Annotated in this window: 116 protein-coding genes, 1 tRNA gene and 1 pseudogene (2 of these 118 only partly in view); 16 read left to right on the top strand and 102 right to left on the bottom strand. The window is 50.1% G+C overall.

Annotated features, from left to right (window positions below; all coding sequences use genetic code 11):
• The 49 genes from ACLB09_RS07735 to sucC all read right to left on the bottom strand — a co-directional run.
• On the bottom strand, positions 1 to 370 hold the 5' end (the start) of the coding sequence (locus ACLB09_RS07735; protein ID WP_410769222.1) for an isoprenyl transferase. The gene continues 398 nt to the left of window position 1, outside the view; the window shows 370 of its 768 coding nt (coding positions 1–370); its start codon is at positions 368 to 370; the stop codon falls past the left edge of the window.
• Between the two features lie 71 nt (positions 371 to 441).
• The gene (gene frr, locus ACLB09_RS07740) at positions 442 to 996 is read right to left on the bottom strand and encodes a ribosome recycling factor (protein WP_410769223.1); all 555 of its coding nucleotides are present in this window, start codon (positions 994 to 996) and stop codon (positions 442 to 444) included.
• A complete protein-coding gene (gene pyrH / locus ACLB09_RS07745) occupies positions 997 to 1,725 on the bottom strand; it encodes a UMP kinase (RefSeq protein WP_410769224.1) in 729 nt (242 codons plus the stop codon).
• A 177-nt stretch (positions 1,726 to 1,902) separates the two neighbouring features.
• Positions 1,903 to 2,553 (bottom strand): translation elongation factor Ts, encoded by a 651-nt coding sequence (gene tsf, locus ACLB09_RS07750; RefSeq protein ID WP_410769225.1) that lies wholly within the window; start codon positions 2,551 to 2,553, stop codon positions 1,903 to 1,905.
• A gap of 140 nt (positions 2,554 to 2,693) precedes the next feature.
• Positions 2,694 to 3,392, bottom strand: a complete 699-nt coding sequence (gene rpsB / locus ACLB09_RS07755; protein ID WP_410769226.1) for a 30S ribosomal protein S2 — start codon at positions 3,390 to 3,392, stop codon at positions 2,694 to 2,696.
• A 259-nt stretch (positions 3,393 to 3,651) separates the two neighbouring features.
• Positions 3,652 to 4,254 (bottom strand): hypothetical protein, encoded by a 603-nt coding sequence (locus tag ACLB09_RS07760; RefSeq protein WP_410769227.1) that lies wholly within the window; start codon positions 4,252 to 4,254, stop codon positions 3,652 to 3,654.
• Positions 4,251 to 4,871, bottom strand: coding sequence for a hypothetical protein (locus ACLB09_RS07765; RefSeq protein WP_410769228.1), 621 nt, complete (start codon positions 4,869 to 4,871; stop codon positions 4,251 to 4,253). Before ACLB09_RS07765 ends, ACLB09_RS07760 begins: the two co-directional genes overlap by 4 nt.
• Positions 4,872 to 4,941: 70 nt before the next feature.
• Complete coding sequence (locus tag ACLB09_RS07770) at positions 4,942 to 5,262, bottom strand: hypothetical protein (RefSeq protein WP_410769229.1); 321 nt, start codon at positions 5,260 to 5,262, stop codon at positions 4,942 to 4,944.
• Between the two features lie 84 nt (positions 5,263 to 5,346).
• Positions 5,347 to 6,756, bottom strand: coding sequence for a DUF342 domain-containing protein (locus ACLB09_RS07775; protein ID WP_410769230.1), 1,410 nt, complete (start codon positions 6,754 to 6,756; stop codon positions 5,347 to 5,349).
• Between the two features lie 45 nt (positions 6,757 to 6,801).
• Positions 6,802 to 7,590, bottom strand: a complete 789-nt coding sequence (locus ACLB09_RS07780) for a FliA/WhiG family RNA polymerase sigma factor (protein ID WP_410769231.1) — start codon at positions 7,588 to 7,590, stop codon at positions 6,802 to 6,804.
• 15 nt (positions 7,591 to 7,605) lie between these two features.
• Positions 7,606 to 8,025, bottom strand: coding sequence for a hypothetical protein (locus tag ACLB09_RS07785; protein WP_410769232.1), 420 nt, complete (start codon positions 8,023 to 8,025; stop codon positions 7,606 to 7,608).
• A gap of 2 nt (positions 8,026 to 8,027) precedes the next feature.
• Positions 8,028 to 8,525 (bottom strand): chemotaxis protein CheD, encoded by a 498-nt coding sequence (locus ACLB09_RS07790; protein ID WP_410769233.1) that lies wholly within the window; start codon positions 8,523 to 8,525, stop codon positions 8,028 to 8,030.
• Positions 8,518 to 9,111 (bottom strand): chemotaxis protein CheC, encoded by a 594-nt coding sequence (locus ACLB09_RS07795; protein WP_410769234.1) that lies wholly within the window; start codon positions 9,109 to 9,111, stop codon positions 8,518 to 8,520. The genes ACLB09_RS07790 and ACLB09_RS07795 overlap by 8 nt, the downstream gene beginning before the upstream one ends.
• 36 nt (positions 9,112 to 9,147) lie before the next feature.
• The gene (locus tag ACLB09_RS07800) at positions 9,148 to 9,609 is read right to left on the bottom strand and encodes a chemotaxis protein CheW (RefSeq protein WP_410769235.1); all 462 of its coding nucleotides are present in this window, start codon (positions 9,607 to 9,609) and stop codon (positions 9,148 to 9,150) included.
• Between the two features lie 57 nt (positions 9,610 to 9,666).
• Entirely contained in the window at positions 9,667 to 11,736 is a 2,070-nt protein-coding gene (locus ACLB09_RS07805; RefSeq protein ID WP_410769236.1) for a chemotaxis protein CheW, read from the bottom strand.
• 29 nt (positions 11,737 to 11,765) lie between these two features.
• A complete protein-coding gene (locus ACLB09_RS07810) occupies positions 11,766 to 13,205 on the bottom strand; it encodes a chemotaxis protein CheB (protein WP_410769237.1) in 1,440 nt (479 codons plus the stop codon).
• Between the two features lie 32 nt (positions 13,206 to 13,237).
• Complete coding sequence (locus ACLB09_RS07815) at positions 13,238 to 14,125, bottom strand: MinD/ParA family protein (RefSeq protein WP_410769238.1); 888 nt, start codon at positions 14,123 to 14,125, stop codon at positions 13,238 to 13,240.
• Entirely contained in the window at positions 14,122 to 15,609 is a 1,488-nt protein-coding gene (gene flhF / locus ACLB09_RS07820) for a flagellar biosynthesis protein FlhF (protein WP_410769239.1), read from the bottom strand. Before flhF ends, ACLB09_RS07815 begins: the two co-directional genes overlap by 4 nt.
• Positions 15,606 to 17,642 carry a flagellar biosynthesis protein FlhA gene (gene flhA / locus ACLB09_RS07825; RefSeq protein ID WP_410769240.1) on the bottom strand — a complete coding sequence of 679 codons (2,037 nt, stop codon included), beginning with the start codon at positions 17,640 to 17,642 and terminating at the stop codon, positions 15,606 to 15,608. The genes flhF and flhA overlap by 4 nt, the downstream gene beginning before the upstream one ends.
• 24 nt (positions 17,643 to 17,666) lie before the next feature.
• A complete protein-coding gene (gene flhB, locus ACLB09_RS07830; protein ID WP_410769241.1) occupies positions 17,667 to 18,755 on the bottom strand; it encodes a flagellar biosynthesis protein FlhB in 1,089 nt (362 codons plus the stop codon).
• A gap of 17 nt (positions 18,756 to 18,772) precedes the next feature.
• A complete protein-coding gene (gene fliR, locus ACLB09_RS07835) occupies positions 18,773 to 19,561 on the bottom strand; it encodes a flagellar biosynthetic protein FliR (RefSeq protein WP_410769242.1) in 789 nt (262 codons plus the stop codon).
• Positions 19,562 to 19,573: 12 nt separating this feature from the next.
• Complete coding sequence (gene fliQ, locus ACLB09_RS07840; protein WP_410769243.1) at positions 19,574 to 19,843, bottom strand: flagellar biosynthesis protein FliQ; 270 nt, start codon at positions 19,841 to 19,843, stop codon at positions 19,574 to 19,576.
• Between the two features lie 66 nt (positions 19,844 to 19,909).
• The gene (gene fliP, locus ACLB09_RS07845) at positions 19,910 to 20,674 is read right to left on the bottom strand and encodes a flagellar type III secretion system pore protein FliP (RefSeq protein ID WP_410769244.1); all 765 of its coding nucleotides are present in this window, start codon (positions 20,672 to 20,674) and stop codon (positions 19,910 to 19,912) included.
• A complete protein-coding gene (locus tag ACLB09_RS07850; protein WP_410769245.1) occupies positions 20,671 to 21,216 on the bottom strand; it encodes a flagellar biosynthetic protein FliO in 546 nt (181 codons plus the stop codon). The genes fliP and ACLB09_RS07850 overlap by 4 nt, the downstream gene beginning before the upstream one ends.
• A 9-nt stretch (positions 21,217 to 21,225) precedes the next feature.
• A complete protein-coding gene (locus ACLB09_RS07855; RefSeq protein ID WP_410769246.1) occupies positions 21,226 to 21,591 on the bottom strand; it encodes a response regulator in 366 nt (121 codons plus the stop codon).
• Positions 21,592 to 21,618: 27 nt separating this feature from the next.
• The gene (fliY, locus tag ACLB09_RS07860; RefSeq protein ID WP_410769247.1) at positions 21,619 to 22,866 is read right to left on the bottom strand and encodes a flagellar motor switch phosphatase FliY; all 1,248 of its coding nucleotides are present in this window, start codon (positions 22,864 to 22,866) and stop codon (positions 21,619 to 21,621) included.
• Positions 22,856 to 23,854: a flagellar motor switch protein FliM gene (gene fliM / locus ACLB09_RS07865; protein ID WP_410769248.1), complete on the bottom strand. Its 999-nt coding sequence runs from the start codon at positions 23,852 to 23,854 to the stop codon at positions 22,856 to 22,858. The genes fliY and fliM overlap by 11 nt, the downstream gene beginning before the upstream one ends.
• Positions 23,855 to 23,894: 40 nt before the next feature.
• Positions 23,895 to 24,368: a flagellar basal body-associated FliL family protein gene (locus tag ACLB09_RS07870; RefSeq protein WP_410769249.1), complete on the bottom strand. Its 474-nt coding sequence runs from the start codon at positions 24,366 to 24,368 to the stop codon at positions 23,895 to 23,897.
• Entirely contained in the window at positions 24,365 to 24,589 is a 225-nt protein-coding gene (locus tag ACLB09_RS07875; protein WP_410769250.1) for a flagellar FlbD family protein, read from the bottom strand. Before ACLB09_RS07875 ends, ACLB09_RS07870 begins: the two co-directional genes overlap by 4 nt.
• A gap of 58 nt (positions 24,590 to 24,647) precedes the next feature.
• The gene (flgG, locus tag ACLB09_RS07880) at positions 24,648 to 25,469 is read right to left on the bottom strand and encodes a flagellar basal body rod protein FlgG (protein WP_410769251.1); all 822 of its coding nucleotides are present in this window, start codon (positions 25,467 to 25,469) and stop codon (positions 24,648 to 24,650) included.
• Between the two features lie 93 nt (positions 25,470 to 25,562).
• On the bottom strand, positions 25,563 to 25,946 hold the full coding sequence (locus tag ACLB09_RS07885; RefSeq protein ID WP_410769252.1) for a TIGR02530 family flagellar biosynthesis protein: 384 nt from the start codon (positions 25,944 to 25,946) through the stop codon (positions 25,563 to 25,565).
• On the bottom strand, positions 25,943 to 26,482 hold the full coding sequence (locus ACLB09_RS07890; protein ID WP_410769253.1) for a flagellar hook assembly protein FlgD: 540 nt from the start codon (positions 26,480 to 26,482) through the stop codon (positions 25,943 to 25,945). The genes ACLB09_RS07885 and ACLB09_RS07890 overlap by 4 nt, the downstream gene beginning before the upstream one ends.
• Positions 26,483 to 26,500: 18 nt before the next feature.
• The gene (locus ACLB09_RS07895; protein WP_410769254.1) at positions 26,501 to 27,913 is read right to left on the bottom strand and encodes a flagellar hook-length control protein FliK; all 1,413 of its coding nucleotides are present in this window, start codon (positions 27,911 to 27,913) and stop codon (positions 26,501 to 26,503) included.
• Positions 27,914 to 27,981: 68 nt separating this feature from the next.
• Positions 27,982 to 28,926, bottom strand: a complete 945-nt coding sequence (locus ACLB09_RS07900) for a MotE family protein (RefSeq protein ID WP_410769255.1) — start codon at positions 28,924 to 28,926, stop codon at positions 27,982 to 27,984.
• Positions 28,927 to 28,970: 44 nt separating this feature from the next.
• Positions 28,971 to 29,414, bottom strand: coding sequence for a flagellar export protein FliJ (fliJ, locus tag ACLB09_RS07905; protein ID WP_410769256.1), 444 nt, complete (start codon positions 29,412 to 29,414; stop codon positions 28,971 to 28,973).
• Between the two features lie 10 nt (positions 29,415 to 29,424).
• The gene (fliI, locus tag ACLB09_RS07910; protein WP_410769257.1) at positions 29,425 to 30,744 is read right to left on the bottom strand and encodes a flagellar protein export ATPase FliI; all 1,320 of its coding nucleotides are present in this window, start codon (positions 30,742 to 30,744) and stop codon (positions 29,425 to 29,427) included.
• On the bottom strand, positions 30,731 to 31,585 hold the full coding sequence (locus ACLB09_RS07915) for a FliH/SctL family protein (protein WP_410769258.1): 855 nt from the start codon (positions 31,583 to 31,585) through the stop codon (positions 30,731 to 30,733). The genes fliI and ACLB09_RS07915 overlap by 14 nt, the downstream gene beginning before the upstream one ends.
• Positions 31,578 to 32,594, bottom strand: coding sequence for a flagellar motor switch protein FliG (fliG, locus tag ACLB09_RS07920; RefSeq protein ID WP_410769259.1), 1,017 nt, complete (start codon positions 32,592 to 32,594; stop codon positions 31,578 to 31,580). The genes ACLB09_RS07915 and fliG overlap by 8 nt, the downstream gene beginning before the upstream one ends.
• 11 nt (positions 32,595 to 32,605) lie before the next feature.
• Positions 32,606 to 34,192, bottom strand: a complete 1,587-nt coding sequence (fliF, locus tag ACLB09_RS07925) for a flagellar basal-body MS-ring/collar protein FliF (protein ID WP_410769260.1) — start codon at positions 34,190 to 34,192, stop codon at positions 32,606 to 32,608.
• Between the two features lie 31 nt (positions 34,193 to 34,223).
• Positions 34,224 to 34,532: a flagellar hook-basal body complex protein FliE gene (gene fliE / locus ACLB09_RS07930; RefSeq protein ID WP_410769261.1), complete on the bottom strand. Its 309-nt coding sequence runs from the start codon at positions 34,530 to 34,532 to the stop codon at positions 34,224 to 34,226.
• A 30-nt stretch (positions 34,533 to 34,562) separates the two neighbouring features.
• The gene (flgC, locus tag ACLB09_RS07935) at positions 34,563 to 35,012 is read right to left on the bottom strand and encodes a flagellar basal body rod protein FlgC (RefSeq protein WP_410769262.1); all 450 of its coding nucleotides are present in this window, start codon (positions 35,010 to 35,012) and stop codon (positions 34,563 to 34,565) included.
• Positions 35,013 to 35,018: 6 nt separating this feature from the next.
• The gene (gene flgB, locus ACLB09_RS07940; protein WP_410769263.1) at positions 35,019 to 35,426 is read right to left on the bottom strand and encodes a flagellar basal body rod protein FlgB; all 408 of its coding nucleotides are present in this window, start codon (positions 35,424 to 35,426) and stop codon (positions 35,019 to 35,021) included.
• A gap of 388 nt (positions 35,427 to 35,814) precedes the next feature.
• On the bottom strand, positions 35,815 to 37,221 hold the full coding sequence (gene hslU / locus ACLB09_RS07945; RefSeq protein WP_410769264.1) for an ATP-dependent protease ATPase subunit HslU: 1,407 nt from the start codon (positions 37,219 to 37,221) through the stop codon (positions 35,815 to 35,817).
• 17 nt (positions 37,222 to 37,238) lie between these two features.
• The gene (gene hslV / locus ACLB09_RS07950) at positions 37,239 to 37,781 is read right to left on the bottom strand and encodes an ATP-dependent protease subunit HslV (protein ID WP_114495891.1); all 543 of its coding nucleotides are present in this window, start codon (positions 37,779 to 37,781) and stop codon (positions 37,239 to 37,241) included.
• An 81-nt stretch (positions 37,782 to 37,862) separates the two neighbouring features.
• Positions 37,863 to 39,218 (bottom strand): methylenetetrahydrofolate--tRNA-(uracil(54)-C(5))-methyltransferase (FADH(2)-oxidizing) TrmFO, encoded by a 1,356-nt coding sequence (gene trmFO, locus ACLB09_RS07955; protein ID WP_410769265.1) that lies wholly within the window; start codon positions 39,216 to 39,218, stop codon positions 37,863 to 37,865.
• Complete coding sequence (gene topA, locus ACLB09_RS07960) at positions 39,218 to 41,320, bottom strand: type I DNA topoisomerase (protein WP_410769266.1); 2,103 nt, start codon at positions 41,318 to 41,320, stop codon at positions 39,218 to 39,220. Before topA ends, trmFO begins: the two co-directional genes overlap by 1 nt.
• A 112-nt stretch (positions 41,321 to 41,432) precedes the next feature.
• Positions 41,433 to 42,521: a DNA-processing protein DprA gene (dprA, locus tag ACLB09_RS07965; protein WP_410769267.1), complete on the bottom strand. Its 1,089-nt coding sequence runs from the start codon at positions 42,519 to 42,521 to the stop codon at positions 41,433 to 41,435.
• Positions 42,522 to 42,650: 129 nt separating this feature from the next.
• Complete coding sequence (gene sucD, locus ACLB09_RS07970; RefSeq protein ID WP_410769268.1) at positions 42,651 to 43,580, bottom strand: succinate--CoA ligase subunit alpha; 930 nt, start codon at positions 43,578 to 43,580, stop codon at positions 42,651 to 42,653.
• A 34-nt stretch (positions 43,581 to 43,614) separates the two neighbouring features.
• Positions 43,615 to 44,775: an ADP-forming succinate--CoA ligase subunit beta gene (gene sucC, locus ACLB09_RS07975; protein WP_410769269.1), complete on the bottom strand. Its 1,161-nt coding sequence runs from the start codon at positions 44,773 to 44,775 to the stop codon at positions 43,615 to 43,617.
• A gap of 530 nt (positions 44,776 to 45,305) precedes the next feature.
• On the opposite strand from sucC, the gene ACLB09_RS07980 reads away from it, so the two are divergent.
• Complete coding sequence (locus ACLB09_RS07980) at positions 45,306 to 46,892, top strand: YifB family Mg chelatase-like AAA ATPase (RefSeq protein WP_410769270.1); 1,587 nt, start codon at positions 45,306 to 45,308, stop codon at positions 46,890 to 46,892.
• Between the two features lie 373 nt (positions 46,893 to 47,265).
• Here ACLB09_RS07980 and ACLB09_RS07985 read toward each other — a convergent pair whose 3' ends face one another.
• From ACLB09_RS07985 to rplS, 7 genes are all read right to left on the bottom strand, one after another.
• Positions 47,266 to 47,805, bottom strand: coding sequence for a YraN family protein (locus ACLB09_RS07985; RefSeq protein ID WP_410769271.1), 540 nt, complete (start codon positions 47,803 to 47,805; stop codon positions 47,266 to 47,268).
• A complete protein-coding gene (locus ACLB09_RS07990) occupies positions 47,798 to 48,103 on the bottom strand; it encodes an EscU/YscU/HrcU family type III secretion system export apparatus switch protein (protein ID WP_410769272.1) in 306 nt (101 codons plus the stop codon). The genes ACLB09_RS07985 and ACLB09_RS07990 overlap by 8 nt, the downstream gene beginning before the upstream one ends.
• Positions 48,100 to 50,175: a flagellar hook-length control protein FliK gene (locus tag ACLB09_RS07995; RefSeq protein WP_410769273.1), complete on the bottom strand. Its 2,076-nt coding sequence runs from the start codon at positions 50,173 to 50,175 to the stop codon at positions 48,100 to 48,102. Before ACLB09_RS07995 ends, ACLB09_RS07990 begins: the two co-directional genes overlap by 4 nt.
• 60 nt (positions 50,176 to 50,235) lie before the next feature.
• Entirely contained in the window at positions 50,236 to 50,853 is a 618-nt protein-coding gene (locus ACLB09_RS08000) for a ribonuclease HII (RefSeq protein WP_410769274.1), read from the bottom strand.
• A gap of 308 nt (positions 50,854 to 51,161) precedes the next feature.
• Positions 51,162 to 52,025 carry a ribosome biogenesis GTPase YlqF gene (gene ylqF, locus ACLB09_RS08005; RefSeq protein ID WP_410769275.1) on the bottom strand — a complete coding sequence of 288 codons (864 nt, stop codon included), beginning with the start codon at positions 52,023 to 52,025 and terminating at the stop codon, positions 51,162 to 51,164.
• A gap of 47 nt (positions 52,026 to 52,072) precedes the next feature.
• Positions 52,073 to 52,696 carry a signal peptidase I gene (lepB, locus tag ACLB09_RS08010; RefSeq protein ID WP_410769276.1) on the bottom strand — a complete coding sequence of 208 codons (624 nt, stop codon included), beginning with the start codon at positions 52,694 to 52,696 and terminating at the stop codon, positions 52,073 to 52,075.
• Between the two features lie 99 nt (positions 52,697 to 52,795).
• Positions 52,796 to 53,140, bottom strand: a complete 345-nt coding sequence (gene rplS, locus ACLB09_RS08015; protein WP_114495903.1) for a 50S ribosomal protein L19 — start codon at positions 53,138 to 53,140, stop codon at positions 52,796 to 52,798.
• Positions 53,141 to 53,452: 312 nt separating this feature from the next.
• On the opposite strand from rplS, the gene ACLB09_RS08020 reads away from it, so the two are divergent.
• The 4 genes from ACLB09_RS08020 to ACLB09_RS08035 all read left to right on the top strand — a co-directional run bounded on the left by ACLB09_RS08020 (position 53,453) and on the right by ACLB09_RS08035 (position 55,202).
• The gene (locus tag ACLB09_RS08020) at positions 53,453 to 53,965 is read left to right on the top strand and encodes a DUF3231 family protein (protein WP_410769278.1); all 513 of its coding nucleotides are present in this window, start codon (positions 53,453 to 53,455) and stop codon (positions 53,963 to 53,965) included.
• A gap of 192 nt (positions 53,966 to 54,157) precedes the next feature.
• Entirely contained in the window at positions 54,158 to 54,358 is a 201-nt protein-coding gene (locus ACLB09_RS08025; RefSeq protein ID WP_410769279.1) for a helix-turn-helix transcriptional regulator, read from the top strand.
• A complete protein-coding gene (locus ACLB09_RS08030; protein WP_410769280.1) occupies positions 54,355 to 54,789 on the top strand; it encodes a DUF6442 family protein in 435 nt (144 codons plus the stop codon). The genes ACLB09_RS08025 and ACLB09_RS08030 overlap by 4 nt, the downstream gene beginning before the upstream one ends.
• Before the next feature lie 336 nt (positions 54,790 to 55,125).
• Positions 55,126 to 55,202, top strand: a tRNA-Pro gene (locus tag ACLB09_RS08035).
• A 238-nt stretch (positions 55,203 to 55,440) separates the two neighbouring features.
• On the opposite strand, the gene ACLB09_RS08040 is transcribed toward ACLB09_RS08035, so the two are convergent.
• From ACLB09_RS08040 to ACLB09_RS08165, 26 genes and pseudogenes are all read right to left on the bottom strand, one after another.
• Entirely contained in the window at positions 55,441 to 55,563 is a 123-nt protein-coding gene (locus ACLB09_RS08040; RefSeq protein WP_410769281.1) for a hypothetical protein, read from the bottom strand.
• A gap of 109 nt (positions 55,564 to 55,672) precedes the next feature.
• The gene (locus ACLB09_RS08045; RefSeq protein ID WP_410769282.1) at positions 55,673 to 56,734 is read right to left on the bottom strand and encodes a tetratricopeptide repeat-containing glycosyltransferase family 2 protein; all 1,062 of its coding nucleotides are present in this window, start codon (positions 56,732 to 56,734) and stop codon (positions 55,673 to 55,675) included.
• Between the two features lie 310 nt (positions 56,735 to 57,044).
• A pseudogene (locus ACLB09_RS08050) lies at positions 57,045 to 59,644 on the bottom strand (beta strand repeat-containing protein); the annotation flags it as partial.
• A 245-nt stretch (positions 59,645 to 59,889) separates the two neighbouring features.
• Entirely contained in the window at positions 59,890 to 60,621 is a 732-nt protein-coding gene (locus ACLB09_RS08055) for a hypothetical protein (protein ID WP_410769283.1), read from the bottom strand.
• 131 nt (positions 60,622 to 60,752) lie between these two features.
• Complete coding sequence (locus ACLB09_RS08060) at positions 60,753 to 61,595, bottom strand: glycosyltransferase family 2 protein (protein WP_410769284.1); 843 nt, start codon at positions 61,593 to 61,595, stop codon at positions 60,753 to 60,755.
• 43 nt (positions 61,596 to 61,638) lie between these two features.
• Positions 61,639 to 62,340: a class I SAM-dependent methyltransferase gene (locus ACLB09_RS08065; protein WP_410769285.1), complete on the bottom strand. Its 702-nt coding sequence runs from the start codon at positions 62,338 to 62,340 to the stop codon at positions 61,639 to 61,641.
• 165 nt (positions 62,341 to 62,505) lie between these two features.
• Positions 62,506 to 63,312, bottom strand: coding sequence for a tRNA (guanosine(37)-N1)-methyltransferase TrmD (gene trmD / locus ACLB09_RS08070; protein ID WP_410769286.1), 807 nt, complete (start codon positions 63,310 to 63,312; stop codon positions 62,506 to 62,508).
• 1 nt (position 63,313) lies between these two features.
• Entirely contained in the window at positions 63,314 to 63,832 is a 519-nt protein-coding gene (gene rimM, locus ACLB09_RS08075; protein ID WP_410769287.1) for a ribosome maturation factor RimM, read from the bottom strand.
• 30 nt (positions 63,833 to 63,862) lie between these two features.
• Complete coding sequence (locus tag ACLB09_RS08080) at positions 63,863 to 64,504, bottom strand: hypothetical protein (RefSeq protein ID WP_410769288.1); 642 nt, start codon at positions 64,502 to 64,504, stop codon at positions 63,863 to 63,865.
• 71 nt (positions 64,505 to 64,575) lie between these two features.
• Positions 64,576 to 64,806 (bottom strand): KH domain-containing protein, encoded by a 231-nt coding sequence (locus ACLB09_RS08085; protein ID WP_068780674.1) that lies wholly within the window; start codon positions 64,804 to 64,806, stop codon positions 64,576 to 64,578.
• A 22-nt stretch (positions 64,807 to 64,828) separates the two neighbouring features.
• Positions 64,829 to 65,101 carry a 30S ribosomal protein S16 gene (rpsP, locus tag ACLB09_RS08090; RefSeq protein ID WP_114495920.1) on the bottom strand — a complete coding sequence of 91 codons (273 nt, stop codon included), beginning with the start codon at positions 65,099 to 65,101 and terminating at the stop codon, positions 64,829 to 64,831.
• Between the two features lie 65 nt (positions 65,102 to 65,166).
• Positions 65,167 to 66,543: a signal recognition particle protein gene (ffh, locus tag ACLB09_RS08095; RefSeq protein ID WP_410769289.1), complete on the bottom strand. Its 1,377-nt coding sequence runs from the start codon at positions 66,541 to 66,543 to the stop codon at positions 65,167 to 65,169.
• 45 nt (positions 66,544 to 66,588) lie between these two features.
• On the bottom strand, positions 66,589 to 66,942 hold the full coding sequence (locus ACLB09_RS08100) for a putative DNA-binding protein (protein ID WP_410769290.1): 354 nt from the start codon (positions 66,940 to 66,942) through the stop codon (positions 66,589 to 66,591).
• 462 nt (positions 66,943 to 67,404) lie between these two features.
• On the bottom strand, positions 67,405 to 68,052 hold the full coding sequence (gene trhA / locus ACLB09_RS08105) for a PAQR family membrane homeostasis protein TrhA (RefSeq protein ID WP_410769291.1): 648 nt from the start codon (positions 68,050 to 68,052) through the stop codon (positions 67,405 to 67,407).
• Between the two features lie 63 nt (positions 68,053 to 68,115).
• Positions 68,116 to 69,117: a signal recognition particle-docking protein FtsY gene (gene ftsY / locus ACLB09_RS08110; RefSeq protein WP_410769293.1), complete on the bottom strand. Its 1,002-nt coding sequence runs from the start codon at positions 69,115 to 69,117 to the stop codon at positions 68,116 to 68,118.
• Positions 69,118 to 69,139: 22 nt separating this feature from the next.
• Positions 69,140 to 72,712: a chromosome segregation protein SMC gene (smc, locus tag ACLB09_RS08115; protein ID WP_410769294.1), complete on the bottom strand. Its 3,573-nt coding sequence runs from the start codon at positions 72,710 to 72,712 to the stop codon at positions 69,140 to 69,142.
• Between the two features lie 251 nt (positions 72,713 to 72,963).
• A complete protein-coding gene (gene rnc / locus ACLB09_RS08120; RefSeq protein ID WP_410769295.1) occupies positions 72,964 to 73,671 on the bottom strand; it encodes a ribonuclease III in 708 nt (235 codons plus the stop codon).
• 12 nt (positions 73,672 to 73,683) lie between these two features.
• Entirely contained in the window at positions 73,684 to 74,922 is a 1,239-nt protein-coding gene (fabF, locus tag ACLB09_RS08125) for a beta-ketoacyl-ACP synthase II (RefSeq protein WP_410769296.1), read from the bottom strand.
• A 131-nt stretch (positions 74,923 to 75,053) separates the two neighbouring features.
• A complete protein-coding gene (acpP, locus tag ACLB09_RS08130; protein ID WP_018750834.1) occupies positions 75,054 to 75,287 on the bottom strand; it encodes an acyl carrier protein in 234 nt (77 codons plus the stop codon).
• Positions 75,288 to 75,355: 68 nt separating this feature from the next.
• The gene (gene fabG, locus ACLB09_RS08135) at positions 75,356 to 76,105 is read right to left on the bottom strand and encodes a 3-oxoacyl-[acyl-carrier-protein] reductase (RefSeq protein ID WP_410769298.1); all 750 of its coding nucleotides are present in this window, start codon (positions 76,103 to 76,105) and stop codon (positions 75,356 to 75,358) included.
• 92 nt (positions 76,106 to 76,197) lie between these two features.
• Positions 76,198 to 77,142 carry an ACP S-malonyltransferase gene (gene fabD, locus ACLB09_RS08140; RefSeq protein WP_410769299.1) on the bottom strand — a complete coding sequence of 315 codons (945 nt, stop codon included), beginning with the start codon at positions 77,140 to 77,142 and terminating at the stop codon, positions 76,198 to 76,200.
• A 48-nt stretch (positions 77,143 to 77,190) separates the two neighbouring features.
• Positions 77,191 to 78,177 (bottom strand): beta-ketoacyl-ACP synthase III, encoded by a 987-nt coding sequence (locus ACLB09_RS08145; protein ID WP_410769300.1) that lies wholly within the window; start codon positions 78,175 to 78,177, stop codon positions 77,191 to 77,193.
• On the bottom strand, positions 78,174 to 79,175 hold the full coding sequence (gene plsX / locus ACLB09_RS08150) for a phosphate acyltransferase PlsX (protein ID WP_410769301.1): 1,002 nt from the start codon (positions 79,173 to 79,175) through the stop codon (positions 78,174 to 78,176). The genes ACLB09_RS08145 and plsX overlap by 4 nt, the downstream gene beginning before the upstream one ends.
• Before the next feature lie 2 nt (positions 79,176 to 79,177).
• The gene (gene fapR, locus ACLB09_RS08155; protein WP_410769302.1) at positions 79,178 to 79,762 is read right to left on the bottom strand and encodes a transcription factor FapR; all 585 of its coding nucleotides are present in this window, start codon (positions 79,760 to 79,762) and stop codon (positions 79,178 to 79,180) included.
• Between the two features lie 227 nt (positions 79,763 to 79,989).
• Positions 79,990 to 80,163: a 50S ribosomal protein L32 gene (gene rpmF / locus ACLB09_RS08160; protein ID WP_018750828.1), complete on the bottom strand. Its 174-nt coding sequence runs from the start codon at positions 80,161 to 80,163 to the stop codon at positions 79,990 to 79,992.
• 56 nt (positions 80,164 to 80,219) lie between these two features.
• Entirely contained in the window at positions 80,220 to 80,735 is a 516-nt protein-coding gene (locus ACLB09_RS08165) for a YceD family protein (protein ID WP_410769303.1), read from the bottom strand.
• A gap of 156 nt (positions 80,736 to 80,891) precedes the next feature.
• Between ACLB09_RS08165 and ACLB09_RS08170 the strand changes: the two genes are divergently transcribed.
• Complete coding sequence (locus ACLB09_RS08170) at positions 80,892 to 82,133, top strand: nucleotidyltransferase (RefSeq protein WP_410769304.1); 1,242 nt, start codon at positions 80,892 to 80,894, stop codon at positions 82,131 to 82,133.
• On the opposite strand, the gene ACLB09_RS08175 is transcribed toward ACLB09_RS08170, so the two are convergent.
• Entirely contained in the window at positions 82,134 to 83,159 is a 1,026-nt protein-coding gene (locus ACLB09_RS08175) for a SepM family pheromone-processing serine protease (protein WP_410769305.1), read from the bottom strand. It abuts the gene before it with no gap.
• 111 nt (positions 83,160 to 83,270) lie between these two features.
• Here ACLB09_RS08175 and ACLB09_RS08180 point away from each other — a divergent pair, with 111 nt between their 5' ends.
• Positions 83,271 to 84,515, top strand: coding sequence for a nucleoside recognition domain-containing protein (locus ACLB09_RS08180; RefSeq protein ID WP_410769306.1), 1,245 nt, complete (start codon positions 83,271 to 83,273; stop codon positions 84,513 to 84,515).
• A gap of 21 nt (positions 84,516 to 84,536) precedes the next feature.
• Here the strand turns inward: ACLB09_RS08180 and coaD are convergent, their stop codons facing one another.
• The 6 genes from coaD to gpmA all read right to left on the bottom strand — a co-directional run bounded on the left by coaD (position 84,537) and on the right by gpmA (position 88,795).
• A complete protein-coding gene (gene coaD, locus ACLB09_RS08185) occupies positions 84,537 to 85,037 on the bottom strand; it encodes a pantetheine-phosphate adenylyltransferase (RefSeq protein WP_410769307.1) in 501 nt (166 codons plus the stop codon).
• Position 85,038: 1 nt separating this feature from the next.
• The gene (gene rsmD / locus ACLB09_RS08190; protein WP_410769308.1) at positions 85,039 to 85,632 is read right to left on the bottom strand and encodes a 16S rRNA (guanine(966)-N(2))-methyltransferase RsmD; all 594 of its coding nucleotides are present in this window, start codon (positions 85,630 to 85,632) and stop codon (positions 85,039 to 85,041) included.
• Positions 85,633 to 86,097: 465 nt separating this feature from the next.
• Positions 86,098 to 86,349 (bottom strand): hypothetical protein, encoded by a 252-nt coding sequence (locus ACLB09_RS08195; RefSeq protein ID WP_410769309.1) that lies wholly within the window; start codon positions 86,347 to 86,349, stop codon positions 86,098 to 86,100.
• 280 nt (positions 86,350 to 86,629) lie between these two features.
• Positions 86,630 to 87,025: a hypothetical protein gene (locus ACLB09_RS08200; RefSeq protein WP_410769310.1), complete on the bottom strand. Its 396-nt coding sequence runs from the start codon at positions 87,023 to 87,025 to the stop codon at positions 86,630 to 86,632.
• A gap of 235 nt (positions 87,026 to 87,260) precedes the next feature.
• Positions 87,261 to 87,974, bottom strand: coding sequence for a glycoside hydrolase family 73 protein (locus ACLB09_RS08205; protein WP_410769311.1), 714 nt, complete (start codon positions 87,972 to 87,974; stop codon positions 87,261 to 87,263).
• A 71-nt stretch (positions 87,975 to 88,045) separates the two neighbouring features.
• Positions 88,046 to 88,795 carry a 2,3-diphosphoglycerate-dependent phosphoglycerate mutase gene (gene gpmA, locus ACLB09_RS08210; RefSeq protein WP_410769312.1) on the bottom strand — a complete coding sequence of 250 codons (750 nt, stop codon included), beginning with the start codon at positions 88,793 to 88,795 and terminating at the stop codon, positions 88,046 to 88,048.
• A gap of 113 nt (positions 88,796 to 88,908) precedes the next feature.
• Between gpmA and ACLB09_RS08215 the strand changes: the two genes are divergently transcribed.
• Positions 88,909 to 89,385 (top strand): hypothetical protein, encoded by a 477-nt coding sequence (locus ACLB09_RS08215; RefSeq protein ID WP_410769313.1) that lies wholly within the window; start codon positions 88,909 to 88,911, stop codon positions 89,383 to 89,385.
• Positions 89,386 to 89,562: 177 nt separating this feature from the next.
• Positions 89,563 to 90,237 carry a tetratricopeptide repeat protein gene (locus ACLB09_RS08220; protein ID WP_410769314.1) on the top strand — a complete coding sequence of 225 codons (675 nt, stop codon included), beginning with the start codon at positions 89,563 to 89,565 and terminating at the stop codon, positions 90,235 to 90,237.
• A 68-nt stretch (positions 90,238 to 90,305) separates the two neighbouring features.
• Here ACLB09_RS08220 and ACLB09_RS08225 read toward each other — a convergent pair whose 3' ends face one another.
• The 8 genes from ACLB09_RS08225 to ACLB09_RS08260 all read right to left on the bottom strand — a co-directional run bounded on the left by ACLB09_RS08225 (position 90,306) and on the right by ACLB09_RS08260 (position 101,165).
• On the bottom strand, positions 90,306 to 93,437 hold the full coding sequence (locus tag ACLB09_RS08225; RefSeq protein ID WP_410769316.1) for an MMPL family transporter: 3,132 nt from the start codon (positions 93,435 to 93,437) through the stop codon (positions 90,306 to 90,308).
• The gene (locus tag ACLB09_RS08230; protein ID WP_410769317.1) at positions 93,434 to 93,889 is read right to left on the bottom strand and encodes a MarR family winged helix-turn-helix transcriptional regulator; all 456 of its coding nucleotides are present in this window, start codon (positions 93,887 to 93,889) and stop codon (positions 93,434 to 93,436) included. Before ACLB09_RS08230 ends, ACLB09_RS08225 begins: the two co-directional genes overlap by 4 nt.
• Positions 93,890 to 94,092: 203 nt before the next feature.
• Complete coding sequence (locus ACLB09_RS08235; RefSeq protein ID WP_410769318.1) at positions 94,093 to 94,527, bottom strand: GNAT family N-acetyltransferase; 435 nt, start codon at positions 94,525 to 94,527, stop codon at positions 94,093 to 94,095.
• Positions 94,528 to 94,539: 12 nt separating this feature from the next.
• On the bottom strand, positions 94,540 to 95,217 hold the full coding sequence (gene rpiA, locus ACLB09_RS08240; RefSeq protein WP_410769319.1) for a ribose-5-phosphate isomerase RpiA: 678 nt from the start codon (positions 95,215 to 95,217) through the stop codon (positions 94,540 to 94,542).
• Between the two features lie 211 nt (positions 95,218 to 95,428).
• Entirely contained in the window at positions 95,429 to 96,109 is a 681-nt protein-coding gene (locus tag ACLB09_RS08245; protein ID WP_410769320.1) for a thioredoxin domain-containing protein, read from the bottom strand.
• A gap of 105 nt (positions 96,110 to 96,214) precedes the next feature.
• Positions 96,215 to 97,459 (bottom strand): MFS transporter, encoded by a 1,245-nt coding sequence (locus ACLB09_RS08250; protein ID WP_410769321.1) that lies wholly within the window; start codon positions 97,457 to 97,459, stop codon positions 96,215 to 96,217.
• A gap of 89 nt (positions 97,460 to 97,548) precedes the next feature.
• Positions 97,549 to 99,891 (bottom strand): RNA polymerase recycling motor HelD, encoded by a 2,343-nt coding sequence (helD, locus tag ACLB09_RS08255; protein WP_410769322.1) that lies wholly within the window; start codon positions 99,889 to 99,891, stop codon positions 97,549 to 97,551.
• Positions 99,892 to 100,142: 251 nt separating this feature from the next.
• A complete protein-coding gene (locus ACLB09_RS08260; protein WP_410769324.1) occupies positions 100,143 to 101,165 on the bottom strand; it encodes an FUSC family protein in 1,023 nt (340 codons plus the stop codon).
• Positions 101,166 to 101,291: 126 nt separating this feature from the next.
• Here ACLB09_RS08260 and ACLB09_RS08265 point away from each other — a divergent pair, with 126 nt between their 5' ends.
• On the top strand, positions 101,292 to 101,816 hold the full coding sequence (locus ACLB09_RS08265) for a hypothetical protein (protein WP_410769325.1): 525 nt from the start codon (positions 101,292 to 101,294) through the stop codon (positions 101,814 to 101,816).
• A gap of 105 nt (positions 101,817 to 101,921) precedes the next feature.
• Here the strand turns inward: ACLB09_RS08265 and ACLB09_RS08270 are convergent, their stop codons facing one another.
• Positions 101,922 to 102,980: an AI-2E family transporter gene (locus ACLB09_RS08270; RefSeq protein ID WP_410769327.1), complete on the bottom strand. Its 1,059-nt coding sequence runs from the start codon at positions 102,978 to 102,980 to the stop codon at positions 101,922 to 101,924.
• Positions 102,981 to 103,558: 578 nt separating this feature from the next.
• Here ACLB09_RS08270 and ACLB09_RS08275 point away from each other — a divergent pair.
• On the top strand, positions 103,559 to 104,635 hold the full coding sequence (locus ACLB09_RS08275; protein ID WP_410769329.1) for a bifunctional 3-deoxy-7-phosphoheptulonate synthase/chorismate mutase: 1,077 nt from the start codon (positions 103,559 to 103,561) through the stop codon (positions 104,633 to 104,635).
• 14 nt (positions 104,636 to 104,649) lie between these two features.
• Here ACLB09_RS08275 and ACLB09_RS08280 read toward each other — a convergent pair whose 3' ends face one another.
• Positions 104,650 to 105,738 (bottom strand): lactonase family protein, encoded by a 1,089-nt coding sequence (locus ACLB09_RS08280; RefSeq protein WP_410769330.1) that lies wholly within the window; start codon positions 105,736 to 105,738, stop codon positions 104,650 to 104,652.
• Positions 105,739 to 106,003: 265 nt separating this feature from the next.
• Between ACLB09_RS08280 and ACLB09_RS08285 the strand changes: the two genes are divergently transcribed.
• Positions 106,004 to 106,363, top strand: coding sequence for a LytTR family transcriptional regulator DNA-binding domain-containing protein (locus ACLB09_RS08285; protein ID WP_410769331.1), 360 nt, complete (start codon positions 106,004 to 106,006; stop codon positions 106,361 to 106,363).
• Positions 106,364 to 106,442: 79 nt separating this feature from the next.
• Here the strand turns inward: ACLB09_RS08285 and ACLB09_RS08290 are convergent, their stop codons facing one another.
• Positions 106,443 to 107,435: an aldose 1-epimerase gene (locus ACLB09_RS08290; RefSeq protein ID WP_410769332.1), complete on the bottom strand. Its 993-nt coding sequence runs from the start codon at positions 107,433 to 107,435 to the stop codon at positions 106,443 to 106,445.
• 106 nt (positions 107,436 to 107,541) lie between these two features.
• Positions 107,542 to 108,804, bottom strand: a complete 1,263-nt coding sequence (locus ACLB09_RS08295; RefSeq protein WP_410769333.1) for an MFS transporter — start codon at positions 108,802 to 108,804, stop codon at positions 107,542 to 107,544.
• 165 nt (positions 108,805 to 108,969) lie between these two features.
• Between ACLB09_RS08295 and ACLB09_RS08300 the strand changes: the two genes are divergently transcribed.
• The 4 genes from ACLB09_RS08300 (at position 108,970) to ACLB09_RS08315 (ending at position 114,787) form a co-directional block, all read left to right on the top strand.
• Complete coding sequence (locus ACLB09_RS08300) at positions 108,970 to 109,875, top strand: C40 family peptidase (protein ID WP_410769334.1); 906 nt, start codon at positions 108,970 to 108,972, stop codon at positions 109,873 to 109,875.
• A 203-nt stretch (positions 109,876 to 110,078) separates the two neighbouring features.
• Positions 110,079 to 111,002, top strand: coding sequence for a molecular chaperone DnaJ (locus tag ACLB09_RS08305; RefSeq protein WP_410769336.1), 924 nt, complete (start codon positions 110,079 to 110,081; stop codon positions 111,000 to 111,002).
• A gap of 182 nt (positions 111,003 to 111,184) precedes the next feature.
• Positions 111,185 to 112,237: a LacI family DNA-binding transcriptional regulator gene (locus ACLB09_RS08310; protein WP_410769337.1), complete on the top strand. Its 1,053-nt coding sequence runs from the start codon at positions 111,185 to 111,187 to the stop codon at positions 112,235 to 112,237.
• A gap of 108 nt (positions 112,238 to 112,345) precedes the next feature.
• Complete coding sequence (locus tag ACLB09_RS08315; RefSeq protein ID WP_410769338.1) at positions 112,346 to 114,787, top strand: GH36-type glycosyl hydrolase domain-containing protein; 2,442 nt, start codon at positions 112,346 to 112,348, stop codon at positions 114,785 to 114,787.
• A 335-nt stretch (positions 114,788 to 115,122) separates the two neighbouring features.
• Here the strand turns inward: ACLB09_RS08315 and ACLB09_RS08320 are convergent, their stop codons facing one another.
• Positions 115,123 to 115,343: the end of a DHA2 family efflux MFS transporter permease subunit gene (locus ACLB09_RS08320; RefSeq protein ID WP_410769339.1), read on the bottom strand. 1,234 nt of this gene lie beyond the right edge of the window; only the last 221 of its 1,455 coding nucleotides appear in the window; the start codon falls outside the window, past its right edge; its stop codon occupies positions 115,123 to 115,125.

The following is a 115,343-nucleotide window of genomic DNA, read 5'->3' on the forward strand; positions in this document are numbered from 1 at the left end:
GTTCTTCGGTATGCCCCATCATCCGGACCTGGACATTTTTCTGTATCAATTCCTCGAGTTCCAAGGCTAGAAACTCTGTAGGAAGCGACATCAAAAAATCGACCTCTTCCTTCGGCCGCTTCCAGTTCTCCGTCGAAAACGCATAAAGCGTCAAAACGGAAATTCCCAGTTCATCCGCTGCGATCGTTACCCGCTTGACGGCTTTCATCCCGTTACGGTGTCCGACAATGCGCGGCATTCCGAGCTTGCGGGCCCATCTGCCGTTACCATCCATTATAATAGCGACATGTTTAGGGATATTTTCGCTGTCAGGATGCACAGCATCAGGGCTATTCCTTTTTTTGCGCCAGGACCCAAAAACTCTATTCATTGCTTTTCCTCCAGCCGGTGATGAAAAAGAGACAAAACCCCACCGTAAAAGGAGGGGCCGCTTTTTGTCTCTTAAACTTCCATAATCTCTTTTTCTTTCGCAGCAAGCACTTTATCCACTTCAGCGATGAATTTATCGGTTGTCTTTTGGATATCTTCCTGGTGTCTGCGCGATTCGTCTTCAGAGATATCGGTTTTCTCCAACTTCTTAATATCATCGTTCGCGTCGCGGCGAATATTGCGGATAGCCACCTTCGCCTCTTCCCCGAACTTCTTGGTCATTTTCACAAGTTCTACGCGGCGTTCCTCTGTCAAAGCCGGAATCGAAAGGCGGATGGACATTCCGTCGTTAGCCGGAGTCAAGCCCAGATCCGATTTCTGGATCGCGCGTTCAATTTCCGCCAGAGACGATTTGTCCCAAGGCTGAATCATGAGCGTGCGGGAATCCGGTGTATTGATGTTGGCCAGCTGATTAACCGGGGTTGGTGAACCGTAGTAATCAACATGGATCCGGTCGAGCAGCGAAGGCGTCGCTCTGCCTGCCCGAAGCGTCGCAAGATCTCGTTTAAGTGCCTGAATCGCCTTATCCATGCGTTCTTCCGCATGTTTTTTGATAGTTTGCGGCATTTAATCTACACTCCCTTTGACAATCGTCCCGATTTGTTCACCGAGAACGACACGCTTGATATTCCCTTGTTCCGTGATGGCAAACACGATGAGCGGGATGTTATTGTCCATGCACAACGACGATGCCGTTGAATCCATAACACCCAGGTTTTTATTGAGTACTTCCATATAAGTAAGCACTTCATATTTCTCAGCGGTTGGATCCACGAACGGATCCGCCGAATAAACACCGTCGACTTTGTTCTTCGCCATCAAAATCACTTCGGCTTCAATTTCTGCGGCGCGAAGTGCGGCTGTGGTATCCGTTGAGAAGAACGGATTCCCCGTACCTGCGGCAAAGATCACGACTCTGCCTTTTTCCAAATGGCGGATGGCCCGGCGGCGAATGTACGGCTCGGCGATTTGTTGCATTGCGATGGAGGTTTGCACCCGTGTAGGTACCTCGATTTGTTCAAGTGCGTCCTGCAAAGCCAACGAATTCATCACCGTGGCCAGCATTCCCATATAGTCTGCCGTAGCACGGTCTATGCCTTTGGCGCTGCCTGCAATTCCCCGCCAAATGTTTCCGCCTCCGCATACGATGGCAACTTGAACTCCGAGTTCAACCACTTCCTTCACCTGCTGCGCGATCGACGAAATCGTCTCGGCATCAATACCGTACCCATTTTGTCCGGCTAACGACTCGCCGCTAACCTTCAAGACAACACGTTTAAAAACTGGCTGTTCCAAATGTATACCTCCACTATAGACCCCGCTTGAAGAGACGTTCAAAAAAGACATTTCAAACACATCAAGCGCTAAAACTACATTTTTTGAACGGCTGCGACAAGGGTGTCAGGTTAAAAAAGAAGGAACACGGCGTGTTCCAACTATTAGGACGTTCAATTATTGATAACGTTAGTTATATTATTGTCTAACTTGGGACATAACTTCCTCAACGAAGTTGTCCACTTTTTTCTCCATGCCTTCGCCAAGTTCATAACGGACAAAGCGGCGGATCGAGATGTTTTCCCCGATAGCGCTGATTTTTTCGTTGACCAATGCGGAGATCGTTTTATCCGGATCTTTTACGAAAGTTTGCTCAAGCAAGCAGAACTCTTCGTAGTATTTGCTGATACGGCCTTCAACCATTTTTTCAACGATTTTCTCAGGCTTGCCTTCATTAAGGGCTTGTGCCTTCAAAATTTCCTTTTCTTTTTCCACTTCTTCTTGTGGCACTTCTTCACGACGAACATAGCGTGGGCTCATTGCCGCGATATGCATTGCGATGTCACGCGCGAAATCCTTGAATTGATCCGTTTTCGCTACGAAGTCGGTTTCACAGTTGATTTCAACCAGTACGCCGATCCGGCCTCCAGCATGGATGTAAGATTCTACTACGCCTTCTGTTGCAACGCGGCCAGCTTTATTTGCTGCAGCAGCCAGACCTTTTTCGCGGAGAAGTTCAGTCGCTTTCGTCAAATCCCCGTTTGCTTCTTCAAGTGCTTTTTTGCAGTCCAACATCCCTGCACCGGTTTTTTCACGCAATTCTTTGACGGATTTTGCATCAACAGCCATGTTTATATTACCTCCACATTAAAATTGGATAGTTTTCATTTGGAATCACTTCTTAAAAAAAGGGTAGTGAGAGGTTTGACACCTACCAACCACCCTTTTTAATTTAATTCATCTGGTGCTCATTTATGTTCTTAGCGATATTAGGCAGTAGTTTGCTCGCCTTGGTTCGCTTCGATTACGGCATCAGCCATTTTGCTGGTAAGCAATTTAACCGCGCGGATCGCGTCATCGTTACCAGGAATTACGTAGTCGATTTCGTCCGGATCGCAGTTAGTATCAACGATACCTACGATTGGGATACCCAATTTGCGGGCTTCAGCAACCGCGATGCGTTCTTTACGAGGATCGATAATGAACAGCGCGCTAGGCAAGCCCTTCATGTTCTTGATCCCGCCGAGGAATTTCTCGAGACGATCTTTTTCTTTGCGAAGAATGATTACTTCTTTCTTAGGCAAGACAGCGAAAGTACCGTCTTCTTCCCAAGTTTCCAGTTGCTTCAAACGGTCGATCCGTTTTTGAATCGTTTGGAAGTTGGTCAGCGTACCGCCGAGCCAGCGTTGGTTAATATAGAATTGACCAGCGCGTTCCGCTTCTTCTTTCACGGAGTCTTGAGCTTGTTTCTTCGTGCCAACGAACAGAATGGTGCCATTCTCTTCAGCTACGCTTTTAACGAAGTTGTAAGCTTCTTCAACTTTCTTGACCGTTTTTTGCAGGTCGATAATGTAAATACCGTTTCTTTCAGTGAAGATATAACGATCCATTTTCGGGTTCCAACGACGTGTTTGGTGTCCGAAGTGAACGCCTGCTTCAAGCAGTTGTTTCATGGAGATTACTGCCATCTTCACGCACCTCCTAAGTTTGGTTTTTTTGATGCTTCCTCCGAAAGTTTCATCTTCCGCCAAGACTCTCAATCGAGAGCACCGTTCGCGAAATCAACTTCCGTGCGTTATAACACCGTCAATTAATATACCACAAGTAAAAACTCGATGCAACCGAAGTTTATAGTACCAATCGGCAAATAATACGAAAATCCGCAGAAAAGAGATAATACAAAAAAAGCTCCTTCATAGGAGCTTGAAAGAGCTTGGAGGTTCTTCCCTATTTCCCGGTGCCCGGTGAAATCTTGGAAATAATGGAGTTGTAGTCTTCTCCGACTTCAAATGTAAACGTGCCGGTGCGTACTTTGGTATTGATGTGCTTTGCCTTCGCTTGTTTCAGAAAAGCTTCCTTATCACTGATAACGCCTGCCTTATGCAATCCTTCCGCTACCCCTGTCAGGGTACTTCCGTAGGCGATTTTGTACTTTACCGACCCTTTGTCAGGCTCTTTCGGAGATTCCGGAGTGGCTGTCTCAGGGACTGCGAGAGATCCGCTTGGGTCTGAATCCTCGGGATCGGCAGGTGCCGCAGGTGTATCCGGAGCTTCAGGATCATCCGGATCCTTAGTCTCGTTTATACCGCCAGCTTCCCCTTCTTCAGGCTGCTCTGTCTCTTCGGACTTCGCTTTCCACTCTTCCTCTGTAAGCAGTTCCTGATTGGTTTCGACCACTTTCAAATTTAATGCAGCCGCAGCTTGCTCAACTTGTTCTCTTGTCTTTAATTTCCCGGCCTGTCCCTGGCCGATCAGCATCACTTGCAGAAGCAGCGCCCCCACGATGAGTCCGATCCCCAGACCGGTCATAAATTGACGATTTCGAATCACCGGGATTCCTCCCTTTTCGCCAGCTGAAGAATAAGTTGGACTTCACCTCTCTGAATACCGATCGTTTTGGCGATCGTATCCATAGACTTTCCTTTGGCATGTAATTCGAACAATTCAGGGTACCGATCGCGTACCGATTCGGCGGCCTCCGGTTCGGCAGGAATATCCTCAGTGAGGTTTGTTGAATGGCTCTCCGGCTGATTCTCCTCAACAACGGTCAACGGCACTGTTGCAGTTACTTCAGTCTGCGGACCGTTTTCAGCCGCGGCTGCCTGGCTGGAAATCGCTGCAGAAGCCAACTCCAGCGGCTCCAGACGGGATGCATTTTGCCTTGCCGTATATTCCACATCGCCCAAGCGCTGGCGAAGTTCAGCAATCTGTTCCTGATGAGCCAACTGTTTGGATGTCAAATCCTGCTTCATCTGCGCCACGAGACCGATCAATTCTTCATTTTCTCTTTCAATCTCCGACATAAACTGCTCCAACGTCGCCTCGAGTTCTCCAGTCCCTGCCGGCTTTATCTCCGTGGCGGATTTACGCCCCGGAAGCAGGAGTGCATAAACAAGCGCGGCTGCTCCCAGCAGAACAATATAAAACAATGGCTCTCCGAATGACAATGTAATCCTCACCTCTTGCTGAAAATAAAATAACCGCTGCCCCGAGCAAAAACTTTAGGATAAACTACAGCTAAAAAGACAAATCGACGTGCCGCCCCTTATAAGGATGCTCAGCCGGATGTCCCTTTTCCGATTCTTCCTGCTTTTCTCCGGGGGAAGCTTGTCCTTGGCGTTGATTACCCTGGGAGTCACCCTCCCGCTTTACAGTCGTATTGTGTGCGCTTTCGTCAACTCCCGAACTCCGGTGCCGTTCAAGTTCACGTTCCTTGACGTTTTCCATTGAAAGCAAACTCTGATCGATCATAGGTCTCTGCTGTCCTTCATGCTGAATTCGCCCCAACTCATTGGTTCGAGGAATGGCGATTTGCATTTCTACGGCTTTCAAATCCATAAGATCACCCCATGATTTCATCGACATACTTGCCGGATACCAAAACGCAAGAAACGAAACAGCTTCGCTATCGCGGTGAACTTCCTATATATAGACCGACATGGTAATATCGCCTTCACTAAAATAAAACGACATGCGCGAGATCGGCTCTTTAATATACTTGGTGTAACGGCCGATAACGATTTTTGAACCGCCATAAATCATTTTCAGGACGTCTACCCGCGCTTTGCCGGTGTCCTCCAGCGCTTTTTCGATATTAAGCATCCGCTCTTTCAAGTCGTTCATTTCCTGGATATGCGACTTTTTGGTCAATCCTAGCTTGGAGCGCATTTCTACCTTGTCCGGAGACAATTTACCTAAAGAAGCAAGCTGGTCCAACAGGGTAAGCGCTTTTTCCGATTTGTCCAGATTAGCCATGATATCTTTGACTTGCTGACGTAAATCCATAAGTTCATTGCGGAGTTCCGGCAAAACGCCTACCTCGATCGAAGTAGTCGTTGACATCGGATTGCCGATAATTCGTGCCGTAACTCTTTCTCCGGCTTGTATGCTCCCGCCGACGATCAAACCTTTGGTGCCGCTGCAAATTACATCTCGTCCCGCGCGGATATTGGAATGCATGATACTCTGCGTGACAACCACATCTTCACCGGCCAATACGTTGCCGTCTTGAATGAACGAGCTTTTGACCGTATGTCCGGCTTTGATCAAACCCTTGTTGTAACCGATAATTCCACCGGTAATTTCAATCGAGCCTTCCGCATATAGTTCAGCTCCCTCAACGCCGCCAACAACACGAATATCCCCGGCTGCCGTGACTTTAAAACCAGTCAGAACATTGCCGCGGATAACTACCGTACCTACAAAATCAATATTACCGGTGCTGTAATCGACATCACCGTTAATTTCATAAACCGGGAAAACATTCAGCTTCCCCTTATCCGTCTGGGTGACCAAGCCGTCAATCGCCGCATACATGGCATTTTGTTCAGGATTAAGAACCACGTTTTTGCCAATCTTGAATCTGGCTTCTTTACCGGCTTTATTCGGTATGGGTTCCCCCGTAACCGCCGTTCCGGGGCGTCCGGGAAGGGGAGGAACCAACTCGGCGATCAGCTGTCCTTTACGGACATTATTCAGACGAGTGACATCTTTGAAGTCCACTTTACCATCATCGGTTTCGATTGGTTTGTACCTCACGTCGTCGTCCATTGGAACGGCATAACGGATTTTGCCGTCTTCCCCCTGCTGAGGCTCAACGCCAATCGCAATCGGGGTTTTGCTGAAAAAGTATTCCTTCGGATTGACAGAGAACCGTTTCACGATATCTTCCTGAATTCCGTATTTAATGCCTTGGGCATGCAGAAATTGATGCAAGGTGTCCATAGAACAGGAGAACTCTTCTTCCTTCTTAATAAACTGCAGGTAAGCGACCGTCTTGTCGTCATTTATCGTGATACTAAGGATTTTCCCTAAATCATCCGTAAACTCCATGAGTCGTTCCTCCTTCCATCTACTTTTCAGAGAATAAATCCACTGCTAATCCTCCCGCATGAGCAGATCGCGTTGCTTTTCCAGGCTGCCGCGGAGCCGCAAAATCGCCTTGGAATGCAATTGCGAGATCCGGGAAGGCGATAGAGACATCACTTCGGCGATTTCGCTCAGTGATAGATCTTCATAATACAGCAGCGAAACTACCGTGCGTTCCTTCTCGGTCAATTTTTCGATCCCTTTAGCAAGCGACTCACGCAAATAGAACTCCTGGACTTTATAATCCGGATTTTTTGCTTTATCGTCAATCAGCAAGGACAAACGGGTCTCCGACTCCTCTTCGCGGATCGGGTCTTCCAGAGAGCAAAGCGTCATAACTGCAACTTCTTGAAGCATCCCCTGGAACTCCCTTTCGCTGATGCTCAAATGCTCGCTCATTTCCGCATCCGTGACGGACCGAAGATACTGCTGTTCCAACTGCTGATAGCCTTCTTCAATTTTTTTGGCTTTTTCTCTTACGGAACGGGGAACCCAGTCCCCCTGGCGAAGTCCGTCCAAGATAGCTCCTCTGACTCTCCAAGAAGCGTATGTCTCGAATTGAAGGCCGCGTTTATAATCGAATTTTTCAACCGCGTCAATCAATCCCATAACTCCGTTACTGGCCAAATCATCCTTGGAAACATTCTTGGGCAGACCGATAGCCAGACGTCCCGAAACGTAGTCGACAATATGCAAATACTTCTCGATAAGTTGTTTCTTGGCCTCCAAATCGCCGTGTTCTTTCCAACTTTCCCAAACGTCAGCGTAATTCAGAGGGGATGTCTTCCGCTCGTTCAATTGCCTTCACCTTCCTTATTTTTCTGTCAGGTGACGAACGACCTTAGCCAGCTCTTCAGGATCTTTGTCGTCAATGGTTTTAACTAGTTTTGGCGGTTCGAGTGGTGTAAACTCCGCCTGTGACTGGTCGTCTGGAGTCTGTTTTAATAGATCGTTCAATTCCTCGCTTTGATCCGGCGTGGTCAAGTCGAGATTGCTTCCTTTGTCCTGGTCCTGCAATGCTGCAGAAAGTTCATCGACATTCGGTACGGGCTCCTGTTCCTTCAGGAAATTAATTACCCAATTTCCCGCAAAGCTGAGAAGAAACCATGCCACAAATCCAATTAACCCGCGCATCAAGCTCGTCGTAAACAAGTTGTTGCCGGCTGATACCGCGTAGGTAATCAAAAATCCGATAAAACCAAATAAAAAATAATAGCGAATTTTTCCTGTCATGGCTACAATTCCTTTATACCCATTTGTACACTGCGTATGAATAATATACCCGTTTCACAGTCGAGTTCGATCGTCCGTCCGTAATTTCCCCCCGTATCTTCGGCAAGGAGTGGAATGCCAAGTTCCGATAGCATCGCTTTGCAGGATTCCGCATTTCTTGGTCCGATCCGCATCGAGTCTCCGGTTCCGGCAAAAGTAAACATCTGCGAGCCCCCGGCCATTTTTGCGACCAGACGGCTTTGGGAAGCGCCGAGCGCCGTAAGTTTGCGAACCAACTCAGGTAAAGCGGTATCGGCGTACTTGGCAATGTTCAGCGCCCCCTCTCTGGCGATTTCAGATGAAGGAAGCATGACGTGGGCGAGCCCTGCCATTTTTAAAAGAGGATCAAATAATGTTACCCCGACACATGATCCTAATCCTGTGGTGCGGATTAACCCCTGCCCGCGAATCACATTCAAGTCTGCCATGCCTACTTTAACGATATGCTGCTCATCAATCATGATCCAGTGGCACTCCCAGAGCAGCGAAAATTTTTGCAAAGGACTCGGGGTCTGGAATCAGGAAAAATTGTCCTTCTACCTCATGCTGGCCTTCAATAAAAGTTGTATCGATCAGCATGGCGGAATCGCCCATTTCTCCGAATTGCAGCAGCCCATAGCTTAATATTGCGCCCGCCATATCCAGCGCAAGCGCCGGAACGGTCGGTGTCATCGAAAGTGATGTAAAGTCGGCCAGGGAAGAGATGTACGATCCGGCCAAAATGTTACCAATCTCCGACAACGCAGACCATTCCATTTCCGAAAAGCTGTCTTCGCTCTCGACTTTTAGACCGGCAAGACGGTGCAGCAGCTTTTTGGCCGCTTCCGGGCTAAGAATGAAAAACAAGTTCCCCGGCGTATCGCCTTCAACCCGGAAAAACACGGCAAGAACGATCTTCTCGGCACCGCCTACCCGCTCCGCGACCGCTTCGAACGGTAGCATCTGGACTTTAGGAACCGCCATGTCAATCGGCTTATCCAGCAGTCGAGAGAGCGCGGTCGCCGCGTTTCCGGCACCGATATTGCCGACCTCCTTAAGTACGTCCATCTTGAATTCCTCTAAGTCCTTAAACAGATCCACCGTTTATCCCTCTAAACTTTCCAATTGAATAATTTCGCTGCGGTTCAATACTTCCGACAAATTCAGCATGACAAGAAGACGTTCTTCGGACAAGCGCGCCACGCCATGGAGATATTTTGCTTTGACGCCGCCCACTACATCTGGAGGAGAGTCGATGTTATCCGAATTCAGATCAATAACGTCATTTGCGGAATCAACGATAAAGCCTACCTCCAGCTCATTGGCCGCCACGATGATAATCCGGGTTTGGTCGGTGTGTTCCGCTTCAGGCAAACCAAAACGACCGCGCAAATCAATGACCGGAATTACTACGCCCCGCAAATTGATGACGCCTTTGACAAATGAGAATGTCTTGGGCACACGGGTAATCGGCATCATGCGTTCGATCGTTTGTACCTTGTCCACTTCGATCCCATATTCTTCTTGACCCAATTTGAAAACGATGACTTTAATTTCCTCTCCCATGGAGATCCCTCCTTATTGGTCCCGGCCCATGCATGGCTTCCGGGTTGAATAGCTGTCTTATTTAATGAAAGCATTAGGATCTATAATTAGAGCGACTTGCCCATCCCCTAAAATGGTAGCTCCGGCTACACCTTGAATTGCCGGCAAATATTTACCCAGATTTTTGATCACGATTTCGTTTTGTCCGATAAAGTCTTCAACGGTCAGTGCCGCAAGCCGGTCTCCCTTACGAACGACGACGATTTCCGTTTCGTCCTCAGCCTTCTCATCGAAGTCTTTGACGTCAAACAGCTCGGCCAATGACATCAACGGAATATGGGAATCCCGGTAAGAAATCATCGTGTAGCCGTGCACTTTGCGGATTTGATCCCGTTTGATAAGTCCTGTTTCCACGATGGATGACAATGGGATCGCGTACTTTTCCGATCCGACTTTGATCAACATCGCCGAAATGATCGACAGTGTCAATGGAAGCTGAACGGAGAACTTCGTTCCCTTGCCAAGCTTGGATTCCACCGACACGACCCCGCTCAGGGATTCAATCTTGGATCTCACGACGTCAAGGCCAACGCCGCGTCCGGAGATGTCGGAGATAACTTCCGCCGTACTGAAACCCGGTGCAAACAGAAGCATATATACTTGCTCGTCCGTAAGCGAAGCCGCTTCACTTTCGCTTACTACCCCGTTCTTCAGCGCTTTACTGAGCACCTTATCACGGTCGATACCGTATCCGTCATCCTCAATCTCAATGAACACGTGGTTGCCGCTGTGGAACGCACGCAGTTGAACCGTACCGGTCTCAGGTTTGCCGGCGGCAATACGCTGGGCCCCCGACTCCACGCCATGATCCACCGCGTTCCGCAGCAAGTGAACCAAAGGATCGCCGATTTCGTCGATGACCGTACGGTCCAGTTCAGTTTCGGCCCCTACGATAACCAGATCGATTTTTTTATCGAGCGATTTGGCAAGATCCCGGACCATTCGCGGAAACCGGTTAAAGACGGAATCGATTTGAACCATCCGCAGCTTCAAAACAATATTTTGCAAATCGCTGCTGACCCGGCTCATATGTTCCACCGTTTCGGTCAAGTCGGAGCGCTTAACTTCGTACGCCAGCTGCTCCAACCGGGAACGGTCAATCAGCAGCTCGCTGAATAGATTCATCAACACGTCAAGGCGATCGATATCGACCCGGATGGTTCTGGAAGGAGCGGCGCCGCCGGAAGGACGGGCGTTTCCTTTGCCTTCTTCCGCTTTAGCCGGCTTGCTTGCGGCCGGTTTTCCGGCATCCTTGGCAGTTGGCTCCGCAACTGCCGAAGTTGCTGCGGTTTCTTTGACCCCTGCGTTCAACTGGCCCAGCGTTTCATCATCCAGAAGCGCTACATGGGCGGAATCGATTTCCGAAAGGTTCATGATCATGGCTTGAAGCTCGGCAGCCTCTTTTTGAGTTATGTAATAGAGAGAGAAGCTGCGATCGAATTGTTCCTGTTCAATTTCTTGTACGGAAGGATAGGATTTAACAACTTCACCATAGCGCTCCAGGAGATCGAACACCAGATATGCCCGGGCCGCTTTTAATTGACAATCTTCGCGGATAGCCACATCAATGTACATGACTTTGTGCCCTTCGGCAATCGATTGTTCAAGTACGGAGTACTGATATTCATCCAATTGAATTGCCGCGCCGCTTCCTGCGGCAGCCTTATCTGAAGCTTTACTGCCGGTACCTTGTCCGGAAGGTGCCATGTCTCCGCGGACGATCGCTTGTAGAGAAGATACAATCGCACTTACGTCCTCTTTCCCGTCCCCGCCTTGGGTAATATCCTGAACCATGGATTGCAGTGCGTCGAGACTTTGAAACAAGGTGTCAAAAATAAAATCCTGCATCTTCAGTTTTTCGTTACGCACCAGGTCCAGCACGTTTTCCATTTGATGCGTCAGGGAAGACAAATCCTCATAACCCATCGTGGCGGCCATGCCTTTCAGCGTATGGGCGGACCGGAAAATCACCTGCACAATCCCGAGATCGTCAGGACGGTTCTCTAATTCCAGCATATTTTCGTTTAATGATTGTAAGTGATCGTTCGACTCATCGATAAACATGGATAAATATTGGTTCATGTCCATGGTGAGGCACCTCCTTCAAGAGATTCCGTTTATTTCACAACTTGAGCAAGCCTGTAACCAATTTCGTGCAGCGGTAATGTTTGACTCACGCAGCCCAATTCGATCGCTGAACGGGGCATTCCGTATACCACGCAGGTTTCTTCACTTTCCGCAATCGTCGATGTCACACCGGCATCGTACAACCGTTTCATACTTTTTGCTCCGTCGCTGCCCATTCCGGTTAAAAGAACGACGTGCCTCTTCAGCGATACCAAGGGCAGAAGCGAATCGTACAAAACGTCCACGGACGGCCTGTGCCCATTTCGCGGATCATCGTCCGTTAATGACAATTTAAAGCCGCCGTCCGCATCACTGATGACGTTTAAATGATATCCGCCGTGAGCTACGTAAGCCGTACCCGCCTGCAGCCTCATTCCTTCTTCGGCCTCCACTACGGTTAATTCGCTCAAGCTGTTTAACCGCTGGGCAAGCGACTTCGTGAAATTAGGCGGCATATGCTGCACGATGACGATCGGGGCCGGAAAATCGGCAGGGAGTTTTTCCAGGACGGCCTTTAGCGCTTTGGGACCACCGGTCGAGGTACCGATGGCGACCAGATCGGTAAAATCCATCCGGCCCGCCTTTGAATGACGTCTCTCCCGATCCCGGGCAGCATGTTCCAGTTCCGCAGCCTGCCGGGCCGGCGGTTCGTCCAGCCGCTTAACCGGTCTTTCCACCCGCGATGCATCATTCACGCTACGCGCCTTAGAAGGTGCCATCCGATCCGCTGCTTCCTTATCTCGTTTTCGCGATTCCTCCGGCTTTGCCTCCGCCACGGTCGGCTTGCCTGCGGCAGAACGTTCGATAGTCTTGCGCAGGTCCGGAATCTCCTTGTCCAGCGGATTGCGTTTTGTACGCTCCGCTACGGAGCTCCGATCCATAGGCGGCTCCAGTGTCTTGCGTGATTTCGTTTCAGCCTGCGAGTTAACTGGTTTTGCGGAGCTTGAAGCCGCAGGTTTCCGGGGAGCCGGCGGTAGCCGCTCCGGTGCCTTGGACTGCAGTGCCGCATTCCTTGCTGCCCTTCGCTCTTTAGCCAACATCGCAACCCGGATTTGTTCGCGAAGCTCCCGTCCGACCTGTTCGATATCATGCGAGCTGGTTGATGCCGAGGGTTTGCGGATAAAATCAAATGCTCCGAGTTCAAGCGCCATGATCGTTTCGCGCATTCCCTGCTCATTAATACCGGAAAGCATGATCACCGGCAAAGGATGCCGTTCCATAATGTGTTTTAATGCCTCAAGCCCGTTCATTTCCGGCATTTCTACATCCATCGTCACCAGGTCCGGAGCGAACAACTCAATCAATTCGATCGCTTCGCGTCCGTTTTTTGCCGTCCCGTTCACCTGAAACTCCGGGTCCTGTTCGATAAGATCGGATACAATTTTCCGCATAAACGCCGAATCGTCAACCACCATCACCCGATAAGGCATATTTCGTTCCACTCCTGTTCCTTTATACAGAATCATTTTGCGCGTTTAAGCCATTTATGCATAAATCCTTTGATTCCTGACAAAGTATCATTTGACCTAACTTGTGGAACATCCATATACTTCATAGCCAAACGCTGTACGTCTCGTGCCGCTGCACATCCGGGGAAAGCAGCTGAAAACGGAATCTGTCTTTTTACCGCTTGCATGACATGAGCATCATCGCTCAAGTACCCCAGTGTAGGAATATTAATGTCCAAAAACTGTTTCGCGACCAGGGAGATTTTATCCGCCACCTGCCTGGCTTCGCTTTCACCGGAAACCCGGTTTATTACTAGCCGGAACGAAACATCCATTTCCAGGCCGTGTACCACTTTGATCAGCGCGTATGCATCCGTAATCGAAGTCGGTTCCGGTGTCGTAACGACCAGGCATTCATCGGCAGCGGTAATGAATTTCAACGTTTCTTTCGATAGACCCGCCCCGGTATCAAAAATGATGAAGTCCATCTCTTCCGAAATTTGCTCAATTTGAGAAGTAAAATAATTCAGATCACTTTCCGACAAACTGAATAAATCCGCCATACCCGAGCCGCCTGCTATGAAAGGAAGCCCACCTGTACCGAGCTCGATAATCTCGAGAATGTCGCGTTCTCCTTTTAACAAATGATACAAACTGTATTTCGGTCGAACTCCCATCAATACGTCAATGTTGGCCATCCCGATATCAGCGTCGAAAATGAGTACTTTACGACCGAGTGCTTTTAAAGCAAGAGCAAAATTCAGAGTGAAATTGGATTTCCCTACCCCGCCCTTGCCGCTACTCACGGTAATAATCCGGGCTGCACGTTTTTTGCCTGATGGTTGCTCGTCGGAATCCCTTGCCGATACCAGTTGCCTAAGTGCATGTGCCTGGTCGTTCATGAGCCCTTGGCTCCTAAGATCAGATCAAGCAGTAATTCGCGGTCTGCCGAAAGTAGATCGTCAGGTACGTTTTGTCCATTGGCAATATAAGAAACCCTCAATGGATATTCGTGAATCAAATTGTACATAGGGCCAACGCTTTCCGTCTCGTCCAGTTTCGTGAAAATCACTTTGTCCAACCCGTACCGGCTGAAATGTTCCGTAATCTTCTTCATGTCTTGACTTTTGGACGTGAGGCTGAGTACCAGATAGGTTTCGCTTTGCTCCGAAGTAGCTAACAGACTGTGCAGCTCGGCAACATGAATTTCATTCAAATAGTTCCGCCCCGCCGTGTCCATCAAGATCAGATCGCAGTGGGAAAGCCGCTGCATCGCTCTCTGGACATCCCCGGGAGACTGTACGACTTCAAGAGGCACGTTCAAAATCGAAGAATAGGTACGAAGCTGCTCGATTGCCGAAATTCGGTACGTATCCGCGGTTATAAAACCTACCTTTTTGTGTCCCCGGAATATTTGGTCAGCCGCCAATTTTGCAATGGTCGTCGTTTTGCCCACTCCGGTAGGTCCTGCAATATACACGATTCTGGTGTTATTGCGAATTCCATCCCCGACGCGTTCTTGCAGGAAAGAAGCCGCTTCCGATCTGATGAGCGAATTCAGTTCTTCCTCCGTTAACGATTTACCGGAATCCATCCAGTGACTGTATGCGGCGTCGATCCATTGCTCAATCAGGACGGGCGATAGCTCCTGGCTTTCCAGCCGGTTCTTGATCGCCGGGAGCGGGTCAGGCAGTTCCCGGTTCTCATGCTGTTGCCTGGCCAATTGTCCGATCCAGGATTTCATCTCCCGGAGTTCCTCCAGAAGCCTTTCTTCTTTCAGCCTCATATAATCGGCTTCCTTGGTAACCGTTGAAGCGGCGGGGGCGGGAGAAATTTTCTGGTTCAAATCGGCCTGGCGCAACGCTTCGTCCCATCTGCTGGCTGCCGTCTCTTCTCTGACCAGATCAGGTTGTCCTTTTGCAGAAGCGGTGTAGTCAAGTTCCGCAGTCGGCACCCGCACAGGTATCTGTACCTTCGGAGTCTCCTTCTCTTGCTTCACAGGGCGTTCCTGAAGTCCCGCCTCCGGCAATGGATTGCGTGAGGTTTGAGCGGTTGCCGTTACGGTAGGTTGAATACCTGCTTGACCGGGATCCGCCCCCGATGAGGCGGCCGCCAGTTGCGAAGATTTCCGGTAAGCATCCGGAACCGCCGCTCTTGCAATCGGTGCTGCTGCGGTTCGAATCGGTTGAGGCTTCGGCTTGGCTGAAGGTGACTCACTACCTTCCGAAGCTGCGATAACCTCGATTTTCTTTTTGCCGAACAAGCCCATAAATCCGCCAACCTTCAGCTCTTTGGTGCTTAAAATGACGGCATCCGCTCCGAGTTCGCTGCGTATTTTGGACATGGCATCCGGCATCGTGTCGACGATATAACGCTTTACTCTCATATGTTCACCACTCCGACACTCTGAATTTCCACATTAGGTTCAAGCTCACTATAAGACAATACCGGAATATCCTGCATACTTCTTTCAATTATCTGGCGTAAATACATCCGGATCGTAGGTGAAGTCAAAACGATCGGCTGCTGACCCGACTGCAAAAGACGGTTGATCTGCTCCGAAAGCTTTTGGAAAAGACTTTGGGTAGACATCGGATCCAGCGCCAAATAACTGCCTTGTTCACTCTGCTGAACGCTGTCCGCAATTTTCTTCTCCAGCGTAGGTCCTACCGTTATGACACGCATCGTTTCACCTTGTTGAGTGTATTGCTGCGTGATTTGCCGGGAAAGCGACTGTCTGACATATTCCGTCAATACATCCGGATCCTTCGTGTAGGACGCATAATCCGCCAGCGTTTCGAAAATCGTCACCATGTCGCGGATCGAGATTTTTTCACGAAGCAGCTTTGCCAGCACTTTCTGAACATCCCCAACCGAGAGCAATGAAGGAATCAACTCGTCCACCAATACGGCATAGTTCTCTTTGAGATTGTCGATCAACGACTTCGTCTCTTGACGGCCCAAGAGCTCATGCGCATGCTTCTTGATCAATTCCGTAAGATGCGTAGCAACGACCGACGGTGGATCAACGACCGTATAACCCGACAGCTCTGCGCGATCCTTGGTAGATTCATCGATCCAAAGTGCCGGAAGTCCGAAAGCCGGTTCCTGGGTCTCAATACCCGATATCGAATCGTCATCCATCCCGGGACTCATCGCCAAATAGTGATTAAGTAATAATTCACCACCGCCGACGACATTTCCTTTAATTTTGATGACATATTCATTCGGTTTTAGTTGAATATTGTCGCGAATCCGGATAACCGGAACGACAAGCCCCATTTCCAAAGCGCACTGGCGCCGGATCATGATGATCCGGTCAAGCAAGTCGCCGCCCTGGCCCGTATCTGCAAGCGGGATAAGCCCATACCCGAACTCGAACTCGATCGGATCGACTTGCAGCAAGTTGATAACGCTCTCGGGGCTGCGAACCTCTTCGATCTGCTGTTCCTCTTCCTGCATCTCCTGCTGGATTTGTTGGAGATTCATATTTTTTTGCATTCTTCTCCCCGCAAAAATGAGCAATCCGGCAAAAGGAAGGGTCGTCCACGGACCGATCGGAGTGAACAGTCCAAGCATGCCGATCGTTCCCGCAACGATATAGATCAATTTAGGATAGGAGAACAGCTGTCCCGTAATGTCGTCGGCCAGGTTTCCTTCGGAAGAAGCCCGGGTAACGATAAGGCCCGAAGCCGTTGAAATCAGCAACGCCGGAATCTGGCTAACCAGACCGTCCCCGATCGTCAGGATCGAGTAAGTTGATAACGCCTCTCCGAACGGCATGCCGTGAATGGACATCCCGATAATAAATCCGCCGATCAGGTTAATCAGGAGGAGAATAATACTGGCGATGGCATCGCCCTTAACGAATTTACTCGCCCCGTCCATCGACCCGTAGAAATCGGCTTCTTTCTCGATTTTGTTCCGGCGTTCCCGCGCCTGCTGTTCATTGATCAGGCCTGCGTTGAGATCCGCATCGATACTCATCTGTTTCCCCGGCATCGCGTCGAGGGTAAAACGGGCTGCCACTTCGGCAACGCGTTCCGAACCTTTGGTGATAACGATAAACTGCACGACCACCAGAATCAGGAAGACGACAAAACCGACAACGGGCTCCCCTTGGGATACCCATGAACCAAAAGTGGCGACAACGTCGCCGGCTTCGGCCTGTCCCAGAATCAGCTTGGTGGTTGATACGTTTAGCGCCAATCGGAATAACGTTGTAATGAGCAGCAGGGCTGGAAAAATATTGAATTGCAATGCTTCCTTGGTGTTCATCGCCACCAGCAAAATCATTAAAGCTATCGATATATTAATGATGAGAAGAAAATCCAGCAGCAAAGTCGGGATCGGGACAATCATTAATAGAACAATACCGATAACGCCGACTAGGACGAATATATCTTTGAACTTCTTCACCGGTTCTTCCTCCGATCCCGAACTTTATTTCACCTTTCCTTGCAACCTGTATACATAAGCCAATACTTCGGCAACGGCCTGGAACAGATCGCCGGGGATCATATCCCCGATCTCCGCTCTCTGAAACAATGCCCTTGCCAGCGGCTTGTTTTCGATGGTGACAACGCCGTGCTCCTTGGCGATCTCCTTGATGCGGAGAGCGAGAAAATCCTGGCCTTTAGCCACGACCTGCGGAGCATCCATCTGCGATCCGTCATATTTCAAGGCTACGGCAAAGTGCGTCGGGTTAGTGATGATCACGTCCGCCTTCGGCACCTCCTGCATCATCCGCTGCAGCGCCATGCGCCGCTGTCTTTCCCGGATTTTGCCCTTGATGATCGGGTCGCCTTCCATTTTTTTATACTCGTCTTTGATATCCTGCTTCGACATTTTAAGACTTTTTTCATGCTCGTATTTCTGATAGATGTAATCCAGAACCGCTAATACCAACAATGCGGCTGCAATCTTTATTCCCAGATTCATCGTGACTTCTGAAGTAAAGCGAAACGCCTCTTCCACCGGGATTTGGCCAAGCTTGGCGATATGGCTTCTTGCGTCCCATATGGTCGTATAAACGAGATAACCGATAATGGTCAGCTTTAGCAGGGATTTAAAAAACTCCACGAGCGCATGCATCGAAAATATTTTTTTAAACCCTTTGATCGGATCCAGCTTGCTGAACTTCAATTTGAGCGGATCGCCGGTCAGCAAAAAACCGACTTGTGCGTAGTTGGCGATCACCGCCATCACGACGATGACCAGGAATATCGGGGCAAGCAACATTAGAATCTCTACCGCATAATCCCCCAACATTAACATTACATTTTCTTGAGTTACATTCATCGTCAGCCTGTGGAAAAAAACGTCGCTGAACAGAGAGACCAGTCGCTCTTTAATATAGCCGCCGAAGGCAATCAGGCATAGAAAGGAAGAAAGCAAAATGACCGATCCCGATATGTCCTGGCTCTTGGCAACCTGGCCTTTCTTTCTTGCATCCTGACGTTTCTTGGGCGTCGCTTTCTCCGTCTTTTCTCCGGAAAACAACTGTAAATCCAGTTCAAACCGATACGTCATCAGCGATCACCCCTCCCCTACGTCGGCCGGTTTCCAAGCGTACCGAATAAATTGTGCAGCGCTTGAAACATGACTTCAAAGAGATGTTCGAAAGCAACGATGAAGCCCGGAACCAGAAGGAGCAGCACTACCAGCCCCACAATGATCTTCAAGGGAATGCCAATGACGAACACGTTAAACTGGGGTGCCGTTCGGGCCAGAAAGCCAAGCGCAACGTCTGTCAAAAACAACGCTACGACCAGCGGTGCAGCCATTTGGAAGGCTAGCGTAAACGACTGGCTGAATGTTCTGACCAGAAACTCCGATACGCTTCCCTGATAGATTCTTTGAAATACGTCATTTGATAGAGGCATCCAGTTGTAACTGCGAATCACCGCATCCAGCAAATAATGATGTCCATTAATGCTTAAGAAGACCAGTGTAGCGATAATATACTTAAAGTTACCAAGTACCGGAGCGGAAGCACCGGTCATCGGATCGAGCACGTTTGCCATACCGAATCCGATTTGAATGTCGATAAAAGATCCGGCAGTCAAAATAGCGGAAAAGATCAGATAAGCCACATATCCCATCAACAGCCCGATCAATACCTCTCGAATTATCAGCAAGACGTAACCGAGATCTTGGGGCACTGGCTGATTGATCCCTTGAATCATCAGAATCAATAACGCGACCATGGCGGACATCCCGATTTTGAAACTAGTAGGGACACCGCGAGAAGAAAAAACGGGCGCCACAACAAAAAACGCCGTCATTCGACAAAAAATTAACATAAAGACTGAAATTCCGTGCAGTATGATCTCCATAATTGCGTCGGCCTAACCGATATAATTAGATAGATTGTTTAAAATACCGTAGGTGAAATCAACGAGTGTCGATAGAATCCACGGCCCGAACATCAATAAAGCCAGCAGCACGGCAACGATTTTTGGAACAAAGGCCAGCGTCTGTTCTTGGATCTGGGTAGTAGCTTGAAAGATACTCACGATCAGACCTACAGCCAGACCGATCACCAGCATCGGGGCGCTAACCTTTAAAACGGTATAAACGGCTTGTCCGGCCAAACCGATAATGAATTCCGAACTCATAACCGTCTTCCCCCTCTTTGCGCAAAATAAAAGTAACACTTCCTGATCTTCTATCCGATGCAATCATCAAGTACTAAAGCTGACTAACAGCGATTTGACGATCAAATACCACCCGTCTACCAGCACGAAGAGCAGAATCTTGAACGGCAGTGAAATCATGACCGGAGGCAGCATCATCATCCCCATGGCCATTAGTACGCTGGAAACGACGATGTCGATAATCAAAAATGGAATGAAAATCATAAATCCCATTTGAAACGCGGTCTTGAGTTCACTGATAGCAAACGCCGGAACCATCACCGTAATCGGAATCTCTTCATAGCTTTTCGGCTTTTCCGTTTTGGTATAGCTCATGAACAATTGCAAGTCTTTCGGACGCGTATGCGAATACATGAACTTCTTCATCGGTACAGCCGCTTTGTTCAACGCTTCCGTCTGGGTAATCTCCCCTTTGATATACGGCTGTAGAGCTACCTCATTTATTGTCGAGAGCGTCGGGCTCATGACAAACAGCGTCAGAAAAAGAGCCAAACCGATCAGCACCTGATTGGGAGGCGACGTAGCAGTCCCAAGTGAACTGCGTACGAAACCGAGAACGATAACGATACGGGTAAAACTGGTCATGAGCACGAGAATAGCTGGCGCTATACTTAATACCGTAATTAGCAGAATTAAGGAAAGCGAGCTCGTGCCCCCGCCTGTGCCCGTATCTCCCCCGATCTGAATCCCGATATTCGGGATCGGATCCACAGGTTCAGCGGAAGCCATGGAAACCGCCAAAGCGCTCCATAAAGTAAGCAATAATGTTATGATCAGTACTTTTTTCTTCATGAATCCCTCAACCGATCTGTAGATTGTTCTTCCTGATCCTTAAGCAGTTCCTCCATCTGGCGCTTGCGGTTAGGCATTTTGTTCAACTGGGAATGAAACACCTCGTGAAAGGACTTTCCTTCCAGTTCCTCCGCTTCTCCCGGAGTTTCTTTGCGGAAACGGGAGACGAGACCAGATAGAGCCGTAGCAAACCCGGCAAACTCCGTCCCCTCTTGTTCAAAAGTTTGCTGCAAAAGAACCACTTCTTCCGGATCGGAAATCTTATCGACCAAGGTGATATTTTCACCCACCCCGACAAGGTAGATGTTGTTACCGATTTCGATCACCTGGAGCGACTTGTTCGGCCCAAGGCCGACTGCCCCCATCGTCCGGATCGAGCGACTTTGGGATAGAACTCTATTCTTTTTCCCTAAGAAACGAATTAATAGAATAATCAGAACAATAATTATAGCCAATACGAAGATGACCGTAACCAGGTTACCCCAAAGGTTGACATCCCCGTTATATAACTCGTCGGGTGTGTCCTCAAGTGATAAGGTCATGAGCTTGGCCTACAATCCAAGCGTTTTGTTGATTGCTTCAATAACCCGGTCGGACTGGAACGGTTTTACGATGAAGTCCTTCGCGCCGGCTTGAATAGCATCTATAACCATCGCTTGTTGTCCCATCGCGGAACACATAATGACTTTAGCGTTCGGATCCATTTTCTTGATTTCTTTCAAAGCCGCGATTCCGTCCATTTCAGGCATCGTGATGTCCATGGTGATGAGATCCGGATGCAATTCTTTGAATTTCTCAATCGCTTGCGATCCGTCTTGCGCTTCACCGACAACCTCGAACCCATTTTTCGTTAAAATATCGCGGATCATCATTCTCATAAAAGCTGCATCGTCTACGATTAGAATTCGGTTTGCCATTGATTAAAAATCCTCCCTAAACTTCTACTATTGTAATTTTTGAATGCGGTCCCACTGGCTAACAATATCCGTTACGCGTACACCAAAGTTTTCATCGATGACAACGACTTCACCTTTTGCGATCAATTTGTTGTTCACCAATATGTCCACCGGTTCACCGGCAAGCTTGTCCAACTCGATGATCGAACCTTGTGACATCTCGAGGATATCCTTAATCTGTTTTTGGGTCCTTCCTAATTCTACGGTGACTTTAAGGGGAATGTCCATCAATAAGTTTAAATTATTTGCGTCGGCTTGCCCGAAAGCAGGATTCCCCAAATTCGCAAACTGCACCGGCTGAACATTTACCCCCCGACCAGGCATGCTGCCATAATGCTGCGGCTCGCTGTAAGGCCGTTCTTGAGGCGGATAATAGTACCCCGGAGGCTGTTGCATTGGCGCTCCCATAGGCGGCTGCATAGCCGGCGGAGCTTGATGAGCGGCCATTGGCGGCTGCTGATAAGCAGGTGCAGGCGCTTCGTACGCCGGTGCAGGAGGCTCATAAAATGCGGCAGGAGCTGCAGCGGCCGCCGCTTCTTCCCGGGCCGTCGGCTCGGAAGACGAACCGTTGATCAGACTGTCGACCATTTCTTTGGCGAATTTGACGGTCAACAATTGCATAATTGTCGAATCGATCAAATCCCCGATCGTCAGCCGGAACGAAATTTTGATCAAAATTTCGTCAGGAGGCAGACTCGTTACTCCGCTTCCGTTCGTCATGTTCAAAATATCGATCCCCGGCGGCGAAATATTCACGAACCGGTTAAAGATCGTCGACATCGATGTCGCCGAAGAACCCATCATTTGATTCATCGCTTCCTGAACGGCGCTGATATGAATCTCGTTTAATTCTTCGTCGGACGGATTTCCTTCTCCACCCAGCATCAGATCGGCAATGACCTGAGCATCCCGGGTCTTGATTACAAGTGAATTGACCCCTTCAAAACCGTCGACATACTGAACATGAATGGCGACATGAGGCTTTGGAAATTCGGATTCGAACTGGGAACGTGTGATAATGGAAACTTTCGGTGTAGTAATATCCACCTTTTTGCTAAGCAGGGTCGATAATGCCGTAGCCGCACTTCCAAATGTGATGTTCCCGATTTCGCCCAGAGCGTCCTGCTCCAGCGGTGACAAATAATCGGAAACCGTGGGTTCGGGAGCCGAGTCCATGCTCGTTTGTTTCAGTAGGGCATCTATTTCTTCCTGGGACAAATAATCTTTACTCGTCAAGTTCCTCAACTCCTTCGCTGACAATTTCATCAATTTGAACGGCGACGCGATCTTTCAGCGTACCTGGGCTTCCGATATACTTCAACCGGTCGCCAACCCGGATGGACAAGCCCTCTTGTACGGGTTTGTTCAGGGAAATAACATCGCCTACGGAGAGCTCCAAGAACTCCTGTACAGTAATTTGTGACTCTCCAAGTTCGGCAACGATCGGCAGCTTAGCTTTATTTACGCGGAGCCGTAGAGCGTCAACTTCTTCGGGTACGCGGGATTTTTTCTGGGATACGAACCAATGGTGAACCGACAGTTTCGGCATGATCGGCTCAATTACGACGTGCGGAATACACAGGTTGATCATCCCCGACGTGTCCCCGATTTTTGTGCTCAATGAGATGAGCGCAATCGTTTCGTTAGGCGAAACAATCTGCATAAATTGGGGATTAGTCTCCAACCCTTCCATCCGCGGATTAATGTCGATAACGGTTTTCCAAGCTTCCTGAAGGCTTTCGAAGGCTCTGCTGAAAATGCGTTCCATAATAATCGTCTCGATTTCAGTCAAAGAACCGATTTTGGAAGGAGCTGTGCCTATTCCTCCAAGCAGCCTGTCCAGCATGGCGAAGGCCACATTGGGGTGCACTTCGAGCACCATTCTGCCTTCCAGAGGCTCCGCCTCGAAGATGTTGAGAATCGTCATCTTCGGAATGGACCGGATGAATTCATCGTAAGGAAGTTGTTCGACCTGAACCACATTAATTTGCACAAATGTCCGAAGCTGCGCCGAAAAGTAAGTCGTAAGAAACCGGGCGAAATTCTCGTGAATCCGGGTCAAACTACGGATATGGTCTTTGGAAAACCGTACCGCTCGCTTAAAGTCATAAGCCCGGATCTTTTTCTGCGTCTCTTCTTTCTTTAGTTCCTCGGCATCCATTTCACCCGAAGAGAGCGCCGCCAGCAAGGCATCTATCTCATTTTGCGATAATACATCTACCAAACAATTCACCCCCTTGAAAGAAAGTCTAGATCGATATGTTCTAAATAGTTGTCATAACAAAGTATGTGATATCGATTTGCATCAATTTTCCTTCCGGCAGTGTCTTGTTGATCAGGTTGGTCAATTTGGAACTCAGGTTGTCTTTACCCTTGGCTCCCGTCAAATCTTCCGGCTTCGTATCGGCCAGCGTCTTGATAATAATCGGCTTCACTTTGAAGTCCTTGATTTTATCAAAAGCTTCCTTCGAAGTCTCTTTATCAAGCTGGAAGGCGAAGTTCATTACGACGACATAGTTCGGATCGGACAAGTTCGTCTTGATGTCATCGATCGTCGAAGTAACTTTAACTATTTCATCCGCTGTCAAATGTTTCATTACCGCTTCGCTATTCACGGCAGCTTGTACCTCGCCGCCTCCGGAAGGGGCCTTCATTTGATTAATCAGCAGGAAGGCGGCCAATACGATCAGCGTAATGGAAAGCATAATAGTAATCAGCCATGGTGCCATCTTTTTCATGACAATTCCTCCGTTTGTTGCACTTTAATAGTTGCTGCATGGATACCGATCTCGCTGTAGTAATCCTTAATCATCGCGATCACTTCGGCCGCCTTCTCCAGCACGATAATACGTTTTCCGGTAACCAGGGTTACGTATGTATCGGGCGTTTCTTCCACGGTTTCAATCATTATCGCGTTAAGCCACATTTGAGAACCGTTCAGTTTTGTTACAGAAATCATGTTTCCCCTCCCAAATAGAACGGGGGAAGAAGGTCATCCTCCCCCGCTATCCTTCATCTTAACGCTTCAGGTTAACAACTTCCTGGAGCACTTCATCCGAGGTAGTAATTATACGGGAGTTCGCCTGAAATCCGCGCTGGGCAACGATCATCTCGGTAAATTCCCCGGTCAGATCGACATTGGACATTTCCAGCTGACCGGAAACGATCGCTCCGGTTCCGTCTTCGGCATTGTTAGCCGTCGTCGCAACGAGTTCGCCCTCAGCGTTCGCGTTCAGGGTCATGCGGTACAAATTGCCGCCGATTTTCTCCAAGCCCTCAGGGTTGGAGACTTTGGTTACGCCAATTTGTCCTCCGGGCTCCGTGTCGCCTGTGTTCATTTTCTGAATAATCGTTCCATCCGCAGCGATGGAGAACGCTGTAACGTCTTCCCCGATCGGCTCGAGCGGATCCCCGCCTGCGTCGCAAACGAGCAAACCGTCGGAAGTAACGAGTTGGCGGGCGGCATCCAAGTGGAAGTCACCGGCACGAGTCAGGAAAGCAACTTCTTGATCGGCCGACAGCTTGACCAGGAAAAAGCCGTCGCCGTCGATCCGCAAATCGAGCGGATTGTTGGTCGTCATGGCGCTTCCGCCCGTATGCAGGGTATCGATCGAGCCGATGGATACGCCGAGACCGATTTGTTTCGCATTGATCCCCCCGCTTTCGCCATCTGCCGGAGCCGTAACGCCGGAAACCGTCTGGCTCATGATATCCTTGAACATCACGCGGCCGGATTTGAAACCCACTGTGTTTACGTTAGCAATATTGTTACCGATGACGTCGAGTTTCGTTTGAAACCCGCGCATGCCGGAAACGCCCGAATACATGGATCTTAACATTTCTTACATTCCTCCCTGGAATAGTATCAGTTTAGCCGCCTCAGTCGATCAGCGGCGCTCGAAGGCTTTCCGAATCCGGGCCAGCCATCTGTCTTAAGAAATAATTACGGCGCTATCAATCTGGGTGAATACATTGTCTTTCATGCTGTTGCCGTCCATCGCCGTCACAACCGTACGGTTGTTCACATTGACGATCAGGGCCATATCCTTCATCAAGATGAGCGAATCTTTGGCTCCTTTGGCGGCTGCACTATCGATCGCCGATTCAATCTGGTTTAATTGCTCCGGCTTTAGTTCGATTCCTCGTTGCTCCAACCGCTTCACAGCATGATTGCTGAAGTGCAAAAGTCTGTTTTCAAGCAAGTCTTTAAACGAGTTGCTTTGCGCATCCGCGGTTTTTATATTCCTGGTTTGCGATAAAGCATTAGGCTGAATGCGTCCGGGGTATAAGCTTCCGATACGGATTGGATCGTTCACTGTGCATCAGCTCCCAATCCCGAATCTGACGAGTTGCCGTCTTCAACAGGTTGTTCCGGTTCCGGCTCCGGCTCAGGAGCGTTCTCCACCTGCTCAATCTTGGAAATATCGATCTCTTTATCGCCGACCTTCACATAATGAAGACCGCTGCGCACGATAATGGAATCGACCAAACCGCTTTCCACGGTTTGAATTACTTCAGGCTTTCCTGTACTGATGTCATAATTACCGGTCTTCGTCTCAGCAACCCAACTCACCACTTTACCGATGAGTCCCGAGCTGTTCCCCAGGGATTGGCTCATTGCTTTAAGTTGATCCGAGATATTAACCAGTTGTTCGACAGAAGTAAATTGTGCCATTTGCGCAACCATTTCTTTATTGTCCATGGGAGACAACGGATCCTGATATTGCATCTGGGCCATCATCAGCTTCAAAAAATCGTCTTTACCGAGCTGATTGTCCTTTTTGCTAGCCTTGGCTACATTCTCCGCTGAATAGTTCGGCCACGTCACTCCGGTTGATATAAGATCTGCCACTGTTCATCCTCCCTTCTATTAAGCTCTTGCTACAAAGGAACTGCCGAGCGAAGCTTCGCGTTCTCTGACTCCGGAAATCCATTCGTTCCATTCGTCGTTCAAATCATTAATGGCCAGCAACTCTTCATCGCGAGCCACCTCACGGCGTTTCCCGTTTTGCTGCTGATTCGTGCCGTTCCCCTGCTGACGTCCATCCTGATACATATGGGAAGACAGCGCGGTGTTCTGCGTAACTTCGAGCTTGCCAACCTGAAGACCTTGGGATTGCAAGGCTGATCTTAGCTGCGCCAATTGGGCTTCAAGCGATTCCTTGGCAAAAGCATGCTCGGTCATAAACTGCGCAACCATGTGCCCGTTTTGCATCGTAATCTTCACGTCAACCTGGCCCAAATGATCCGGATAAAGGGAAATTCTAGCTTCGGACACGCCGCCTGCTTTCACGATATCAAGTTTGCTAATCAAGAAGCGGCTCATTTCCTGGCCGAATTTTTCTACCGGAACTTGCGGTGCTGCGGATTTTAATGCCGTAGCCGCACTGTCACGAAGGACGAGTTGTCCAGCGGTCACGATGTTCCCCGATTGCAGCGGATGATCGCTGTCGGAAGACTCGTTTGCGGTATTTCCGGAATCTTCTCCTGTCAAAAGGACCGGCGAAATCGTCACGGGCGTAACTTTAACGGCAGCAATGTCAGTCTTCGCAATCACCGAAACGTTGGGTTGACCCTCTTCCGCTTTTACTTGAACAACTTGTCCGGCTTGGTTTAGGGATAATGCGGTATCATTCTGCTTCGTACCTTGCCAGTTCAACGCTTGAGCTGCCTGTTTACCTGTTAACGGCTTGGCATCGCTGTTCAGGCCTGCCGCCGCCATTAGACTCTGAAGCGACTCCATTAATGCATTCGCTTGAAGCGATTCCATGCCGGAGACAACGGTAGCACCGGATCTGGAAGATGCGGCAAGTTGGAGCAACGCGTCCTGAACGGCAAAGCGTACTGTTTGCGGATGCTCTGCAAGTGCCGGAAGTAAACTTTCGCTCGTTCCGCCGTCAACCGATTGTCCGGTTGCATTATTCTGCAGGAACATGTGCACATTTTGTAACCAGGTTTGGAGCATGGCGAGCAGTTCGGGATTTTCCGTAAGAGCTTCATCCAGCTGGTCCAACTGCTGCAACAAGCCTTGAAGCATAGCATCGAGACTGCCAGTCTCTCCCTCCGGATTCAGCACTTCGCCATTTTCCGTTAATCCGGCCAAAAGCGCCAATTGTGCGGCAAGTTGTCCTTCCTGTGGCTTAACGCCCCCGGTAAGCATGGATATTAGCGTTTGATCGAATGATGCTCCATTTCCTTCACCGGATACGTTCTTACCGCCTGAACCGTACCACAATCCGCCTACAGCAGATCCGGCCGATACATTGGAAAGTGTTTGACTCATTTTCTTTTTCACCTCCTTTCACAAAAGATGGTGCTTCCCCTTATTCGAACGGATTCGAAGTCACTCTATTATTTGCTTACGAGCTGGTTCACGATTTTCACCGACAATTGCTCGTCTTCCTTGGTCATGGCATCCAAAATTTTGGAGCGGGTGGTATCATTCACGGCTTTCAAAATCTTCAAACCCTTTTCCGGGCTGATCTTGTAAGTTTGAATGATCAGCTTCGAGGCGGCTTCCGCAGACATCGAGCCAAAGGTTTGAGCCAACTGGGTTTCGTCCAATGCTGCCCCTGATGCTTGGGCAGGCGTCTCTTCCGCGGCTTCTTTCTTGAGTCTGGATTGCAATGCGGCAATTGCCAGATCCTCCGCCGGTTTCGCGTCCTTAAGCAGGATCGAGATATCGGCTGCTTTTTGCGGGTCCATTTTCTCCAAAATGGCTACCTTGCTCTCATTACTCATCACACTGAACATCTGCAGCGTTTCGTCGGTCGTCAGCTTATCAAAGATCGCAGCCGCTTTGCTCGGGCTCATTTCGGAGTAAATCTGCGCCAGCTTTTTGACTTCTTTCTGATATGCGGCTTGTTCCTCAGCCTCTTTCTCATCGGTTGCTTTCTGCTGGGCAGCCTCAAGCTGCGCTTCCAGATCTTTTACTTTGCTGTCGTTTTCGGTAACCTGCTTGTTCGCTTCTTGCAACTCCGCTTCCTGCTTGGCCACTTGCTCTTTCAACTGATCCAAGGTAGCTTTTGTGCTCTCTTGCTGTTTTTTCTCCTCGGCTTCTTTGTTCTCCGCCTTTTTCTTTTGTGCTTCCGTCAATTCCGGATCCGGAATGATCTTGTTAATAAACGGGATTTTGTTCCCGATATCTAACATCGTGTTCTTGAAACTTGGACTGAACAACGTCAGAAGCACAGCCAGCAAAACGACAGTAAACAAAATCGGGGTCATAAAGAATAGAAACCTGGAGAAGCCTCCTCCCGACTCCTCCAATTCCTCGTCCAGTTCTGTCCGTGCCATTTTCATTCCTCCTTCGCAAACCCATTCTAAGCGCCCTGACTCCTTTAACGGGCTCTCATGGCGAACCGGACCGTAGCCATCTCATCCAGTTCGTTTTGTTCCCGAAGAAGCATCTCATGCTGATATTTTTCCTTCGCCTTCTCTTTTGCTTTCAGCCATACTTTTTCGTCAAGCATCTTGCCGTTGAGTACAACTTTTTTGTTGTCCACATTCACTTCCGCCCGATGCACATCCCCCATTTTCCGGTTGATGCTTTGCTCGAGATAATCCATATACCGCTGCAACTCCTGCAGTTTGATCATCGAAGCCTTGTTCTCCATCTCGGTCTGAAGCGCAAAGTATGTTCTGGACCGTTCCTCCAGCAGCTGTTCCAAAGAATACTGCTCTGCCTGGAGTATGCCGACCGCCGCCGAAAGCATCCACTCGGCTTGGGTCTTCTCATTGGTCTTCAAGTCCACGACTTTCTGATAGACGTAACGGAATCTCATCCTTTACCTGTCATCTCCTCGCAAATTCGGAAATTAATTGTTCCTGTGCTTCGGGCAACGTTACTTTTTCATTAACTTTCTGTCTGGAAAAGCCCCAAATGCTTTGAATGTAGCCGATCGCCTCGTCAATTTCGGCATTGGATCCTTGCTGATAAGCACCGATATTAATGAGATCTTCGGAGTCTTTATAAACCGCGAGCAGACGCTTTAAATTTTCGGCGGCATCGTTCTGTTCATCTGTGACGATGTCCTTCATTACGCGGCTGATGCTGGCAAGAATATCGATCGCGGGGAAATGCCCCTTATTCGCAATGTTCCGGTTCAGCACGATATGTCCGTCAAGTATCCCCCGGACTGCGTCAGCAATCGGTTCATTCATATCGTCGCCGTCAACCAGCACGGTATAAAAAGCGGTAATCGAACCGGTCGGTCCGGTTCCTGCCCGTTCCATCAGCTTCGGCAGCGCCGCAAACACGGACGGGGTATATCCCCGCATCGCCGGTGGCTCGCCGACCGCGAGGCCTACTTCCCGCAGCGCCATCGCATACCGGGTGACCGAATCCATCATGAGCATGACATTAAGGCCTCTGTCCCGGAAATATTCCGCGATCGTAGTAGCGATAAGCGCCCCTTTCATCCGGATCAGGGCGGGCTGGTCGGAAGTCGCTACAATGACTACCGAGCGCTCCAACCCTTCCGGGCCGAGGTCGCGTTCGATAAAGTCAAGTACTTCGCGTCCGCGTTCTCCCACCAAGGCGATCACGTTGACGTCCGCCGCCGTATTGCGTGCGATCATGCCCATCAGCGTACTCTTCCCAACCCCGGAACCGGCAAAAATACCGACCCGTTGTCCTTTGCCGATCGTAAGCAGTCCGTCGATCGCCCTTACGCCGATGCTGATCGGCTCGGCCACGCGAGGTCTGTTTAAGGGATTCATCGGCTTGTTAGTCGTGGAATAGTGCCCCATACGCGACGGAAGCACCGAGCCGTCCAGCGGCTGACCCAAACCGTCCAGGACTTTGCCCAACAGCTCCGAGCCCACCTGAACGGTCAAGGGCTTCCCGGTCCCTACGACGTCGCAGCCCGGACCGATCGAAGTCAATTCTCCAAGCGGCATCAACAGCACTTTGTTATCGCGAAAACCGACGACCTCCGCCAGCAGCGGCTGGGATGATTTGCTCGGATAAATGTAACAGACATCGCCGACGCTGGCATCCGGCCCTTCGGATTCCACCATCAGGCCAATAACCTGAGTCACCTTGCCATTAATCCGAACCGGATCCAATTGCTGAAGATGATCGATATAACGGCTTGAATCAATGCTCGCCATCCGACACTCCCCGTTCTTCGGTCTGCCGTGAAATTCGCAGCAGTTCCTTTTTGATCTCCGTCAATTGGGTATCGATTCTGGCATCCACACTTCCGAAAGAAGAACGGATTACGCAGCCGCGGTCCTGTACCGACGGATCGGGAAGGATTTGCAATTCGGCCTGAGAGTCGATCACCAGGCTGAGTTCTTCCCTCGCCGCCTGTACGAACGCAAACTGGGACGGTGCCACGCACAGGGTCAAAACTCCCTGCTCCCTCTTACGGGACAAGCTCTGTTTAATCAGTTCAACCGTGTAATCCGGTTCGAGGTCAAGTTGTTTGTCGATCACTTTCTCGGCTATAGCACAACTCAGATCCACCAGAAACGGCTCCGCTTCCTGAATAATCCGTTCTTTCTCCAGATAAGCTTGTTCGAGAACGGAACTCGCTTCCGCCATCATTTCCTCGATTTTTGCCTGAAGCGCCTGCTCGGCCTGCTGCTTTCCTTCCTCGTAGCCCTCATTGAACGCTTCGGATTTAACGGCTTCCACGAGATGCTCATCCTGCTCTCTTCGTTCATTCCACCAGGCTTCGATTTGCTCCCTGGCTTCCGCCAGAAGTTGTTCGGCCTGCTCCGAAGCGGCTCTTACCTGGCTTTCGGCAAATTCCTTGGCATCGGAAAGCATTTGTTGCCTGGCTTCTTCGGCAGCTGCGTCTTGGAGTGATCGGGATTCATCCCGAACCTCCTCCGGAAATTCATCATCTGATCGCGGTTCCTCATAAGTCTCATACGTTTTGGCCAAATTGAGCTGTTTTAGAATGTCTACCGGCACGTACTGGGATACTTTGATCAAATTAGACAATAATGTCATCTCCTCCGCCGCGGGCGATTATAATCTCTCCGGCATCTTCCAATCTGCGGATGGTAGCTACGATACGGGTCTGAGCTTCTTCCACGTCACGCAGCCGCACAGGACCCATAAATTCCATTTCTTCCTTGAAGGTATCGGACATCCGCTTCGACATATTGCGGAAGACCGCTTCGCGGACTTCTTCGCTTGCCACTTTGAGGGCAAGCTGCAAATCCGCATTTTCGATATCGCGAATGATCCGTTGAATGGAACGGTTGTCGATGTTGACGATATCTTCGAACACAAACATCCGTTTCTTGATCTCTTCCGCCAGTTCCGGATCCTGAATTTCCAGCGAATCCAGAATGGTTCTTTCCGTTCCCCGGTCGACGCCGTTCAAAATTTGAACGATCGCTTCGATACCGCCGGCGCTCGTATAATCCTGAGTTACAGTAGCGGACAGCTTCTGTTCCAGCACCCGCTCCACCTGGGAGACTACTTCCGGCGATGTGCTGTCCATGACAGCGATTCTTCTCGCCACTTCCGCCTGTTTCTCCTGCGGAAGGGAGGAGAGGATCACGGCCGCTTGCTCGAACTGGAGATATGACAACACGAGTGCGATGGTTTGCGCGTTCTCGTTTTGAATAAAGTTCAGAATCTGATTCGGATCCGCTTTGCGGGCAAAATCGAACGGTCTTACCTGTAAAGTCGCTGTCAAGCGATTGATAATATCGATCGCTTTGGATTGGCCCAGCGCCTTCTCCAAAATCTCCTTGGCGTAAGTAATACCGCCTTGCGTGATATACTCCTGGGCAAGACAGATCTGGTGAAACTCCGCCATGATCATTTCTTTCTCCGTGCTGTCCACTTTACGCACGTTGGCGATCTCAAGCGTAAGCTGCTCGATTTCCTCTTCGCGCAAATGCTTGAATATTTGGGCCGAAACTTCCGGCCCCAGTGTAATCAACAAAATTGCCGCTTTTTGTCTTCCGCTTAATCCCTGGGAATTTGTTTTTGACAATGCGTTCACCTCTATTCGTCAGCCAGCCAGGTGCGAAGCAAGTTGACGAATTCGTCCGGCTTCTTCTTGGCCAGCGTCTCCAGCTGTTTGCGCACTTGGTTCTCGTTTGTGACGGTTTCCAAATTGATAGAAGGAAACTCCGGCGTAAGCGGCATCGGGATTTCTTCTTCCACCTCTTCCTTCTTGCCTTTGCGGCGAATCAGCAGGAAAATGATGCCTGCAACGGCCAGCAATGCAACGGCTCCGACTCCCCATACCAACGGGCTGGAAAGGCTCAAACCGGAAGTTTTTGTCTCCGTACTATGAAAAGCTTGAGAGAAGACAGAAACTTTCTTCTCTAAATCTGCGTCTGTATAAGTAGTACCTGAATCGGCCAGATACGATCCGACAATATTGGTGAGGATGTTCTCGATTGCCGTCTGAGTCGCCTGATCTAAAGTTTGTTGACCGTCAGGTGGTTCAACTGCCACATTAATGGTTAAATCTTTTATGACATAGGGACTGGCCACAATGTCCTTGGTAATTCGGTTGACTTCAAAATTAATCGTGGATGACGATTCCTCCGACGACGAACCGCCGCTTTGCGTGTCGGTTCCAGGATAATTGGATACGTCGGTATCGCCGGTACCCGCTACGCCACTATCTGGAGTTCCTTCGCCGGTGTAGCTCTTTTGGATTTTTTGCGCGCTGATTTCGATACCTTTCATATTTTCGGTATCCACTGGCGTTACCAAGTTTTCTTTCTGGCTTATCTGGTCAAAATTAAGCTTGGAAGTAACCAATACTTCAACTTTGTCCTGACCCATCAATCTTGCCAGAAACTGTCTAACGCTTTGCTTTACGTCGCTCTCGAATTTTTTCTGAAGAGCCATATTCTCCTGAACGGCCGTAGTCAGCGATCCGATTTGACCGCCTTGCCCTGTAGGCAACAACACGGTGTCATCGCTGGAAGACAACGAGATGTTTTCCACCGGCAAATTCGGTACGGAAGTCTTAACGAGATTGAAGTATCCGTCAATCGCTTCCTGATTCGGACGATATCCCGGTTTGAACGTCACCACGACGGAAGCTGAAGCCTTTTCCTGTTCGTCCGGACTTGCAAATACATTTTCCGCCGGAAGATTGATTAGCACCTTCGCATCATTAACCCCTTGCATTCTCTTCAGGAGCTGTTCAATCTCACCGTTTAAGGCGCTTTTGTATTTAACGTTAAATTCATTGTCGGTCATGCCGATCAGTGATGAACTTTCATTAAATGAATCCCATCCGATGGAACCGTTTTGAACGATCCCTTGGGAGCCGACATCGACTTTGACACGGGATGCTTCTTTACTTGGAACCGAAATGCTTGTCCCGTCCGGGCCAAGTTTGTATGGAATTTTGGCCGATTCCAGGTGGTTTATAATTCCGGCAGCATCCGTGGAATCCAGATTCGTGAAGGCAACCTCGTATTCGGTTTTTGAGAATTGAATCGTAAGCAGGATCACGGCCACCAAAATGATGGCAATCGTAGAAATCAATAAAGTTTTTTGTTTCTTGCTGAAATGGTTCCAGTACCCGGTCAATTTGCCCCGATACTGGGCAATTCTCTCATTCACAACGTCACCTCATCCGAAGCATGCTTTTTTATTAAATTTGCGTACGCATTATCTCTTGGTAAGCTTCTATCACTTTGTTTCTTACTTGCGTAGTCAACTGCAAACTTAACATGGCTTGCTCCGAGGCGATCATCACCTGGTCCGCGCTTACTTCACCAAGCAGAAATTTGTTATTCATCGTTCCAACGTTTTTTTCCTGAGCAGCCACTCCGTTTATTGCGTCCGTTAAAAAGGAACTGAATTCCTTGATAGACTCCGCAGGGGTGGGAGCAATCGGGCTGTTGGGCGTTACAACCGAGTCTACCGATTTTAAAGTATTAAAGTTCATTGCCTGAATCAAAGATCAACACTCCTAACTCCTAATGAGATTCTATTTTCCGATTTGCAGTGCCTTCGTCATCATAGCCTTGGAGGCATTCAATGCGGTAACGTTAGCTTCATAGGAACGCGAAGCCGAAATGACATCCACCATCTCTTTCAACACATCCACATTCGGCATATAAACATATCCTTCGCTATCCGCATCAGGATGAGTGGGATTGTATACCGGCTTAAACGGAGCAGTATCTTCCTTGATTTGTGTAACTTTAACCCCTTGGCTGGCCGAACCGTTGCCGAGTGCCGAATCCAGGGCTTGACCAAATTCGGTTTTCATAGGAGCCATTACTACCATTTTGCGGCGGTACGGAACAGCTTTGCCGTCTACAACCTGTGCTCTTGTCGTTTCTGCGTTGGCGATGTTCGAGGAGATAACATCCATCCGGAGACGCTGAGCAGTCAATGCGGAAGCACTGATACTGAAACTGTTACTGATCTTCAAAATTATTTATCTCCCTTCCACAGCGGTGCGCTTCATTTTAATCTGATAATTGATTTGTTCTATGTAGGCATTGTAGCGAAGCTGGTTTTCGGCCAATTGCGTCATCTCGCTGTCAATATCCACATTGTTCAGGTTGTTGTTTATCACGGTGGATTGGTCCGTCAGAACCGAAGGTGCCGGGATTTGGGACGAAATACCTATTTGAAAATGCTTTCCGTTTGTCCGGCGTCCTTCCAATGTCAATGTGGAACCGTTCATCTCATTTTGCAAAAGGCTTTCAAATGCTACACTCGATCGTTTGAAATAAGGGGTGTCATTATTTGCTATATTATTGGCAAGAACCCCCTGCCTGAGATTGGCTGCCTGTACTGCCGATTCCAGCCGCTGGAATCCGATACCATTCAATAATTGCATTTCTCTGCCCCCCTAAAAACGGATAAAAATTCTAAATCTACGTATTCAACAACCTCAGAAACAATTCCTCTTTTTTCGACAAAAATCTCGTTTTCATGTCTTTCAAACGTCCTAATGTAGAATAAAAGTATAGAATGTCATATATCCTAAGTTTCGTGGAGATTGCATTTTATTACAATAAGAAAAAAGCACTATCTTTGACGAATTTAGCGATATTTTTTGCACTTTTTGAAATTTTTTCAATTTTTTCGAGCGATCTCGACAAATTTTAAAATTCTATAATTTCAAGTATATTAGTAGGAATAACGACAAAAGACCGTAAAACCCGACGATCCATGGGTCTTACGGCCTCGAAAATACTTAAAGTGAAAGATTGAACAGGTCCCGATTACAAAATATACTGACTTAAATCACGGTCCTTGGCGATATCCCCTAGCTTTTCACGTACATATTCGGGAGTTATCGTCATTTTTTCCAGGGTCAGCTCGGGGGCTTCAAAAGACAAATCCTCCAATAGCTTCTCCAAAATCGTATGAAGTCGTCTCGCTCCGATGTTTTCGGTGTTGGCATTTACGCTGGCCGCGATGGCCGCGATTTCCCGGATAGCTTCAGGTGAGAATTCGATCTCAATATTTTCAGTGCGCAACAACTCCGTATATTGTTTGGTTAGCGCGTTTTGAGGTTCCGTCAATATCGAGACGAAATCCTCTAGCGACAAACTGCCCAGTTCCACACGAATCGGAAAACGGCCCTGAAGTTCCGGAATGAGATCCGACGGCTTGGCGACATGAAAAGCGCCGGCGGCAATAAAAAGAATATAGTCTGTTTTAACGGGCCCGTATTTGGTCATCACCGTAGAACCTTCCACAATCGGCAGAATGTCGCGTTGCACGCCTTCGCGGGATACATCCGGGCCGGAGCCTTGACCTTTGCTCGCCACCTTATCGATTTCATCGATAAAAATGATGCCGGTCTGTTCTGCGCGTTCAACCGCTTCTTGCGTAAGATCATCCTGATCGATCAACTTGGAAGCTTCCTCTTGGGTCAGCACCTTCCGGGCTTCCTTGACGGAAAGCTTTCTTCTCTTTGTCCGTCGCGGGAGCAGGCTTCCGAACATTTCCTGCATATTCATGCCCATCTGGTCATTACCTTGCCCGGCAAACATATCCATCATCGTCGGCGAGTTATCCTCTACATCGACTTCGACGGTTTCGTTCTCCAGTTGCCCCGCCAGCAATTTAAAACGAACCTGACGACGACGCTCGGTCAAGTTGCTGTCTTCATCGGTCGATTCCTGCGAAGTTTTGTTTTCATTTGAATTCTGATTTCCGAACAGCATTTCGAACGGATTGCGGGAGCTTTTGGATTTGTTTTCCGAGGGAACGAGGATTTGTACCAGCCGTTCATTTGCCAGTTCCTCCGCCTTGTCCTTCACTTTCTCCGTACGCTCCAGCTTGACGGTGCGGATGGCGATCTCGACGAGATCTCTCACCATCGACTCCACGTCTCTTCCCACATAACCAACCTCGGTAAACTTGGTTGCCTCTACTTTAATAAATGGGGCGCCTACCAATTTGGCCAGACGGCGCGCAATTTCCGTTTTGCCCACACCTGTTGGACCGATCATCAAAATGTTTTTCGGTACGATTTCATCCTGGACCTCTTCGCTGAGCAAACTGCGCCGATAGCGGTTGCGGAGCGCCACGGCGACAGATTTCTTCGCCTGCTTCTGCCCAACGATATACTTATCCAACTCGGCTACAATTTGTCTCGGCGTTAAATTCCCGTTTGACATGACTTCGCCCCCTCCGATCACAATTCTTCAACAATAATGTTGCTGTTGGTATATACGCAGATTTCGGACGCAACCTGAAGCGCTTCGCGTGCAATGTCCTTGGCTTCCAGCTGTACCGCATGGCGTTTGAGCGCTCTCGCGGCCGACAGCGCGAAGTTCCCGCCGGATCCGATAGCCAGTACGTCGTCATCCGGCTCAATTATTTCTCCACCGCCTGATATGAGCAGCATGCCGGAATGATCCATGACGATCATTAGTGCCTCCAGCTTGCGGAGCACACGGTCCGAGCGCCACTCTTTAGCCAGCTCTACAGCCGCTCTTTGAAGATTGCCATGATGTTCCTCCAGCTTGCCTTCGAACTTTTCAAACAAGGTGATGGCATCCGCCACCGAACCCGCAAAACCGGCCAGCACCTGGCCTCTGTATAATCTGCGTACCTTCTTCGCTGTCTGCTTCATAACGACGCTCTCGCCGAACGTAACCTGTCCATCCCCGGCGATCGCTCCCTTGCCGTTATGACGGACGGCACAAATGGTGGTGGCATGAAAACTAGGAACCATGGATACCGCTTCCTTCCTTCTGTTTTTCCTCTAGCATGATGATTTTAGACTACCTTTAATATGTTATGTCTTCGCCTCGAACTATAGCCCCTTGCTGTCAATAAAAGAGCGCAAACTGTCCAGCGCCCGATTGGCAAGCGCTTCATTCTTCTCGGCCTTTTTACGGTACCGGGTATCCAGTTTTGGAAACAAACCGAAGTTGGCGTTCATCGGCTGAAAATGCTCAAAATCAGCCGTGGTGATATAACGCGCCATACTGCCGAGCGTCGTGTCTTCCGGGAAGACAATGCCTTCTTTATCCGCATAAGCGAGGGCAGCGTTGATTCCTGCGATCAATCCGGAGGCGGCCGATTCAACGTAGCCTTCCACTCCGGTCATCTGCCCGGCAAAAAAGAGCGTAGGGCGCTCCTTCAATTGATAAGTCGGTTGCATCAATTTCGGTGAATTGATAAAAGTATTGCGGTGCATAACGCCGTAGCGTACAAATTCCGCTTGCTCAAGCCCGGGAATCATGGAGAAGACCCGTTTTTGTTCTCCCCACTTCAAATGGGTCTGAAAACCCACCAGATTGTACAGCGTTCCCGCTGCATTATCCTGGCGCAATTGCACAACCGCATGCGGCAATGTACCCGTATGTGGATTGATCAGCCCTACAGGCTTCATAGGACCGAATAGCGCCGTTTGCTTGCCCCGGCGCATCATGATTTCGATGGGCATGCATCCCTCGAAATAAACTTCTTTTTCAAACTCTTTAAGTTGGGCTACCTCGGCCGTAATCAACGCCTCATAGAAAGCGTCGAATTCCTGTTCCGTCATCGGACAGTTGAGATAAGCAGCCTCCCCCTTGTCATAACGGGAAGCCAGATAGACCTTATCCATGTCGATCGAGTCCTTCTCCACAATCGGAGCGGCCGCATCGTAGAAATAAAAATAATCTTCTCCGGTCAAGTTGCGAATTTGCTCCGATAATGCCGGAGAAGTCAATGGTCCGGTCGCGATAATGACGATACCTTCCTGCGGAATTTCGGTGATTTCTTCATTTACTACCTCTACAAGCGGGTGTTCATGAAGAGTCTTCGTAATTTCGCCGGAAAAGCCGTCCCGGTCGACGGCAAGTGCTCCCCCGGCTGGCACGGCATTGCGGTCGGCTGATCCAAGAACAAGCGAATTGAGCATCCGCATTTCTTCCTTCAGCACTCCGACCGCGTTTGTAAGGCCATTCGCACGCAGCGAGTTGCTGCAAACGAGTTCGGCGAACTTGTCGGTGTGATGGGCCGGTGTCTTCACCACCGGACGCATTTCGTATAATGTCACGGGAACCCCCCGGCTCGCGAGCTGCCAGGCAGCTTCACTGCCGGCCAGCCCCGCGCCGATGACGGTTACCCTGTTCTTCTCTGTCACTCTAAATCCCCCCACATCGTGCTGTTCATTACTCATTATTCAACTGCCGATTCGTCATCCTGTTCCTCGATTTGCTCTACAAAATCGCAGGCGGTACACTGCAATTTACCGCCCTGCTTGTTCCGTTTCTCCACAACGAGGGATCCGCATTTCGGACAAGGTTTCGGCGAAGGCTTATCCCAGGATACGAAATCGCAATCCGGGTAACGGTCGCAGCCGTAGAATACTCTGCCCTTCTTGCTGCGGCGTTCCACTACATGGCCTTCCTTGCACTTAGGGCAGGTTACGCCGATATCCTTGATGATCGGCTTGGTATTGCGGCAGTCGGGAAATCCCGAGCAAGCCAAGAATTTCCCGAACCGACCAAGCTTATACACCAGCGGTTTGCCGCATTTCTCACAAATTTCATCGGAAACCTCATCCGCGATTTCGATTTCCTTCATCTCTTCTTCAGCGACTTCCAAACGCTTCTCGAAAGTTTCATAGAAATCGCCAAGTACTCTAACCCAATCCTCGGAGCCCTCCTCCACATGGTCGAGATCATCTTCCATATGGGCGGTAAATTCCACATCGAGAATCTCCGGGAAGAACTGTTCCATTTGCTCAATGATCAGCTCGCCAAGCTCGGTTGGCATGAATTTCTTCTCTTCGATCGCCACGTAGCCACGTTTCTGGATCGTTTCCAGAGTCGGAGCATAAGTACTTGGACGTCCGATGCCGAGCTCCTCCAGCGTCTTCACCAAACGGGCTTCGGTATATCTTGGCGGCGGTTGGGTAAAATGCTGCTTTGGTTCGATTTCTTCCATTTTAAGCTGGTCCCCCGAATGCAGGGGAGGCAGGAATTTATTGTCATCAATTGTACCGTCATCGTTACCTTCCACATACACCTTCATAAATCCGGGGAACCGGATTTTAGAACCTACCGCACGGAAAACAGCGTCCCCTGCGGTGATGTCAACGGACATTGTGTCCAACACTGCCGATGCCATCTGACTGGCCATAAAACGCTCCCAAACCAGCTTGTATAAACGATACTGATCCCGGCTCGTGAACGCCTTGACCGATTCGGGATCCCGCAGGGCGGAGGTAGGACGGATCGCTTCGTGCGCGTCCTGGGCTCCTGCCGCCTTTTTCGAATATTGGCGCGGTGCTTCAGGCACGAAGTCCCCACCGAACTTCTCGGCGATATATTCTTTGGCTTCATCCTGAGCCGAGGAAGCAATGCGGGTTGAGTCCGTACGCATATAAGTGATTAATCCGACCGTGCCTTCTTTTCCAAGATCCACGCCTTCATAAAGCTGCTGGGCGACGGACATTGTTTTGGCGGCGCGGAAATTCAGCTTACGTGCCGCTTCCTGCTGCAAAGAGCTCGTCGTGAACGGAGCGGCCGGATGGCGAAGCCGTTCCTTCTCTTTCACATCGGCTACTTTAAATTCGGCGTTTTCAATCGACTTTAATATTTCTTTGACCTGAGTCTCGTTCCCGAGTTCCAGCTTCTCGCCTTTGTATTGATGGAACTTGGCCTCAAAGAGGTTGTCCCCGGTCAATAATTTAGCCGTAATGCTCCAGTATTCCTCGGGAATGAACGCAGAAATTTCGTTTTCCCGATCCAATATGATCTTGACCGCGACCGATTGAACCCGGCCGGCGGACAATCCTTTTTTCACCTTTTTCCACAGCAGCGGGCTGATTTTATAACCTACCAGACGGTCCAGAATCCGTCTTGCCTGCTGAGCGTTCACCAGATCCATATTGATCTTGCGCGGTGTTTTAAAGGCATCCTTCACGGCCTGCTTCGTGATTTCATTAAATACCACGCGGCAGGTTTCTGTCTGGTCCACATCCAGGACATGGGCCAAATGCCAGGCTATCGCTTCTCCTTCGCGATCGGGGTCAGCCGCCAGATAAATTTTCTTAACTTTTTTGCTGGCATCCTTTAATTCCTTTAAAACTGAACCCTTCCCACGGATCGTTATATACTTCGGATTGAAGTCGTTCTCTACTTCAACCCCCATTTGACTTTTGGGCAAATCGCGAACATGACCCATTGAAGCCTTTACGATGTATTTGCTCCCTAAGTATTTGCCAATCGTTTTCGCCTTGGCAGGCGACTCCACGATGACGAGTGAATCCGCCACAGGTTCATCCTCCTCTCAAACAGTCCAGTACTTATTCATCATTAAAATCAGGGCTTCCCCTGGGTAAATAGTATATAGTCTTCGTTTCATGCCACTCTCGGTTAGGAATGGACTATATAATCTTATAAACAGAACCAGGTAATTGAACTACCTCTTTTTTCATGATTAAAGATAACAGAACTGAATGTAAAAGTCCAAAATCCCATCCGGACTCATTCATTAACCCTTCAAAAGTGGAGTTCCCCTGCTCCAACATATGGTATATGTGCCGCTCCTCTATTGTCAACTCGTTTCTGGACGGCTCCGGTTTAATTGAAGTTGAAATACTAGATAGCAAGTGCTCGTATTCTTCCAAAATATCGCCCGGCTCTGTTACGATCTTTGCGCCTTGCTTAAGCAGCCCCAGCGTCCCGCGGCTCTTAGGCGAAGTAATCGGGCCCGGAACGGCGAACACATCCCGGCTTTCCTCCAGCGCCAGGTCCGCAGTAATCAGCGAGCCGCTGCGGACATCCGCCTCAACGACGACCGTTCCGCGCGTGAGGCCTGCAATAATCCGATTTCGCTGGGGAAACATGCCCGGATGTCCTTTCGTGCCTATCGGATACTCAGACACGATCAGGCCGGATTCTGCAATTCTTCGATAGAGGGCAACATGCTCCCGGGGGTAAACCTCGTCAATGGCTGTACCCAGCACCGCGACCGTGGACCCGCCTGCATTCAACGCCGCTTCGTGACAAATGCCGTCTATGCCCCGCGCCATCCCGCTGACGATAGTAACTCCGCGGGAGCATAGCGCTTCCGTCAGCCACTCTCCGATTTTGCGTCCGTATGCGGTCGGAACCCTTGTCCCGACCATTGCCAGCGAGACGCCGGCAAGCAAACTTCTGTTGCCAAGCGTGTACAATACCCAGGGAGGTTTTGCCGTTTCCTTCATTAATATAGGATACGATTCATCCAGACAGGTCACCGGGAAAATCCCCTTCTTGTGCATCAGTTCCATGCGTTCCTCAATCCAGCTTGACGTAAAGCGTTCTGCCATCCGTAAAGCCATTTCCGCCTCCAGTCCGTATTCCATCCAATCCGAAGCGGAGAACTCGAGCGCACGCCCCCATTCCCCGTTCGATGAAACAATATCCGAAATTCTTTTCCAACCCAGCCCCGGACTCTCCTGAAGCCCAATAAGAATACAACGTTTGTCCATCGTCCTCCCCCATTCCCTGTTCGGCCTGGGAATAAGCCCGCAAGCCGAAAAATCCATAAAAAAAGCAACCTTCTCCCCGCATGGGGTCCAGAAGGTTGCTTACCTTTATCCAAGTATACCAGAAATTACTTAATGTGTCGTGCAGCTGTTTAAAATTCCACGTTCCTCCAGCACACTAACGAGTGTGGAGCCCATTTCGGAAGGGGTCGGCGCCACCCGGATGCCGCACTCCTCCAGCTTCGAAATTTTCTCTTTGGCGGTTCCTTTCCCGCCGGAAATAATCGCACCCGCATGGCCCATCCGTTTGCCCGGGGGCGCCGTTACGCCGCCGATAAAGCCTACAACCGGCTTCTTCATATGGTCACGGATCCATTCTGCGGCTTCCTCTTCCGCCGTGCCGCCGATCTCTCCGATCATGATGACCGCATGCGTGTTGTCGTCTTCGTTAAACATCTCCAAAATATCGATAAATTCCGATCCTTTTACCGGGTCGCCGCCAATGCCGATAGCGGAAGATTGGCCGATTCCGCGGGTCGTCAGTTGATGAACCGCTTCATAAGTGAGCGTTCCGCTGCGCGAAACGACGCCAACATGGCCCGGCAGATGGATATAGCCCGGCATGATTCCGATCTTGCACTCTCCCGGCGTAATGACACCCGGACAGTTTGGACCGATCAGGACGGTCTTTTTCCCCTCCATATAACGCTTTACCTTCACCATATCCAGCACCGGAATGCCTTCCGTGATACAAATGACGAGTTCCATTTCCGCTTCAACCGCTTCAAGGATAGAATCGGCTGCAAACGCAGGCGGTACATAAATGACACTGGCGGTAGCTCCTGTAGCCGCCTTTGCTTCTCTCACCGTATTAAAAACCGGAAGACTGACGGTCTCCCCGTTATCAAGCTCAATATCTACCGAGGTTCCGCCTTTTCCCGGAGAAGTACCTCCGACCATTTGCGTCCCGTAATCCAGCGCCCCTTTGGCATGGAACAGGGCGGTTTTCCCTGTAATCCCCTGGGTAATGACTTTTGTATTTTTATCGACCAAAATACTCATACTTCGAGCCTCCCATCATGGATAAGATGTTTAGTTACGATACGAGTGCTACAATCTTCTGGGCGCCATCGGCCATGGAATCCGCGGAAACGATAGCCAGCCCCGATTCGGCAAGAATTTTCTTCCCCAGCTCGACATTCGTTCCTTCCAGGCGCACGACTAACGGACGGTCCAAGCCGACCTGCTTAGCAGCTTCTACAACACCAGAGGCGATAACATCGCATTTCATGATGCCGCCAAAGATGTTAATGAAGATCCCCTTCACCTTCGCATCGGATAAAATGATCTTGAACGCTTCCGTAACTTTCTCGGCCGTCGCACCGCCACCTACATCCAGGAAATTTGCCGGGTCCCCGCCGTAATATTTAATAATGTCCATCGTAGCCATAGCCAGCCCAGCCCCGTTGACCATACAGCCGATATTGCCGTCCAAGGCAATATAGCTAAGATCAAACTTGGAAGCTTCGATTTCCTTTGCATCTTCCTCCTCCAAATCGCGGAGAGCCAAAATATCTTTATGGCGGAACAATGCGTTGGAATCAAAATTCAGCTTCGCATCCAGCGCCATCACATCCCCGTCTCCGGTAACGACAAGCGGGTTGATTTCCGCGATGGAACAATCCTTATCCACGAACGCTTCATACAGAGCCAGCATAAATCCGGCCGCTTTGTTCACCAGCTCTTTCGGAATATTGATCGCAAACGCCAACCGGCGCGCCTGGTAAGGCTGCAGTCCCAGTGCCGGATCAACGACTTCCTTGAATATTTTTTCAGGCGTATTCGCCGCAACTTCCTCGATTTCCGTTCCGCCTTCTTCCGAAGCCATCATAACTACGCTTCCCGTACCCCGGTCCACGACTACGCCGACGTAATATTCCTTCTTGATGTCGCAGCCTTGTTCAATGAGCAGGCGTTTCACCTCTTTACCCTCCGGCCCCGTCTGGTGCGTTACCAGCACTTTACCAAGGATCTCCTGAGCATAGCTGCGTACTTCATCCAAATTTTTAGCCACTTTCACGCCGCCGGCTTTGCCCCGGCCCCCCGCGTGAATTTGCGCCTTCACAACCACCACCGGGCTGCCCAGCGCTACCGCCGCTTCCACGGCTTCATCAACCGTAAATGCCACTTTTCCGGCGGGAACAGCGACACCATACTGCTTCAAAACTTCTTTTCCTTGATATTCATGGATATTCATGCTTGGAATCCTCCTATCAACAGGCGGTATTAGAAGTAGTGCTAGTTAGATTAAACCTAAATAATTGTATCATGTTTTTAAAACGCTTTCCTTAAAAAGTTCATGATTTATACACAACTTTTTTATATCGTTTTCATCTCAAACTGAGATGGATCACCCTCTGTTTAAGGCGTCCAATCCTATAAAATTGCTGATGCAATTCGCTCATGGAATTATCGTATCTCACAGTAAAAATATTGTCCTTATATGTCGGACTTATGTCGGCTCTTTAGACAACAAATAATATCAATTTGCGATAATTCACCTCTATTGCTATTCTCTTTTACCGTTCGCTTTCATTTGAGTCTTTGTGAACAAAACACTTGCATTTCGAATGACATATAAGTATCCGATCCAGACTATTGACTTTTCATGGGTAACCTTCTATTATACGGACCAAGAGAATGACGGAAAATATGGAAGCACCTTTTTTCCACTTGAACGGCTGGGGCATATTCCCGCCGAAACCATCGGAAGAGAGGTGTTTTGTTATGTATGGAAAATTGTATAGCGCTTGTTTATATGGAATTGACGGCGTATTGATCGAGGTCGAGGTGGATTTGTCTAGCGGCATTCCCCAAACCCACTTGGTCGGTCTTCCGGATTCCGCGGTTCGGGAGGCCGTGGACCGGGTTCGAGCTGCGCTTAAAAATTGCGGCTATGTCTTCCCGCTTCAGCGGGTCACGATTAATCTCGCACCGGCCGATCTCAGAAAAGAAGGTACCGCGTTTGACTTGGCGATTGCATTAGGCCTTTTAATCTCCAGCGGCCAGGTCGTTTTGCCGGAAGAAGAAAAGATTCTAATCATCGGGGAATTGTCACTCGAAGGAGCCCTGCGACCTGTTCCGGGCGTACTGCCTATGGTAGATTTGGCCCGTCGTCAGGGCTTCAACGCTGTGCTCGTTCCGGAAGACAATGTTCCCGAGGCTCTGCTGCTGGATGGAATCTCCGTGTACGGACTCAGCCATTTAAGCGAGCTATCTCCAAATCATGGGGCAGTACCGGGCAAGAACGAAACAGTTGTACTGAAAAAGCTTGACCATTTACTGCGAAAAAAAACTACGGCCACCAGCCCCGCTCCCCCCGGTCATACCCAGGCTCCGACAGAAAACTACAGCGATGTACTGGGACACCGCCATATCAAGCGGGCGCTTACGATCGCAGCTGCAGGAATGCATAATATCATGCTGATCGGGCCGCCCGGAACCGGGAAAACGATGCTAATCCGCAGGTTGCCGACTATTCTTCCTCCCCTGACTGAAAGCGAATCTCTGGAGGTCACCAATATCTATAGCTCCGCAGGTAAGTTCAAGCAGTTTGAAAGCGGATTGATTACAAAACGCCCTTTTCGTTCTCCGCACCATACGATTTCAGGAGGCGGTTTAATCGGAGGGGGGAGTATTCCCAAACCGGGAGAGGTCAGCCTCGCCCATCGCGGTGTACTGTTTCTGGACGAACTGCCGGAATTTTCGCGCCAAGTGCTTGAAATGCTGCGTCAGCCGTTGGAGGAGCGGATCGTGACGATCAGCCGTTCGCGGGCTTCCTTTACCTTCCCAGCCCATTTTTTGCTGGCGAGTAGTTTAAACCCCTGTCCGTGCGGGTTTTTGGGTTCCGAACCCCCTCAGCCAACCTGTACATGCACCCCTTTTCGAATCGCCCAATATCGGGAAAAAATTTCCGGTCCCTTGCTGGACCGGATCGACATGCATGTGGAAGTCCCGCGTCCCGAAAACTGGATGAACGACCTTCAACCCTTATCCTCAGAACAGATGAGAGCCGAGGTTGAAAAGGCTGAGCAAATACAGCTTTACCGGTTTCGCGGCCAAAGGATATCCCGTAACAGCGAACTGTCAGGCAGCACGTTGCGCCGGCTCGCCAAGCTTCATCCGGATGCCGGGAAGTTGTTAAAATCGTCCTTCGAGACCCTGGGCTTAAGCATGCGGGCCTATGACCGAATCTTAAAACTGTCGCGGACCATCGCCGATCTGGAAGCATCACCCGATATCCTTCCCGGCCATGTCGCCGAAGCCATCCAATACCGCCATCTGGACAAGCGGGGGCAAAGCTTTTCACTTTAATCGCCCGTGCTACACACGAAACCCGCTGAAGGCTTTATTTGCCCAGCGGGTTTATTAAGTATTGTTCAGAGTCGAGCCAGTGATTAACCTTTCTAATAAGCATTGGAGTCTGTTGTCCTTCCACCGTGGATAAATTGCCGATTTGTCTTTTAAAAGGTGGACACTTTTCTGAAAAAGAGATAACATGCTCCCAAATGATCAAGCACAAAATACAGTGTAAACTTACGATTCCAAACCTATATGTAGATTTTTTGAACAATTAATCAAAATATCCTTTTTGTCCGCATTTAGGTGGACATTTCAAGAATTTTGTCTATCAGGAATGTACAAATATCATGAAAAAAGGTTCAAGCAACCAACAACATGCTTGTTGTTAAAATGCAGCGACTATATGTTCAAGTGACTCGGAAATGAATTCGGAATCCCCATTAGATCGCATGACGATCCCGATCATATCGAATCGTATTTTGGCTTCGATTTGGGAAGTACGGTGCAAGTAAACTGCGGCTGTATCCCTTACTTGCTTGATCTTGCGGGGAGTGATGGATTCGGCTGGCGTGCCGAATGCAGCACTTTGAGCGCTGCGGCTGCGCACCTCCACAATAACGAGAATATTGCCTTGCATGGCTATTAGATCCAGTTCACCGGTACGGCATCGCCAATTTCGCTCCACAATTTTATAGCCCTGCTTCTTCAAATAATCCTCCGCAAGTTGTTCAGCCCACCGTCCACGGGCTTTCCTTCCATCCTTGGAACGCTTGTAGGACGAAGCGGGGAGCTTGGCGGTTACAGATGCGTCCGCGGATAATAAAGGCTTCGGCTCTGCAGGGTGTTTGGCCCATGCGGGATGCTTGGCGGATTCATTAAGGGGGGCGGAAGCGGCGGATTTACGCAACAAATCACGGTCAGTCAAGATTCATCCCTCTTTCCGCCAGTTTATCGGAGCGATAAATGAAGCTTAAAATTTCGGCTACCAAGGTATACAATTCCGTCGGGATCTGGCGATCCAGATCGAGTTTTGAGAGCACTTCAACTAATGCCGCGTCTTCCTGCACCGGAATGGCATGTTCCCGGGCCAGGTCCAATATTCTCTCGGCAAGATGACCGCTTCCTTTAGCGGTCACTACCGGAGCTTCATTTTGCTTCGGGTCATACTTCAAAGCTACCGCTTTTTTGTATGGGACGGGGCGCTGACTTTCTTTTTCGCTCATACCCTGTAATCCACCCCTTTATATGGACTTGGCGCATAGGATAACGATTGCCCTAGCTCGTGGCCCGCTGTCTCTTCCGATCCGGCCGAAATCAGCGGCTCCGCCTTCAAGGAAAGCAGCCTGTATCCTGCGGTTTCCAAAGCACTCTCAATCTCTGACTGCCTGGATTCCAAAAAGGCTCCGGCAATTTCCTGCTCACTGAATATTTTGAGCAGCACTTTTTTATCTGCCACCTGTACGTCGACCATAATCTGGCCCAGCGCTTTCATCTGCAAATCAAACCAGAGCCTGCAATTGGCGGCGTCTAGTTCACCTTTTCGGCCGCGCCGGGATTCGATATGAACCGAAGCGGTCTGCTCGCCGTCCGGACCAATAAAGGGCAGAAACATCGTAACCTGTGCAAAAGGCGTGGTCCGGTCCGTAGTCAACAGCAACTGTTGACCGGTCAGTTGTTGAATGATCTGCTTAGCCGCGTCTTGAAGCGGGGCGGGCAGATCGTCCGCCGCTGCGATCTGGAGCAGCAGACCCTTTAACGTTTCGCGGGCGGCATTCCCGGCCGCGGCGCCGTTCTCCGGCGCGGGGACATCGCCCAGCGCCGCGGTGGACAAGGCCGCCTGCGGCGCTGCCTTGTCCTGGTGCCCTGCGCCGGCGGCACCAGGGCCCGCCGCCGGTCCGCCAGGGGCGGGCGCGGCTGCGCCCGCGACGTCGCCGCGAGGCGGCGGTGTCTGCAGCGCGGCCTCTGGCCCTGGCCCGCTGCCGGGCAATGCGCCGCCGCTTTGCGCCGGCGCTAGCGTGGGCGCTGGGGCCGCCGCCTGCGCGCCCCCGCCGCCTGCGGCGGCTTGCTGCGCCACGCCTCCGGCGGGCGGCGCGGTTGACGCGGGCTCGCCGGAGGCGCCCGCGCGCAGCACCTGCTGCTCGTGCTCCGCACCGAGCAGCTTCAGCACGCGCCCCACCCACGACTCCGTCATGGGGGCGGGGCGCACCTGCGGCGAAGGCCCTGCGGGGCCTTCGCCCGGCAATGCCGTTGCCGCCGGCTCAGCTCCAGCCGCAGCGGGGGTTCCCTTCGCCAGCGCCTGCCCGCTGGCGGCTGGCGTCCCCGTCGTCCCGTTTGGAGCCGGGGACGACTCACCGGTTGCCGTGCCTTCCAGCAGCACGGCTCCCTTCAATTCGGCGATTACCTGTTGCAGCTTCATTAGCAACTGATCATTCACTTTGTTGCCGGACTGGGTCAAAGCCTGCATGACAGACTGTCCGCCTCCCGCCGAAGAAATCCCCCCCGCAAGCGTTCCGGTCCCGCTAGCCACAGAGCCGGCAGCTTTATCAGCCAGGGACATCCCCGATGCTTCAGCGGCTGCCTTCTCCATTGCACCTGAAGTCCCGGCTCCTCCAGAGACCGCCGTCCCATGAGAACCTGCAGTACCCATACCGGCCTGCTCCTTGCCGCCACCCGGTGCAGGACTTCCCACTGCCGCTTCACGCTGAACCCACGCAACCAGCTGTTCCTCTAAAGCGGACAAAAGCGTGTGCAACGGAGGGCCAAAAACCGCCTGATGCAGGCCCGTTACGGTTTCACCCGTCAAGGGCAGCCCCCGGTTTATCGCTATACCGACCGCATGAATCCATTCCGGCATGGGTACCGAAGCCGGTTTCTGTGCATTCAAGTTCATCAGTTGCGCCACATTTTCTTTGGTCAGCGGTATCCCGTTAGTCTGCATCAATTGAAGCATTTCACGGTTCCCCGGCGTATTGTCCAGCCCTAATGTTTCCAACGCATTCGTTAAAGAAGCGGCCGATAAGCTCCCTGACGGAAGCGTTTGAACCGGCTTGAGCTTCAACAGACCGTCTTCGGTCTGCGGCTGCACCTGGAGCAAAGTCGTTTGCCCTTCCTGAAGCGGTGTTTCCAAGGCCGCATGCAGCTTAACGCCCTGAACCTGAATTACAGCCTCCTGGCCGTCTTCCGATACGCTCAGCACCGTGCCCCGGACTACCTGCCCCGCCTTTAACTCGAGTTTTTGGGGCGTCCCGGGCCGGGCGTCCCCCACTACACTTCGAAGTAATGGTCCGATATTCATGATTTCTCTCCCATCCGCCCATCATTGATATGGAAAACCCGCCTTGTTCAGGCGGGTATTTTAAAACAACGTTTGTTCCTCTATAAACAAGTTGCGCATAAAACTTTTCCGGTGCATCGATGTCGGGCCCAACGCTAGAATCTGCTCGCGGTGAAGCTTTGTCGCATATCCTTTATGTATCCCAATCCCGTACTCAGGATATAGCGCATCCCATTCTCCCTGGCAAAGCCGGTCCCGCGTAACTTTGGCTACGATGGAAGCAGCTGCAATAGATTGGCTTGTAGCGTCTCCCTTGATCACCGAAAGCTGAGGAATTTTCGAATCCACCTTTTCTGCGTCTATCAGCAAAAAATCCGGTACAATAGCAAGCTGTTCTACAGCCTGCTTCATCGCCAGCCGGGTTGCCTGTTTAATGTTAATCCGATCTATGGTAGCCGCATCTGAAAACCCGATGCCAACTGCAACAGCCTGTTCCATGATAATGTCATACAGCAAATCACGTTTCTTCGGACTTAATTTCTTGGAATCATTTACGTCTTCCAGCACCAAACCTTGCGGCATGATTACAGCTGCTGCCACCACGTCGCCAAACAGGCATCCCCGTCCCACTTCATCGATTCCAGCAATATTGCGGTAAGTCTGCCAGTACTCTTTTTCGTGCATTAACAGATCACTCATAATGCCTCCTTCAATCCCATAACCTTCTTTACAAGCTTACTTATCTTGGTCGTTTTTATCAAGTACACCCGGATTATCCAGCTGATAATTCCCGGAACATAAAGGACACCATAGGGTCTGTTGATCGAACTACTATTATTATCGGCATCCAGACTCCGTTTTGGAAGTATACAGCCCTAAAAAATAGCAAGTCCCAAAAAACAAAAAAAGGGCATGAAATCCCTCAGGATTCCGCACCCTTTTTGCGAACCAGAACCTAATCTCCCCGGCGTGACTGCCTGCCGAGCACTCTTATCTACGCTCTTTATTTAATAGGGAGCTTCCAGTGTGTATCTGCCCAGTTTTCCTGCGCGAAGTTCGCGAAGGAGAATCCCGGAAGCCTTTTCAAGATCCACTCGTCCTCCGCTGACAATACAACCGCGCTTCCTGCCGATTGCCTCCATGACGGCTACTATCTCATCCGGATTTTCAAAATCCGTGGGCTGATCTTTCAAATCAAACCGTTCTCTAAACGGTTCCCAATAATATTTCACCAAATATTTCACGCCGAAAAAGGCGATATCTTCAACGTTCAAAATTTCCTCGCGGATCGCCCCCGTCAATGCCAAGCGGTAACCGACATTCTGATCCTCAAACTTCGGCCACAAGATCCCCGGAGTATCCAGCAATTCCATCTCCGTGCCGACCTTAATCCATTGCTGAGCCTTGGTCACGCCGGGGCGGTCGCCGGTTGCGGCGATATTCCTGCCTGCCAAGCGATTGATCAGCGTAGATTTGCCTACGTTTGGTATTCCCACAATCAATGCCCGTACGGCGCGGGGATTAATCCCTTTTGCCAGCTGTCTTTCGATCTTTTCCTTCATTAATTCTTTGGCTAATAAAGGAATTTCCTTAATGCCCTGTCCGCTCGACGCGTCCACTTGGACTGCCACATGGCCTTCTTCCTTAAAATAATCAATCCACTGCCGCGTTACCGCCGGATCGGCAAGATCCGATTTATTCAGAACAATCAGACGTGGTTTACCTTGCAGAATCTCATCGATCATCGGATTTCGGCTGGATAAAGGCAGACGTGCATCCACCAGTTCGATTACGACATCAATCAGCTTCAGCTTCTCCTGAATCTGACGCCGTGCCTTGGTCATATGTCCGGGAAACCATTGAATTGTCATACTCTATCCCCTCTAGCTCCCGATTAGGCATCCCAACCGGATGTCTTTTAATGTTTAATGAACTGAATATCTTTCAGCGGCCAAAATACGAGATCGGCCCGGCCTATAATGTCCCCATAAGGCACATACCCGATTCTGCGGCTGTCCGTACTGTTAGAGCGGTTGTCGCCAAGCACGAATACATGACCTTCCGGAACCGTATCGTCCGTCACTTGCTCATTCGGAAAATTAGACTCCGTATTATATAGTTCATTATTATTATGCTTCTCATTCAGTACGTCTTGAATGTATGTTTCTTCAATCACTTGACCGTTCACCGTAACTGTATCGCCTTCAACTTTAACCTTATCCCCGGGAACCCCAATAACACGTTTAATAAAATCGCGCCCCTCGGAAGGTACATGGAAAACGACGACCTCCCCATGCTTTGGACCGCGAATATCAAAGATGATCTTGTTTACGATGATTCTTTCTCCGGTATGAAAATTCGGCTGCATCGATGGACCGTCTACAATAAACGGTGCGAAGAAAAGCCAGCGAATCAGGAGAACCAGTACAACAGCGATAACGATGGCTTTCAGCCATTCAAGCGCCTCGCTTTTTTCTTTCTTGGGCGGGTCCTGCGGGGAGTCCGACTGGACCGATTGCTCGGATAGAACTTGATGCTCCATGGATCCTGACCTCTCTTTGTCAAGTAATATGTAACGAATCGCTGTTTTTAAAAATAGTAAAGGGGCTTGATCAACCAAGCCCCCCTGATCGTTAATGAATTAACGACGCACTTCTTTAATTCTCGCTGCTTTACCGCGAAGTTCACGAAGATAGTACAGCTTCGCACGACGCACTTTACCACGGCGAGCCACTTCGATTTTATCGATTTTCGGGGAATGAAGCGGGAAAGTTCTTTCCACGCCTACACCGTTGGAAATTTTACGAACTGTAAAAGTTTCGCTGATTCCTCCGCCACGACGCTTAATAACAACACCTTCGAACAACTGGATACGTTCACGAGTTCCCTCGATAACCTTTACGAACACTTTTAAAGTGTCACCAGGACGAAAGCTCGGAATATCTTTGCGAAGCTGTTCTTGCGTAATCGCTTGAACGATATTCATCTAGGACTCCCTCCTTCCACTCAGGTGTTCATGCCTCTTCCGGAAAACCTCATGTTCTCCCTCATCATCCGCAGCGGACCACCGAATTCACAACAAAAAGAATTTTATCACAATTCCCAAGGCATAGCAAGGTATTTTATACGCTCCGAAGCAGGGGGATACTTCATTCGCGCCATAATTAAGGATTGCTTTCTTTCTATAATATAACCTACTTAATCAATTTATTAAGCATCCATGCAAAAACCTTTCGTACATTAATTTAATTTTTCTGGGCATTATACCGTCGTAATTAACTTAAGAAGGAGCGATAAAATGGGTGTTTTAAGCGGTAATCCAAAAAATGAACCTATGCACTACGGCGAAATTTTTGGTGTATGGGCATTCTCCTTGGGAGCCATAGGCGCCGTATCTTGCTACCAGACATATCTGAACCACGCCGGTGATAATGACCTAAAAAAAATACTCAATGATTTAATTGATCAAGCCAAGCTAGAGATAAAAGAGTGCAATGAATTGCTCTCTGACAACGGGATACCCTCAGCTCCGATTATGCCTGATAAACCTCCCGTAAAACTTGAAGACATTCCAGCCGGCGCAAAATTTACCGACCCTGAGATAGCTGCTAAAATTGCGGTAGATACTTCCGCGGGGCTTGTTGCGTGTAGTCAAGCTATGGGGCAATCCATCCGGGAGGATATCGGCGCCTTATTTGCTAAATATCATCTCACAAAAGTAGCCTTGGGCCTCAAAATATTAAAACTAAACAAGGAAAAGGGATGGCTTATCCCTCCTCCTCTTCAAGTAAAGAGACCTGAATCAGAATAATAAATCGAAATAAATCCTGCTCATTCGAGTAGGATTTTTTATTGATTACATAAACGAAAACCATCTTATAAGCATGTGTAGCCGATTGTTGTACTTTTTCAAAAAGAAATATGTAAAGCTCACTTTACATTTCCACGAATGCTTGCTATTATAAAAATGGAAAGCAAACTTTCCATAGCAAGGAGGTACATTTTGAAAAATCGTTTGGAAGAATTGAGGAAAAGCAGAGGGATAAAGCAGGAGGATTTAGCCGCAGTATTAGAAGTATCAAGACAGACAATAGGTTCTTTAGAAAATGGCAGATATAATCCATCCATACTTTTGGCTTTTAAGATTGCACGGTATTTTGAAATGAGTATTGAGGAAATTTTTATTTATGAGGAGGATGCATGATGAAGAAAAAAAGTTTTGATCGCTTTGCTGTTATCTTCGGTATATTGTTGCTTGGTGTTGGACTGTCTCTATTGAAATTGATTGTCGACCCACAAGGTATAATGCTTGTATTGCCTTATGTTTGCATAGGTTTGGGGTGCGGTCTATTCGGGCATGGGCTTGGAAATGTAATTAGCCGCAGAGTAGCAAAAAACAACCCGGAACTCCAAAAGCAAATGGAGATAAATAAAAATGATGAACGCAATGTCGCTATTTCAAATCAAGCGAAAGCAAAAGCATATGATATGATGCTTTACGTATTCGGCGCTTTGATGATTTCTTTCGCTCTAATGGGCGTAGATGTGATCGCTGTTCTCCTGTTGGTCTTTGCATATTTGTTTGTTGTTGGTTTCTTCATTTTTCGCCTCAATAAATATAATAAGGAGATGTAAAGATATTACGTCTTGCTTGCGGAAGTAAAACGCCCGAAGTGCAAACAGGAAACGTTAATCAAATTACTATAAATGATTATGTCAGTTATCCAAGAGCCTGGCGCAAAGACGCAGAGCCGATAGCCCGTTAGCGACAAGCGCGGTTTATCGGTTCTTTTGATTTTGCTGGATAATCGAATATTTTACCAATAACGTACACTAAAAACTCTCGTTATGATGCACGGTTTTCTATTGCAGGGGGGTGCGCGTATTCGGTATAATATGGTATCGCCATCGACGAGCGTTGGAACGACGCAAGGTAAAACGTTGATATGTGCGGTTAATCGCGTACATGATCGGGGTATGGCGCAGTTAGGTAGCGCGCACCCTTGGGGTGGGTGAGGCCGTGGGTTCGAATCCCGCTACTCCGACCATACTTTGACATTAAGAGGTTGCCCGGATCGGGCGGCCTCTATTTTTATTTTAACGAACAAAAAAGATGATTCCTGAAGTAATCAGAAATCATCTTATATTTCATCATCAAATACCTCTGATTATCCCACAGCTATACCTACTCGTTCGGTAAAACCTCACTCAGTAACTCCTGTTCTAATTCTAAAGGATCAATCAAATATCCGATCATTATGTTAACCTCCTTGATGAGCGTGGATGTCAATGCCGTCCGGCATAAAATTTTAAAATATCATCGACAGTCAATATAAGTTCATCTTCCCGCTGTATGTCATCCTGCCGGGGCTCTAGTTGTTGTTCCGAGGGTTCTAGTTGCTGTTCCATTACTTTTCTTGCCTCCTACGTCAATCAAAAAAATTGTTGACCTTGCTATCTTTTTATTACCCAAAACTTAATGAAATGCACCTTATTCCAGAATAAAAGTCTCCTACCTTTAAACTTTTTCCGGAGACAACAGCTTCGCCAGATAAGTTCGATTGTATAGAATACGCGGATCATCAGGCCGGTAATAAGCGGCTTTTTCGTTGTGAACGTGAGCCATTTGATAATTCCCGATACGATCATAACAAACGCATAATTGTAAATGGGGAAGCCAGGTATGAACCGCTTGATTACTTTGGACCCAACGCAACTTCGAATCAACATCAACAGTAGCTTGGGTATACCAGAATATAGCCGTATCGAAATCTTTATTCTTTAAAAAGTAAAATCCCAGTCGACAGCAAAACTCCGCTCTAGGCTTTCCATAACGCAAAGAATCAAGTACGGCAGCTAATTCCTTCTCTTGATCCCCAAGCATGTGATAACAGTCCGCCATCTTACTGCAAGCTGAATAACAATCCTCAATCCATCCTTGCTGACTGTCTAAAAATTGTCTGTAATAGCTTGTGGCTCTTTCATACTGCCCATGATCTTTTAGCTCATTTGCAAAATAAAAGGTATCCCTTGGGGAAAAGACTTCTCCCTTTTGAAGTCGGGTTTCATAAATCCTTAAGTTTCGCTCACTCTCATGTCGTATGCTCCGATGCGTAACGGCAATATCGCTATGCTGTAGATTTCCCCAAACCTCAAGATACTCATGCACCGCACCGATCCAGCGATATTGATTCGTCCTTTTAACTAGTCGGTTTCTTCTTAATTTACTCGTTACATTGCCGAATTCATCGAAGGCCAGATGATAATCCATCGAAACCGAATCGACGCTTGGATCCAGAACTCTTTTTAATTCCAGCAGCTTTATCCTGTCGGGCTCCTCCAGAACATCATCCGCATCCAGCCAAAAAATATAGTCCTCAGTCGCTAAACTGAAAGCAAAATTTCTTGCAGCCGCGAAGTCATCGATCCATATGAAATCTTGCACACGGTCCGTATATTGAAGTGCCACTGCATTAGTTCTATCCGAAGAACCCGTATCGACAATAATGATTTCATCCACAATACCTGCTACCGAATCCAGACACCGCTTTAAAGTATCTTCCTCATTTTTTACAATCATACACAGACTAATCCCGATCAACTTACCACCTCTCACCAAAAGGTACTTTCCTAACATTAAGGATTTATTATCGCTGCAGTAAAAGTAATTCCCCCAACGGCATTTGCTGTTCCCGCTATAGTCAAAGCATTCATTGAATAAGAAACGGTGCCCGTACCAGGCGTCAAATCCACATGGTCAATAGGCGTTGTTACAAAAAAACTGTTACCGGCCGCATGATGATTTGTACTGTATATAACAGACGCTCCGCGAAGGATCTGCAATTGCACCACAGTCGTGCCGGAAGTGGATTGCCAGCCTACTACCCCCGTTAACCAGACTCGGCTTCGCTAGGCACACTTATTAGCGTCATGGTCTTTAATGTCGTTGCCACATTCGTAATTGCAATTGCCGAGCTTCCTGTTGTATTAGGTGAATTCTGCGATACCTGAAATTGCCCAAAACTTCCCGTTCCACCTGATGCTCCCGTAGATCCTGTCGAACCCGTCACTCCCGTTGCTCCTGTTGCTCCTGTTGCTCCTGTTGCTCCTGTTGCTCCTGTTACTCCCGTAGCTCCTGTGACTCCTGTCGCTCCTGTCGCTCCGGTCGCACCTGTGGCACCTGTGGCACCTGTGGCACCTGTGGCACCTGTGGCACCCGTGGCTCCTGTGGAACCCGTGGCTCCCGTTACCCCTGTTTCACCCGTAGATCCAGTAACACCCGTTGCTCCGGTCGATCCTGTAGTTCCTGTTGCTCCTGTTGCTCCTGTTGCTCCTGTTTCTCCTGTAGCACCTGTCGCACCAGTTTCTCCTGTGACCCCTGTTGCTCCAGTTTCTCCCGTTGCTCCTGTTGCACCCGTCACTCCTGTAGCACCTGTTGCTCCTGTCTCTCCCGTTGCTCCCGTTGCTCCTGTCACACCTGTGGCACCCGTTGCTCCTGTGACCCCTGTTGCTCCTGTTTCTCCCGTAGCTCCAGTCTCCCCGGTTGCTCCTGTTGGTCCTGTTTCTCCTGTTACCCCTGTCGCACCTGTCTCCCCGGTCGCTCCTGTTACTCCCGTTGCCCCCGTTGCCCCCGTTCCACCTGTTGCTCCTGTTGCACCAGTTTCTCCCGTTGCTCCTGTTGCTCCTGTTGCTCCTGATTCTCCCGTTGCTCCAGTTTCTCCTGTTGCTCCTGTTGCTCCTGATTCTCCCGTTGCTCCAGTTTCTCCTGTTGCTCCTGTTGCTCCTGTGGCTCCTGTGGCTCCGGACGCTCCTGTTGCTCCCGTTGCTCCCGTTGCTCCCGTTACTCCCGTTACTCCTGTTGCACCTGTTGCACCTGTTGCACCTGATTCTCCCGTTGCTCCCGTTGCACCTGTCTCCCCAGTTGCTCCCGTAGCTCCTGTTGCTCCTGTTTCACCTGTTGCTCCTGTCTCTCCCGTTGCTCCAGTTTCTCCTGTTACCCCTGTCGTACCAGTTTCTCCCGTTGCCCCTGTTGCTCCTGTTGCACCCGTTACTCCTGTTGCTCCTGTTGCTCCCGTTTCTCCAGTTGCTCCGGTCGCTCCCGTAGCTCCTGTTGCCCCTGTTGCTCCTGTTGCACCTGTTGCACCCGTTGCACCCGTTGCACCCGTTACTCCTGTTGCTCCTGTTGCTCCTGTTTCTCCCGTAGCTCCAGTCTCCCCGGTTGCTCCTGTTGGTCCTGTTTCTCCTGTTACCCCTGTCGCACCAGTCTCTCCCGTTGCTCCAGTTTCTCCTGTTACCCCTGTCGTACCAGTCTCTCCCGTTGCTCCCGTTGCCCCCGTTGCCCCCGTTCCACCTGTTGCTCCTGTTGCACCAGTTTCTCCCGTTGCTCCTGTTGCTCCTGTTGCACCTGATTCTCCCGTTGCTCCAGTTTCTCCTGTTGCTCCTGTGGCTCCTGTGGCTCCTGTGGCTCCGGACGCTCCTGTTGCTCCCGTTACTCCCGTTACTCCTGTTGCACCTGTTGCACCTGATTCTCCCGTTGCTCCCGTTGCACCTGTCTCCCCAGTTACTCCGGTAGCTCCTGTTGCTCCTGTTTCACCTGTTGCTCCTGTCTCTCCCGTTGCTCCAGTTTCTCCTGTTACCCCTCGGTTACCCCTGTCATACCAGTCTCTCCCGTTGCACCTGTAGCTCCTGTTTCTCCCGTTACTCCTGTCTCCCCTGTTGCTCCCGTAGCTCCTGTTGCTCCTGTGGCTCCTGCCTCCCCGGTCGCTCCTGTTGCTCCCGTTTCTCCAGTTGCTCCGGTCGCTCCCGTAGCTCCTGTTGCCCCTGTTGCTCCTGTTGCACCCGTTGCTCCTGTTGCACCCGTTACTCCTGTTGCTCCTGTTGCACCAGTTTCTCCCGTTGCTCCTGTTGCTCCTGTTGCTCCAGTCTCTCCCGTTACCCCTGTCGCACCTGTCTCTCCAGTTACCCCTGTCGCACCAGTCACTCCCGTTACTCCTATCGCACCTGTCTCCCCGGTCGCTCCTGTTGCTCCCGTTGCTCCTGTTGCTCCTGATTCTCCCGTTAACCCTGTCGCACCTGTCTCTCCAGTTACTCCTGTCGCACCAGTCTCACCCGTTACTCCGGTCGCACCTGTCTCCCCGGTCGCTCCTGTTACTCCCGTTACACCTGTTGCTCCTGTTGCTCCTGTTGCTCCTGATTCTCCCGTTGCTCCTATTTCTCCTGATTCTCCCGTTGCTCCCGTTGCACCAGTCTCTCCAGTTACTCCTGTCGCACCAGTTTCTCCCGTTGCTCCCGTAGCTCCTGTTTCTCCCGTTGCCCCAGTCTCCCCGGTTGCTCCGGTCACACCAGTTCCCCCCGTTACTCCTGTTGCTCCCGTTGCACCTGTTTCCCCGATCGCTCCGGTCGCTCCAGTTTCTCCTGTGGCACCTGTCGCACCTGTTACCCTTGGAACCCCTGGTTCTCCCGTCGCTCCGCTTGCGCCCGTAGGCCCAACAATCCCCTCTACAGCATTATTTCCACCGGATCCGGCTTGAAATTGACTCGCTTCAAACGCACTTTGCAACCCCGCCAATGCTTGTTGGCTTGTCAATTGTGCAGCCGATAATGCAGACTCAATGCTTGCCACGTCTGAAACGGGCAGCCCAAGAGAAGGGGTAGAGAGTAATATTTCCCCATACAACGCACTAGTCGCCTGATTCACTGCTTGGATCGGTAAAGGAGATTCACCCAATAGTTGATTTAAATATTGAATCCCATTGGAACCTGAATAACCCGGCCTGGCGGATCACCTAAAATTAATAATTGCGCCGCAACACCATCGAGCAAAGTAATCAACCGGCTTCTTGTTATCGGGCTAGGATTTGCCACTGCATCCATCAAGTAAAAGGGCAAATTATCTAACAAATTCATGAATACAGCCGAATTCAAAACAGGGGGATTAAGTACTGGTGAGTTAACCGTGGGAGGTACTACAACCGGATGATCGTTCACTGGAGTCAATGGAGGAATTGCTGGAGGAATTGCTCTGGTTATTTCGTTAGAAGGATGAATAATTATTTCTTCCCGATGGTTTATGCCCCTACTAGTAGCTCTTTCAATAGTCACATACAACTCATTTGCAAATGCTTTAGCTTCATCGCTGCCAGCCCCTAGCCTCACAACAAACGGATGCAGCGTAAGGATGAGTTTTTGCAAACGTATATCAAATTCAGGCAACGAAAAGCGGGTTTGAATAACCAATAACCGTCTCACGTCAATAAGGATCAATTGTTTTTCTTTCGACTTTAAAGGCATGAGGCGAATCAAACTTGGAAGGCTACGTGTCCGGCGGAGAATTTTCTGGCAGTGTTCCACTTGTATATTTGGCCAGATTGGTCTTAATTCAGCAACAAACCGTCCTGTCCAACGAATGAACAAATTACTTAATCTGCGGCGGTTCTCTTTTCTTGATCTCCTTCTAGCCGTAAACAACCGCCTTCGCCTTCCATTAGGCATGATCCGTCACCTCTAACCATTTCTATTATTGAAAAAGTCATGTTAATTCCAACATATTCCTCGGATCGAAATAAGTGTAATATCCGCACATTAAAAAATACACCTCTTTACGAAGTCACTTTCCCTGATTTCAATGCCATAAAATGCCTGGATGGATCGAAATAACTCTCCTTAGCCACAATCTCGGAGGGATTATATCCGAATACGTCAATTTCATAGGCGGATCTTCCGACATTCCATTTTTTTCGAAATCGCTCCGCATTCTCAAGCGACGAAGCCCGATAATTGAATCCTAAGTCCCTGAACGTTCCATGCCCTTCATGGTGCACGTAAACATCTTCCGCCACCCAGAGTCGATAACCGCCGACTCGAGCCCTAATGCTGAAATCATCATCCTTATAATTTCCCGGATAAAAACGTTCGTCAAATCCACCGATTCGCTCCAACACGCGCGTGGTCATCAGCATGCAGAATCCGGTTAATTTGTGGGCATAAAAACCTTTCTCCGCATACAGGCACTTCCTATGCTCGGCATACTCATCAAGCTCATCCAGGCTACCCGGTCCCCCATCGTTGACCCGCTGAATCGGAGCCACATGATAGGATTGCGGTCCGGCAATCCCGATACTGCCGTCCCTTTCGAAACATGCCATCAACCCGCCAAGCCAGTTTGGCGTCACCACCGTATCATTATTTAACAGCAATATGAAATTCCCTTTGGCTACCCCCAAACCTTGATTAACTCCGCCGGCAAATCCCAGATTACGCTCATTGCAAATTACGTTGCTATTCCCCAAACTCTTTAAGTATTCCGGTGTCCCATCGTCTGAACCGTTATCCACAAACACGAATTCATAACGTTCAGGCGTATGCCTCAGAACGCTCTCAACGCAACGTTTAGTCAACTCCAGCCGGTTCTTGGTCAGGATGATGATTGATACAAACGCCATTTTTAAATGCTCCTTTCGTTTGGACAAACCATACAACTGTCCCCTATTGGCCTGAAGTGTCCAAAATATAAGTCAGTATTCCCATCAAATCCTCCGATGAAGGGATAATGACCCCTAGCCCGTTATTCGAAGACAGTTCATAATAACTAAGTGGTTGCTGGGCTTCCCGCAAAAAATCCTCTATCGCCGTTAACACGCCATTGCGAGGGCCGTGCTCACGAATGGCATTGTGGACCGTATGATTTAATCCTCCTTGATCCAGTAAACCCTCATTTCCCGGTTGCAATCCTTTCTTCTCGCAAGGCTGCCGGTAAGCCTCCGGAATGGTATCCGGTGCATAGTACATGTCCCTTCTAGCATAGGGCCATCCTGTATCATGAAGAATCGTAACCGGAAAAGGACTACCTGCCTCCTTCGCCGTTTGCTCAATCTGTTTTAACTCATGATAAACCGTGTACCAATTGTGATCTCCATCGATAAGTATCATGTCATAAGCACCGACGTGGCGCAGGACCTCAAGACTTAACGACCTCATCAGAGTCACGGCGTCACCGTAATAGCTCTGCATGAGCTCGGTATCGTATAACGGAGAAGGATCGATAACTACACACCTTGCTCCGGTGTAACGGCAATAATCCAATAATTTAAACGTATTTAATCCTGTAAAAGAACCAATTTCCACTATAACTTTTGGCTGAACCGCCAATATCAAGGGCTTGATTACCTTATCCCAAAATCGATGCACCCCGTCACCTCCACAATCTGCAAATCTCGGAAATTTCAAAGATCCGACCGCGCAAAAAAAGGAAATATCATATCGTATGTGACTCGAACTACGTCCTATTCCCCCGAAACGAAAAAAGAACCGCGACCTTAGGGCCGCGATTCTTCCGGTTTTTCATATGCAATTTCACCTATTCCGATCTGTTTCGAACTCTTTCAGCCATTTGGTATCCTGCGGAGTTAACTCCAAAGAATTCAGCAAGTCAGGCCGACGAAGCCAGGTGCGGCGCAACGCCTCCTTGCGACGCCAATCTGCGACGTTAGCATGATGGCCGCTCAGCAAAATATCCGGCACTTTCCACCCGCGGAATTCCACGGGCCGGGTATAATGAGGATACTCCAGCATTCCCGTGCTGAAGGAATCGGTTACCGCACTCATCTCATTACCCAGGACGCCGGGCAGAAGCCGGGTAACGCTATCGATCATGACCATCGCGGGGAGCTCTCCCCCGGTCAAGACGTAATCGCCGATCGACAACTCGTCGGTCACCAGATGCTCCCGGATCCGCTCATCGTAACCTTCATAGTGGCCGCATATAAAAATGAGATGCTCTTCGCCTGCAAGTTCTTCCGCTTTATTCTGAGAAAAGGGTTCCCCTTGCGGGCACATGAGTATGATGCGCGGAGCACGAGAGCTCGGCTCAATCGCCGACTCGCCGCTACCGGACATAGGCGTGGATCGTTCTTCCGAACTTTTCCCCGCTTCGCCCAGCAAGTCCTCAACGGCTCTGAAAATCGGTTCCGCCTTCAACACCATACCGCCTCCACCGCCATATGGCGTGTCATCGACGGTACCATGCTTATTCCCAGCATAATCCCGGAAATTGACGGCGTTTAGAGAAACAATGCCTTTTTCTTGGGCTTTCCCCAGAATACTGCTATGGAAGACGCCTTCAAACATCTCCGGAAAAAGGGTTAATACATCTACGCGCATGTTACAACAGCCCTTCCATCAGATGGACCTTGACGAGCTTGGCCTTAACATCCACATCCAGTACGACATCATCGATGACAGGCAGCAGCAATTCCTTGCGTGTCGGGAGTTTAACCACCCATACATCGTTTGCGCCGGGACGCAGAATTTCTTCGATAACCCCGATTTCATCGCCTTCTTCACTCACAACGCGACAACCGATAATTTCGTGAAAATAGTACTCATTTTCCGGCAACTCGACACTGTTTTCCTTGGATACCTTTAATTCGAATCCTTTAAACTTTTCAACTTCATTTATGTTGTCATACTCATTAAATTTAACGATATACATCTGCTTGTATGGACGCGCCGTAATAACCGTTACCGCGATTTGATCGCCCCGTTCCGGATGCACCATAAGCAACTTTGCCTTCGGAGCAAAACGCACCTCCGGAAAGTCGGTTTGAAGCAGCACTTTCACTTCACCGCGAATTCCGTGCGTATTCACGATTTTTCCCACTGACAATAATGACTCCGACATAACAACCTCCCGGCACTTTATAGGCTTATTCTACGAAACGTCATTATCCGTATCCGCATCAAAGCCGTATTTATCTTTCATCCGATCATACAAATCAAGCTGGTCATTACGCAACACGATTTTTTGAACGGCTTCCTTCCATTCCTGTTGAAGGTGGGAAGGTTTACTTTCAGAAAGCTCACTTGCCTTGAATTGCTGATGCAGTTCCGCAAGATCCACTCTCATGATTTCCAGATTCCTGATAATCTCGTTCCGGCCCTGATTTTCATCCAGGATACGATTCAGTACCTGGTCGGCTATATCTTTTTGAATAAAGTTATAATAATCCGCCATTACATTGTACATTAAATAAGTAGATGCACCCTGTTTTTCAAAAAGGAGATTCAATGACCGGAACGTTGTTTCCGAGGACTTCAGCGCCCCTGATAAACTGCCCAGTTGATGCAAGATCAATGCATCCGAAGAACGGTCTCTCACACTCTCGATCACAAGGTCCGTCTCCGTCAATGAGGTTTCCAGCCAGTAATTGAAAGACTGATCCAGCATGGCCGAATAACTTTGTTGTTGTACTTCTTTGTAGGGTAACCATTTGAAATTAAAATAAAGACTGCCAAGCAAGCAAACCAGCAGAATGAGACTGGTCATCTGCCATTTTCCAAACTTCTTCTTCATCCCGCTTCCCCCAGCTTCAGCATGTACGAAAAAGGGTTAGGACAAACATCCTAACCCTCTTTCGTATATCATTAAGACATGATGTCCACGGTAACCCGCTTATCCATCTTGACGGCTGCCGATGCTACAACCGTGCGGAGCGCCTTGGCGATTCTTCCCTGCTTGCCGATCACTTTGCCTACATCATCGGGATGTACGGAAAGCTCATATACAATCAGATGTTCCTTCTCCACGACCTCCACACGGACATCGTCCGGATGATCAACAAGAGCCTTCGCAATAACGCCGACTAATTGTTCCATAAGAGACCCTCCGAATCAGCAATTATTTCTGCTGCTTAAGCTCATGAAATTTCTTCATTACGCCCGCTTTGCTGAGCAGGTTGCGAACGGTATCAGATGCTTGCGCACCGTCCTGCAGCCATTTCAATGCTTTCTCTTCGTCGATGTTCACTACTGCCGGTTCAGCAACCGGGTTGTAGAAACCAATCTCCTCGATAAAACGGCCGTCACGCGGGGAACGGGAATTCGACACCACGATACGATAGAAAGGAGCTTTATGAGCGCCCATGCGTTTCAAACGAATACGAACTGCCACGAAATTCACCTCCTTTAAAAGATCAACAACTATGAATCTATTTCATCCGGAAAGGTAAGTTCCTTTTACCGGAATGGAAATCTCATGCCTTTACCGGCTTTGCCGAGTTGCTTCATCATTTTCGACCCTTTACCTTTAGGGCCCATCATGTCCGAAAACTGTTTCATCATTCTGCGCATCTCGTCAAACTGCTTGATCAGACGGTTTACGTCGGCCAGCGTAGTTCCGCTTCCTGCGGCAATCCGCTTGCGTCGGCTGTGATTGATCATATCCGGATTTTGCTTCTCCTGCTTGGTCATGGAATGAACGATCGCTTCCACCCGGCCCATCTGTTTCTCGTCAACCTTGATGTCCTTCATCTGTTTCATCTTGCCCATGCCGGGAATCATATCCATGATCTGATCCAACGGACCCAGCTTTTTGACCTGATCCATCTGCTCGAGAAAATCGTCGAACGTAAATTCCGCATTGCGCATTTTCCGTTCCATTTCCTTGGCTTTCTCGGCATCGATGTTGGATTGCGCCTTCTCAATCAGCGAAAGCATATCTCCCATGCCCAAAATCCGCGAAGCCATCCGTTCCGGATGGAAAGGTTCGAGCGCGTCGATCTTCTCCCCGAGCGCCGCAAACTTAATCGGGCAGCCTGTGACCGCTTTAACCGACAAGGCTGCGCCGCCGCGGGTATCTCCGTCCAGCTTCGTGAGAACAACCCCGGTCAGTGTCAATTGCTGGTTGAAGCTCTCGGCTACGTTGACCGCATCCTGACCTGTCATAGCATCTACAACGAGGAGCACTTCATCCGGCGTGGTCACTTCGTGAATTTGACGAAGCTCTTCCATCAATTCTTCGTCGACATGAAGCCGGCCCGCGGTATCGATCAGCAGGTAGTCATTGCCGTTGTCCTTCGCATGCTGCAAAGCCTGCCGTGCAATTTCAACCGGGCTATTGCCTTCCGGAAGCGTGAATACCGGTACCTTGATCTGTTCGCCGAGCACCTGCAGCTGCTTGATCGCAGCCGGCCGGTAAATATCTCCGGCTACCAGAAGCGGGCGATGGTTTCCCTTCAACAGCAGCTTGGCCAACTTCGCTGAAGTCGTCGTCTTACCGGCACCTTGCAGGCCCGCCATCATGATTACGGTCGGCGGACGGTTGCTCTTCGCCAGCTTCGCCTGGCTGCCGCCCATCAAATCGGTCAATTCTTTGTTGACGATGTCGATGATGACCATGCCCGGCGTAAAGCTATCCATGACCTCACTGCCAACGGCCTTTTCTTTCACTTTGGCGATAAAATCCTTGACCACTTTAAAGTTGACATCCGCTTCCAGCAAAGCCAAACGAACTTCGCGCATCGCTTCGTTCACGTCGTCTTCCGATACTTTCCCTTTGCCGCGAAGTTTGCTGAATACGCTCTGCAATCGATTTGTCAATCCTTCAAAAGCCATTCTTCGGTCACCTCCGTTCCATTTTCCATACTCAAGCCGCCGGTGTTACAACTGTTCAGCCTGGCGCAGCAGCTGTTTTGCCGTCTCTTTATGTAACGCGGACATTTCACTGTCTTCTAGCACTCGTTCAAGTTCCGAAAGCAATTCGCTGCGCTCTTCATCCTTACGGAGCAGTCCGAGCTTCGACTCATAAACCTCTAGCATTTCTTCCGCCCGCTTGATATGCTCATACACCGCCTGGCGGCTAATTTCGAATTCCGAGGCGATCTCGCCCAAGGAAAAATCATCGAGAAAATAATATTTGAGAAATCTTTGCTGCTTTTCCGTCAGCAAGGCTTCGTAAAAATCAAACAACAGGTTGATCCGGTTTGTCTTCTCAAGCCTATTCACTTGACTCATATGGGCACTCCCTCCGTCAAGGAAAAACACTTTACAGCGTATCAACGTTCCTTATCATACCGAATGCAGAACCCGTTGTCAAGTAAATTCCCTTAACATCGATAAATACCCAACAGGGCGGACAGGGCGGACAGGGCGGACAGGGCGGACAGGGCGATTCGTTGGAAATTATCCAATGAAATACCTCTAACCGTAAGTCTCCATGTGCTTCATTGGAAATTATCCAGCGATGCGAGTAAGGAATGCCGGTCCAAACGCTGATTCCCAAAATTCCGTTGGAATCCATCCAATGCAATCGCTAGAAGGGGACGTTTTGACGAGATACTGCTGGATTTTTTCCAATCAAGGCGCAAGAACCGCTTCATGACCCCATCAAAGCAAAAACCACTGGAACATTCCCTCCAGTGGTTTTTGCTTTCCGGCCGCATTCCTTTCTTCGGCCTGCCCTCGCTGCTTAATGTCTTACCAATTGGGCAGCAAATACAGCAGGATCGCAAAGAAATGCGTAACGCTGCCGGCCAGTACGAACAAGTGCCAGATCGCGTGATGATACGGAAAAGCCCGCCATACGTAAAATATGGTGCCCAGCGAATATAAAATGCCTCCCGTGACGAGCAACACAATGCCCGTGTCAGGAACAGCGGCTACGAGCGGCCCCCAGGCGATAACGATCAACCATCCCATAATGAGATAGAAGATCGTGGACATGAACAAGAATCGTTTGACGAAAAAAGCTTTAAATACTACGCCTAACAGCGCGATCCCCCAAACGACACCGAACAGGCTCCAGCCGAGTGGACCGCGGATGGCCACCAGCATGAACGGAGTGTAGGTCCCGGCTATAAAAATATAGATGGAGGAATGGTCGAAAAACTCGAACAGATCTTTTACTTTTCCCTCTTTGAAGCTGTGTACCAATGTCGAGCATGAATACAGAAGCAGCATGCTCACTCCGTACACCGTGAAGCTGACGACATGCCACGCCGTTCCTTTCATGCTCGAGAAGACGACCAAAAGTACCAGTCCCGCCAGACTGAGCAGCGCACCGATCCCGTGGGTAATCGCATTAGCGATCTCCTCCCGGCGCGGATAAGTATGCGTATTGGCCATGACTTCGCCTCCTGTTTTTTCAACTTAATATTTATTAAACATATGGTCGTTTGCCCAAAACAGTTACTCCCGGTGGGCTTCCGGCTCGTCGTCCTCGCGGATCAGGCCGGCGAACAGGCCGTGTACGAATTGCTCGGAGTCGAACTTTTGCAGGTCGTCCATTTTCTCCCCAAGCCCGACAAGCTTCACCGGCAGGCTCAGCTCTTGACGGATCGCAATCACGATCCCGCCCTTGGCCGTGCCGTCCAGTTTCGTCAGCACGAGACCGGTCACGCCGCTCTTCTCGCCAAAGAGCTTTGCCTGACTAAGCGCGTTTTGGCCGGTGGTGGCATCCAGTACCATCAGCACTTCATGGGGCGCTCCAGGAATTTCCCGCTGGATCACGCGGAAAATTTTGTTCAGCTCTTCCATAAGATTGGATTTGTTCTGAAGCCGTCCCGCCGTATCGCAAAGCAGAATATCCGCGCCCCGCTGCTTGGCCGCCTGTACCGCGTCGAACATGACCGCGGCCGGATCGGAGCCTGCCTGCTGCTTGATCACATCGACACCGACCCGTTTGCCCCATACTTCCAACTGTTCGATCGCACCGGCACGGAACGTGTCTCCCGCTGCCATGATCACTTTCTTGCCTTGTTGCTTGTAATGGTGCGCAAGCTTCCCGATTGTCGTCGTCTTACCGACGCCGTTGACGCCGACGAACAAGATGACGGTGATCCCGTCCGGATTCAGCTTCAGTTCGTTGTCTTCATCGCCGCGAAGCAAATCTACAAGCTTCTCGGACAAAATCGGCTGGAGCTCCGCGGCCTCTTCGATTTTGCGCTTTTTCACCTCGGAGCGCAATTCCTCGATCAGATTCATCACCGTATTTACGCCAACATCGGCACCGATTAGAATTTCTTCAAGCTCCTCGAAAAATTCCTCGTCGATTTTTTTGCGCCGGGTTATCAACTCCGTTACTTTCTCCACGAAGCCTTTGCGGCTTTTTTCCAAACCGTCCTTGAACTGTTTCGTCACCGACTCGGTTTTGGAAGCGATGCTCTCTTTCAGTTTTTTAAAGAAACTCATAGGTTCCCTCCTAGTTTATTCGTCAGGCAATTTCCATCGTTTCCTCGTCCTCCAGCTTGACCGAAACCAGCTTGGAAACGCCGCCTTCTTCCATCGTTACCCCGTACAACACATCCGCTTCTTCCATAGTACCCTTGCGGTGGGTCACGACGATAAATTGGGTCTGCTCGGAGAACTCTCGTAAGTACTGAGCAAATCGGACTACGTTTGCCTCGTCCAGAGCCGCTTCCACTTCATCCAGTACGCAGAACGGAACCGGCTTGACCTGCAGGATCGCAAACAACAGCGCCATCGCAGTCAGTGCGCGTTCTCCGCCTGAGAGCAGCTGCAGGTTTTGCAGCTTCTTGCCCGGAGGTTGGGCAACGACGTCGATTCCGGTCTCCAGCATGTTTTCCGGATCGATCAGAATCAGATCGGCACGTCCGCCGCCGAACAGTTTCGAGAAGACGATAACAAACTCGCGGCGGATCGCATCAAATGTATGTTTGAACCGCTTCGACATTTCCTCGTCCATTTCTTTAATGACCTGATACAGCGTCGTTTTCGCCTCAACCAGATCGTCTTTTTGCTCGCTGAGGAACTGATAGCGCTCGTTTACGCGCTGGTATTCCTCAATAGCCCCTAAGTTCACCTCGCCCAGAAGCGTAATTTGCCGTTTCAGCTCTTTCACGTCTGCCTGGGTTTGCGGCACGTCTTCAGGTACCGTGTAACGCAGCTTGGCTCGTTCATAACTCAGCTCGTAATCATCGGCCAGCTTACGCAGAATATTGTCCAGCTCCACGTCGAGGCGGTTGGCCTGGATTTCCGTCTGCCTTAGCTGCTCTTCCACCGTTTTCAGACCCAGCCGCTGCTCTTTCGTTTCGCTCTCGCCTTCCTCCAGCTTTCTTACCAATACAGCGCGGGAGGCGCGTTCCAGCTCCAACTGTTCGCTTGCGCGTTCCTTCTTCAGCTTGTAATCATTCAAGTCCTCGCGCTGGCTAACGCTTTGCAGCTCATTTTGCTTCAAGTCGGCTTCGATGGACTGCAGGATACTGCGGTTTTGATCCAACTCCCGCTTCAAAATGCCGCAGTCTTCTTCGGCACGGCGCAATTGTTCCCGAAGCGAGTAGCCTTCTTGATCCAGCTTGCCTTCACGGACTTTCAATCCGGTAAGCAGGTCTTGCAGCTCCTCTTTGGCCGATTCGTTCGCTTTACGGGCAAACTCGGCCGCCTGAATGGACTGCTGGACGGATTGCTCCTCCTTCTCCAGTTCCACCAGCTTAGCCTCGGCCTCCGCCTTGCTTTTATCGAGATCGTCCAATTCCTTGATGTAATGGCCTTTCTCCTGACCGTACAATTGGAATTGTTCCGAGACATGTTTCCATTCGTGATCTACCTGCTTCAGATCGCCCGCAACGGATTGCTCCTCCGAACGCTTGCGGTCTCCGGCTTCACGCAGCTTCTCCAATTCCTGTTCCGCCGATTCCATCTGTTCGCGGACATCCTTAAGACTTTTGCGGAGTTTATCCAGCATATTTTCGCTTTCGGTGATGTCCGTGGCCAATTGGTCAAGCTGACGCTTCCGCCCCAGCAGGTTGCTGTTCTTCCGGTGTTGGCTACCCCCGGTCATGGAACCGCCCGCGTTGACTACATCGCCATCCAGCGTAACGATACGAAACCGGTACTGACAGCGCGCCGCCATCTTGTTCGCACGTTCCAGGTCGCTCGCAAATACCACATTGCCGAGCAGGCTGCCGACGATGTCGGCGTACCGCGGCTCAAAACCGACCAGCTCCGCGCCGATGCCGACAAAGCCCTCGGCATCCTCCATCTGGCGCTTGTCAGCGGCGGAAATTTGCCGCGGCCGGATGACATCGAGCGGCAGGAACGTCGCTCGACCCAACTGGCGCTGCTTCAGGAAGGCAATCGCCTGCCGGGAAACGGCCTCGTTCTCCATGACGATGTGCTGCATCGCTGCGCCGAGTGCCGTTTCTACGGCGATTTCCAGCTTCTCCGGCACGCGAATGAGTTCGGCAACGGCGCCATGGACACCGCTGAGCGCGGACTTCCGGGAAGCTTTCAGCACTTCCTTGACGCCAAGCGCAAACCCGTCAAAGTCCTCTTCCATTTCCTTCATCGTATCGCGGCGGGACACCAGCCCTTCCCGCTTTTGTTCCCATTTCCGGATCCCGTTTTGGCTCTCCTCTGCCAGCTTCTGCAGCGACTGAACCTTTTCGCTTTCCGAAATATACTTGCCCCGCAGGTCGGCGATTTCTTTCCCGAGCTGCTGAAGCGTACGCTCGATTTCACTCTTTTTGCCCTTCAACCGTTCCAGTTCGTCCCGCCATTTGGCGCCTTCCTCTTCGGACCGGGCCATCCGGCGCTGCACGCCTTCCTTTTGCTGGTCCGCGGAACGGATTTCGCCTCTAGCCTGAGCCATCAGGTTCATGATCTCAAGCAGTTGCCCTTTGAGACCCTCCTCCTGCGCCTGACTGATCCCGCCGGTAACGCCGACAAGCTTCGCTTCCTCGGCCGACAGCTCTGTCCGCAGCTCGCTCAGTTGTTTCTCCGCAGTCGCGAAATTGGACGCCAATTTCTCCATTTCCGCAGCCCGCTGAGCATATCGCTCCTCGCTTACGGAAAGGGATTGCCGAAGCTGCTCTCGGTTTTGCATGAGGTTCTTGGATCGTTCCTTAAGCACCTCGCCAAAACCCTCGCTCTTTTCGAAGCTCTCGCTGTATTCCAGCAATTGCCCCTGAAGTACTTCAATCTGATCTTCAACCTGACGGAGCGCAAGCCGGTCGTTTTCCAGCTTCGCATCGTGGGCCGATACGACCGTCGATAATGCCGTCTGCTCTTCCTGCAGCTTGGTCAGCCTGCCGTTGGCCTCGCTCCATGTTTCATGAATCTGTTCGATTTGATGCACGTACAACGAAATTTCTTTATTTTTCAACTGCTCGCGCAGTTCCTTGAATTTTTGCGCCTTATCCGACTGCTCTTTGAGCGGACCGATTTGATCCTCCAGTTCACTGACCAGATCGTGAATACGCAGCAGATTTTGTTCCGTTTCGTCAAGTTTGCGCCGGGCATCGCGTTTCCGGCTCTTGTATTTGACAATGCCTGAAGCTTCCTCGAAAATACCTCTGCGATCCTCCGAACGGGTGCTCAAGATCTCCTCGATCCGCCCCTGTCCGATAATCGAATAGGCTTCCTTTCCGATTCCCGTATCCATAAACAGCTCGGTTATATCTTTCAGCCGGCAAGACTGTTTATTGATCAAATACTCGCTATCCCCGCTGCGGTGAACACGACGGGTCACCGTTACCTCGCTGAAATCCAACGGCAGGGCGTGGTCCGTATTGTCCAGGGTTAACGAAACCTCCCCGTAATTCACCGCTTTTCGCGCATCGCTTCCGGCAAAAATAATATCTTCCATCTTCCCGCCGCGCAGCGATTTGGCACTCTGCTCACCCAAGACCCAGCGGATTCCGTCGGAAATATTGCTCTTGCCGCTGCCGTTCGGTCCTACGACTGCGGTGATTCCCCGAACGAATTCCATTTCCGTCTTGTCGGCAAAAGATTTAAAACCTGCTAACTCGATCCGTTTCAAAAACATACGTTCAAGATCACCTCTAACGACTATTGTACCATACCGGCGGCTCCATAGGACAGGCGTAGAAGACAGATTCGACAGTGCCGTTATGGACCGAACTTTCCAACGCTGAAAAGATAAAATATGTAGATTACGAAATATTGCATTATACCTTCGGAGACGAAACGAAAAACAGCCTTAGCCGGTCAAAAGCCCGACTAAGGCTGCAAATTCATACGCCTGCACCTGCCTGAGTTCCATGGAAACCGAACCGGTTATGAGGGATTCTGTTCCGTCTGCTTAAGCCGTTCCAACGCAACGGCCGCCGCTTGCTGCTCGGCTTCTTTCTTCGATCTTCCGTTCCCCCGGCCCAGACCGCGTCCGTCCATGAACACCTCGGACACGAATTCCCGTTCATGAGCCGGTCCGCGTTCCTCAACGATCCGGTACTCCAGCACACCCATATTGTGATGCTGGGTCAGCTCTTGCAATTCCGTCTTATAATCCGTCGTCTGCAGCTTCCCGTCCAGCGTAATCTGGGTGAACACGTAACTGTGAAGAAAGGTCGTCACCGCCTCCAGGCCCTGATCCAGGTAAAGCGCGCCGACAAAAGATTCAAACACGTCGGCGAGCAAGGCAGGGCGGGTTCTTCCGCCTGTCAGTTCCTCTCCCTTACCCAGGAGGACGTATTGTCCGAACTCCAGACTCTCCGCGAATTTCACCAGCGAAGGTTCGCAGACAATAGCTGCGCGCAGCTTGGTCAATTCGCCTTCGGGCCGGTCCGGAAATATCCGGTACAAATGTTCCGATACCGTCAATTCAAGAACCGCATCACCAAGAAACTCCAGCCGCTCATTGTCCTCATGTTGACTGAACCGGTGTTCATTCACATAGGAGGCATGAGTAAAGGCCTGTTTCAAGAGCTGTTTATTTTGGAATGCCAGTTGAAGTTTTTGTTGTAACTGCTTCAGATCCCCACTCAACAGACTGTCCCCTTATGCTTCGAATTTCTTCAGAATAATCGTGGCGTTATGCCCGCCAAATCCGAAGGAGTTTGACATGGCAATCCGTACGTCTGCTTCTCTGGCCACATTCGGAACATAATCCAAATCGCATTCCGGGTCCGGATGCTCCAGATTGATGGTCGGTGCGATGACGCCGTTTTGCAGCGTCAGACCGCAGATGACGGCTTCCACGCCGCCGGCTGCGCCAAGCAGATGGCCTGTCATCGATTTGGTGGAACTGATCGCCACTTTAAACGCATGATCGCCTAAAGCTCGCTTGATCGCGATCGTCTCCGACTTGTCGCCGACCGGCGTGGACGTCCCGTGCGCATTGATGTAATCCACCTCGCTAGGGTCGATGCCCGCGTCGCGAATCGCCATTTTCATGCAACGTTCCGGTCCGTTCGGATCCGGTTCCGTCATATGATGGGCGTCCCCGCTAAGACCGTAACCGATGACCTCGGCATAGATTTTGGCGCCGCGTTTCTGTGCATGCTCCAGCGATTCCAGAATAAGAATGCCCGAGCCTTCGCCCATCACGAATCCGTCACGTTCCGAATCAAAAGGCCGGCTGGCCTTTTCCGGCTCGTCATTGCGGGTCGACATCGCCCGCATCGCACAGAAGCCCGCCAGACCGGTAGGTCGGATCGTTGCTTCCGCGCCGCCGCAAATCATCACATCGGCGTCGCCGCGCTGAATCAGCTTGTACGAATCTCCGATGGAATGAGTTCCGGTCGCGCACGCAGTCACCGCCGTGCTATTCGGTCCTTTAGCTCCGAACAGAATCGATACGTGTCCGGAGGCCATGTTTGCAATCATCATGGGAATGAAGAACGGGCTAACCCGCTTCGGACCTTTTTGCAGCAAAATATTGTGCTGGTCCTCCCAGGTGCCCAAGCCGCCGATTCCCGAGCCGATCATAACGCCTACCCGCTCCGGGTCGGTTTGCTCGGCTATATTAAGTCCGCTGTCCTTCAGGGCGCTGCCTGCAGCAGCCACCGCAAACTGGACGAAACGGTCCATTTTTCTTGCTTCCTTGCGATCAATATAATCTTCGGGATTGAAATCCTTCACCGAAGCGGCAATTTGAGTCGGATACTCGCTGACGTCAAACGACTCGATCACGGATACGCCGGATTTACCCTGCTTCAGGTTGTTCCATAATGTATCCAGGTCATGTCCGAGTGCCGTCACGGTTCCCATGCCGGTTACTACTACTCTATGTTTCAAACACACTCACCTCGTATAGACTTCATGTGTAAAGTTTATTTTGTGATCAAAGATAACGATCGGACAACCTCTCTAGATGAGGAGAAGTCCCGCCTGCTTGATAAGGAGGTACGGGACTTTTTAAGATGACTTTAGGTATGAGATTGTATGTAGTTTACAACTTCACCTACGGTCGTAATCTTCTCTGCATCTTCGTCTGAAATTTCCAGGTCGAATTCATCTTCGAGTTCCATTACTAGTTCTACGACATCGAGCGAATCAGCACCCAAATCATCTTTGAAAGACGCTTCAAGCGTCACTTCGGCTTCATCTGCGCCGAGGCGATCCACCACAATGCGTTTTACGCGATCCAATACATCGGACATCCGGTTCACCTCCTCCTTGGTATTATACGAGAATTAAAAGTAAAATGCCATAGAAGCGAGATTGTAAATCACATATACATCCCGCCATCGACATGCAGCGTCTGTCCCGTCATATAGGATGCGCTGTTTGAAGCCAGAAAAACAACAACCTTCGCAATTTCTTCAGGCTGACCGAGCCGGGCGAGCGGGATGCTGCCCAGCATGCCTTGCCGCAGTTCATCCGAAAGCTGGTCGGTCATATCCGTTTCGATAAAGCCCGGAGCGATACAGTTCACCGTAATTCCGCGTGAAGCCAGCTCCCGTGCGGAAGATTTCGTCAGCCCGATTACCCCGGCTTTGGCAGCCACGTAATTGGCCTGACCCGCATTGCCGAGAACGCCAACCACGGATGAAATATTGATGATCCGCCCCGAACGCTGCTTCATCATGGGACGGGTTACGGCCTTAATCCCGTTAAACACGCCCTTCAGATTCGTTTCAATGACATCGTCGAACTCTTCTTCTTTCATCCGCATGATCAGATTGTCTCTAGTAATACCGGCATTATTTACCAGAATATCGAGACGCCCCCATGTATCGAGCACGCCTTTGACCATGTCGTCAAATTGCCCGCTGTTGCCGACATGCGCCTTAATCGCATAGGCTTTGACACCCAGCGCCTCGATTTCGGACACAACCTGGGCCGCCGCCGCTTCATTCCCCGCATAGTTCACGGCGACATTCGCGCCCGCCTCGGCAAGCGCCAGGGCGATGCTGCGGCCGATACCTCTCGATGCGCCTGTAACCAGGGCGTTTTGACCTTCAAGGATTTTCGACATACCTAATTCATCTCCTTCCCGGGAAAGGTTAAAAACTTGCAACAAGGGAGCCATAGTATAAAATACCAGAAAAGGTTCGTCTTGTCAGTTTTTTATACAGATTGACCTAAAGCTTCCGCCGTTTGCTCCAGACTTTCAAGTCCGCTCACATTGAATGTGCGGATACTTTTGTCGATTTTCTTGATCAACCCGGTCAGCACGCTGCCCGGACCAAATTCGACGAACGTATCGACCCCTTGGCCGATCAGCCAAGCCACGCTGTCTTCCCATAATACAGGGCTGTACACCTGCTGAACAAGCAAGCCGGAAATATCCCCCGCGCTTTCGACGGGCCGCGCCGTCACATTCGCAACGACCGGAATGCCGGCATCCTTAAACGGGACGCTTGAAAGCTTTTCCTTTAACCGTTCAGCTGCGGAAGTCATCAAGGACGAATGGAACGGACCGCTGACTTCCAGCAGGATTCCCCGTTTTGCACCAATCTCCTTTACGCGATCGACCACTTTGGCCACGCCCTCTTTACTGCCGGATACGACGATTTGCCCGGGGCAATTGATATTTGCGAGTTCCACCACGTCGCCGGCTTGCGTTATCTCGGAGCATAAGCTTGCCAATGCTTCACGCTCGCCCCCAAGCACGGCCGCCATCGCTCCTTGTCCGCCGGGAACGGCGTGCTCCATGAATTCACCACGGGCACGCACGGTGGCTACCGCATCCTCAAACGACAGCACTCCCGCAATCGTCAGGGCGCTATACTCGCCCAAGCTGTGGCCTGCGAGGAAATCAGGTTTAATCCCTTTATCCGCAAAAGCTTCACAAAGCGCTACGCTCGTCGTCAAAAGCGCCGGCTGCGTATTGGACGTTTGCTTCAATTCCGCTTCCGGGCCTTCAAAAATCAGCTTCGTGAGCGGAAAACCCAGCACTTCGTCGGCCTTGTCGAACAATTGCCGGGTTTCAGGCAAGCCGTCATACATATCTTTGCCCATTCCTACGCTCTGGGAACCCTGTCCCGGGAAAACAAAAGCGATTTTACCCATACTGAAAAGCACCCCTTAATGTAACGCTGAAGTAAAGTCCTATCTATATTACCAGACCAGTACGGAAGCGCCCCACGTCAGACCGCCGCCGAAGCCGACGAGCAGAATCGTGTCGCCTTCCTTCATCCGTCCTTCTTCCGCCGCTTCAACAAGTGCCAGCGGGATCGAAGCTGCGGACGTATTCGCGTACTTATCGACGTTGATCACGCATTTTTCCTCCGGCAGATCAAGCCGCTGCATCGCGGACTGAATGATCCGGATATTGGCCTGATGCGGTACGAACAGATCGATGTCTTCTTTACTCTTGCCGGCCTTGCGCAACACTTCCTCCGTAGCTGTGCCCATGACCCGCACCGCAAACTTGAACACTTCCCGGCCGTTCATGTAAATGAAGTGTTTTCCGCCTTGAACGGTCTCTTCCGAAGCAGGCAGACGGGAGCCCCCGCCCTCCAGTTTCAAGAGCGGTCCACCGGCACCCTCGGCTCCGAGATCAAAGGAAAGGAAACCGCGGCCTTGCGGTACTTCGCCCAGCACTACCGCACCGGCACCGTCTCCGAACAGAACGCAAGTATTTCGGTCACTATAGTCCGTAATGCGGGACAAAGTGTCCGCTCCGATGATCAGGGCATTATTGTACATGCCCGTTTGAAGAAAACCGTTCGCCGTAGCCATGCTGTACACAAACCCGGAACAGGCGGCGGACAAGTCGAAGGCTGCCGCTTTTTTGGCTCCGAGTTTGTCCTGCAAAATGCAGGCCGTCGACGGAAACGTCGTATCCGGCGTCACCGTCGCAACGATAATCAGTTCCAGATCTTCCGCCGCCAAACCGGCGGATTTAAGCGCTCTTACCGCCGCTTCATACGCCAGGTCGGAGGTCGCTTGTTCCGGCGCCGCGATATGGCGCTCGCGAATTCCCGTCCGCGAAACGATCCATTCGTCATTCGTTTCCACCATTTTTTCCAGATCCGCGTTAGTCAACACTTTTTCGGGAACATATTTACCGAACCCGACGATACCTATTGAACGAAAACTCATGATTCTGCCACCTGCTTCCCGCTGATTTCCTCAGATATGCTCTCCGTCAGCCGGCTTTGAACCGCTGCGCGCGCTTGACGAACCGCATTTTTAATCGCTTCCCCGTCCGAGGAACCATGTCCCTTGACAACGAGTCCGCTGAGACCAAGCAGAGGAGCGCCGCCGTGCTCCGTGTAGTCCAGCGTCTGCTTAAGGCCCCGCATCGAAGGCATCAGGACTGCCGCGGCCAGTTTGTTCTTTAACGACTTCGTGAATTCCTGCTTCAACAGCGAAAACATTGCGCCGGCCGTTCCTTCCAGCGTTTTAAGCAGGATATTGCCGGCAAACCCGTCACATACGAGAACGTCGCAGGCCCCGGTCAGAACATCGCGGGCCTCCACATTGCCTACGAAATCAATCGGCATTTCTTCCAGCAGCGGATAGGCCGCCTTGGTCAGCTCATTGCCCTTCTTCGCCTCAGTGCCGACATTAAGCAATCCTACACGGGGTTTGGCAATGCCATGCACTTTTTGGCGGTAAATGCTGCCCATCAGGCCATATTGAGCCAGATGTTCGGGTTTGGCATCCATGTTGGCGCCCAAATCAAGCGCCAGTACGCCGCGTCCGTCGAGGGTCGGAATCATCGGCGCCAGGGCGGGCCGCTCAATTCCTTCCATGCGGCCGACTACAAGCAATCCGGTCGTCATTAAAGCGCCCGTATTACCCGCCGAAATCATCGCGTCGGCCTCACCCTCCCGCACCATGCGGCCGGCAACGACCATAGAGGCATCCTTTTTACGGCGAACCGCTTTTACCGGCTCATCCTCCGCCTCGATGACTTCTTCCGCATGGTGAATACTCAGATTGGACGGGGCATCGATCATCAGCGGCGCCAGGTCTTGCTTGCGGCCCACCAGAACAATATTTGCGTCGCTCCATTCCCTTGCGGCTGCCAAAGCACCTTCCACTGTACTTTTCGGCGCATGGTCTCCCCCCATCGCATCAATCGCGATTCGCATGCCTACCTTCTCCCTTCCTCATTAGGGTTGTCATCACCCGTCGAACGATAGATGACAAAGTTCCCTTGAAACACCATTTCTTCACCCACATAAGTGAAAACTTCAACCTTGGCTTTGCCCTTGTTGCCGGATACCGGACGAACATAAGCCTTGGCGATGCATTTCTCCCCTAGATGAACCGATCTGATGAATCGGATATCCGCGGAAAAGGTTAATGCAATCTCGTCATTGATCACGGCGACAGCCAGGGAATTCGCCTGAGCAAACACGTGATGCCCCCGCGCGATGCCTGTCCGCGAAAAAACGTGTTCCTCGCGGATTTCAAAAATGGAGATCCCGCTCTTATCCAGCTGCAGATCGACGATATCCCCGATCACCTCGTGCAGCGGCAGGGAGCGTACCTGATCGTAGGAACGCTCGGCCATCAGCTTCATCCGTTCGCGGAGTTCCGGAATGCCCAGCTCGAGCCGGTCCAGCCGAATAGTCTGAATGCTGACCTTTAGCTGCCGGGTCAGTTCCTGATCCGTTACGAACGGATTGTCTTCAATCAATTTCACAAGCTGCTGCTGCCTTGCTCTTTTAGGCAAACGATCGATGGATATCCCCCCCTTTGAAGAAACTGATTTATGATTTATATATTTAGTATCATTATCTCTTAATTTTAGAACCAGGTACTAAATTATAGTATAAAACATCTCCCTAAAAAAAGAAAGGGCCAAAGCAATCGCGCCATTTTCTCAACAACGGCCGAAAAAAAATAGCATCTCACCGAAATGAGATACTATTTGAGTCCTTGAGGAATATCAAACCAGGATTATTGGTTGATAATTTCTCTCGATTTGTATGTTCCGCATACTTTACATACGTGGTGAGCAAGCTTCAATTCTCCGCATTGTTCACATTTTACCATGCCCGGCACAGCCAATTTGAAATGCGTGCGGCGTTTGTCGCGGCGCGTTTTGGACGTTCTCCGTTGAGGTACTGCCATGGTTCCCACCTCCTTATTCAAGTCAACCCGGGTTCCGGTTTGTTTACAATCCCATTTTACTTTTTGAAAAAATCGCTGAGCGAGGCCAGACGAGGATCAATCCGCTCCGTATTGCAGCCGCAATCCCGCTCATTCCGATCGGTTCCGCAGTTCGGGCAAAGCCCCTTGCAGTCTTCCTTGCACAAGGCCGCAAACGGCAGATTCAGAAGAAAAGATTCTTCGATATACGGCGTCAGATCCACTTTATCTTCGGCCACAACCTGAATTTCTTCATCTTCATCCAGCGATTCTGCCTCGGGATGATCGCTTTGCTTGAAGCTTTCTTCAAAATTGATATCGACTTTGTGACTCAAGGGTTTCAGACAACGGGAACAGGTCATGTCCAGTTCGCCCGTAAGCTTACCAGTCACCTTTACCACGCCGCCTCCTGCGGGCTCAGCTCGCAAGTCGGCTTGCAGGGGTCCTGCACCGGTGATGTCTTTACGTTCCTTGATTACACGGCTTACATCCAGCCCTTGATGCAACTCAAGCGGCCGTTCGGAAGAAGCCAACTGACGAAAATGTAAAATCATGAATATCACTCCAAACAAACAAAAATTATTATACCGATTTTAAGTAAGTTTTGTCAACAGTCCAGCCGCATTTCCCTGGCCTTGCTCCATGTTGTTCGGTCAAAACGTCTTGTTGTGATATATTCATATAAAATATACCCAAAAGGTGAGAGAACATTGAATATAGTCGGACTGATCGTCGAATACAACCCGCTCCATAACGGACATGCCTACCATTTTGCGGAGGCGAAGTCGCTGGCCGGAGCGGATGCCGTCGTCGCCGTGATGAGCGGCGACTTCCTGCAACGCGGCGAGCCCGCTATCGTGAGCAAGTGGGCCCGAACCGAGATGGCGCTGCATTTGGGCGCCGATCTCGTACTGGAGCTGCCGGTGGCCTATGCGGTGCAGCCGGCCGAATGGTTTGCGCACGGGGCCGTCGCCCTGCTTGAGGCGACCGGCGTCGTTACGCATCTTTGCTTCGGCAGCGAGGCCGGGGCGCTCGATCAGCTGCAGCCGCTCGCAGAGCTGCTCGCGGACGAGAGCGCCGCGCTCAAGGCGGCGGTGGCCGAGGAGCTCGCCACGGGGGCGAGCTACCCCGCCGCCTACGCCGCGGCCGCCGCTCGCGCCTGCGCCGGCCCGGGCGGCGATGCCGCCGCAGCGCGAGCGCTGCTGATGCAGCCCAACAACAGTTTGGGGCTGCACTACCTGATCGCGCTGCGGCGGCTGCAAAGCGGCATCGCGCCGCTCACGCTCCGGCGGCGGGCCGCGGGTTACCACGACGCGGCGCCGAGGGACGCCGCGATCGCCAGCGCCACCGCCGTGCGGGCGCTGCTCGCCGGGGACGGCGGGCTGGAAGCCGCCGCCCCCTACCTGCCGCCGTCCACGACGGCGATCCTGGCCCGCGAATTCGCCGCGGGCCGCGGGCCCGTCACGTGGGACAACTTTGCACAGCAGCTGTTTCACCGGCTGCTGCTCTGTCCGCCCGAGGAACTCGCGGCGCACTACGAAATGAACGAGGGCCTGGAATACCGGATCAAAAAGCTGTTACCCCAGTTGGAAGAGCCCTCGGTTATGCAATTGCTAAAACAATTGAAAACAAAACGTTACACGCATACCAAGCTCCAGCGTACCTTGCTGCATGTATTATTGCAACATAGCCGGACTGCCTTGTCTCCAGTCTCTTTGGCAGGAGGCCCAGGATATATACGAGTGCTTGGTTTCAGCAAAACAGGACGGGAATTGCTAAAGCGAATGAAGAAGACCGCTACCCTTCCCGTCTTGACCCGGGTAGCCGAACTAAGCGACCCGCAACTTGAACTCGATCTGCAGGCATCCGCCGTTTACGCGAATGCCCTGCCGGGACACGATACTGGTGATCTGTTCCGGGATTACCGACAGCCCCCGATCACGGTACAATAATCAGGACTTAGCGACAAGTTCCTCCAAATAATCCAAGGCATCATCCAGTTGCTCGACCGGAATCAGCTTCATATCGCTTCTGATCTCGTCCGCTTTAGCCTTGGCTTCTTTATAATTGTCTTCCGGTACAAAAAATATATCCGCATCCTCCCGTTCAGAGGCTACGATTTTGAATTGCACGCCGCCGATCGGTCCGACGGTGCCGTCTTCGGACATCGTCCCCGTTCCGGCAACGCGGTAGCCCTTGCTAAGGTCACCGGGCGTCAATTGATTATAAATTTCGAGCGTGAACATCAGGCCCGCCGACGGCCCGCCGATTCGGGTATCTTCAAAATGGACCTCCTTGTCGGCCTGTTTCGGTTGTACTTTTCTTACTTCGCCCACGCTCACGCCGAGACCGGCCTTAGGCGCGCCATTCTCTTCACCGATCTTTACCAGCTCGACCTGCTGCTTCACTGGTTTGCCCCCGCGTTCCAATTCCACGTCGACCTTTTCCCCGGGAGATTTCCCTTTCAGGGCATCCGCTAACTGTTCGAATTTGCCGATCGGTTCGCCGTTCACTTTTTTTATAGTATCCCCGGGATGAAAATCCCCTTTGGGTGTAACGGTTTTGGAAAACCCGACCACAAACACGTATTCCGGAACAACCGCATAATCGATCTTGGCATGAGCGTACGCCGCCATAATCGCATTGGACTGCGAACTGTTCATGTAATAGCGTTGCTGTGTCTCATACTCCTCATCGTTACGGTCAGGTTCCTTGCGGATGATTTCCGCGTGCTTCTTGAATTGCGTCGTGATAAGCATTGCGATGTTGGCATAGCTGACAGATACGGTCGTCAGCATGAATGTCCCCTTTTCCTCCTTGTCCCCTGCGGCCACGCTAACCATCGGCTTGATCTCTTCGGCCGACCCCGGTGCGTGAATCATATAGGGCGTAGGCATATATACAACGACATAAACCAGAATAGCAAGCGAGATCACATACAGCCCCGCTTTGATGCCAACCGATCTTGATCTGCGCATCCCTTCATTCCCCCTTATTTGAGCAGCAGCCCGCACACCCGTACCTAAAAAGGCATGTGCTCCGCATCCATCGCATATCTTGTACTATTCGTTCATTACCTATCGAAGAGGGTGAAGCTTTTGCAAAGCGAACACCGCGCCGGCGGCAGCCTGCCGTCGACCTTGCTGTTCGGCCTTTCCGCCGTTCTGCTCGTGGTCTGTATCGTCTACTCGCCGGGCGAAGCCTTTCAGGCTTCAGGGCAAGGACTCGCCATCTGGTGGAGAATCGTGTTTCCGGCGTTGCTGCCCTTCCTTGTATTATCCGAGATCTTGCTGGCCAGCGGTTTCGCCCACGGGCTTGGAGTACTGTTGGACCCGTTGACGCGAAAAGCGCTCGGCTTGCCAGGCACCTTTGCCTGGATACTGCCGCTCGGCATTACAGCCGGGTTTCCGGCAGCTGCAGCGGCCGCGGCCAATTTGTACAAGCAAGGCAAAATATCTTCCCAAGAAGCGGAGAAGATGGCCAGCGTCGCGCATTTCGGCAGTCCGATGCTGCTCGTCATCGTCATCGGTACAGGATATATGGGTCTCCAGGAACTGGGCTTATTACTGCTGGCCGTTCACTGGGTTTCCGGAATTGCCGCGGGAATCACGCTTCACCTGCTAAGCTCGAACAACCGGTCAAAGCGCAAGATCGAAGCGCATAAGACAAACTTCATTCCGTCACGCTTCCTCTCCCGTTTTCGACTGGCGGCTAACCAGATGGAAGAGGCCCGCGCAGCCGACGGCCGCGGGTTCGGAAAATTACTCGGCGATGCCGTCGGCTCAAGCGTGCAGACATTAATGACGGTTGGCGGATATATGCTTATTTTTGCGGTAGTGATCCATGTCCTGAACTCCGCGCTTCCCGAGTTTATCCCATCGTTCTCGGTAGCCGGCCTGCTTGAAGTACATCTGGGAAGCTATGCTGCAGCCCAGTTGAGTATGCCTCCCGTCATTGTCAGTGCCATTCTGGGAGCCATTCTAGGCTGGAGCGGAATCTGCGCGTATTTGCAAGTTCGGTCCATTCTGAAGCCAGCCGGAATCGGGAGTCGTTTTTTTATCGTCAACCGCCTGGTTCATGGAGCCTACGCTTATGTATTTACACTCTTGCTGTGGCGCCCTTTTTCACGCTGGCTGCCTGAAACTCTTCCCGTTTCCGCAAACACTTACAACAGCGGCATCGCCACCGGCGCTACAACCCGCGGTTCAACCTTTCTTCCGCTACCCGATTGGAAACAGATCGCCAATCAGTTCCAGCACCAAATGTGGCTTCTTCTGCTGCTTTTAGCCGGACTTTTGGTCTTATCTATAGTCGGAAAAAGACGATCACGCTAGCTCTCCGGACTCAAGATAGCATCAAGCTTCAAATTTAGCCTTTAGCGCTATTTCCACCTGGGCCGGAACCAGATCCCCGACATCCCCGTGAAAGCTGGCGATTTCCTTTACAATGCTGGAACTAAGGTAAGAATACTTCGGATTCGTCATCATGAAAATGGTTTCCACTTCACTGTTTAATTTATGATTGGTCGAAGCAAGTTGGAGTTCATATTCAAAATCCGTAACGGACCGTATGCCCCTCACAATGACATGGGCTTGCTTGTAATCCATATAATTCACCAATAAGTCTCGGAAGCTGTCCACTTCCACATTCGGCAAATGACTCGTGGACGATCTAAGCAGATCTTTTCGCTCCTCCACCGTAAACAGCGGATTTTTGCTTAAGTTGTTCAGCACCGCCACAATCAGTTTGTCAAACTGGCGGGAAGCCCGCTGAATGATATCCATATGGCCTTTGGTCACCGGATCAAAGCTGCCCGGATATACCGCGATACGCGGTGTTTTTGGCTGGTGTTCCATGTTAATCCTCCTTGCCCGGTTCCTGTACCGGACTTGTTTTGTGATGATCATAGCTGTAAATGGAGAGGGTGGTTTCGCCGTACTGTGCTTTTCGCACCTCGGAAAACGGCCCAAAGCCGGCAGGATATGCAAAAGAAGATTCATACTCCAGTACCAGCGTTGCCCCCGGGTTCAGCAAATGCAATTGATCCATCGCTTGCATCAGCATATCCCCGTGCTTTAACCTGTATGGCGGATCGAGAAAAACCAGGTCAAACACACTTTCGCGTTTGGCCAATGCTTTTAAGGCCCTCTCCGCATCGTTCTTATATACTTCAGCCTTATTCTCTAGTCCGGTCGTTTTCAAATTGGATCGAACAATTTCAATACTCTTGTATTCCAGATCAACGAAAACCGCCTTGTCCATTCCGCGGCTAAGCGCTTCGATACCTAAACCTCCGGTGCCCGCAAACAAATCAAGTACGGTTCCCCCGTCAAAATAAGGCCCGATCATACTAAACAAAGCTTCCTTCACCTTGTCCGTAGTCGGTCTGGTTCCCATTCCGGGAACCGCCTTCAGCGTTCTTCCCCGGGCGCTGCCCGATATTACTCTCATGCCAGTCCCATCCTTTATGCTAAAATGCCTGTCGATATCGTACCATAATCGCGCAAAGATTGAAAAATCGAAATCGTGCAAGATTTTGGACTTCGGATGTATAAACCCGAAAAGAACGGACAACACTTGAACTATCGACATCACAAATGTCGTAGACAACCGCGGAGAAGACTTACGTTTCCCCATAAGCTCTTCGTCCGGTTTCTCCTCTCCCATGATGGGCGTCCCGCGAGGGGCGCCCGGACAAAAGCTCTTGTAGCGCATTTTTCTACGAGGGTTTTTGTCCTTTTTTTATTTTTACTCGCCTTACTATGTATTCTATTTTTTCCTTAGGCCCGATTTTCCTCGTAGCGTAATGCCTACTCAATGCCGGTATAGCCGCACCACGCCCCTTATTAACTGTATTTTCTCCAGCTAATTTGTCCGGTTATCCATATTTCAAATAAATAAATGGATAACCTACAGTTAATCCGAGGAGTTTTCATACAATGAGCGTTGACGCATCAAATTAACTGCAGGTTTTCCAGTTAATTTGTTATAAATAGCAATTCGATGAAGAATAACTGTAGGTTTTCCAGTTAATATCAATTTGCGGGCGCAGCATTCCAGACCAGAAGCCCCCTGTGCCTGGCTTCCCCATAAAACATCAATAAAAAACCGCCAATCCGGGATTGACGGTTGTAGTTTGCTTCTTGCGGAGCTGGTGGTTTGCGGCATAGTTTGCTTCCTGCAGCGCTAGTGGTTTGCGGCGTAGTTTGCTTTTTGCGGCGCTGGTGGTTTGCGGCATATGTCGCTACTTGCGGGTGGAAGGTGGAGGCGCTCAGATTGCGTTGTTTACTGCTGTTTACCATTGTTTAAGATCGTTTGATTTTGTTTAAGAAGCTATTACTGTTATTTCCGGCTGCTCTCGGCTAATTCGGCTATACCTTGTTCACGATTTGGCATTGATGTATTCGGTGCACAATTGCCGGTTTTCTCCGCTAAACTGTCAACGGTTTCAAATAAAAACCGGTTGGGCGATCAGGCCCCGTTGGAGATCGAGTTCCTTCTTCACGCTGTTAAATATGTCTTGGAGGCACGGCCCCCATAGAAGATTATCCTGTTTTAAATATGATTTCACTTCGGAACAGCTGCGTTCGAAAGTATCCAAATAGGAACTGCCTATCTTTTTTAGATGCTTCTTGGCTTGCTTGATCAGAGACATATATTCGTGATAAAGTTCGGTTTGGATGCACTTGGATTCCGCGGAAAGCTCGGTCCATGCGAAGGCTCCGCCCTCCACGCATTCCGATGATCCCTGGACGTATTCAATGTCGGAATGAACGAGAATAAACAAGCGGATTCGCTCTTCCAGTGCTTTGTAGCGTTCTTTTAAAAGCTCCATCGGCTCCATCAAACACACTCCTTTCTAAAGCATCGTTTGAGTCAGAAAGAGGGAGTTTTTTAGTCTTTCAACATTGTCAGGATACTTCCAGTATAAGCTGTTTCCAAATTAATGTATATAAATAATTTACAAAAACGTAACTTTTACATTAAAAAATCGTCATTTTACAACAAAACCCTGCTTGTGAACGCAGGGTTTATCGGTATATATTCATTTCCATTTTGCGATCTGATGTATCCTTATTTCATCCCGCACTCTTTTTATCGAACAGTCCGCGCCGGTGCATAATCGTGATCAGCCTGTAAAAATCGAAACTCCCCGTTTCCGGATTTTTGATCAGCGGGTTCTTCTTGTCATAATTGACGGCTGCATTGACAGCTTCTTTTGCCCACTCGGGCAACTGGGTACTTGCCTTTTGCTCCAGCCCGGCAATTCTATCCGCCTGTTTCCGGACGGTCTCCTGCAGAGCTTCGAACTGCTTTTTTTCCTCGGCGGTCATCGGCTCCTCCCCTTCCTTTAAATCGTATTCATACAAATTGTACTTATCCATCAATGAGATCAGCTTGGCCGGATAATCAGGATCCGTTGCATATCCCGCCGCCGAAATAGCATAGGCCGCTTGCCTGCCTGTCCGGTGAAGAACGCTTGCATAGCGCTTATTTTGCAGCAGTCGCGTGTGATCCGCAACGGACTCTCCCCATGAACGGTATTTCCGGAAAGCAGCGTTAATTTTTATCGGCTTTCCGTTCCTGTATTCGGTCGTCGGCATCATCACGCTTCCCGCCGGGCCGCTGCCTTTTATGCCGAACAAATTATTGGCCTGCTGTGCAAGTCCGCTGGCTCCCCAATTGGATTCCAATGCGGCCTGGGCGATGGTCAAGGAAGCCGGAACCCCGGTCCGGAGCCAATCTTTGATTGCATCAGGAGCTATTTTAGCGATAAATTCAGTCCTGTTCATCTCATCACCTCTATTTCAATATATGAAAATATACTCAAAATCGTTTGGACATCCTGCCCTATATTCCGCACTCATTCCATAATTTTGTCCGGGTCCGCAACCTTTTCAATTTTATGTTCGATCCTTCTTTCGCTTCCGAGATAATATTTTTCCACCGGCTTCAACTGATCGTCCAGCGTATAAACAAGCGGAGTACCGGTAGGAATGTTAAGATCGATAATCTCTTCGGCGCTTAAATTGTCCAAATATTTTATCAATGCTCTTAAACTGTTGCCATGCGCCGCAATGATTACTTTCTTTCCGGCGAGAATTTGCGGCTTGATTTCCCGCTCCCAATAGTCCTCGACCCGGACGATCGTTTCCTTGAGGCTTTCCGTCAAAGGAATATATTGATCCGGCACATCCCTGTATTTCGCATCATTCCGGGGATATCGCTCGTCATCCCTGGTTAGCGCCGGCGGGAGAACATCATAACTTCTGCGCCATAAGCGGACCTGCTCTTCCCCGTATTTCTGTGCCGTGGTCAGTTTGCTCAATCCTTGCAGAGCTCCGTAATGCCGCTCGTTGAGTTGCCACGATTTGTGACACGGAATCCAAAGCAGGTTCATCGCATCAAGAATGTAATACAGCGTTTTAATGGCCCGTTTCAGGTAAGAAGTAAAAGCCACGTCGAAAACAAACTTCTCTTCTTTAAGCATTATGCCGGCCTCTTTTGCCTCATGAACACCCTTATCGGACAAATCGACATCGGTCCAGCCGGTAAACAAATTCGATTTATTCCACTCGCTCTCTCCATGTCGGACTAACACCAATTTATACATCTTGGATTCACCATCTCTTCCTTAGATTTTTAATGCATATCCTTATCGGGGCCGGGCACCCTAACCGTGGTTTCCGCCACCTTAAATCACCTTAATGAGGAGGATTAGATTACATGTACAACTCAATTTCATCGCAAATCCGGGAAATCGAGCAGCAAATCAGGCATCTGGAGCAACAAACCCGCCAGGCTACAACGATGTACCAACAGCTGCTTGAGCAAGAACAACAAAATGCGGTCCAACTTGAGCAGTTGGCCGAAAAGGAGCGCAAAGCTGCCCATACGATCCAAATGGCATTACAGGGCCATCAAACAGCTATGCAACAATACCAGCATATTATTCAACTGGCCGGACAGATCGCACAGAATGCCGTCTCCCCAGGCTTTGGAAGCCCGGATTTCAGGCCCTCAGGCAGTATCGGCCTTCGTTCTACGGTTGGACAAGGCTTCGGCCAATCCGGTTTTGGCCAAGGAAGCATAGGCCAAGGCAATTTTGGCCAGTCCGGCGGTTATTCCGCAAGTACGATGAACGCCACTGGCTCGCAAATGATGCAGAATCAACCGGGAGTTCATATCCGGGGCTATCAGTAGTTCTCGGATACTAAAATTATGCGGAAGCCGCCCGATCTGTGAGGCGGCTTCTTTTCTGCCGGGAAAATCATACTCTTAATAAATACCCAATATGAACAAAAACTATTATCCCTGACCAAGTACTCCATCTGTGGTATAATTGGAAATCATTAAATGGGTGGAGGAACACAGGAACCTATGAGCAAGCTGATGTTTTTCATTTTTTTGTCATGGCTGACCGGGAACCCGTTAATTGCCATTCTAATCCTGCTTATTATCGTTTATTTCATCGATCGGCGCTTTGTCGGTGTTTTCCCCAGCATTTCCAAACCTTTTAAGCGATACCGTACCATCTCGAAACTTCGCCAGCAGCTGAACCTGAACCATTTCGACGTTTCTTCCAAACGCGAACTCGCCAGATTGCTTCTGGAGAAGAAGCAATACAAGGAGGCTTATGACCTTCTGGAAGAGGTGAAGCCTTATTCCGAGTCTTCGGCGGAATTTTGGGACGATCTCGGCACCGCATTAATCGGCTTGGACCGTCCGGAAGAAGGCGAGGAGCAAATTTTGCATGCCTTAAGCCTGAATGAACGCGTTAAATACGGTCAGCCCTATCTGCACCTGGCGACAGCCTTCCGGGAAAAAAATCCGGAAAAAGCGCTCACCTATGCCGCAAAATTCGGAGAAATCCAGTCCTCTTCCAGTGAAGCTTGTTACCTTCTCGGCAGTCTTTATCATTCGCTGGGCCGGAAGGAAGAGGCGAAACAAGCCCTGAATGAATCGATTGCCATCTATCGCAGCTTGCCAAAATATAAAAAACGGCATGAACGGAAATGGGCGCTGCGAAGCTATTTGAAGTCCCTTACGTTGTAGCAAAGCAAAAAAGAACCGCGGGCTCCTATCCTAAGTGAAGGAGCCGTGCGGTTCTTTTTGAATTGCTTTTATTCGGCATTCCGACGGTGGAAAGGCCACCAGTTAAATTGCCCGAACATTTTTACCATGACCGGCATCAGGAACGGAAGCACGATCACAGCATACAGGGCCAGCCCCGTTAAAACTACCGTAGCGATCTGCAGCATGGAAAGTACACCCGAAGGATACATCGAGGCCATCGTACCGCCCAGGATCACTGCGGCGGAAAGGATAACCGTGCCCATGTTCCGCATGGAATGCAGAATCGCTTCTCCAACATCCCATTCTTTATTTTCATTAAACCGGTCCATCAGGAAGATGCTGTAATCGACACCTAGCGCTACAAGGATAACAAATCCAAAGAACGGGGTCGCCCAACTCACTCCGGAATAATGGAAGATATCGACAAACACCCATTCGGTAAAGCCCATCGATGCATAAAAGGTCAGCACCAGCGAACCGATCAAATAGATCGGCATCACTAAGGAACGAAGCAGCAGGACGAGTATTATGAAGATGCCCGCCAGCATAAGCACTACGGTCCGTGTATAGTCTTCTCCGGAAATGGTCATCAAGTCGTTAAACGTGCTTGATACGCCGCCGACCGCGATTTTTGCACTTTCCAGATCTGTGCCTTTTACTGCCTTTTCCACGGCTTTACTGATCGGCTCAACACGGTCGATCGCAGCTCTGCCGTAAGGATTGCTGGAGAAAACCACGTCCAGGGTCATGACTTTGCGATCCGGTGACAGGTACATATCGAATACTTGAGTCATCTGTTCGTTCTCCATCGCTTCTTCAGGTACGTACCATCCGCCAAGACCACCCTCGGTCGCTCCGACTTCATTCAAGTAATCCTTGGCCGTATCCAATCCTCCCGAAACTTGCTCCAAACCGTCAACACTTTGATCCAGACCGTCCGTCAACTGGGAAATTTGACCCGAGAATTGGCTGAAGCCGCTTTGAATTTGTTCCTGGCCGTTTTGAATTTGCGCAAGGCCGGTCACCACTTCCGGGATCTTGCCGACGATTTGCCCCTGGCCTGCCGCCGCTTGATCCAGACCGGTTTCAAGCTGAGTCAAACCGCCGATAAATTGATCCAGACCAGCCGCCAGCTGTTTGCTTCCCTTTGCGGCAGCCTCATAACCCTGATTTGCCTGCTCAAGACCACCGGATACTTTGCCGAACTCACCTTGCAACTGTTGAAGGCCCGCAGTCATCTGAGGCAGCCCTTTAGCCGTCTCGGTAACCGTACCGACAATCGTCAAGTAATCCGGGTCTTTAGCTAGTTCGGGAAATTTGCTCTCCAAGCTGGCAAATCGCGAGGAGAGACTCGACAGCCCTTGGGATGCCGCATCCAGTTGGGTGCTGATTTGACCGATGCCTTCGCTAAATTGACCCAAACCGCTACCGATTTGCTGGTAGGATTTCAGCAATTGCGCATGACCTTCAGCCAGCTCGCGAGCGCTCTTTTTCACTTGCTGGAGCCCTTGTTTCAAATCGCCCGCGCCGGCAGAGCCGTCTTGAATCCCTTTTTCTATCGCGGACAGCCCCGTTTCTAATTGGGCAATGCCGTCCTTCAGCTTCCCTGTACCTTCGGCCAGCTTACCCGTGCTAGCCGCAGCCTCCTTCAGCTTCGGTTCATTTTCGGTTAGCGACGCACTGGCTTCCGCGAGTCCGTCCTTTATTTTGGCCAATCCTTCATTTCCTTGGCCCAGCCCTTCGCCAACCGTTTTCACCTGGCTGTTCAGTTCAAAATCTTTAACCTCATCGCCTGTAGGCCGGCTCATGCTTCGTACGCTGGCAACGCCGTCTACGCCGGCTACTTCACGGCTGATTTTCTCGGCCAATGTCATGTATCCGGCATTATCCATCGGCTCGTTGTTTTGAATGACGATTTGAGTAGGTAGCGATTCCCCCGGCTCAAAACTTTCCGAGATCAGGTTGTATGCCTTCACCGATTCGTACTCGTCACCGATTTCTTCCATGCTGTTAAACGAAACATTCCCGCTGTAGCTGATCAGAAACGGTACGGTCACCGCTGCCACGATGAGCAGCGCAGCCCATGGCCGTTTCAGCGAGAAGGACCCGATAGCTCCCCAAAAGCGGTTTTCCTTGTGTTCCAAAGAGCCGTTTAATGGCCAGAACAGCTTAGTTCCCAGTACCGCCATGAAGAACGGTACGACGGTCACGAGCGCAATCAGCATGACTGCAATACCGACGGCTACCGCCACCGCGGAGCGGTAAAGAACGAATTGCGAGAACCCGATCGCCGAAAAACCGACCAACACCGCGAGACCGGAGAAAAACACGGTCTTTCCGGCCTTCCGGTATGTCTGGATGATCGCTTCCCATTTATCTGCACCATGCTGCAGTTCTTCCTTAAACCGGCTGATTAGCAAGATGCAATAGTCCGTCCCTATCCCGAACATGACAGCGACCATAAAGATCTGCGTATAGGTCGATATCGGGAAATCGATGCGGTCCACCAGGAACGAAACGATCGATTGCGATACGACATAACTGATTCCTACCGTCAAAAGCGGGATAAACGGTGCGATGACCGAACGGAACACGACAAACAAAATTAGCAAAATAAAAATAACCGTAAAATATTCCGATTTTTTCAACCCTTGTTCCGAACTGACGACCATATCCTCATTGATTTGTTCCTGTCCGGTTAAATAATGCTCCACCTTCAAGGAATCCAACGCGCTGTGGATATCCTTCTCCATTTCAAGCAGTGGGCGGTCGCCCATCTTTACGGACAACGAGGTCAAGATTGTTTTGCCATCCTTCGACATCATCTTGTCCGCCGCCTCCGGCGTAGCGAAAGGATCCGTGATCGAGACGATACCGATTTGCGACATCTGTTCCCTAAGGGCCTTGAGTGCCTGCTCGACCTCATTTTTATCTTCCGTGTTTAAACCTTGATCGGAATGAAACACCAATGCGATTTGACTTTCTTTCTCTCCGCCCTTAGCATCCGATATATCCGCCAAAATGGCCGAGGCCGTAGAAGACGAGTAACCTTCGGGTACGACGATATCTCCCTTTTCGCGGACCAGATCCGACATCGATGGGGCCGTGAGGAACAACAGAACCGCAGCGGCGATCCACACCAGAACAATTGCCCATCTTGCCTTCAGTATAAATTTCATGATTCCCCGCTCTCCTTATCCAGTAAATATGCGAGTTTTTCAAAAACACCGAGAAAGCCTTCCACTTCTTCCGCGCCAAAATGCACTAAATACGTAGACAACGTCTCCATAATCTTGGCCTGTGCTTTTTTGTAATGGCTCATCCCCCGTTCGGTCAGGGACAGGTAAACGACTCTCCGATCGTCCTCGTCCCTGGCTCGCTCGAGTATTCCCTTATCCACCAGTCTTGTAATGATCGCGGTAATCGAGCTTTTCCCTACGACAAACGTTTCTGAGAGCTCGGTAGAAGTTACTTTGCCATGCATCACAATGTAATCGATAATCTGAAACTGATCCATCGTCATCTCATCTTGCAGCACTTCCCGGAGTTCGCCGTGCATTCTTTTTGTGACTGTAAAATAGGCTGCCATATAGCGCTCAATCAGCTCTTTGGATTCCTGCTTCAATTCCATCCTCCCATCCTTCTCTTTCTTGTCCTAGTAGTTCTACAATAAAACAGTTTCACAATAGAACTATATAAACTTCGAAGAGAAATGTCAAACGCGCAGAATGCAAAATAAATAACCCTCGCAAAGTGCAAGGGTTATTATTCGTTAATTCAAAATATGATGTTGTTTTATCATTTATTATCACGCTTACGCATGTGGCCGAATTCTTAGTCTTCGGCTTCTTCTTCCGCTTCATAAACGCATCGGAACTGCTCTGCACTGCCCGGGGAAGGAATGAACCCATTCACCGTAAATCCGATATTCCGGAAAAAATCGGCCCCTTCTTCGTCCGTTACAGCATTTACGAGCAGCGGCTTTTTGAGCAGCAGCGCTTCCACAATCAAGCCCCTGCCGTAGCCCTTTAACCGGTCTCCAGGATCGACGGCAAGGTGCAAAATATCCATTTGATCCGGATTTGCGAAACCAAGGCCGATCAGCCCCACTTCTTGCTCCTCCTCTATATAAACGAACAACTCAGCACCATCGGAGGATTCATACAACTTCCACGCCTCTTCTTCCCGCTCCGGATCGAAGCCTACCGCATATTCCATCAATTCGCGTACTTTAGAGCCGGCGGGAAAAGATGTTACTTGATTAAGCAAAACAGGACCCCCTTAGCCTTTCTTCTCGATGACTTCAGTGGTTCCGTCATCATACCCGACAATGACCGTGTCCGCGATGTCAACGAATAAACCGTGGTCGACTACGCCGGTCATCATTTTTAATTCATGGCTCAATTGGGCAGGAGATTCAATTGCGCCGAAAGCGGCGTCAACGATATAATTCCCGTTATCCGTCACATACAATCCGCCGTCCCTGGTTCGCATTTCAAAGTCGACGTCGTACCGTCGTTGCAGTTGTCCGAGGGTCCACTCATAGGAGAATGGAACGATTTCAATCGGCAGCTTGAACTGGCCCAATTGAGATACCATTTTCCCGCTGTCTGCAATGACAATAAACCGGTCGCTATTGATCGCCACCAGCTTTTCCCGCAGAAGGGCTCCGCCGCCGCCTTTGATCAGCGCCATGCCCGGATCGACTTCATCGGCTCCGTCAATGGCGAGATCCAAACGTTGAATTTCCGATGCAGGGATTAACGGAATCCCGTACTTCTCCGCAAGCTCTTCAGAAGCTTTTGAAGTGGCTATCGCGCGAATTTGCAGACCTTCAGCTACCCGTTGTCCAATCTTTTCAATTGCGTAATATGCCGTGGAGCCTGTCCCGAGCCCGACGATCATGCCGTCCCGGACCAATTCGGCTGCGCGGTAACCTGCCGCTTGTTTTGCATTCATTCGTATACGCCTCCTAATATTGTTGCCTATTATCTGCAAGTTTAATGGCGCGGCTGCTTACCGGATGTCTTTCTGCACCGGCAAGTACCCTATGTAACAAAGTAAGTCGGTTTGACTACATAATCAGCTAATATCATACCAAAAATGTAATTAAAAAAGAACAGCGCATCCTGCTCGAACCCTTCCGGGATACAAGAATGCGCTGTTGTAATTATTGATTATCGATTGCCGCCTTGATGCCTTCAAAAGAAATGTCCTCCACGGCTTGTCCGTTGACAAAAACAGTCGGCGTCCCGTCCACTCCATGGTTTTCCGCGATCAAAAAGTCCTTCTTCACGTTGGCGATATAGGTCTCCTCATCCAATTCCCGTTCAAAACGTTTCAAGTCGGCCTCGGGGATGTTGTCTTTTACCAGCTTCATAATAAACTCCTTGTTCGCCCATGCCTCGTCTTTCTTTCCCTGCTGCTCCATCATCAAATCGATATAAGTCCAAAAGAAATCCTGATTCTGCTGGTACAGCGTTTCTCCGGCAAGCGCGGCAAGCGTGGAATCCGGGGCCAGGAAAGGCATATCAACATAATAGAACACCGCTTCCCCCGTATCCAGATAATCTTGTTTCAATTGGGTCAGCACCTGATCTTTCCAACGTTTGCAAGCCGGACATTTGTAATCCGAGAACTCCACAATCTTCACTTGAGCTTCCGGATTCCCCAGGTAAGGCTGATTTTCTTCATCAAAACCGTCAGGGACCGTCCCGGCTTCCACCTTTTCCAAATCGGGATAACTTTCCGCCTTATTTCCTTGACCGCTAAAATTGATTACGAGCAAAATGCCAATCAGAACTACGGCTACACCGCATAGCCACCAAATTCCGGATTTCTTCTTTTTCACCCGCGGATTTCCTCCTCAATACAAAAGAGTAATAATTTGGACTATTATAGAAGGAAATCCGGAGTACAAGCTAGGATAAAAATCACTACCCGTTTCAGAGATGCTTTAGCTCTGATGGGCGGGCCGGGGGACTTTGGTTTTGTCGTCCTTCCCCTCGTCCGATTCCGGTTTGACCATTACCAAAATCAGAATTACGGCAACAAGAGATACGGCGCCGATCACAATGAACATCCACATATGTCCTCCGCCCACCAGCAGAGAAATCACCGGCGGCCCAAGAGATACCCCGATAAACCGCATGCTGCTGTAAATGGATGTAATCGTTCCGCGCAGTTCTTTTTCGATGCCCTCGGTAATCAGAGCGTCCGAGCTGGGGAGCACGATCCCGATTCCGACCCCGCAAACGATCAGACAGGCGATCACAAAATATATATTGTTAAAAAAACTGATGCCGAATAACGCTGCTGTAGCAAGCACCAGGCCGGTAACCCCGCACCATTTCATCAGTTTTTTGTTTTTGCCGATTTTCTTGCCGGTTAAATAAGACGCCAGACAGAGCGCGGCCAAGGGGATGGCGAGCACCAGCCCTTTCAGGACTCCGTCGAGTCCGTGCTTTTTCTCCAACTGATCCGATAAATAAAAGAGCACGCCGAACAGCAAAAACATGCAGATTCCGCCAATTGCAAAAATCGCATATAACCAGCGTCCTTTTTCCGCGAATACTTGCTTTACGGACTGCATGAACTCTTTCAAGGGTTTCGCTTCGCTCTTTCGCTCCGGTTCCTTGACCAGAAAAACTACAAGCAAGAGCGAGATCAGGCATAAAGCAGGGATCGCCAGAAACGGCGCATACCAAATCCACGCCCCGAGAAGAGCGCCTAAAATCGGACTCAGCACTTTGCCGAACGTATTTGAAGTTTCAATAATTCCCAGGCTGCGACTCACCTCATCGTCATCGTCAAACATATCCCCCACCAGCGGAAGAACAATCGGAAATGCTCCAGCCGCCCCAATTCCCTGCAGCAGTCTCCCGGCGATAATAATCCAATAAACGGTCAAGCCGTCGGCAAACCAGGGAGCTACGCCGGATATTCCACCTCCAACGGCGGCGATCAGCAGGCTGGGGATAATAATTTTTTTCCGGCCCCATTTATCCGAGAGATAGCCGGCAACCGGAATAAGCAAAATTGCGACCACCGCGTACACCGTAATGAGCATGCTGACTTGAAAAGAGGATACGCCCAGTTTTCGTGAAATCTGCGGCAATATCGGAATCAACATGGAATTGCCCAGCGTCATGATGAGCGGGATGGATGCAAGTGCAGCCAAATCCCCCTTTTTGTTGTCCATCCTGCAGCCACCCTTCGGAGTCGATAAATGATTCCATAAAGGGTAGTTTGGTTGAAAAGCAATAATTTATACCGTGCGGAGATGCCCGGTCATATCTGGACGTACGCCGCTTTGTCCGCCTCACGGATAAATCTGCTCGGTTCGCCAATGGAATACACGTGAAGCAAATGCATAGCTCTTGTGCATGCCGTATAAAAAAGCTTCCGCTCAGTCTCGCGCGTATATTTGCGGTCCGATCCGTCGTAAATCAGAACGGCGTCGAACTCCACCCCCTTGGCAAGATATGCGGGAATGATATGAATCCCTTTTTCGAACGACAGCGTCGTCTTCTTGATCAGCTTCACCGGCAGATCGGAAGAAAGATCCTCGTATGCCTCCAGACTCTCGGCAGCCGTTTTGCAAATGACGGCGATCATGTCGTAGCCTTCCCCCCGTAGAGCGGAGATGTCCTGACGAATCCGACGATGCAATTCACTGCGATCGGCTATGATGCGGACCTCCGGCTTCTCGCCTTCCCGGTTGAACGGAACGATAGCTTCTCCGCCCGGAACCATGCCCCGTGTAAATTCCACAATCTCCCGGGTCGAACGATAGCTTTGCACCAACGTGATCAATTCGCTCTCGGATTCCCCATACAAGTCACTTAGGGCAGTAGACTGTTGTAACACCGAAGCATGCGCATAGATCGCCTGATTCAAGTCGCCGAGCGCCGTCATGCGGGCACGCGGAAAGAGGCGTTTGAGAAAATACAACTGAAACGGCGAATAATCCTGGGCTTCGTCAATGATCACATGACGGATAGCCGTATTGGAACGAAAGCCCAAAATCAGTTCCTTTAAGTAAAGGAACGGAGTGGCATCTTCATAAAACAATTCCCCATCCCTGATTTTTTGCAATGTCTGGCTGCAAATGGCATCCCAATCCTCCGGCAATTCTCCCCCGCTGATTTCTTTCATCAGTTCCCGCTGCTGAAAGAGCTGGCTGTATAGTTTGGTCACATCCACAAAACGCAATGATTTAATCCAGCGCCGAAGCGGCTTAAGCCGGTCACTGACGACCATTTTGGCGAGGATGGTTTTTTCTTCATCATAATCGCTGAACAGCTCACTCCGGCCCTTCTGATTCCGGCGCATGCGCTGATAAGCCCGCTGATAATCCTCGGTATCCAGCAATTGAATCTGCTCTTCCACCCAGGGTTCATGAATCTCGTTCTTGCCAAAGGCCGCAAGTTCTTTTAACAGCCATTCCTTCAGCAATTCGCAACGGTTTGCCAGACGAATGGCGGGATCGTAAGCATAAAACGCCCGCGCAATTTCATCTGCCCCGATAATTTCCTTTCCTTGAAAACGAATCGGTTTGAACTTCATATCTTTATGTTCAAGAAGCTCCTTGTAGCGGTTAAAGGCATCGAGAAATACGGGCGAAGATTTGTAACGAATTCCGTTGATCCTTGCGGCATAGGCATCGTCTTCTTCACCGGACAGTACGTATTCAATCTGAATGAACGGGTCCTCCAACTGAAATTCCCGGCCTAATCGGTGTTCCAAATATTCTTGGAACGTCGTTTGCAGCATATTCTCTTCCCCTAGCTCCGGGAGAACCGTGGAGACATAGCTGTTGAACATCGGATTCGGCGAAAAAAGAATCATCTGATCGGCCTGAAGCGTGTCGCGGTGCTTGTAGAGCAAATAAGCGACCCGTTGCAGCGCGGCGGAAGTTTTGCCGCTCCCCGCCGCTCCCTGTACGATCAGCATACGGCTTTTGTCATTGCGGATAATTCGGTTTTGTTCCCGCTGAATAGTGGCTACAATGCTCTTCATCTGTGCGTCCGAGCTCCGGCTCAGCACCTGCTGAAGCAGCTCGTCGCCAATCGTAACGCCCGTATCGAACATCACTTTGATCTCGCGACCGCGAATGACAAACTGCCGCTTCAGCGTCATTTCTCCCTGTATCGTTCCCGAAGGCGTCTCGTATGCGGCAGGGCCTGGGACGCTGTCATAATACAGATTCGAAATGGGTGCCCGCCAGTCATACACAAGAAAGGAATTTTCCCCTTCATCCAAAAGCGAGGCGATCCCGAGATAAATCGATTCCTCTCCTAGTCCTTCCTCGGCAAAATCGATCCGTCCGAAATACGGCGACTGCTTCAGCCGTTTCATTTTGCCTAATGCGGCCGAAGCATGTTGGTGGCTCTTTTCCCGTTCCGAGAGCACTTGAGATTGCTGACGCAAACTGGTTGATGTTTCTCCCAGGTCATCCGCTTCAGCAAAGTTGACGGTAACTTCATCCCAAAATTCCTTCCGCATCGTCACAACATCTTCGCGAACATGCCCAACCTCGATCTCCAGCCGCGTGATATTGTCATCGATCCGGTCCGCTACCACTTCCACGCGCTGCTGTTCTTCCTGCCATGCCTTGTCCGTAACGTTCACACTGATCGCTCCTCTTTAAATGCTAACTTATTCCGTTCATCTCTATATGAATAACCTATTGACATTAATAATAATTCATGCTATAATTCCATTAGGATATTCATGTTTGTCAATATGATTTGACAGTCCATGTTTTATTGTATCCATTTTATGCGATTATTTCAACCATTTGTTCATCTTTTTTTCATTGCCTGCAATATTGAATATAACTAATACGAAAGTCCTGCCTAGCGGCAGGACTTTTTTGATGTCTATGTTTCCCCGAACGCCTGGCTATGATCCGCCAAACGGTTCAAACGCTCCAATTGATGTCCGTATTCATACATCTCGGCCGAAACGATCGACAGGCGAAGAATGCCTTCCCGCTGAGCGGCATACCTGTCCAGCATTCCGCGCAGAAATTCGTCGTTGTCGTGTTCAAACTGCTCGGCTTCCAGAAAGTTCGGCTTTAGTTTGTCATCAAACTTCAGCATGATATGTTCATGAAATTTGATGAGCTTCTCCAATTGCTGATCAAATTCCTGATTTAATTCCGGAGTACGCACTGCCTGAAAATAATGCTGTTCCACTGCATCCAGCACCTCGTAACCTTTTCTTAACGTTTTTAACATCTGCTTATATACTACAAGTTGCCGGCTCTCGCTAAACTTCGGCGTTTTGAGTTTTTTCTGGTCTTCTTCCATCAGCTTGTATTTATCGACCAGCGAATTAATCGTATCCTCAAGTTTGCGCTTTTCGCTCCGAAACACCGCCTCCTTGATCTCGTCCGAGATCGCGGTCCGCATCAATAAGGACAACTGGTCGAATGTTCCGCGAATTTGGTGAATATATTGCACTCTCGGCTTCGGCGGGAACACCAAAATGTTGATCACGAACGCGGAAACGATCCCCACCAAACTGAGCGCGAACCGGTTCAGCGCAAATTCCCATTGTCCGGACGCTTCCATGACGGAGACTACAGTAACGAGCGTAATTCCGATCGTGTCGCCCATTTTCAATTTAAGACAAATCATGATTACAAGAATACAAACAAGGCCGACGGCGATCGGTTCATTAGAAAACAGCATTCCGCCCAACATGGCCAAAATGGCGCCCAGCGTGTTGGTCTGCAATTGGTCCAGCAAATATCTCCAAGACCTGTAGATGGAAGGCTGCATGGCAAATATCGATGCGACCGCCGCGATAACCGGCGGAGATAGATGAAACCAGCTTACTACGTATAATGCCAAGGTTACAGCCAGTCCTGTCTTCAACATTCTAGCGCCAAACGTCACAACAAATTCCTCCTGTTACTTCTCTCTCAATCATTTTTACCCGAATTGAAATGATTTCGCTCATTTTGTCAACAATATATCATTGTAAGGCCCAAATTATTCTAAACGAAGAGGTGGAAAAAGTCTATGTATCAACTGAAAGGTCTTGCCGCAGCAACCGGGCTGGTCTTGATCCTGACTTTGGTCCCTGCTGCGGCAGGCCACGTTTACGCAGAGACTCCGCAAGCCGTGCAAAAGGCAGCTACTCCCGAGTCCCAAGATCCGCATCCCCGGCATCCAAATCCTCCCTTTCGCCATTTCCACGGCGGGCATATCGTAAAAGATACGGCAGAACTGCTCGGCATGGAACCTAAAGACATTATGGAGCAGCTAAAACAAGGCAAAACGCTGCTGCAAATCGCACAGGCCAGCAAAGGGTGGAGTGAAGAAGAATATCTCAAAAAGCTGACGGAAACCGCCTCGCGGAACATCGACAAAGCTGTCGCGGAAAACAAAATAGATGCTGAAAAAGCATCCCGGCTGAAAGCTATTTTGCCGGAAAAATTTAAGAAGGTCATTCACCGAACCTGGAAGGATAACCATTCCGGTCATCCGGCCCTTGATTATCAAAACAATCAGATTCATTGGGTTAAGCCTTCGGCGAACCCTTGAACAAACATTACCTCCGGGAGCAAAAAAACAGAGGAATCCCCAAATGCGGCGGTTCCTCCGTTTTAAACTAACCCTTATAAATTCCATGCTATACAAGACGATGATTTAACTTTCGTTTGCCGGCGGCGGGAGCCGCTTCCCGGCTCCGACGGGCACCTCCAGGATATCAAGCAGAAACATAAAAATAGGTACGCCCACAATCAACCCCCACACGCCGAAGAAGTGCTCCCCCACGAGCAGAATCATAAACGTGTAGAAGATCGGCAAATGCGTCTTGTTGGACATGAATTTTGGATTCAGGAAATACGTTTCAACCGCATGAACCACGGCGATCATCACCAAAACATAGACGATTTTGATCAATCCGCCGATTTTGAAGGCGATCGCACAAAGCGGGATCAGGGAAATAATAACGCCCATGACCGGAATAAGGCCCAGTAAAAAGATCATGATGCCAAGGGCGATCAAATTCGGAAAACCGAAAATCCACAAGAAAATCGTGGAAAGCACGGCATTAACCAAGGCGATCAAAAATTGGACTTCGATCACTTTTCCGAACGATTGAACGAACTTTTTGCCGAAGTATTCCAGTTCAAGAAACAAGAATGAAGCACGGCTGGCTTTGAATTTTGATGTGAAATTGGTGACCTTCTCTTTTTCCAAGAGGAAGAAAAGGCTGAGTATAATCGCTACGAATAAATTAAGGCTCCATTTGCCAATATCCGAGATCGTGCTGACCAAAAAGTTAAACCCGCTGTCTATGTAAGCGGAAAGATCAATATCTTTGAGCGATTCCACCAGGAAATTCAATATCAGATTGTCCGGCAAATTGCTCGGCGGATTGTCATAAAACGAAATAACCTGGTTAACCAAATCCGTTAATTCGGCAATGAAGACGGGCAGGTAGTAATAGATAGCGGCCACAAGCAGCGTAATCATTACGACGTATATCAACAGAATCGTAATTTTTCGGTTAATGCGGACGACCTTATCCACATTCCGGGTGATGAAATTATGGAGACGGTTGATAAGATAAGTAAGAATGAACGTTATAAGTATCATGTTGAGCATACTACGCGAATAATAAAGCACTAAAACGACAAATAACAGAGCAAGCACCCTGCGGAAACCCGGAATTTGAAAAAGTTCTTTAAAAAACGTCATTATAAGCAACCTGCTCCCTCATAAATAGACTTCAAAATAACCTATGATTTCATCTTAAGCGAGCCGAAGCAAGAAAAGCAAGTCACCAGGCCTGATCTCCTTTTTTTGTGCCATAGCCGGAATCCCAAGTCTTCCCCGGCACTTTACCGCAACGACGCTTTAATGTTTCTTCACTGGCGTGTAAGCACTTGCCATTTTATATTTCCAGGCATATAATCTCGTATAAATTACGTAATGAAATTTTCCGAAGGACTATGACGGAGAAAAGTAAGCGAATGCGTCCAAACAGGGACGGTGGTGCCGGAGACTGAGAGCACCCCGCTGGAGCCGCGCCGCCGAAGTTCGCTCCCGAGTCGATTCCTGAACAGCCGCAAGTGGCAGTAAGGAACTCCGGCCGCACACCGTTATCCGTGTCTAAGCTGAGAAACCAGAAGGTTGTCTAACAAGGGTGGTACCGCGGTAACCCCGTCCCTTGATAGGCGGCCTTTTCTGCGTTTACGGTTGTCCAAACACGATTTGATCAGGTTGAGTACAGCATCGGTCTGCATTTTAAGCCAAATATAAGGAGTGAAAGTAACATGAGTCAACCATTGGAGGAATTAAGAGATCAATTGGACGGTATCAATCATGAACTTCTAAAGCTGTTAAACAAACGCGCCGAAATCGTCCGGAGTATCGGAGAAATCAAAGACAAACAAGGAGTGCCCAAATTCGATCCCGTACGGGAAAGAGCGATGCTCGAAGAATTGACCCGGCACAATCCCGGACCTTTCAAGGACTCAGAGGTCAAGCACATTTTCAAGGAGATTTTCAAAGCCTCGCTGAATCTTCAGGAGGAAGATCATAAACAACAACTGCTCGTCAGCCGAAAAAAACAGCCCGAAAATACTGTAATCGATGTGCTTGGCACACCGGTCGGCGGAGGTTCCCAGGTTATGATCGCAGGACCTTGCTCCGTGGAATCTTATGAGCAGCTGCGGACCGTCGCTTCCGCCTTAAAAGACGCAGGTATTAAGGTGATGCGTGGCGGCGCCTTCAAACCGAGAACATCGCCTTACGATTTTCAGGGGCTTGGCGTTGAAGGCTTGAAAATGCTCAAGGAAGTCGCGGCTGAATTCGGGCTGGCTACGATTAGCGAAATTGTCCATCCCGCACATATTGAGCTGGCGGAGCAATATATCGACGTTATTCAAATCGGTGCCCGAAATATGCAGAACTTCGAACTGCTAAAAGCCGCAGGGGAAGCAAACATCCCCGTTCTGTTGAAGCGGGGGATCGCCGCCACGCTGGAGGAATTCGTTCACGCCGCGGAATATATTGCGGTAAACGGAAATTCCAGAGTTATGCTGATCGAACGCGGCATCCGCACTTATGAAAAATGGACGCGCAACACCTTGGATATTTCCGCCGTACCGCTGCTGAAACAGGAGACCCATCTTCCGGTGCTCGTGGATGTAAGCCATTCGACGGGCCGGAAGGACATCTTACTCCCATGCGCCAAAGCGGCTCTGGCCGCCGGTGCCGACGGGATCATGGTCGAGGTTCATCCCGATCCGCAGGTAGCCTTGTCCGACGCCGCACAGCAGCTCAATATTCCGCAATTTCAGGAACTATGGGAAGGAATCCGCCTTTCCGGACTGTTCAAGGAATCCTAATTTAAATGGCCTGACTACGACCGAAGCAGCACCGGTTTCACGCAAACCGGCTTGGAGACGGTAGCTGTTCGGCCGGTGAAGGTCAATCTGCCGCTTTCGCGATCTACCCGGAACAATACCAGATTATCCGAATCTCGATTGGCTACGATCACATGGTTTCCGGACGGAGTAAGCGCGAAATGGCGAGGGTGGCCGCCTTCGGTCGATACGTGCTCCACATAAGAAAGTCTCCCGGTTTCCGGATGAATGCTGAATTGAACGATACTGTCGTGGCCGCGGTTTGACCCGTATAGAAACATCCCGTCCCGGGAAATCGCTATTTCCGCGGTCGTATTTTCGCCATTAAAGTCATCCGGCAAAGTCGACAGCGTCTCCAACAGTGTTAACCGGCCGTTAGCGGCATCGAACCGGAAGGAAGATATTGAATTTCCGACTTCGTTAATCGAATAAAGAAATTTCCCTCCGGGGTGAAACGCCAGGTGGCGCGGTCCCGATCCGGGCGGTGTCTTGGTATCGCCAACCGGCTGCAATGTACCATCTTCCGTATTTACGGCATAGGTACGCACCAGATCCAGCCCCAGATCGGCGACCAGCATAAACCGGTTACCCGGACTGAACTGTGCAGAATGAGGGTGCGGACGATCCTGTCTCACAGGGTCTGCTCCGTGCCCCTCGTGCTGCTGTTCATCCGACAGTTCAAGCAGCCGTCCGTCGGCCGCAAGTTTAACCAGCCCCACGTTACCGCCATGATAACCGGATACAGCCAAAAACTTAAATTCATGGTCGTTTTGAATATGCGACGTTGAAGGCCGGATCGTTCTGATCCGGTTTATTTCCGTCAGCCTTCCCGCTGCCGTATCGATGGAAAAGGACACCGCTTCGCCGACTCTTTCCCCGTCTTCACTTTTCGTTTCCGAGATGGCATAAAGTTTACCGCTGCCGCCATCTACGCTTACAAACGTCGGATTTTTCAAGCCCGATACGGCATTCAGACGGGTGAATTCCCCCGTAATTTCATTCAATTCATATACATAAACTCCGGTGTCAGCCGGCTCGGCGTAGGAACCGATAAACAGGAGCAGACGCTCATTTACTTCAGACAAGAATAATTACCTCCTTATTGGTTTTAATTATATAAGATGAATAATGAATAGGTTGCCGGCAAGGGAGCAAAATGATTCCGAAAGAAACGGCAGTTCAACTTATATAAAAAACTTATTTCCCTTTATTTTTCTCTAATTTCGCCCAAAAGTCCAGCCCGTCCCCCCCCACCTTCCTTAAAAATTTAAATAGATCCCCTACACAAAACGGTAAAAATATGGTATACTGCAAGCGCTTCCACAACATCATCTAAAGGGGGAATTTGGAATGATGAATGTCGGACCGGAGAAGAAGGACGTGTATGATCTCAATCCGCACGATGCCTATTTCTTCAAAATCGGAGCCCACGGGCTAGTTTGCTTCCACGGCAGAAATTACAGCATAAAACAGAGATTCTCTGCGGAACAAACCTCCAAACTCGTATCGGACTCCTCTTTTTACCGTATCAGCACCAATTGCTACGTCAATCTGTTTAAAATCTCGGAAATTCGCGACAATGTAGTCATGTTCCGCGATGAAATTCACGGGATCAAGACGATCAACGTTCCGAGAAGAAACCTGGAGCAGATTAAACGCCTGCTTCCGGCAAGCCGCCCCGAGGCAGCGGAGATCAATCAAGTCGTCTAGCGTCACCCACTCCCAAAGAAAAAGCAGCCGGTTCCACGCGAAATGGAACAGGGCTGCTTTTTCAATTTATCAGATTTAATTATTTCAAATAAAAACGGGCCGTTTCTTCCCAGATTTCGCCGGGGGCCAGACCGAACAGGCCGATTTCATCTCCAGGCAGATTCACTTTCGGAGCGTTCACGAGATTGATTTGCGGCTCAGGGCAAAAGAATCCTTCCGTCGCTCCATTGTTCCAAATCATCCATTGTTTGTAGGAAGTCCCCACGTCATAAACCAGGGTTACACCAAGCTTCTCATCGGTCAGTTCCATCCGGTTGCGGCCGTTTTGCGGTACCGCCGTATAGTGATTATCCATGGACGCATAGAACGGATACAACCCTTCTCCCTTCAATTGCAGTTCCTCTTGGGTTAACGGCTGATAGGAGCCGGTTGGCAGCATCCGGTCGCTCAACTGCCAGCGCTCGCCGATGGTAAGTTTCACCTTGTAATCCTTGGCTTCGCTGCCAGGCGCAAAAGGAGCGTTGACAGCGGTATGGAATGCCAGCAAGCAAGGCATTTCTTTATCGCCGTCGTTACGTACGAATAAATGCTGGGATAGTCCATTCTCGCTCAGTGCATATTTCAGTCTCACTGTAAAGCGGAAAGGCAGATATTGATACGCCTCATGATGTTCGTCGACTACAGCCTTCACTGTGACATAGCTTTCCAGCTTGCTTTGCCCATAATCCTCCACCTGCCAATTCGCCGTATGCAGAAATCCGTGCAAGTGGTTGCCGGTAGCTTCTTCATTCACCGGAAAACGGTAAACTTCCCCTTTCCAAGGGAACAGCCCGTCCTCATATCGGTTAGGCGGGAACAGCACCGGAATCCCGTAGACTCCAGGGTTATTCTTGAATGTATCCATTTCTCCTTCCGCCGGCTCGCGGAGAATTCGGTAACCGCTTTCGGTATCGCGGAAAGAAATCAGGTTTCCTCCGACGCCCGGAAGCATGACAGCCTCATATTTTCCCGCTTGCAGAAAGACTGCAGGCTCCTCTTGAAACATGCCTTCATAGGCTTTGATTTGTGTCATCTCTCATATCTCCCTTCAAACCTTATCTTGCTTGAACAACCTGGTATGGATTATACAAAATGCAGGTTCAAAAGTCACCCTTTCCAATCACAGGACCAAAGCCCGGTTATTCGTCCCTCAATATTTTCCGGCCCAGGGTCATTGCCAGCAGGATCATCAGTACGCCGACAGCCAACTGCATGCCGAACACCTGCATCCAGTGCGGCCAATCCGTGATCCATTCATACATTTTACCGCCGATCAGCGGGCCGAAAAAGGAAGCAACTCCCGTGATGGCGGAATACATCGCCATGTACATCGGCCTTTCCGCCTTCGGCGTATCCCCGATCATGAAATTGAAGGCAAGCTGATTAAACCCGCCTACTCCGATCCCAAAGGCTGCATGCTCAAAAAATAAAACGGGGAGCACGGGAAATGCCGAGAGCAGGCCCCAGGACAGTATCGCCAACGCAATGAGCGGCATCGTCCACCACAGCAATCTTCGATTGCTGTACCTTGCGTTCAGGTTGCCCCATACATAAAAGCTGGCCATCATGAACACGGTTTGCGTTACGTTCAGCAGGGAAATCGTCTTATAATTGATATCCAGCAATTCGAGCATGACGTAGGAATACAGCGGCACGACAAGATTTTGCAAAAAAAGAAAGCCTGCGATAAAACCCGTGGATTTTATAAAGGAACCGTCCTTCAACGGCTTTCGAAGCATCGGAATAAATTTGCTCTCCTCCGAACGTTCGAAAGGCAGATCCGGATAAAAGAAAAACGTTATGATATTGCCCCCGATGCATATCCAGGCCACGATATATAAATACAGAAAGCCCTGTCCGCCGGGAAACTGGTCGAGCAGCATCCCCCCTATAAACATAAACAAGGTTCCAAGGCCGTTTACCAATGTATTGCGGATTCCAAAATATCTTCCTCTGACCCTTGCGGGTACTATATCGCTGATCAGCGAATTCCAGAGCATCGCCACTATCGTATTAAACATAAAAGCGGATACATAGAACCCGAAATAAGCCGCTACCCAATAGCGTTCGGGAAACAAAAACGGCGCCAACCCGGTTGCACCCCATAATAAACGCTGAATGGTACCGAAGATCACGAAAGCCCATTTTCGGCTGCGGATTTTTTGAATGAAAAAGGCAACGAAAAGCTGCCCGATATTGACAAAAGTCGTAATCGCAAGCACAAATCCCAATTGGCCGGATGTTGCGCCCAAATACAGGAGAAATCCCGTTAGAAACTGTCCTCCGATCAAGGTTTGGAAAATGACCGACGGGATTCCTTCCACCGTGGCGATCGTCAAATTTCTGCGGTGTACGGATTCTTTACGGTGTGTGCTCTGTTTCAAATTTAAGCTGCCCCACACGATGATGACACACTCCTTATGGCTCTACTATGTTCCATTCCGGGAAAAGACCACCGGCATACATAAAAAATCCGAACTTCTACATACTCAAAATACGTGGTTCCCCGGCCAATGAAAATCCAGAGCCAAGAACCTGTAACCTACATGAATGGAGTGCGATTGAACATGCGCAATACGATTTGGAAAAGGGCAACGCTCCCGATTTTGTCAGGGCTTCTGCTGGTTGCCTGCGCAGCCTGCGGAAACGGACAGTCCGGGCCCTCCGTCAAGTCCGCCCCGCCCTCGGAAAATCCGCTGATCCAAAATACGCCTGGAGAAGACGATGCGGGGAGTTCCTGGATTCCGCTTGCCCAGGTTGCCGACTCGCTTGGTCTGCGTCTGAAAGAAACCAGCGCTATGGCCAAAATGGGATATACCGACGTCATGTTTCAAGTCGAACCCAGCCAGAGAAGCGCCGTCTCCTTCGGAAAACAAATCTCGTTGTCCCAGGCCCCAATCTCTCAGAACGGGCAAATTTGCTTGACCGCCAATGCCCTTGGCGAGCTTCTCCAAACTGATGTTAAGCTTGACCGCAGGACCGGTAATCTGCAGATCGCACCGCTTCGCAATGACGGAGGCCCATCGGAGAACAACCCGCAGCAAGCCGCAGGCGTGAAGCGGATGAACATCCTCAGCCTCTCTGGAAACCGGGACGAGCTGATCTCCTTCGCCAAACAATTTCTCGGCACCCCTTACGATTTCGGGGCATCGACTTACGAACAGTCCAAAAAATTCGACTGTTCTTCTTTTACGCGCCATGTATTCAAACGATTCGGGATCAGTCTTCCCCGCCTGGCCAGGGATCAGGCAAAGGTGGGCACCTCGGTTGAAAGGTCCAGCCTGCAAACCGGCGATTTGATCTTCTTCACGGTTCCAGGACGATTCGAAAACGACAAGATTCCAGGGCATGTCGGCATTTATATCGGAGACGGCAAATTCATTCACACCTGGGGTGAACCGGGCGTGCAAATCAGCCCCCTGGACACCGGATATTGGCATGACGTGATTCTGTTCATGCGCCGGGTACAATAAATTTTATCCGCAAGCTAAAGATCCTTCATAGCCAAGGGGCCGCGGTCTCTTGGCATACTCTTCTTTCTTCTTTCGTTTCCGCAATATTCGACTCTATTTCCTTTCGCTACAAATACCAAGTATAATAAATGAAAGAATCACTTTCCATATCATTTCTAGTACAAAAATGGATCAAATGCACACATAATTAGAGGAGATTAGCGATGGACGATTTGAAAAGAGCTTATGAACTGTTAGGACTTTCCGAGAACGCTTCCAGAGAGGAAGTAGAGAAAGCTTTCGACCTGCTGCTTAGAAGATCCCGTTCCCGACGGCCAAATGCACAGGGTGACGGCGAATCGGAAGAAAATGAGTACGATCTTCAACTCAAAGCTTATAAAACGATCGTGGAGTATGAAGAACGCAGCAAAATCGATGAAATGAGCCGTAAGCGTTACGGCAAATGGGGGAAATTCGCCGGAAACGCCGAGAAAGTCGACGATTTCTTCCGACTTCACAAAACGAAGGTTATTATCGGTATTATCGCCGTCATCGCGCTAGTAGTCGGAATCACTGCCTTTATTAATCACCGTGAAGAACAAAAACGGCTGGCTGCCTTGCCTCCGATCGATTTGTCGATCATGTTTGTGGGCAACTATATGACGGATCAAAATCAAGGCGGCGACGAAGGACTCGAAAAGGCCATGACCGCCCAATTTCCGGAATGGAAGAGACTGAAAGTCATTCTTACATATTTGCCGTCTCAAGGCGAAGGGGGCGGCACAGCCGATCTTGCCTACCAGCAAAAGGCCATGGCCATGGTTGCCACCGAAAAACCGGATGTATATATTTTGGATGAGAATTCATTTGATTGGCTAGGCGGAGGCGGAGTTCTGGAAAAACTGGATACGGAAGCAAACGGTGTGCTGAAGCCGCTGCTAGGTGAGAATTCCATCAAAGTTGGACGTACCGAGGAAGAGACCGAGGATCATGTCTACGGCATCCGGGTGACCGATAGCCCGCTCGCGAAGCAACTGCCCCTCGCAATGCAGGATATGATCATCACAGTACGTATCGGATCGGACAACAAGGATAAAGCGATCCATTTGATTGAACGATATTTGGAGCCGGACAACACTGCGAAATAGCATCTGGTTCTTCAATCCCGGCGCCTCGAACGGCTCCGGGATTTTTATTTATAGGAAGACCGCCCTCACCGAGAGTGGATAACCACGCCTCACGCAAAAGTCAAAAATTAAGAATTGATTTACGTAAGCGCATCTACTACAATAGGGGTATAAACGCGCGTTTACAGAAAGTAGGGAGCCACATGCGCAGTGAAGATATTGCCAAGTTGGCCGGAGTGTCCCGCAGTACCGTGTCTCGCGTCATCAACAATTACTCTAACGTTCCCGAAGCGACCCGGGCCAAAGTGCTGCAAGTGATCGAGCAGTATCAGTACGAGCCCAACAGCTTCGCCAGAGCGCTGGCCGGCAAGCGGACCGATACGATCGGACTGTTCGCCATCAGTATGAACGAGAAGGAAAACGCGACTCGCATTTACCAGAACAGCTACTTTGCCCCGATCGTCGATCTTGTCGTCGATACGGCGAACGCCCGCGGATTTTATGTACTTATTCATACCGTATATTCTCCCGGGGATTTCCAGAAAATAAAACAGGCTTTTCTGCAAAAGCGGATTGACGGAGGCATTCTCGTCGGCACGCAAAAGGATATCGAGCTCGTGCGTGAACTGGTCAGTCAGGAGGCACCGCTCGTTCTCATCGACTATGACATCTCCGAGATTATGGCCGAGCGGCTCAACAAAAACCATCTGGCCGTCATCAACTCGATGGACTATGAGGGAACCGTTGAAGCCATTGAGTACCTGATCCAACTCGGTCACCGCGAAATTGGAATCATCAAAGGTAGGATGAACACCTTTTCGGGCCGGGAACGTTACATGGCCTACGAGAACACGTTGCAGAAGCACGGTTTGCCCCTGGTGGAAGATTTTATTCTGGAAGGCGACTTTCTTAAGGAAACCGCCTACCGCGAGGCAGCCAGATTAGCGCTTGGCGGCAAGATGCCTACCGCCCTGTTCAGTTCGAACGACGACATGGCGATATCCGCAATGGAAGCGTTCTCCGAACATGGGATCAGCGTACCCGACCAGCTTTCGATCATCGGATTCGATGATGTGCAACTCGCCGCCCGGATCAGTCCCAAGCTGACTTCGGTCAAGCTGCCGATCGACGATATGGCCAAAGCGGCTGTGGAAAAAGTGATCGGCCTCTGCAATGCCGAAGAACCGACATTCAGCACGGTAAGTTTTCCCGCCCGGCTTGTGATTCGAGATTCGTGCAAGCCGGCCGGGAATTAGCGGGTAATGCTCCGGCAAGCCGGACACGCCTCTTCCCTTCCAAGGGTGAGGCGATGTCTTTTCACTACAATAAACGCGCGTTCATAAACGAAGGGAGAGACATGATTCATGAAATTCGGACATTTTGACGACGTTCGCAAAGAATATGTAATCAACACGCCACAAACCCCTTATCCGTGGATTAACTATCTGGGTAACGAACAATTTTTCGGACTGATTTCCAACACGGCCGGAGGCTACACCTTTTACCGGGATGCCCGCTTGCGCCGTTTGACCCGCTACCGGTACAACAATATTCCGCTGGATACGGGCGGCCGTTACTACTACCTGCGCGACCATGACAACGACGATTTCTGGACTCCGGGCTGGATGCCAGTCAAACGCGATCTTGATTTCTATGAGTGCCGTCACGGCCTTGGTTATACTTCGATTACCGGTGAGCGCGGCGGTATTTCCGTTAATCAGCTCGCTTTCATCCCGCTCGGTTATACTGGCGAAGTACATCGTTTGACTGTTAAGAACACAAGTTCTGCCAATAAAACAGTCTCCCTCTTCTCCTTTGCCGAGTTCTGTCTGTGGAATGCCCAGGACGACATGACCAACTTCCAACGCAACCTCAGCACCGGCGAAGTGGAAGTTAAGGATTCCGTCATCTATCACAAAACGGAATATCGCGAACGCAGAAACCACTATGCCTTCTATTCCGTAAACCGGAACATCGACGGCTTCGATACGGACCGCGAATCGTTCGTGGGTCTGTACAACGGCCTGCATGAACCGCAAGCCGTCGTTGCCGGTAAAGCCACCAACTCCGTTGCTAGCGGCTGGTCCCCGATCGGATCGCATGAAATCAAGCTGACTCTTGCGCCAGGCGAAGAACAAAGCCTCGTATTCATCCTTGGTTATGTTGAAGTTGCCGAGGAAGATAAATGGGAAGCTTCAAGCGTCATCAACAAGAAACCGGCTCAAGCGATGATCGAGAAGTTCGCAACGGACGCCGATGTGGATCGCGCTATGGAAGAGCTTGCTTCCTACTGGGAGAACCTGCTGTCCAAATACCAAATTAACAGCGGCGACGACAAGCTGAACCGGATGGTCAACATCTGGAACCCGTATCAATGTATGGTTACGTTCAACATGTCCCGTTCCGCTTCCTATTTCGAATCCGGCATCGGCCGCGGCATGGGCTTCCGCGATTCGAACCAGGATTTGCTCGGCTTCGTGCATCAAATTCCGGAACGCGCCAGAGAACGTATTCTCGATATCGCCGCTACGCAATTTGAAGACGGCAGCGCATATCACCAATATCAACCGCTCACCAAAAAGGGCAACAACGAAGTCGGCAGCGGGTTCAACGACGATCCGTTGTGGCTGATCCTCGGAACTGCCGCTTATATTAAAGAAACCGGCGATGTAAGCATTCTGGACGAACAAGTTCCGTTCGACAGCAATCCGGACAACACGGCTACCCTGTTCGAGCATTTGAAACGCTCTTACTATCATGTCATTCACAACCTCGGACCTCACGGTTTGCCGTTGATCGGCCGTGCGGACTGGAACGACTGCCTCAACCTGAACTGCTTCTCCAAGGAGCCGGGCGAATCTTTCCAAACGACCGAGAACATTGCAGGCGGTACGGCGGAATCCGTATTCATCGCAGGTCTGTTCGTCTACGTGAGCCCGGATTTTGCAGAAATCTGCCGGATGCGCGGCCTCGACGACGAAGCGGCTGAAGCAGTTTCTCAAGCGGAGAAAATGAGTGCCATCACGCTTGAGCACGGCTTTGACGGTGACTGGTTCCTGCGCGCTTACGACCACTACGGCGAGAAGATCGGCAGCAAAGAAAACGAAGAAGGCCAAATCTTCATCGAGCCGCAAGGCATGTGCGTAATGGCCGGCATCGGCGTTGAGGAAGGCCTTGCCGATAAAGCGATGACTTCCGTGAAGGAAAGACTCGACACCAAATACGGTATCGTGCTGCAACAGCCTCCGTATTCCAAGTACTATCTGAACCTGGGCGAAATTTCGACGTATCCGCCTGGATACAAAGAAAATGCCGGTATTTTCTGCCACAACAACCCGTGGATCATGATCGGGGAAACCGTGCTCGGCCATGGCGACAGAGCGTTCGAAATCTATTCGAAGATTGCTCCGGCTTACCTGGAAGACATCAGTGAAGTTCACCGCATGGAGCCTTACGTTTATTCGCAAATGATCGCGGGTAAAGACGCGGTTCGTCACGGGGAAGCGAAAAACTCCTGGCTGACGGGTACGGCTGCCTGGAACTATGTAGCGATCACGCAAGCGATCCTCGGGATTCAAGCGGACTTCACCGGCCTGAAGGTTGAACCATGTATTCCTACGGCATGGGACGGCTTTGAAATCACCCGCGTATTCCGCGGCGACACGTACGTGATCCAAATCAACAATCCGGATCATGTATCCAAAGGCGTGAAGAGCATGACGGTTGACGGCAAAGCCGTTGAAGGCAACATTATTGCACCGTTCGGCGACGGCGGCGTTCATAAAGTTGTTGTAACGCTGGGCTAATCGGCAATAAGATTGTAATACCAAAAGAGCCGGGATTCATTGGACTTTCTCCAATGGATCCCGGCTCTTTCTTTTTAGCAGAACGTCTTGATTAGATATTATCCAACGATATCCCGCGAAAGAGATAAGCGTTCCAGTGATTTGGATTAAATGGTTGGAATTTATCCAATCAAGCTTATATAAAAACGAGTCTTCAGCGAACCTTGTTGGAATTTTTCCATGGAAGTTGCTCCGTTCGACCGTCATCCGTATTTGCCAGCCTAAAAAACAAGCTGAAGCAGCAACAAGGTTCCCTTTTCCGTTGCGCTCAGCTTGTTTTATTTTACTTGCTATGCTTAAGCCTTCGCAGGCTTGATTTCCACTTCTTTGCCCTGTCCCTCCCGGTTGATCTTCACTTTCTTGATAAAGAAAGAGAGGACGAAAGCGACGGCCGTTATGCCCGTGGCGATAACAAAGGCATAATCAATTCCATGAATCGTCGCATCTTTGGTTATTTGAGCCAGTACATCGGCATTCGCGGGATCCTTCGGATTAATTCCGGCGGAAATGACCATTT

Source organism: Fontibacillus forbon, assembly GCF_046559655.1.
In the GTDB taxonomy this organism is placed as follows: Bacteria; Bacillota; Bacilli; order Paenibacillales; family Paenibacillaceae; genus Fontibacillus.

What these genes read in the sequence shown, in the direction of transcription:
- trmD (WP_410769286.1), bottom strand. Translation starts at nt 63,312, where the DNA reads ATGCGCGTAGATGTATTAACCCTTTTTCCGGAGATGTTTGAAGGCGTC.
- ffh (WP_410769289.1), bottom strand. Translation starts at nt 66,543, where the DNA reads ATGGCTTTTGAAGGATTGACAAATCGATTGCAGAGCGTATTCAGCAAA.
- ACLB09_RS08100 (WP_410769290.1), bottom strand. Translation starts at nt 66,942, where the DNA reads ATGAGTCAAGTGAATAGGCTTGAGAAGACAAACCGGATCAACCTGTTG.
- ACLB09_RS08165 (WP_410769303.1), bottom strand. Translation starts at nt 80,735, where the DNA reads ATGATTTTACATTTTCGTCAGTTGGCTTCTTCCGAACGGCCGCTTGAG.
- ACLB09_RS08085 (WP_068780674.1), bottom strand. Translation starts at nt 64,806, where the DNA reads ATGGAACAATTAGTCGGCGTTATTGCGAAGGCTCTTGTTGATCATCCG.
- ACLB09_RS08220 (WP_410769314.1), top strand. Translation starts at nt 89,563, where the DNA reads ATGAGCAAGCTGATGTTTTTCATTTTTTTGTCATGGCTGACCGGGAAC.
- sucC (WP_410769269.1), bottom strand. Translation starts at nt 44,775, where the DNA reads ATGAATATCCATGAATATCAAGGAAAAGAAGTTTTGAAGCAGTATGGT.
- rpmF (WP_018750828.1), bottom strand. Translation starts at nt 80,163, where the DNA reads ATGGCAGTACCTCAACGGAGAACGTCCAAAACGCGCCGCGACAAACGC.
- ACLB09_RS07790 (WP_410769233.1), bottom strand. Translation starts at nt 8,525, where the DNA reads ATGATTGATGAGCAGCATATCGTTAAAGTAGGCATGGCAGACTTGAAT.
- coaD (WP_410769307.1), bottom strand. Translation starts at nt 85,037, where the DNA reads ATGGAACACCAGCCAAAAACACCGCGTATCGCGGTATATCCGGGCAGC.
- gpmA (WP_410769312.1), bottom strand. Translation starts at nt 88,795, where the DNA reads ATGTATAAATTGGTGTTAGTCCGACATGGAGAGAGCGAGTGGAATAAA.
- ACLB09_RS08195 (WP_410769309.1), bottom strand. Translation starts at nt 86,349, where the DNA reads ATGCCGCAAACCACCAGCTCCGCAAGAAGCAAACTACAACCGTCAATC.
- ACLB09_RS08270 (WP_410769327.1), bottom strand. Translation starts at nt 102,980, where the DNA reads ATGACGTTTTTTAAAGAACTTTTTCAAATTCCGGGTTTCCGCAGGGTG.
- ACLB09_RS08030 (WP_410769280.1), top strand. Translation starts at nt 54,355, where the DNA reads ATGATGAAGAAAAAAAGTTTTGATCGCTTTGCTGTTATCTTCGGTATA.
- ACLB09_RS07810 (WP_410769237.1), bottom strand. Translation starts at nt 13,205, where the DNA reads ATGCCTTATCGGGTGATGGTGGTTGACGATTCGGCGTTTATGCGGAAA.
- ACLB09_RS07900 (WP_410769255.1), bottom strand. Translation starts at nt 28,926, where the DNA reads ATGGCACGGACAGAACTGGACGAGGAATTGGAGGAGTCGGGAGGAGGC.
- ACLB09_RS07815 (WP_410769238.1), bottom strand. Translation starts at nt 14,125, where the DNA reads ATGAACGACCAGGCACATGCACTTAGGCAACTGGTATCGGCAAGGGAT.
- ACLB09_RS07850 (WP_410769245.1), bottom strand. Translation starts at nt 21,216, where the DNA reads ATGACCTTATCACTTGAGGACACACCCGACGAGTTATATAACGGGGAT.
- fliR (WP_410769242.1), bottom strand. Translation starts at nt 19,561, where the DNA reads ATGGAGATCATACTGCACGGAATTTCAGTCTTTATGTTAATTTTTTGT.
- rimM (WP_410769287.1), bottom strand. Translation starts at nt 63,832, where the DNA reads ATGTCGGAGTCATTATTGTCAGTGGGAAAAATCGTGAATACGCACGGA.
- hslV (WP_114495891.1), bottom strand. Translation starts at nt 37,781, where the DNA reads ATGGTTCCTAGTTTTCATGCCACCACCATTTGTGCCGTCCGTCATAAC.
- ACLB09_RS07870 (WP_410769249.1), bottom strand. Translation starts at nt 24,368, where the DNA reads ATGAAAAAGATGGCACCATGGCTGATTACTATTATGCTTTCCATTACG.
- ACLB09_RS08145 (WP_410769300.1), bottom strand. Translation starts at nt 78,177, where the DNA reads ATGAGTTTTCGTTCAATAGGTATCGTCGGGTTCGGTAAATATGTTCCC.
- ACLB09_RS08040 (WP_410769281.1), bottom strand. Translation starts at nt 55,563, where the DNA reads ATGGAACAGCAACTAGAACCCTCGGAACAACAACTAGAGCCCCGGCAG.
- ACLB09_RS08175 (WP_410769305.1), bottom strand. Translation starts at nt 83,159, where the DNA reads ATGCGCAGATCAAGATCGGTTGGCATCAAAGCGGGGCTGTATGTGATC.
- fliQ (WP_410769243.1), bottom strand. Translation starts at nt 19,843, where the DNA reads ATGAGTTCGGAATTCATTATCGGTTTGGCCGGACAAGCCGTTTATACC.
- fliJ (WP_410769256.1), bottom strand. Translation starts at nt 29,414, where the DNA reads ATGAGATTCCGTTACGTCTATCAGAAAGTCGTGGACTTGAAGACCAAT.
- flgB (WP_410769263.1), bottom strand. Translation starts at nt 35,426, where the DNA reads ATGCAATTATTGAATGGTATCGGATTCCAGCGGCTGGAATCGGCAGTA.
- ACLB09_RS07800 (WP_410769235.1), bottom strand. Translation starts at nt 9,609, where the DNA reads ATGGGAGAGGAAATTAAAGTCATCGTTTTCAAATTGGGTCAAGAAGAA.
- sucD (WP_410769268.1), bottom strand. Translation starts at nt 43,580, where the DNA reads ATGAGTATTTTGGTCGATAAAAATACAAAAGTCATTACCCAGGGGATT.
- ACLB09_RS08060 (WP_410769284.1), bottom strand. Translation starts at nt 61,595, where the DNA reads ATGGCGTTTGTATCAATCATCATCCTGACCAAGAACCGGCTGGAGTTG.
- ACLB09_RS08290 (WP_410769332.1), bottom strand. Translation starts at nt 107,435, where the DNA reads ATGACACAAATCAAAGCCTATGAAGGCATGTTTCAAGAGGAGCCTGCA.
- ACLB09_RS07995 (WP_410769273.1), bottom strand. Translation starts at nt 50,175, where the DNA reads ATGAATATCGGACCATTACTTCGAAGTGTAGTGGGGGACGCCCGGCCC.
- ACLB09_RS07770 (WP_410769229.1), bottom strand. Translation starts at nt 5,262, where the DNA reads ATGGATTTGAAAGCCGTAGAAATGCAAATCGCCATTCCTCGAACCAAT.
- plsX (WP_410769301.1), bottom strand. Translation starts at nt 79,175, where the DNA reads ATGCGAATCGCGATTGATGCGATGGGGGGAGACCATGCGCCGAAAAGT.
- acpP (WP_018750834.1), bottom strand. Translation starts at nt 75,287, where the DNA reads ATGTCCGATGTATTGGATCGCGTAAAACGCATTGTGGTGGATCGCCTC.
- ACLB09_RS08215 (WP_410769313.1), top strand. Translation starts at nt 88,909, where the DNA reads ATGTACAACTCAATTTCATCGCAAATCCGGGAAATCGAGCAGCAAATC.
- ACLB09_RS08230 (WP_410769317.1), bottom strand. Translation starts at nt 93,889, where the DNA reads ATGGAATTGAAGCAGGAATCCAAAGAGCTGATTGAGCGCTATATGGCA.
- ACLB09_RS07990 (WP_410769272.1), bottom strand. Translation starts at nt 48,103, where the DNA reads ATGAGCGAAAAAGAAAGTCAGCGCCCCGTCCCATACAAAAAAGCGGTA.
- rplS (WP_114495903.1), bottom strand. Translation starts at nt 53,140, where the DNA reads ATGAATATCGTTCAAGCGATTACGCAAGAACAGCTTCGCAAAGATATT.
- fliI (WP_410769257.1), bottom strand. Translation starts at nt 30,744, where the DNA reads ATGGCGAGCATTGATTCAAGCCGTTATATCGATCATCTTCAGCAATTG.
- ACLB09_RS07805 (WP_410769236.1), bottom strand. Translation starts at nt 11,736, where the DNA reads ATGGACATGAACCAATATTTATCCATGTTTATCGATGAGTCGAACGAT.
- ACLB09_RS07795 (WP_410769234.1), bottom strand. Translation starts at nt 9,111, where the DNA reads ATGGACGTACTTAAGGAGGTCGGCAATATCGGTGCCGGAAACGCGGCG.
- ACLB09_RS08275 (WP_410769329.1), top strand. Translation starts at nt 103,559, where the DNA reads ATGAGTCAACCATTGGAGGAATTAAGAGATCAATTGGACGGTATCAAT.
- flgG (WP_410769251.1), bottom strand. Translation starts at nt 25,469, where the DNA reads ATGTTAAGATCCATGTATTCGGGCGTTTCCGGCATGCGCGGGTTTCAA.
- fliP (WP_410769244.1), bottom strand. Translation starts at nt 20,674, where the DNA reads ATGAAGAAAAAAGTACTGATCATAACATTATTGCTTACTTTATGGAGC.
- fabG (WP_410769298.1), bottom strand. Translation starts at nt 76,105, where the DNA reads ATGTCGAAAATCCTTGAAGGTCAAAACGCCCTGGTTACAGGCGCATCG.
- flhB (WP_410769241.1), bottom strand. Translation starts at nt 18,755, where the DNA reads ATGACGTATCGGTTTGAACTGGATTTACAGTTGTTTTCCGGAGAAAAG.
- ACLB09_RS08250 (WP_410769321.1), bottom strand. Translation starts at nt 97,459, where the DNA reads ATGGACAACAAAAAGGGGGATTTGGCTGCACTTGCATCCATCCCGCTC.
- ACLB09_RS08020 (WP_410769278.1), top strand. Translation starts at nt 53,453, where the DNA reads ATGGGTGTTTTAAGCGGTAATCCAAAAAATGAACCTATGCACTACGGC.
- ACLB09_RS08315 (WP_410769338.1), top strand. Translation starts at nt 112,346, where the DNA reads ATGAAATTCGGACATTTTGACGACGTTCGCAAAGAATATGTAATCAAC.
- ACLB09_RS07895 (WP_410769254.1), bottom strand. Translation starts at nt 27,913, where the DNA reads ATGAGTCAAACACTTTCCAATGTATCGGCCGGATCTGCTGTAGGCGGA.
- rsmD (WP_410769308.1), bottom strand. Translation starts at nt 85,632, where the DNA reads ATGAGAGTAATATCGGGCAGCGCCCGGGGAAGAACGCTGAAGGCGGTT.
- ACLB09_RS08225 (WP_410769316.1), bottom strand. Translation starts at nt 93,437, where the DNA reads ATGAAATTTATACTGAAGGCAAGATGGGCAATTGTTCTGGTGTGGATC.
- frr (WP_410769223.1), bottom strand. Translation starts at nt 996, where the DNA reads ATGCCGCAAACTATCAAAAAACATGCGGAAGAACGCATGGATAAGGCG.
- ACLB09_RS08305 (WP_410769336.1), top strand. Translation starts at nt 110,079, where the DNA reads ATGGACGATTTGAAAAGAGCTTATGAACTGTTAGGACTTTCCGAGAAC.
- tsf (WP_410769225.1), bottom strand. Translation starts at nt 2,553, where the DNA reads ATGGCTGTTGATGCAAAATCCGTCAAAGAATTGCGTGAAAAAACCGGT.
- smc (WP_410769294.1), bottom strand. Translation starts at nt 72,712, where the DNA reads ATGTTTTTGAAACGGATCGAGTTAGCAGGTTTTAAATCTTTTGCCGAC.
- ACLB09_RS07855 (WP_410769246.1), bottom strand. Translation starts at nt 21,591, where the DNA reads ATGGCAAACCGAATTCTAATCGTAGACGATGCAGCTTTTATGAGAATG.
- trhA (WP_410769291.1), bottom strand. Translation starts at nt 68,052, where the DNA reads ATGGCCAATACGCATACTTATCCGCGCCGGGAGGAGATCGCTAATGCG.
- ACLB09_RS08300 (WP_410769334.1), top strand. Translation starts at nt 108,970, where the DNA reads ATGCGCAATACGATTTGGAAAAGGGCAACGCTCCCGATTTTGTCAGGG.
- dprA (WP_410769267.1), bottom strand. Translation starts at nt 42,521, where the DNA reads ATGGACAAACGTTGTATTCTTATTGGGCTTCAGGAGAGTCCGGGGCTG.
- ylqF (WP_410769275.1), bottom strand. Translation starts at nt 52,025, where the DNA reads ATGACAATTCAATGGTTTCCCGGACATATGACCAAGGCACGGCGTCAG.
- ACLB09_RS07875 (WP_410769250.1), bottom strand. Translation starts at nt 24,589, where the DNA reads ATGATTTCTGTAACAAAACTGAACGGTTCTCAAATGTGGCTTAACGCG.
- rpsB (WP_410769226.1), bottom strand. Translation starts at nt 3,392, where the DNA reads ATGGCAGTAATCTCCATGAAACAACTGCTTGAAGCAGGCGTTCACTTC.
- hslU (WP_410769264.1), bottom strand. Translation starts at nt 37,221, where the DNA reads ATGTCAAACGGGAATTTAACGCCGAGACAAATTGTAGCCGAGTTGGAT.
- lepB (WP_410769276.1), bottom strand. Translation starts at nt 52,696, where the DNA reads ATGGAGCATCAAGTTCTATCCGAGCAATCGGTCCAGTCGGACTCCCCG.
- ACLB09_RS08310 (WP_410769337.1), top strand. Translation starts at nt 111,185, where the DNA reads ATGCGCAGTGAAGATATTGCCAAGTTGGCCGGAGTGTCCCGCAGTACC.
- flhF (WP_410769239.1), bottom strand. Translation starts at nt 15,609, where the DNA reads ATGAGAGTAAAGCGTTATATCGTCGACACGATGCCGGATGCCATGTCC.
- ACLB09_RS08205 (WP_410769311.1), bottom strand. Translation starts at nt 87,974, where the DNA reads ATGAACAGGACTGAATTTATCGCTAAAATAGCTCCTGATGCAATCAAA.
- rpiA (WP_410769319.1), bottom strand. Translation starts at nt 95,217, where the DNA reads ATGAATGCAAAACAAGCGGCAGGTTACCGCGCAGCCGAATTGGTCCGG.
- ftsY (WP_410769293.1), bottom strand. Translation starts at nt 69,117, where the DNA reads ATGAGTTTCTTTAAAAAACTGAAAGAGAGCATCGCTTCCAAAACCGAG.
- fabD (WP_410769299.1), bottom strand. Translation starts at nt 77,142, where the DNA reads ATGGGTAAAATCGCTTTTGTTTTCCCGGGACAGGGTTCCCAGAGCGTA.
- ACLB09_RS08080 (WP_410769288.1), bottom strand. Translation starts at nt 64,504, where the DNA reads ATGAAGAAGAAGTTTGGAAAATGGCAGATGACCAGTCTCATTCTGCTG.
- ACLB09_RS08045 (WP_410769282.1), bottom strand. Translation starts at nt 56,734, where the DNA reads ATGATTGTAAAAAATGAGGAAGATACTTTAAAGCGGTGTCTGGATTCG.
- ACLB09_RS08200 (WP_410769310.1), bottom strand. Translation starts at nt 87,025, where the DNA reads ATGGAGCCGATGGAGCTTTTAAAAGAACGCTACAAAGCACTGGAAGAG.
- ACLB09_RS08285 (WP_410769331.1), top strand. Translation starts at nt 106,004, where the DNA reads ATGATGAATGTCGGACCGGAGAAGAAGGACGTGTATGATCTCAATCCG.
- ACLB09_RS07785 (WP_410769232.1), bottom strand. Translation starts at nt 8,025, where the DNA reads ATGACAGGAAAAATTCGCTATTATTTTTTATTTGGTTTTATCGGATTT.
- ACLB09_RS08000 (WP_410769274.1), bottom strand. Translation starts at nt 50,853, where the DNA reads ATGAGTGATCTGTTAATGCACGAAAAAGAGTACTGGCAGACTTACCGC.
- ACLB09_RS08265 (WP_410769325.1), top strand. Translation starts at nt 101,292, where the DNA reads ATGTATCAACTGAAAGGTCTTGCCGCAGCAACCGGGCTGGTCTTGATC.
- trmFO (WP_410769265.1), bottom strand. Translation starts at nt 39,218, where the DNA reads ATGAGTAATGAACAGCACGATGTGGGGGGATTTAGAGTGACAGAGAAG.
- ACLB09_RS07980 (WP_410769270.1), top strand. Translation starts at nt 45,306, where the DNA reads ATGTATGGAAAATTGTATAGCGCTTGTTTATATGGAATTGACGGCGTA.
- ACLB09_RS07775 (WP_410769230.1), bottom strand. Translation starts at nt 6,756, where the DNA reads ATGGAGTTTACGGATGATTTAGGGAAAATCCTTAGTATCACGATAAAT.